Here is a 111175-nt window from a genome sequence, read left to right as displayed (position 1 = left end):
ACGCCTTCAGAATGTCCTGGAGTTCACCCGGATCGATCCGCTCGCTCAGCGCCGTGAAGCCGGAGAGATCGATGAAGACCATTGCTGCGTCCTGCCGGACGGGTGTTGACAGGAAATTCGGATCCCGCGCCAGCCACTCCTGCACGGCCGGCGCCTGGAATTGCGCGAGCGACCGGCTCTTGGCGGCAAAATATTGCGTGCGGCGGCCTCCCGCCCACAATTGCACGCCGGCAAAGACCGCAACCGGCGGCACTGCCGCGGCGAGCGTGGTCGCGGCGTTCAACCAGACGCCATGCGTGAACGCAAACAGATTGAACCCGGCCCAGGCGATCATCACCGCGGCCGCGGCGACGATGCCGAGCGCGCTGCGCCGCCAGGCGAGCAGGCCCACCAGCAGCACCGGCAGCAGGATCGCGATGAGCGCGTCGGCGATGTGGACCTTGCGGTCGCGCACGATGCTGTCCCCGGCGACGAGATGGGTGATCGCGGTGGAGACCACTTCGACGCCGGGCATCAGGGAATCGAACGGTGTTGGGTAAAAATCACCGCCGCCGGCGACCGAGGCCCCGATCACGACGATCCGGTTCTCGATCGCCGCGCGACTTAACGTGCCGTCGAAGATGCTCTGTGCGCTGACGGTGCGGATGGTCCGGCGCGGGCCGTAATAGGTGATCGGTAGCGCGAAGTCGGTATCGGTGGGCACCGCGCGGTCGCCGAGCATCAGATGGTCCGGCGCGATCGTCAGCGACTTGTCGAGCGCGCGCGCCGCGACCCGCAACGGAAAGGACAGCTCGACCTTGTCGCTCGTCCGGAACAGCATCGGCACCGAGAGCGGCGAGCCCGATTGTCCGGTCGCAACATTGACGACGCCGACCTCGGCATGATCGGCGAACGCCGGCAAGGGCAGCAGGAAGCGCTCGGCCTGCGGCAGGGCGGCGAGGGGGCCTTGGCCGCTGGTCTCCACGGTCTCGCTGGCGGACGGGAAGATCGCCGCGGCGGCAAGGACGATGGGACCCGTAGCCAGCGTATTTGCCAGCGTAGCGTCGCCGATCGCAGCGCTGCGATCGACCAGCAGCAGGTCGATCGCGACGACCTTCGGCTTGAACTGCACGATGGTGTCGACGACACGGGCGAGATCGGCGCGCGGCAGGGGATAGCTGCCGCCGCGCTTCACGACGGTGTCGTCGATCGCGACGATGGTGACGAGATCGGGCGGAACCCGAACGCCGCGGACCTGCGTCCGCCAATCCGTCAGCGTCGCCTCGAGGCGATCGAGAAAACGCAGATGACCGTTGGCGTGACCGGCATAGATGCCCGCGCCCCACAGTGCGGTGAGGACGAGTGCCACCAGGATCTGAACGCGTCGGCTACTCATGTGGTCGTGTTGCAATTTCTCTATCGTCCAAATGCTGTTCGCCGCGCCCAGGTGACCCGAACCATTGGCCAAGTCTTACTGACCAAGTCTTGCCATCAACGCGTCGACGCGCGGCTGGCCCCATGTCTTGACCGTCAACGGGCCTGTGGCTTCCACGTCGACGCCTTGGCCGCGGCCTAATACCACGCTGCGCCCACCATTCCTGCGGCTCACGCCGACACGGCCGTCAGCCACGAAGACGGAGGTCTTGGCCTCTGCGACATCGACCGCCCATTTCGTGCCGCGCACCGCGGCGATCGCCTGCGGCGTCAGCACCTTGAAGGGATTGCCGCCGGGCTTCTTGGGCACCTCGACCAGCAGCGCTTTGCTGCTCAACTCAACGGAGTCTATATGTCCGTCGCGGTTAGCGTCCTTAAGTTCAAATCTGGCACCGCTTTCGGCAACGATCGTGATGCCGTTGTCGCAGCGCCAGGTCTGCGTACCGGCAGCAGACGGCGCAGCAGTGCAGCCCACATTGGCGGCAGGCTGGGCAATCGCATGTCCGATCAACAGAAACGACCCCGCCAGAGCGAAAAACCCTGCGCGCACGAACTCTCTCATGCCAGCCTCCGTTTGCGTGCTCGGCACAGTTCAAGGCGATCTTGATACGGTACCGTATCACACGCAGAGGCTGCTGAAAAGTGCCGGTTGCCGTAGCTATTTTCTCGCTGCGGCCTTTTCCAGTGCGGTGCGATCAACTTTCGGTCTGGGCACCGACTCGCGCCCGCGGTCTGTGATGTGGCTGCTGATAACCGCGCTGCGGCTGCGGAGGAGGGTGCTTGCGCACCAGCTTGGCGCAACGTTTCCCCGCTATCTTCCGGGTATTGAAGACCACGAAAACGACTTGGTTGGATGGCCTTAGAGATGCGGCCGGAGACGGTCGCCGGCAACGCCAATCCCGCCGAGAATCATAGTTAACAGACGCGCTTAAGTCCGTAATTCTGCGGGCTTTTTTCTCGAAATGGGACACCCGAACGGGTTGCCCCACATCCGCCCGAACTTAATCCGCATTTAACTAAAAGTGGCCTTAATGACGCTCCGACCCTCTGCGAGATGCTGTTCCCGGATCGTGACCAGCGGCGCTTCGAAGGGGGACTTAGTGACACCGTTCTGGACGCAAGGCGAATGAGTACGAGTATCGCTGCGCAAGGCATCGCGGCACGAAAGTCCAAAGGGTTCTCGAGCAATTCCTATCGGAAGCCTTCCCGGAAAATGACTACCCAAAACGTGCTTGGCGCCGCCGTGATCGGCTGCGTCGTGCTTGGCGCCGGCTGGACCATCTACAGCAACATCTTTGCCGCCAGCGTCTATCCGACCGTCGGCAGCAGCGGCTACGACGAGCCAGTGGTCAAGCGCGCGCCCAGGGTCGCGTTGCGCGAGGCCAGTGAGGCCGTCAAGGACGCCTTTGCGCTCTTGCCCGACCGGTTGCAGGTGGCAGCGCCGATCTCGCGCGAGATGTTCAATGATCGCTTTGCCGCGGCTGCAACCCAAGGCGTGACATCGAATGCGGCCAGCGCCGCGCCCGCAACCAAGGTCGCCGAAGCCAAGGACGCGCCGAAGCCGAGCGTGATCGCGAGGGTCGCGGAAGTGCTGAAGCCAGGTCCCGCCAAGATCGCTGACGCCGCGAAGTCCAAGCGCGGCGCTGACGCGCCGGTGCAGCTTGCCTCGGCAGATCCGGCCGAGATCGTGCCGGCGCCTGAGGCGAAGCCAAAATCGATTGCCGATCGTGCCAAGGCTGCGGTGATGTCGATCACCGGACCGCGCCAGTCGATGGTGGAAAAGCTCTGGGGCAAGCGCGAGCCGTCCGGCGGACTGCTCGCCTATGCGTCGGCCGACGCCAGCGTGACCGCGTCCATCGCGCCGAGGGAGCAGAACCCCATGCTCGGCGGTTCGGCGCCCTATGAGCGTGACACCGCGGTCTACGACATCTCCGCTAAAACGGTTTACTTGCCCGACGGCACCAAGCTCGAGGCGCATTCCGGCCTCGGCTCCAACCTCGACGACCCGCGCTCCTCGCGCGTCCGCATGCGCGGTGTGACGCCGCCGCACATCTACACGCTGAAACCGCGCGAGGCACTGTTTCACGGCGTGCCCGCGCTGCGCCTGACCCCGATTGGCGGTGAGAGCGCGATCTACGGCCGCGACGGCCTGCTCGCGCATACCTTCATGCTCGGGCCGAATGGCGATTCCAACGGCTGCGTGTCGTTCAAGGATTATTACGCGTTCCTCGATGCCTACCGCAACAAGGGCATCCGCAAACTCGCGGTGCTGGCGCGCGTGGACTAGGCTCAGTCGATTCGAGATCACGCAAAAGGGCCGCTTGCAGCGGCCCTTTTCTATTTCGCTTCGCGGGTACGTTTTAGCCCGGCCAGCACTGCCCGCCGCCGTCGATCCGCAGCACCTGACCGGAAACGAAGGCGCCCATGGGCCCTGCGAAGAATTCGACGACGCGCGCGACCTCGTCGACGGTTGCGATCCGGTCGAGCGTGCCGGTCTCGACCATTCTGTCGGGGTCGACTGCGCGCGTTCCGAGGAAGCGGCCGGTGCGGGTATCTCCGGGCGCGATGCAGTTGACGGCGATATCGTAGGGGCGGAGCTGGTCGGCCAGGCATCGCGTGTAATGGGTCACGCCGGCCTTCGACACCGCATAGATCGAGCCCTGAGTACGCCCCTTGAAAGCGGCGACCGAGCCAAGCGTGACGATGCGGCCGCGTCGGCGCTCCATCATGCCGCGCGCGACCGCCTGGCATGTCAGGATGGTGGAGAGCAGATTGCGCTCCAGCACCGCGCGCACGTCGGCCTCCTTGATATTCACCGCATCGTTCGGATCGGGCTTGCCGCCGCCGGCCGCGATATCGCCCCCGGCATTGTGCACGAGAATGTCGATCGGGCCGAGTGCCGCTTCGGTCTCCGCGATGACGCGTGCGATGTCCTCGCCCTTGGTGAGATCGCCGAGCACGCGCTGGCTGCGAACGCCGAATTCGCGGCCGATCTCGACGGCGACCGCGGTGAGGGTGGTGCCCTCGCCATACTCGGCCGGCCCGTTCTCGCGCATGCCGTGGATAGCGACGTCAGCGCCGAGCGCGGCAAGCTTCTCTGCAAAAGCGCGGCCGAGCCCGCGTCCCGCGCCGGTCACCAGTGCAACTTTGCCTGCCAGAAGCTTGTTGGTGTCATGCGATGTCATGATCTTGTTCCTGTTGTGAATGTCAGTCTGCGGCGAGGTCGAGGCCGATCGCCAACGCCTGCACGAGGCACATCGGTGCGACAAGCGTACGCAGCGCGGGCTCAGGCATGTCCTGGATCTCGAACACGACGCTCGCGCCCTCGACGATCGGGCTCAAAAGGCTGTCGGTGATGGAAATCGTGGGCACGCCCCGCGCGACGAGTTCAGGAAACAAGCGCGCCGTATCCGGATAGTAATTTCGGAAGCTGATCGCGACCAGCGCGTCGTCTGATGTCGCCGCGTGCGACTGCTCGTGGATGCTGCCGCCAAGACCGTCGAGCAGGACGACGCGCCGTCCGAGCTTGCGCAGCACATAGGCGAGGTGGATCGCAACCGGAAACGAGCCGCCGAGGCCGAGCAGATAGATGTCACGCGCCTTGGCGAGGATCGCGGTTGCGGCGTCGAGTTCGCGCGCATGGACGGATTGGCTGAGCGTGACCAGCGACGATTGCGCTTCGGACACGAAACGCGACAATACCGCGGCCGGCTGGCGGCCGAGCACTGACTTCTCCTGGCTCTTCATGCGGGCGAGGCGCGCTTTGTAGCTTGGCGCGACGCCGGCAACGAGACGGGAGCGGAACACCTGCTGCATCTCGGTGAAGCCGCCGAACCCGAGCGCATGCGCGAAGCGAACGATCGCCGACGGCGGCACCCCTGAGCGCTGCGCCACCTCCGCCACGGTGCCGAGTGCGACATCGGTCGGGTGATCGAGCACGAACTCCGCGATCTGCTGCAGCCGGCCGGACAGTGCCCGGTGCCGCTGCGCAATCGCGCCGCGCAGTTCGTCATAAGTCATGGCGCCAGCCGCCTTGTTCATCGAGTCGGATCTCCGGATCGGTCGCCTGTTTAACGGCATTTCACGATTTGGATCAAATATTCTACTTTACATAATATATGGAATGAATGTTCTAATCCCACAAGAAGCAAAAGACTTCGAAAACGGGAGGACACGATGAGAGGGCGTCAGATCTCACGGCGAAGCGTTCTGAAGGGCAGCTTGATGGCGAGCGTCATCGGCGGCGCCGGCAGCTTCTTTGGGCCGTGGCGGCAGAATCATGCCTGGGCGCAAGGCGCGAAACCGATCAAGCTGGGCCTGACGTGCGATGCCAGCGGTCAATACGGCAACAGCGGCCAGGATGATTTCCGCGGCATCAAGATGGCGATCGACGAGATCAACGCCAAAGGTGGCGTACTCGGGCGCCAGGTCACTTTCATCACGGCGGACACCGAGACGACGCCAGCCACGGGCAGCCGCGTCGCGGAACGTTTCATCACTCGCGAGGACTGCACCATCCTGATCGGCGCGCTGCATTCGGGCGTCGCCAACGCCATCACGCAGGTCGCCAGCAAATATGGTGTGATCTACATGAACACCAATTCCTCCGCGCCCAGCGAAGCCGGGGAGAACTGCTCGCGCGTGAAATTCGTATGGGACGGCAACGGCACCAATTTTTCCAAGGCGTCGGTCAAGAACGCGGTGGACTCCATCGGCAAGAACTGGATGCTGCTGACCAACGACTATGTCTGGGGTCACACGACGTCTGCCGCGACCAGGACGCAGGTCGAGAGCGCCGGTGGCAAGATCCTCGACAATCTGCTGGTGCCGCAGAACACGCGCGACTTTACTGCCTATCTGCTGAAGATCCAGCAGGCCAAGCCCGATGTTGTGGCGACCGCAGTTGGCGGCGACGATATCAAGGCATTGCGCGAGCAGGTGGCGCAGCTCAAGCTCGACGGCAAGCCGGCCTGGATCAACAACCAGCAGGACTGGCCCGATGTGTGGGGCGCGCCCGACAGCCTGTTCGGCGTGTTCGGCACCACCTGGTATCACAAGCTGCCGCTGCCAGGTGTCGCCGAATTCGTCAAGAAGTGGCAGGCCGCCAACAAGGACGGCCCGATCCCGGTGCCGGGCAACGTCTCCTACAACGGCTACATGTCCACGCGCGAACTGCTGCGTGCAATCGAGCGGGCAGGGTCGACCAACAACGTCAAGATCATCAAGGAGCTCGAGAACCTGAAGGTCTCGGCGACCGATCGCATGCAGCATTTCGACGCCTACATGGATCCGATGACGCACCAAATGCAGCAGACGATCTATCTGGCGCGGCGCAACGCCAAGCCGGTCGACAATACCGATCTGTTCGAGATCATCAGCTGGACGGAGCCGAAATCGGCCGCCGACGATGCGGCACCCGGCAAGTGCAAGCTCACCCCCTACGAGCAGGTGCCGACCGTCGACTCCTAGAGACGGCGCGTCACGTCGCAGAACGAGCGGCGCGCATCTCGCGCGCCGCGCCTCCGGGACCGTCAGCGTCCCGGATGACACATGCCAGTTGCGAGAGCCAAAAACCTTGTTCGACCTTCTTCCGCATCTCCTCAACGGCCTGACGCTCGGCCTGTTGTTCGCGCTGATCGCACTCGGCTTCATGCTCATCGTCGGGCTGATGGAGCAGATCAACCTCGCGCACGGCTCCCTGTTCGCGCTCGGGGCTTATGTCGCCATGCAGCTCACGGGGCCGCGCCCTCCATTGCCGATGGAGCTTGCGAAAGCGTGGCTCGCGCTGCCGCTCGGCTGGCGCTATGCGGCGACGTTGATCATTGCTCCCGTGACCGTGAGTCTGGTCGGCATGCTGATCGAGCTCTGCATGCGGCGCACTTACGGCAAGGATCCGCTCTACGGGCTGCTCCTGACCTTCGGCGCCGCGATGGTGATCGAAGAGATGATCCGCCTGGTGTGGGGCACGCGCGACTACGTGCTGCAGGTGCCGTCCGCCATCAACGGCGGCTTCCTGTTCGGCGACCTGATCTGGTCGACCTATCGCTTCTACGCAGCGGGCATCGCGGCCGGGGTCATCGGCCTGGTCTGGCTGTTGATCGAAAAGACCTCGTTCGGTGCGACGGTCAAGGCCGGCGCGCATGACAGCGAGATCGTTCGCGCGCTCGGCATCAACCTGTCGCGGTTGCGGATGCTGGTCTTCGTGTTCGGCACGATGCTGGCCGCGATCGCGGGCATCATCGTCGCGCCGATCTGGGGCATTCGCCCGCATATGGGCGTCGATGCGGTCATTCCTGCGTTCCTGGTGATCGTGCTCGGGGGCGTCGGCAGCTTTTGGGGTGCGGTCGTGGCGGGTCTTTTGGTCGGACTGTGTGTCGGCCTTGCCGGCGCCTACGCGTCCGAATGGTCGCTGTTGTCGATGTACATCTTGCTCGTGGCCGTCGTGACGTTCCGCGCGCGCGGCCTCTGGGGCAAAAAAAGCGTGCTCGAGGCCTAAAGGGAATGATTGTGGGACCAAAATCTTCACCGGACGCTGCGCGCCTCGTGACGCCGACGATGCTGGTGCTCTGGCTCGTGCTTGCAACGGTGCCGCTCTGGATCACGCGGATCGGGCTCTATCCCTATCTCGGGATCGAGATCCTGATCTGGTCGCTCTATGCGCTCGCATTCAACCTGGTGCTGGGCACCGCCGGACTTCCGTCGTTCGGTCATGGTGCCTATTTCGGCATCGGCGCCTACGCGTTCGGTCTCTGTCAGTTCGACATCGTCGCCAATCTCTGGATATGCCTGATTGCCGCGGCCGCGGCGGCAGGTCTCGCCGGCGTGCTGGTGGCGCTGTTCATCTCGCACAGGCGCGGCATTTATTATGCCTTCATGACGATTGCCTTCGGCCAGATCTTCTGGACGTTGGCGATCAAATCGCACCGGATCACCGGCGGCGAAGACGGCCTTCTCAAGATCAAACGGTTGCCGGCCGATTTCGGGCTTGTGTCTTTCGATCTCACCGACAATGTCGCGTTCTACTATTTCGTGCTCGCCGTCTTTGCGGTCGGCACCGCCGCATTGTGGAGGCTGGTGCACTCGCCCTATGGCCGCGTGGTCGCTGCGATCAGGCAGAGCGAAGTTCGCGCGAGCCATCTCGGCTATAATGTGTGGCTCTACAAGGTAGCGATCTTTGCGCTGTCGGCCGCCGTCTCGGGGTTTGCCGGCGGATTGTTCGCCATGGCGCAGCTCGCCGCATTCCCCGACGTCATGAGCCTGCATCAATCCGGCTACGTCGTGATGATGACGCTCGTCGGCGGTGGCCTCGTCAGCTTCTGGGGCCCGGTGATTGGCGTATTTCTCTTCCTCATCGCCCGAGACGTGATCGGTGCGCTGACCAATGCCTGGATGCTCTATTTTGGTCTGCTGTTCATCGCGATCGTGCTGTTCCGCCCCGAAGGCATTGCCGGCGCGATCTCCGCTGCCGTGCAGCAGCACTCACTCGGCGCCTTACGGCAGCGCGGTACCTTGGCGATGCGGCTGCTGTTCGGGAGCGGGCGATGAACATGATCGAAGCCGCGGCCGTTCATGTCCGCTTCGGCGATCGCGTCGTGCTGGAGAGCGTCGATCTCGCGGTCGCGGAGGGCGAGTTTCACGGTGTGATGGGCCCGAACGGTGCCGGCAAAACCACGTTCTTCAATGTCCTCACCGGCCGGGTGAAACCGAATCGTGGTCGAGTCCTGCTCGCCGGCGAGGATGTCACGGGCCTCAGCCCGCACCGCATCGCCGCCAAGGGCATCGCCCGCTCGTTTCAGATCATGACACTGTTCGACGAATTCTCCGCGCGTGACAACGTCATGATGGGCTTGCCCGAGTTTCGCGCCCGTGGCCACGATGTCGCGCGCGCAGCGGCGGGCGACAGCCGGCTTGCCGCGAAGGCCTCTGAATCGCTGGCGGCAGTCGGGCTTGCCGACAAAGGCGACATTCGCGCCAAGGACCTGTCCTATGGCGACCGGCGCGCGCTGGAGATCGCGGTCGCCCTGGCGCAGGCGCCCCGGGTGCTGTGCCTGGACGAGCCGACCTCCGGCCTCGGCTCCGACGGGGTGCACCGGCTCGCAGCCCTGATTGCTCGCCTGAAGGGGCGGCTGACCATCGTCGCCATCGAGCACGATATGGAGTTCCTGTTCTCGTTGGCTGACCGGATCTCGGTCATCCATTGGGGGCAGGTGGTGGCGCGCGGAACGCCACACGAACTGCAGCAGAACGAATGGGTGCGGCGCTCCAATCTCGGGAAGTTCGCATGATCCTCGAAGTGGACGCGGTCGATACCTTTTACGGCGAGACCCAGGCGCTGTTCGGCGCCTCGCTTGCCATCGAGCACGCCAAGGTGTTTGCGCTGCTCGGCCCTAACGGCGCCGGCAAGACGACCATGCTCCGCTCGATTCTGGGGCTGACGCGTCCGCGCCGCGGCTCCGTTTGTTTCGACGGTCACGACGTCACGCGCGATCCGACCCACGAGATTGCGCGCGCCGGCATCGGCTGGGTACCCGACGACCGCCGGCTGTGTCCGACATTGACGGTTGCGCGCAACCTGTCGATCGCGCAAAAGCGCACGCGCTTTCGCCACTGGAGCGTCAAGGAGGCCGCTGCGATCTTCTCACCGCTCGAATATCTCATGGAGCGCGACTGCGAAAACCTGTCGGGCGGCGAAATGCAGATGGTGGCGATCGCCCGCGCGCTGGTCGGCTCGCCGGGACTGGTGCTGTTCGACGAGCCGAGCCAGGGACTGGCGCCGAAAATCGTCGGCGACGTGCTTGCGACGATCCTGCGCATGAAGGATGAGGGCATTGCCTCGCTGGTCGTGGAGCAGAACGCCGAGATCGCGCTGTCGGTCGCAGACCATGCCGCGGTGATCGATCGCGGCCGGATCGTCTGGACCGGGGAGGCCGCGGCCTTGCGCGATGACCGCGGGCTTCGTCAGTGCTTGCTGGGAGTACAATAAGTGGCCGCACCGCTGCTCGTTCTCGACGACGTTCGAAAGGTCTATACACGGGGCCGCGTGATCCGCCGACCGACATTCACGCTACAGGCAAACCTGTCGCTGGACGAACCTGATATCGTTGGTGTCGTCGGCCCGAATGGCGCCGGCAAGACGACCTTGTTCGAGATGATGACGGGCTCGAACGCCCCGACCTCCGGGCGCGTGCTGGTCGCGGGCACCGATATCCATGGTGTCAAATATCGCGAGCGCGACCGGCTCGCGATCCACTATCACCAATCCTATCAGGTCAGGCGCTTCCGGAAGCGCATTCCGTCCGCCTTCCTGGCGCCATCGCCAACCCGGACGCCGCTGGTTCACCTGTTCGACGAACCGCAGTTCAACCTGCAGGATGGCTATATCGGCTTCATGCTCGATTTCTTCCGCAAGCTGCGCGACGAGGGGCGGCTGGTCGTGCTCTGCATGCATCCGACGGCGGCCTGGCACCTTGACATCCTTGCCGAGATCGCCGGGCGATTCCTCTTTGTGGCCGGCGGTGGGGTGACACGCATGGCCGATTTCGGCGCTCTGGTCGCCGAGCCACGCTTCCGCTCCTATCTGGGGCCGGAGATGACAAAGGCGGCGGACCGATTTGTCACCGAGCTATTCCCATCCCGACCTAACGCAGAAAAAAGCGACCACAGGAGAATCCGTTGGCCTATTCGAACACCCAGCTTTTCATTGGCGGCAAATGGCGACCGGCCCATTCGGGCAAGGTGATCGAGGTCCGCAATCCCGCGACTGAAGAGGTGATCGGCACCGTCGCCCATGCCGGACGGTCCGACCTCGACGAGGCACTCGCCGCAGCCAGCGCCGGCTTCAGGATCTGGCGAAACGTTGCTCCCTTCGAGCGCTGCCGCATCATGCGCAAGGCCGCCGCGATCATGCGCGAGCGCAATGACGAGATCGCGCCGCTGCTCACGATGGAGCAGGGCAAGACGCTCGGCGAGGCCAAGATGGAGGCGATGGCCGCCGCCGACGTGATCGAGTGGTTTGCGGAGGAAGCCAAACGCGCCTATGGCCGCCTGATCCCCGCGCGCGGCCCGGGCATCTACCAGCTCGCGATCAAGGAGCCCGTCGGCCCGGTTGCGGCGTTCACGCCTTGGAACTTTCCGATCAACCAGGTCGTGCGCAAGCTCTCCGCCGCACTCGGCGCCGGCTGCTCGATCATCGTCAAGGCCCCGGAGGAGACGCCGGCCTCGCCCGCACAGCTGATCCGCGCGTTTACGGACGCTGGCGTGCCCGATGGTGTCATCAACCTGGTCTACGGTATTCCTGCCGAGATCTCCGAATATCTCATTCCGCATCCGGTGATCCGCAAGATCTCGTTCACGGGCTCGACCCATGTCGGCAAGCAGCTCAATGCGCTCGCGGGCCTGCACATGAAGCGTGCCACCATGGAGCTCGGCGGTCATGCGCCGGCGATCGTTTTCAAGGACGCCGACGTCGCATCGGCCGCGAAAATTCTGGCGGCGGCAAAATATCGCAATGCCGGGCAGGTGTGCATCTCGCCGACGCGGATGCTGGTCCAGGATGACGTGTTCCGTGAATTCGTCGACACCTTTGTCGACAGCGCCAAGGCCTTCAAGGTCGGCAACGGCCTTGATCCCGACTCCAAAATGGGCCCGCTTGCCAATCCGCGCCGCGTCACCGCCATTGAGGGCATGGTGCAGGATGCCGTCGGCAAAGGGGCAAAGCTCGAGACCGGCGGTAAACGCGTCGGCAACAAGGGCCATTTCTTCGAGCCGACGGTGGTGAGCGACGTGCCGAAGGATGCGCGCGCCATGAACGAGGAGCCGTTCGGCCCGCTCGCGCTGATTTCGCGCTTCTCATCCTTCGACGAAGTTGTCGAGGAGGCCAACCGCTTGCCGTTCGGGCTGGCGTCCTACGCCTTCACAAGCTCGGCCAAGACGGCGGCCGCGATCGGTTCGGCCGTCGAAGCCGGCATGATGGCGATCAACAGTTTTGGTCTGGCGCTGCCCGAAGTGCCGTTCGGCGGCATCAAGGATTCCGGCTACGGCTCGGAGGGCGGCACCGAGGCGATGGAGGGTTATTTCAACACCAAGTTCATCAGCCAGACGGGCGTGTGACCGGCCGGGGATGCGCAGCTAGCGTTTGACGAAAACCAGATTGCAGGCCCGCGCCTCGTTGCGCTTGCCGGTGCCGCGGGTGCGATCGAACTGCGCATCGACCGTAAAGGCGTAGGGCGAGCCGGGCGCGAGATTGTTCAGCGTGTACGCGCTCGCTCCCGTCGTGCCGCGCGCGCTCAAGGTGGTCTTGCCGTCCGCCGGGATCTGGCCGTCGATCTCGAGCCGGTTGATGTTGTTGCCCGGGCCCTGCGCCTCGGCATGAAGCACGCCGTTCGTGACGGTGGCGACCAGAGGTCTGGTGAAGCCCTGCGCCTTGCCGGTGGCCAAGCAGTTCAACGTCACGTCCCAGCTGCCGTCAAAATCCTTGCTTCCGCCGCTCCGGCCGTTGCCTGACGGCGCGAGCGCCACCTTCTGCTTCAGTCCCTCGATCCGAGCTTTGGCGAGCGTGGCGAAGATGCAATTCGGGAATCTCGCGAGGTGATCCTCGAAAGCGCCCAGCGTGCCGATGCCGTCGGCAGCCTTCCAGTGTGCTTCTGCTGCTGCGCAAGGGTCAGCCCGGGGCGCGGCTTGTGGCGCCGCGGGCGCCACCGTGACCGACACCGGTCCGTTCAGGTAGAACTTGCCGATGATCGACAGCGACAGCTCCGGGAGTTGGGTCTTGCCGCTGGAATCGTAGACGTCGCTGCTGATGTCGCGAAAGACTTCGCCGATCTCCTGCGGCTCCTCGATGTGCTTCAGGAACGCCGTCGTATAGGGGCTGTTGCGGCCGCTGCCATCGGCCGCCGTCTGCCCGGACTGGGTTGAGAACGACACGATCGTGCCGCGCGGTGCTTCGACTTTCGACAGGCCCCGCCCGATCGAGGCGCCGCGCGTCATGCCGGCGGAGCGTTTCAAGGTTTCGGCCAGCGGATTGTCGCGGCAGGAATCGAGGATGAGGATGCGCAGGTTCTTGGCCTGCTGCAGGTCGTTCACGATGTCGTCCACCCGCACGAAGCGCTTCAAATCGGCTTCGTCGCTCAGCACGGCATCGACAGGCATCAGATAGTTCACGCCGTTGTACTGCATCGCATGGCCGCTGTAGTAGAACATGGCGACGTCGGCTTTGCTCGCGGCGCGCGCGAAGCGGATGGTGAGGTCCTGCATGTCAGCCTGGCGCAGGTCGATGCCCTGGAGCACCTCGAAGCCGCTGCGCTTGAGCGAGGCGGCGACGTCTTCGGCATCGTGCGACGGGTTGGGAAGCTGCGCCGTACTGGCATAGGCGCCATTGCCGATCACCAGGGCGACGCGGGTTTCCGCCGATGCCGGCGCAACGGAAAGCCAGCAGGCCAGGAGGGCAAGGCAAAGTCCGGCCGGGCAAAATCTGGAAAGAGCACGCATGAATGCCTTCCAAAGGAAATGTCGAAAAATATCCCTCCAGATTAGCGCATGCCGCGCCGACATCAATGCCCTGCCGGAGCACCGCTCAGATTTCCCGGCCGTGACATCCTGTCACGCCGGGCTCGCCGCCAACGTCTTGCGGACGGCCATTTCGGTCGCAATCGCGTCCCGCACGGCCGGTCGCGCCTGCATGCGCGCGAGATAGGCCGACAACGATGTCCATTGCGCGACGTCGATTCCCGCGGGACGGAGCAACAGCAAAGCCCAGGTGAGATGGGCATCCGCGACGGTGAAGCTGTCGCCGACGAGGAATTCGCGGTCCGTCAGATGCGCGGCAGGCATCGATAATGTCTGCGCTATCCTTGCACGCGGCTTGGCGAGCGAGGCGTCGTCCTTGTACCAGAAGGTTGGAAACAGGAACGCCTTGTGGATCTCGGCCCCGACGAAACTGAGCCATTCCTGGAGCCGATACCGGTCGGGATTTCCGAAGGCGGGAGCAAGGCCCGCCTGCGGCTTTAGGTCGGCGATGTATTGCAGCACCGCGGCGCTTTCGGTCAGCCGTTCGCCATTCTCCAGCACCAGGACCGGCACCGCGCCCTTTGGGGAAACGCCGAGGAAATCGCTGCCGTCGTCCACGACCTGCTTGGTCTGGAGATGGACCGGATGATAGCGGGCCTCGATGCCCGCTTCCATCAGCGCGATGCGGCTCGCAAGCGAGCAGGCCATCGGTGAGAAATAGAGTTGCAGCATCGCCTACGCTCCTTCAGGTCAACGTCTCGGTTTGTGCGATGATCGCAAACCGGTCCGACAATTCGGCCAGGGCGACCTCGTGGATGATCCTTGCGGAGAGCGCTCCGCCGCGGCCGTCGGGAAGATCGCGTGTGGCGCAGGCATCGGCTGCGATCGTCGTGCGCAGGCCGAGGTCGAGCGCGGCGCGGGCGGTCGAGCTGATGCACATATGGGTCATGAAACCGGCCAGCACGATGTTCGTGCGTCCGGTTGCGGCCAGCCGGACTTGCAGGTCGGTGCCGGCAAAAGCGTTCGGCAGCGCTTTTTCGATCACGGCTTCGCTGGCGAGCGGCGCCACGTTCCTGACGATCGCGCCGCGCGCGGCCTCGCGGTCGAACAGGCTGCCGGCACGTCCCTTGTGCGCGATATGGAAGATCGCAGCGCCGCTCGCCCTCGCGCGGGCGAGCAGGCGCGCGGCGGCGGCGATTGCGGGCTCCGCGTCCGGCAAGGCGAGCGGCCCGGCGCAATATTCGTTCTGGATGTCGATTAGCACGAGGCAGGAATCGGCGAGCCTGGGCGGAGTGAGATCGGCGCCGGACAATTCAAGCAAGGTTTTTGGGGCGGTCATGCGGGTCGGGCCTTCCTAAGGCATATCGGAGGCGCCACAGTAGCGCGGCGGCGGCCTGCCAATGTGCAGGACTATTGCAGCATATGGCTGCAAATTTGCAGGAGCCCGTCGGGCCTGCTAGGCTCATCGCCATGAACTGGGACGATCTGCGCATCATCGCCGCGGTCAGGGACGAGGGCACCTATGCCGGCGCCAGCGCGCGGCTGCGCATCGACGAGACCACCGTCGGCCGCAGGCTCGCGCGCATCCAGCGCGATCTCGGCGTGCCGCTGTTCGATGCGGTGGACGGCCAGCGCCGGCCGACGCGGAGTTGCGAGGCGGTGCTGGCGCATGTCGAGGCGATGGCCGCACATGCCGCCGAGATCGGTCGCGTCGGCGAGAGTCTTGCAGGCCCGGTGGGACGCCTGCGTATCGCCTCCACCAACACGGTTGCCGAGGAGGTTCTGTCGCCGCGCGCGAGCGACTTCCTGCGCGCCAATTCCGGCCTGACGCTGCAATTCCTCACCTCGAGCGAGAACGTCAAGTTCTCGCGCTGGGAAGCCGATCTCGCTATCCGGCTGCGCAAGCCCGACAAGGGCGACTTCGCGATCTCCAGGCTCGGTGACGTCAAGCTCTATTATTTTGAGCCTGTCACGACCGAGGGCGAGCCGGTGCTGTGCGCCTATCCGGACGAACTCGGTGCCATTCCCGAGATGCAATTCCTGCGTATGAAGCAAGCCCACGCGCGCTGCGTTACCGACAACGTTCGCGTCATCCGTAACCTGATCCGCGCGCATCAGGCCGCCGGCGTGTTGCCGGAGCATGTCTGCGCGGACTTACTCGGCGATCGCCGCCTGCGCGCCACGCTGCTGCCTGGGCGCCGCGACGTCTGGCTGCTGGTGCAGAACCATCTCAAGCGCGATCCGGCGACGCGGCTCACCATCGAATGGATCCGCCGCTGCTTCAGCGATCTCGCGCGCGGTTGATTGCGACCCGTGAACGCGATCCGCGCGCGGCGCGACCAAGTTATGGGATTGCGTACGCGCGAGGGTTGCGTAATCTCGCGACGACTACGGGCTTGATCAGGGCAGGCGCATGACCACTCTTCAGGAAACCATCCACCCGCAGGCCAAAGCGCGGGAATGGAAGGCGATCGTCATCCTGATCCTCCTGATTCCGGTGCTGTGGTCGCCGCCGTTCCTGTTTCGCATCTTCCTGTTTCAGCCGTTCAACATCCCGTCCGCCTCGATGACGCCGACGCTGGTCGTCGACGACTACGTCTTTGCTGCAAAATATGCCTATGGCTATGGCCGTTATTCGTTTCCCTTCGCGCCGTCGTGGATCTCCGGGCGTTTCCGGGCCACCGATCCCGAGTATGGTGACGTCGTCGTGTTCCGGACGCCAAAGGACACCGCGGTCGACTATGTCAAGCGCGTGGTCGGGCTGCCCGGTGATCGCATCCAGATGCGGCAGGGCCAACTCATCCTCAATGACCGCCCGGTGACGCGCGTCGCTCTGAAGCAGGCATTCGCCGGCTCCACCTGCGGCGTGGATGACGGTGCGAAGGCCAAGCGCTGGCGCGAGACGCTGCCGAACGGCGCGTCCTACGTGACGCAGGACTGTGTCGACAACGGCTACTACGACGACACCGACGTCTACACCGTGCCGCCGGGCCATTTCTTCGTGCTCCGCGACAATCGCGACAACTCGAGTGACAGCCGCGTGATGTCGTCGATCGGATTCGTGCCGATGGACAATCTGGTCGGCAAGGTGAAGCGGATATTCTGGTCGCTCGACCAGCACGGCGAACCGCACATGGAGCGGCTGGGGAAGGTGTGGTGAAGCCCCACTGTCATTCCGGGCTCCGCGCTGCTCCGGGATGGGACCACCGAAGAAAAACAAAACCCCGGCATCGCTGCCGGGGTTTCGCATTTTGTCGTTTGCCGGAATGGCTGGATCAGAAATCCATGCCGCCCATGCCGCCGCCCGGGGGCATCGCCGGACCGGAGCCGCCCTTCTTGGGCAGCTCGGCGACCATGGCTTCCGTGGTGATCAAGAGCGCCGCAACCGAGGCTGCGTTCTGGATCGCGGTACGTACCACCTTGGTCGGGTCGATGATGCCCTTCTTGACGAGGTCAACATATTCGCCGGTCTGGGAGTCGAAGCCGTAGGCGTACGACTTATTCTCGAGGACCTTGCCGACGATCACGGAGCCATCTTCACCGGCGTTGATCGCGATCTGGCGAGCGGGCGCGGAGAGCGCCTTGCGCACGATCTCGACGCCGGTCTTCTGGTCGTCGTTCTTGGTGCGCAGGCCCTTGAGCTGCTCGGAGGCACGGAGCAGGGCGACGCCGCCGCCCGGGACGATGCCTTCCTCGACCGCCGCGCGGGTCGCATGCATCGCGTCATCAACGCGATCCTTACGCTCCTTCACCTCGACCTCGGTCGCGCCGCCGACGCGGATCACCGCGACGCCGCCTGCGAGCTTGGCAAGACGCTCCTGGAGCTTCTCACGGTCGTAGTCCGAGGTGGTTTCCTCGATCTGCGCCTTGATCTGCGACACGCGCGCTTCGATGTCGGCCTTCTTGCCGGCGCCGTTGACGATCGTGGTGTTCTCCTTGTCGATCATCACCTTCTTGGCGCGACCGAGCATGTTGAGCGTGACGTTCTCGAGCTTGATGCCGAGATCTTCCGAGATCGCCTGGCCACCGGTCAGGATCGCGATGTCCTGCAGCATGGCCTTGCGGCGATCGCCGAAGCCCGGAGCCTTGACGGCCGCGACCTTCAGGCCGCCACGGAGACGGTTCACGACCAGGGTGGCAAGCGCTTCGCCTTCGACGTCCTCGGCGACGATGACCAGCGGCTTGCCGGTCTGCACCACGGCCTCGAGCAGCGGCAGCAGCTCGTTCAGCGAGGAGAGCTTCTTCTCGTTGATGAGGATGTAGGCGTCGTCCATCTCAACGCGCATCTTGTCGGCGTTGGTGACGAAGTAGGGCGAGATGTAGCCGCGGTCGAACTGCATGCCCTCGACGACGTCGAGCTCGGTCTCGAGCGACTTGGCTTCCTCGACGGTGATGACACCCTCGTTGCCGACCTTCTTCATGGCGTCGGCGAGGAACTTGCCGATCTCCGCGTCGCCGTTGGCCGAGATGGTGCCGACCTGGGCGATCTCGTCGTTCGAGGTCACCTTCTTGGAGTTCTTGACGAGGTCCGCAACGACGGCTTCGACCGCGAGATCGATACCGCGCTTCAGATCCATCGGGTTCATGCCGGCGGCAACCGACTTGGCGCCTTCGCGCACGATCGCCTGGGCCAGCACGGTCGCGGTGGTGGTGCCGTCGCCGGCCGCGTCAGCGGACTTGGAGGCGACTTCGCGCACCATCTGCGCGCCCATGTTCTCGAACTTGTCCTCGAGCTCGATCTCCTTGGCGACGGTGACGCCGTCCTTGGTGATGCGGGGAGCGCCGAACGACTTGTCGAGCACGACATTGCGGCCCTTCGGACCGAGCGTGACCTTCACCGCGTTGGCGAGAATGTCGACGCCGCGAAGCATCTTGTCGCGCGCATCGACCGAGAATTTGACTTCTTTAGCTGCCATCTGGATTTTTTCCTTAGGTGTTTAACTGGATAAGAGAGGGGCTCTTAGGCCGCCTTCTTCTTGGAAGCGGGGACGTCGAGGACGCCCATGATGTCGCTTTCCTTCATGATCAGCAGGTCGACGTTGTCGATCTTGACCTCGGTGCCGGACCACTTACCGAACAGCACGCGGTCGCCGACCTTCAGGTCGATCGGGATCAGCTTGCCAGCTTCGTCGCGGCCACCCGGGCCGACGGCGACGATCTCGCCCTGCGAGGGCTTTTCCTTCGCCGTGTCGGGAATGATGATGCCGCCAGCGGTCTTCTCTTCTGCGTCGATGCGCTTGACCACGACGCGGTCGTGAAGCGGACGGAAATTCATGCAGTTCTCCTAAGCTTTTGCACGATTTGGGAATTTTGGGTTGTTAGCAGTCTGCGCCGGCGAGTGCCAGCGCAGGCACAACTGAGATAAGGCAGGATTTTGGCGGGAGCAAGGGCTTGTAGCAGAAAAATAGCACTCGGAGGCGCCGCCTGCCAAAATATCTCTTTCCATCGTTAATCGCGCTCGGCGCAGTATTAGCACGGAGCTAGATCTGCTGCTAACGCATTGAATTTCAACAGCTTGTTAAACTTTTGGGCTTGAGATGGATTGTCAGTTTGCGTCACATTTCTCTCATGTGAGCGCGTCAGTAGCGGGTGGCTCTTAAGGCGCACCGGAAAGCCACCCCTTGAATGCGCTCCTGCAAAGGAGGTTGGCATGGGCTTGCGGAGTGGAGCCGTTTCGGACGATTTCCGGAAACAGCTGCTGGGTTACGGAATGACGACGGCGCAGATTCTCTATCGGATGCCGGATCATCCCTCGCTGCTCCAGACTTACGTCTGGCAGGACTACGACATGTTTCCGAAATTTCCGGCGCTGAAGGATTTTCTGGCGTTCTGGCAGGAAAAGCTCGACGGTCCGCTTCACTCGGTGACAGTGGCGCATTCCAAGCTGATCAAGCCGGCCGAGTTGCGCGCGGTGGACGGCGTATTCCGGCTGCATTGAAGGGCGGAGCTGTAGGGTGGGTTAGCGTCAGTGTAACCCCCCATGCTTCAAAGATTGCGCAAGGAAGTGGTGGGTACGTTAGCGCTAACCCACCCTGCGATTTCGCATTCTGTGCTAGCCTCTCCCCATAACAACAGGGGAGGCGCCCATGGCCAAGAAAGCAAAATCGCGCAGCGCATCGCAAGCCGCGGTGAAGAAGCGTAGCGGGGCCAAACCCGCAGCACGATCCACGGCGCGCAAGGCGGTGAAGGCAAAAGCCCCCACGACAACGGCAAAGTCATCCGTCAAGAAACCGGCGCGGCCCAAGCAGCGCATTGCGATCAGCCATCACCGCGAGGAAGACTTCAAAGCCGACGGTCTGCGTACCTACGCGAAATATCGCGACCTCGGCATCGCCGCCGCCAGCCAGGGCCTCGCGCAGGCGCACGTGATCCGGCTGCAAGGCCCCTGCAATCCGGACGAAGTGTCGAAGCTGCACTTTCACGACGTCGAATTCCAGATGGTCTACGTGCTCAAGGGCTGGGTGAAGACCTATATGGACGGAGAGGGCGAGACGCTGATGAAAGAAGGTAGCGCCTGGACCCAGCCGCCGAAGATCAAGCACATGATCCTGGACTATTCGGACGACGTCGAGCTGCTGGAGGTGATCCTGCCGGCGGAGTTCAGGACCGTGGAGTTGAAGGCGTAGGCGAGGCGGAGATCAGCCGCCGTCGTTGCAATAGCGTTTCCACATCGCGCGATAGGCATCGTCCACCGCTTGCACGTATGAGATTGGGTTGCCGGCGGCGGCAGCCCTGATCTGTCCGGGCAGTTCGCTGCGCAACTTATTGCGATTTCGACATAGGCCTCATCGCTGTCCGCGACCCACTCCGGCAGGCCCAGCGCGGTGAGGATGGAGCCGGCAGCACGGCTCGGCAGGCTGTGACCGAGCTTCGCCACCACCGGCACGCCCATCTGCAAGGCTTCCCACGTGCTGACGCCGCCATTCTGCGGGAATGGGTCGAGGCCAATATCGACGCGATTGAACGTTGCCAGATGTTCGTCTCGCGACGTGGCTCCGAGCAGATCGACGCGTTCGGCCGGCAATCGGCAAGCGGCAAACCGCGCCAGCAGATTGTCGCGGACCAGCTGGGCGTCCAGTGCAGTATCCTTGATCAGCAGGCGCGAACCCGGCACCCGCTCGAGAATCCTGGACCAGACTCCCACCGCCTCGTTCGAAATCTTGCTGATGCGGTTGAAGACACCGAATGTGATGAAGCCGTTCGCAAGCGCCGGCGTCGGCGCCCGCGCAATCCCGGCCGGCAGCGGCGCCAGCGTGACAAAGCACGGCAGGTCGACGATGGTCTCCGCAAACAGATGCCGAACCGCGGCAGGAATGGCGACCGGGTCCGAGAATAGATAATCGATCGTTGGCAGCCCGGTGCCGGTACCGTGGCCCCAGCCATGCGCCTGAACAGGTGCCGGTTTGCGCGCAAACACACCGAGGCGGTTTCCGCTGGTGTGGCCGGACAGATCGATCAGGATATCGACGCCATCGGCGCGGATCTGAGCGGCGAGGCGATCGTCGGACCATTGCGAGGCGTCGCGCCAGCGATCGGCGATCCCCTGAAACTCGCGGGTCGTCGCGTCCGTTCTCGGTGAACAGGCGTAGCACACGATCTCGAACTGTGCCCGATCATGGTGCTGCAGGACCGGCTTGAAAATGAACGCCGCTGAATGTGTGTGAAAATCCGACGAGACATAACCCAGCACCAGACGGCGATCCGGATCGCGGCCGTTCTCATGCGGTCCCGCCGCTGCCGAGGCGATCTTCGCGCCGATCTGCTCCCACCATACATGTCGCGCTTGCTGATGCTGCGCAACGCTGGCGTCGGCCATGAAATCGAGGGTGAATATCTTGCTGGAGATCGTGCTCTGATCAGGCTCGATGTCGAGAGCTCTGTCGAAACTGGCGAGGGCTTCGTCGACCCGGCCAAGTGCCGCGAGACATTGGCCGAGCAGGCTGTGGGCCTGAGAGAAGCCGGGATCGGCCGCGAGAGCCTTCTCGCAATCGGACAATGCTTCGGCAACTTGCCGGGTCAGGAGCAAGATACTGGCCCGCCAGAGCCATCCATTCGCGTCGTCGGGTGCGAGGGCGATTGCGCGATTGCAATCCGCCATGGCTTCGTCAAATCGCTGAAGCTCCCGCAATGCAACGGCGCGGGTCGACAGCGCCGAGGCGTAGTCAGGCTTGATCGATAGCGCGCGGTTTAAGCTTGCGATCGCTTCGTCATAGGCGCGCACACGGCAGAGCGCCCAACCCCGGCCGTTATGGGCTTCGGAAAGTCTTCCGTCGATTGCGAGCGCCTTGTCGTAGCTCTCGAGCGCTTCCTGGTAAAGTTCAAGGGCTGCGCTTGCGTTGCCGAGATTGGACAGGGCTAAGGCGTAGTTGGGTCGAAGGGCGAGGGCCTTCCGATAGCTCTCGCGGGCCTCATTGTGACGTTTCAGCCCGTTGAGCGCGACGCCTAGGCTCATATGGGCTTCGGCAGATCGCGGATCCAAGGCCACCGCTCGGCTCAGCAAAACTTCGGCTTGCCGATAGTTTTTGGCTTCAGACTCTAAAGCGCCCAGCAAATGCAGCGCGATGAATTGATTGGGCGCAACCTCCAGGAGTTCGCGAAAGGCCGTCTTGGCCTCCGGGAGAAGTCCCGCCTTGTGGAGCTGGAGGGCGCGCGCGAGCAACGGCCCTAGCTCGGCTTTTTGCCGTTTCTGAAGCCGGGCATTTTGAAATGCCCGCTGGCCTGCGCTGTTGCTCATGAATCAATTCCAGCCGAATCTCCTGAAGAGATTAACATGGAAGGATTATCGCGATTGCGCTGCGCCCCATCGGAGCTGCGAGGGCGCCAGCCTCACACAAGCTTCACGTCAACACCCCCACCACTGCTCCCATCAGACACGTCGTCAGCGTTCCCGACACGATCGACTTCAGCCCGAGCGCGTTGATTTCCTCGCGCCGTTCCGGCGCCATCACGCCGAGACCGCCGATCATGATGCCGAGGCTGGCGAAATTGGCGAAGCCGCACATCGCATAGAGCATGATCAGGCGCGAGCGCGGATCGAGCGTGCCGGGCGGCAGCTTCGAGAAGTCGACATAGGCGATCAGCTCGTTCAGCACGGTTTTCGTGCCCATCAGGCTGCCGGCGGTGATCGCCTGGTCCCACGGCAATCCCATGAGCCAGCACACCGGCGCCATCACGAGGCCGAGCAGGCGCTGCAACGAGATCGCAGCGCCGCCGACATCAGGCAGCAGGCCGAGGATCGCATTGACGAGATAGACCAGCGCCACCAGCACCAGCAGCATGGCGACGATGTTGATCAGCAGCTCGATCCCCGCGCCCGTCCCTTTCACGATCGCGTCCATCGTGCTGGAGACCTCCATCTCGGGAGCCTCCAGCGCGCCGCCGGTGCGCTTGTCGGATGTCTCCGGCACCATGATGAGGCTGACCAGGATCGCGGCCGGGGCACCCAGCACCGAGGCGATGACGAAATGGGCGGCTGCGTCGGGAATGAGGGGAGCAAGGAGCGTCGCATACAGCACCAGCACCGTGCCGGCGATGCCGGCCATGCCGCCGGTCATCACCAGGAACAACTCGCTGCGGGTCATTTGCGCGAGATAAGGCCGCACGAACAGCGGCGCCTCGACCATGCCGAGAAAGATGTTGGCGGCGGTCGAGAGTCCGACCGCGCCGCCGACGCCGAGCGTCCGCTCCAGCAGCCAGGCCATGCCGCGCACGACCGGCGGCAGCACGCGCCAATAGAACAAGAGCGTCGTCAGCACGCTCATGACCAGCACGATCGGCAGCGCCTGGAACGCCAGGACGAAATCGGCACCCGGTGCTTTCAGGTCGAAGGGCAGGGGACCGCCGCCGACATAGCCGAACACGAAGGAGGAGCCGGCGCGCGAGGCCGCCGAGATCGCGCCCACCGCGTCGTTGATGGCACCGAACGCGCGCGCGACGACGGGCACCTTCAGGAGAACGATCGCGGTGACGAAGGTGGCGACGAGGCCGATCGCCGCCTGGCGCAGCGAGGCCGCGCGGCGATTCTCGCTCAGGACCAAGGCGATCAACAGCAATGCGAAAACGCCGAGTGCCGATTGCAGCCGCAGCATGATGTCCCCAAACCCCGATGATTATGGCCACCCCTGCGTTGCAAACGCAATGCCGGGAGATTGTCGAAGCGTCCCGCTGTTGACAAGCAGGTCCGCGTCAGCCACGCGGAGCACGTCGACATCAGGAGCCGGATAGCCCGAGCGTGACCGAAGAGGCGATGCCAGACCAGCCCATATCGGGAAACCCGCCGGTCAGTGCCCGCGCGCTCCTCTCCCATCGCGCCTTTCTGTTCTTTCTGCTCTCGCGCAGCCTGTCGCGTTTCTCCAGCCAGATTGCGGCGGTCGCGATCGGCTGGCAGATTTACGATCTCACCGGCTCGGCCTTCGATCTCGGCATGGTCGGCCTCGTGCAATTCCTGCCCACGGCGCTGCTGGTGTTCATCGCCGGCCATGCCGCCGACCGCTACGAGCGCAAGCGCGTGGTCCAGCTCTGCCAACTCGTGGAAGCAGCGACCGCGCTCTATCTCGGCGTCATCACCTATCTCGGCTTGGTCAGCGAAGTTCAGATTTTCGTGGCCACCTTCGTGCTCGGCATTGCCGGCGCGTTCGAGAGCCCGACCACCGCGGCGCTGCTGCCGGCGATCGCGCCGCAGGGCTCGCTCCAGCGCGCCACCGCCGTCTCCAGCGGTGCGGCGCAGGTCGCGACCATTACCGGTCCGGCGCTAGGCGGTTTTGCCTACGCGGTTGCGCCGCATCTCGCCTACGCGGTGATGGTGCTGTTCTGGATCTTCGGGATGATCCTGACCGGCTTCATCCGCCCGCGCCCGCAGGCGATCGCCAAGGACATGGCGGGCGCCGACAATATCTTCGCCGGCGTCCGCTTCATCCGCGGCAATCCCGCGATCCTCGGCACTATCTCGCTCGATCTGTTCGCGGTCCTGTTCGGCGGCGTCACCGCGCTTCTGCCGATCTATGCCCGAGATATCCTCCAGACCGGTCCGATGGGGCTCGGGATCCTGCGCGCCGCGCCCGCGGTCGGCGCGCTGCTGATGACCATGGTGCTGGCCCGTCACGCCATTTCGCGGCATGTGGGCCTGCGCATGTTTCAGGCAGTGATCGTGTTCGGCGTCGCAACGATCGTGTTCGCGCTGTCGTCCTGGATGTGGCTCTCGGTGCTCGCGCTCGCCGTTCTCGGCGCGGCCGATACGATCAGCGTCGTGATCCGCTTCTCGCTGGTGCAGCTCGCGACGCCCGACGAGATGCGTGGCCGGGTCGGTGCGGTGAACTTCCTCTTCATCAACGCCTCGAACCAACTCGGCCAGTTCGAGAGCGGGGTGGCCGCCGCACTGTTCGGCGCCATGCCGGCAGCCGTGCTGGGCGGCGTCTGCACGGTCGCGGTGGCGCTGTTGTGGATGCAGCTGTTCCCGAGCCTGCGGCAGGTGGAGAGGCTGGAGTAGGAGAAGGTCTCGTGTCCCGGACGCGGTGCAGCGCGCAAGCGGTGCGCCGCTGAGCCGGGACCCATGTTGTCGCAAGCAACGTCGGAGAGTGATGGGCCTCGGCTCAGCAGCGCGTCATTTCATGCCGCGCAGCACCCGGGGCACGTGATTAGCAGTCCGGATTGCTTCGTTTTGCTCGCAATGACGACTGCGGAAATACCGTAGATGAATCAATAGGGCGCCTACTGTGCATGGGGTTGTTTTCGCGTTTTTTGATTCAGCCCCGTCCCACGAACGGCATCTTGGTTGCCATGACGGTCATGGTCAGCACGTTGGCATCGAGGGGCAGGCCGGCCATGTAGGCGACGGCATCGCCGACCGCCTTCGCATCCATGCGCGGCTCCTGCTTCGACGTGCCGTCGGGCTGCAGCACGCCGGGGCCGTTGACCATGCGGTCGGTCATGGGCGTTGCGGCGTTGCCGATGTCGACCTGGCCGACCGCGATGTCGTACATGCGGCCGTCGAGGTTGGAGGCCTTGGTGAGGCCGGTGATGGCGTGCTTGGTCGAGGTATAGGCCGCCGAGAACGGCCGCGGCGCATGCGCCGAGATCGAGCCGTTGTTGATGATGCGGCCGCCGCGCGGGCTCTGGTCCTTCATGATGCGGAAGGCGTGCTGGGTGCACAGGAACGGGCCGGTGAGATTGGTGTTCACCACCGCCTGCCACTGCTCGAGGCTGAGATCCTCGAAATTCACCGGCGGGGCGCCCATGCCGGCATTGTTGAAGAGCACGTCGAGCCGGCCATAGGTGGCCTTCACCTTGTCGAACAGTGCCGCAATCGAGTCCGGCTTGGTCATGTCGGCGGTGACGCAGAGGCTTTTTCCCGCGGGACCGAGTTTGGCCGTCTCCTCGAGCATGTCAGGCCGGCGCCCGACCAGCACCACAGTGAAGCCTATGTTCATCAGCGCCAGCGAAGCCGCGCGCCCGACTCCAGTGCCGGCGCCCGTCACCACTGCGATCTTTTTCGCTTCACTCATCGTTTCCTGCCTTTTCTCTTGATCTGTCAGGTTTTGGATTCTTTTTCGTTCTTGTAGGGCGGCCGCGGAATGTTCTGATGTGCAGCGCGCAAGGCCGCCGACCAGCGCGAGCGCAAATCGTGGAAATAGGGCTCGCCCGCCTCGATGCGGTGGTTGAGGTCGGCCTCGCAGGCGTCGGCACGCACCACCAGCACGTCGATTGGCAGGCCGACGCCGAGATTCGAGCGCATGGTCGAATCCATCGAGATCAGCCCGGTCTTCAGCGCCTCGTAGAGTTCGACGTCGTAATGCATGGCGCGGTCGAGCACCGGCTTGCCGTATTTGTGCTCGCCGATCTGCAGATAGGGTGTGTCGGTGGTGCATTCGATGAAATTGCCGGCGGTGTAGACCATGAACAGGCGCATGCGCGCGCCGTTGATCTGGCCCCCGAACAGGAAGGACACGTCGAACGATACGTCCTCAGACCTCAGTGCGGGGCCCTCGGTCGCGTGCACGGCCCGGATCGCCCGGCCAATGCGCTGGGCGGCCTGGAACATGGTCGGCGCGTTCATCAGCGTCTCGATCTCACCGGTGTCGGGGTCTTCGAGGCCCTCGGTCAGCGTCGAGAGCACCGACTGGCTGATGGCGAGGTTGCCGGCGCTGGCAATCGCCATGATGCGGTCGCCGGGCTTGGAGAAGATGTGGAGCTTGCGGAAGGTCGAGACGTTGTCGAGGCCGGCATTGGTGCGGGTGTCGGCGATCATCACCAGACCGTCCCGAACCAGAATTCCGCAACAATAGGTCATTTCCTGTCCCCGAACGCGTTTGCGCGGATTACTAGCCAATTTCAAGGGCCGCTCCAACCCCCGATTGCCGCGGGGCGGCAGGGTGGAAACCGACCGTGGGTGAGGGGCGCGCGGGGCGCGGCTCAGCTCTGCCGCTGGGACTGCGATTGCGACTGGCCGCCACGGCCGGCCTGCTCGACCTTGACCGCCACCGACAGCGTCTCCGCGCCGCCGCCATAGCGGGTGCCGCGTACGGGGGCGGCGCCGAGATAATCGAGCCCGATCGCGACGCGGACATGGGCGTCGGTGGCGCAGATGCTGTTGGCGGGATCGAAGCCGACCCAGCCGAGACCGTCGACATAGGCCTCCGCCCAGGCATGGCCCGCGTCCTGATGCACCGTGCCGTCGGAGCGCAGGAAATGGCCGGAGACGAAGCGCGCCGGCACGCCGCCGCTGCGGGCGCAGGCGATGAAGATGTGCGCGTAGTCCTGGCAGACGCCGCGCTTGAGCGTGAACGCTTCCGCCGCCGACGTGCCGCTGTTGGTGGGGTCCTCGTCGAAGGTCATGTGATCGCTCATTTGCGTCATCAGCGTGTGCAGGAAGCCCAGCGTGTCGCTCTCGGCCTCGCTGCGCAGCTGGCGCGCGACCGCATTCATCGCGGGATTGACCGTGGTGAGGTCGGTGGCCCGCAAGAACATGCCGGCCGGAAAGCGCTCGTCGGCGCCGCGCAGAACGCCGCCGGTGTCGTGGGTCTCGATCAGGCCCTCGGCGGTGATCTTGATGTCGCCGACCGGTCCGCAGGACAGCACGTGGGTGACGTTGCCGAACGCGTCCTCGTGCGTGTCGAGCTTGGTGTCGCTCGACACGTCGATCTGCCACTCCGCCACATATTGCCCGTCATGGCTGCCGGGCGTCATGCGCAGGATCTGGATCACGCTCGTGGCCTGCGGCTCGTAGCGATAGGTCGTGGTGTGCAGGATTCGCAGGCGCATGGTGGACCGTTGTTGTAGCGTCATCGATCCGGGCTAGCCCTGCGGGCGTCCCCGGAATGACAGCAGTATCAGATCAAATACTGCTTCGTGATGATTTCGCCCAGCCTGGAATTGTCCAAGATGAATTCCTGAATGAATTCATGCACGCCATGCTGGAAAATGTCGTTCATATTGCTGTGTTCCAGCCGGTTGCGAATGCCGCGGGCATGGCGCTGGGCCGGACCCTGGCGGCCATAGGCGACGCCGATCTGATCGAGATTGCGCACCAGATTGCCGTAGCAGCTTGCGAGCGAACGCGGCAGCGAATCGTTGAGGATGAGCAAATCCGCGATCAGCCAGGGTTTCAGTGTCTCGCGATAGACCCAGTGATAGGCCGTCAGCGCCGAAACCGAGCGCAGGATCGAGGTCCATTGGTAGAAATCCAGCGGGCCGCCGACATGCTCCTCCTCGGGCAGCAGCACATGGTATTTCACGTCGAGAATACGAGCGGTGTTGTCGGCGCGTTCGAGATGCAGGCCCATCCGCGAGAACCAGTAGGCGTCGTTGCGCAGCATGGTCCGGTAGGCCGAGCCGTCGAAGCGCAGCGAGGTCTCCTGCACGAAGCGCAGGAACTTTGCGAGATCCTCGCGCGTGGAGGTCCCTCTGCTCCAGACCTCCTGCAACTCGATCCAGGCCGAGTTGATGGTATCCCACATCTCGCTCGTCAGCGCTGTGCGCACCGAGCGCGAATTCAGCCGCGCGGCCTCGATGCAATTCCTGATCGAGGACGGATTATCCGCCGAGAACGAGAGATAATCGACGACGTTGCGCTCGTTGGCTTCTTCGTACTGCTGATAGAAGCTCGCGGCGACGCCGGCGGTCAAAAGCGCCGAGTCCCATTCGTTGGTCTTGCCGATATAGGCGGCGGGAAGCGCGGTGACGCGCAGCGTCGCATCGATGGTGCGCGCAAGATACTCGGCCCGTTCGACGTAGCGGGCGAGCCAATAGAGGTTTTCGGCGGTACGCGACAGCATCTCTCTACTCGTCCAGGATCCAGGTATCTTTGGTGCCGCCGCCCTGGCTCGAATTCACCACCAGGGAGCCTTCTTTCAGGGCAACGCGTGTCAACCCGCCGGGCACGATCGTGGTGCTCTTGCTGCCGGTGAGCACGAACGGCCGCAGGTCGACGTGGCGGGGCGCAAGGCCCGACGCCGTGCAGGTCGGGCAGGTCGAGAGCGCCAGCGTCGGCTGCGCAATGAAGCCTTCGGGCTCGCGCTTGAGCTTTTCGCGGAAAGCCTCGATCGTCGCCTTGGTCGCGGCAGGACCGATCAGCATGCCGTAGCCGCCGGAGCCGTGCACCTCCTTCACGACGAGCTCGCTCAGATGGTCCAGCACATAGGCGAGGTCCTTCGGCTCGCGGCAGCGCCAGGTTTGCACGTTCTTCAGGATCGGCTCCTCGCCGAGATAGAATTTTACGATGTCCGGCATATAGGAGTAGATCGCCTTGTCGTCGGCGATGCCGGTACCGACGGCGTTGGCGAGCGTGATGTTGCCGGCCGCATAGGCCGACATCAGCCCGGGCACGCCGAGGGCGGAGTCGGGGCGGAAGGTGAGGGGATCGAGGTAGTCGTCGTCGACGCGGCGGTAGATCACGTCGACCCGTTTCACGCCCTCGGTCGTCCGCATGAACACTTCGTTGTTCTTGACGATGAGGTCACGGCCCTCGACCAGCTCGATACCGAGCTTGTCGGCGAGGAAGGAGTGCTCGTAATAGGCCGAGTTGTAGACGCCCGGCGTGAGCAACGCGACGGTCGGCTCGCCGGAGGCGCTTTGCGGCGCCACCGAGCGCAAGGCGGATAGCAGCTCGTCCGGATAGCGTTCGACCGGCGCCACCCTGTGGCGGGCGAACAGGTCCGGAAACAGCCGCATCATGATCTCGCGGTTTTCCAGCATGTAGGACACGCCCGAGGGCGTGCGTGCATTGTCCTCCAGCACGATGAAGTCCTCGGCGTCGACCCGGACGATGTCGATGCCGGCGATGTGCACGTAGACGTCGTGCGGCACCTGCTGGCCGTTCATCTCGGGACGGAAGACCGGGTTCTGAAAGATGAGGTCGTCGGGCACGATCTCGGCACGGAGGATATCGCGGCCGTGATAGATGTCGCGCAGGAACATGTTGAGCGCGCGCACGCGCTGCTTCAGGCCCCTCTCCAGCAGCGCCCATTCCTTGCCGGACATGATCCGCGGGATCACGTCGAAGGGGATCAGGCGCTCCGTGGACTCTGAGTCGCCATAGACCGCGAAGGTAATGCCGATGCGGCGGAAGAGGAGCTCGGCCTCCTGGCGGCGATATTCGAGCGCCTCGGGAGGCGTCTCCTTGAGCCAGCGCGCCAGCTCCTGATAGGCGGGGCGAAGGTCCCCACCGGGAATGTTCATTTCATCAAACGCGACTGCCATAAATCCCGACTTGTCTCCGCAAGGCGTTGCGCCATTCGACAGGTCGCGAGGCCCTGGTGAAGACCGCAACGTCCTGGCCATGCGGCAAGAGTGCATGACTTTCATGCGGTAGCAAGGGCCGGGCCAGCGCGATAAGCATGGGGAGAGGACATTTGCCGGGGATGGCCGGCGGCTTGCCTGAAAAAATGGCTGAGGACTGCTTATTTCGGCAGCAAAACCGCGTGACTTCAACGCGTTACCTCGGCAAAGTCGGGCCGATAGGTGAGGGACTTGAGGTATGAGCGAGATCGTCACGGCGGGTATTCTGGTCATTGGGGACGAAATCCTGTCCGGCCGGACCAAGGACAAGAACATCGGCTTCATCGCCGAATACCTGACCAATATCGGCATCGACCTGAAGGAGGTCCGGGTCGTCTCCGACGACGAGTCCGACATCATTGCCGCGTTGGATGCACTGCGGCATCGCTACACCTATGTCTTCACCACAGGTGGCATCGGGCCGACCCATGACGACATCACCGCTGATAGCGTCGCCAAGGCGTTCGGCGTCGGCATCGACCATCACCCGGAGGTGGTCGCCCGTTTCCGCGAGCGCTGGAGCGAGCAGGACCTCAACGAGGCCCGCCTGCGCATGGCCCGCATTCCTGATGGTGCCGAGCTGATCCAGAGCGCGACCATCCTCGCCCCCGGCTTCAAGATCGGCAATGTCATCGTGATGGCGGGCGTGCCCTCGATCATGCAGGCGATGATGGACATCGTCTCGCCCAAGCTGAAATCGGGCGTGCGCATGCTCTCCGAATCGGTCCGCGCCAATGCGCGGGAAGGCGACATCGGCAGCCCGCTGCGGGCGATTGCCGCCCAACATCCCGACACTATCATCGGCAGCTATCCCTTCATGGATGAAGAGCAGAAGCCGAACACCAATCTGGTGGTGCGCTCGCGCGATGCGGACAAGCTCGCAGCCGCAATGGCGGCGGTGAAGGAAATGCTGGCGGGATTGAATATCATCCGCTAGCAACCTAGCTGCCGGCAGACGAAGCAGGAGACGAGGATGGTTGGTGAAGCACCGGAACTAAGTGCGGAAGAACGGGCGGGCCGCCCCTTTCCGGTGTCGTGGGACCAGTTCCACCGGGATTGCCGGGCACTGACCTGGCGGCTCAACGAGGTTGGTCCGTTTCATGCGGTGATCGCGATCACGCGCGGCGGCCTGGTGCCGGCGGCGATCGTTGCGCGCGAGCTCGGCGTGCGCGTGATCGATACGGTCTGCATCGCCAGCTACGACCACGACAAACAGGGCGACCTCAAAGTGCTGAAGGGCATCTCCGAAGACGTGATGAAACTCGGCGGCGGCACCGGCAAGGGGCTCCTGATCGTCGACGACCTCGTCGATACCGGCAAGACCGGCAAGCTGGTGCGCGCGATGCTCCCCGACGCGCATTTCGCAACCGTCTACGCCAAGCCGAAGGGACGTCCGCTAGTCGATACCTTCATCACCGAAGTCTCGCAGGACACCTGGATCTTCTTCCCCTGGGACACCGCGCTGTCCTATCACCCGCCGCTTCGCGACGGGGCGGCGTGATTATCGCCGTCATTGCGAGGAGCGAAGCAACGAAGCAATCCAGGCTACCTCCGAGGATGCATTTCTGGATTGCTTCGCTTCGCTCGCAATGACCGGTGGAGGCGACCATGCCCCTGCAAAACCGCGTCACGCCGACCGGCGAGATCATCGCGACACCGCACCGCGGCATGTTCACCGGCAACCGCGGCATCATTCATGATCCCGCGACGAAGACGCTGCTGAAAAAGCGCTGGTCGTCGCCGGCCTGGATCACCTGCCTGTGCGAATTCCGCGGCTGGCGTCGACCCGTGATGGCGCGGCGGAGCTGGACCGAGCTGTTCTTCCTCGACGAGGCCACGGCTTTTGCCGCCGGCCATCGGCCCTGCTTCTTCTGCCGCCGCGACGATGCGAAGCGCTTTCGCGTAGCATGGGAGATGGGCAACGACGCCCGCGGCATCAGCGCCAAGGCGATGGATGCCGTGCTGCATCGGGAGCGGCTCGATCGTGGCAAGAAACGGCTGCATGTGCTGCCGATGCCGCTCGCGGAATTGCCTGACGGCGCGATGGTGCAACAGGGCGATGACTGCTTCCTCCTCGCGCAGGGCAAGCCGCTGCTGTGGTCACCGGGGGGCTACGTCCCGCATACGAGCGCCCTCGATCACCCGATGCTGCTGACGCCGCCTTCCACGCTCCGCGCGATCATCGCTGGATATAAGCCCGTGCTGCATCCGACCGCCCGCCGCTAGCGCAGCGGCTTGCCGTGCTCATCCACTGTCGTCCGCGCATCGCGCAGCGCCCATTCGCGGATCACTTGGCGGCAGCGCGTCAGCTCGGCTTCGCTCGCGGCATTCGCATCCTTCGACGCACGCTCCACGATTGCTTTGCAATTGAGAAGCACGGAACGATCCTCTGCGCGCGCCGACAGCGCGAACGCGGCAAGCGCTGCAATGGTGAACGCCAGACGGATCACATCCTTAACCCAGCTTCTCGCGTGCCAGCGCGGCACCGGCGCCGAGCGCCATCAGCTTGGCTTCGGCGATCTCGCGCCGCATCGGCGCCATGCCGCAATTGGTGGTGGCGATGATGTTGCTCTTGGGTACGAATTTCGACACGGCGTCGATCACCTGCACGACATCCTCGGCCGTCTCCACCGTGTCGCTGGCGACGTCGATCACGCCGGCCTGCACGATCTTGGTCTTGAGCAGCGCAAGCAGGTCGAGCGGCACCTTCGAGTTGCGGCACTCGATCGCGACCTGCTGGATTGGGCTGGCGTCGATCGCGGGAAATATCTGCTCGTACTGCCGCCATTGCGCGCCGAGCGTTTCCTTCCAGTCGGTGTTGGCCTTGATGCCGTAGCCGTAGCAGATATGCACGGCGGTGGCGCAGGTCAGGCCCTGCGCGGCGCGCTCGAGCGCCTTGATGCCCCAATCGTTGACCTCGTCCATGTAGACGTTGAACGCGGGCTCGTCGAACTGCACGAGATCGACGCCGTCGGCCTGGAGCGCCTTGGCTTCCTCGTTCAGCAGTTCGGCGAACGCAAAGGCCATCTTGACGCGGTCGCCATAGTAGCGATCGGCAATGGTGTCGATGATGGTCATCGGGCCGGGCAGGGTGAATTTCAGCTTCTTCATCGTGTGCGCGCGGGCGACACGCGCCTCGTCGGCGTGGACGCGGCTCTTCAGCCGGAGCGGGGCGACGACTTGTGGCACCATCGCCTTGTAGCGATCCTTGCGGATTCCCATCTCGACCTTGTGGGCGAAGTCGATGCCCTCGATCTTCTCCAGGAAACCGTGGACGAAATGCTGCCGGGCCTGCTCGCCCTCGGTGACGATGTCGATCCCGGCGTCCTCCTGGACTTTGACGGCGAGCATCGTCGCATCGCGCTTGGCGCGGACGAGCTCGTCGCCTTGCGACTTCCAGGGCGCCCAGAGCATGTTGGGTTCGGCGAGCCATTCCGGCTTCGGCAATGAGCCGGCGATCGTGGTTGGAAACAGCATGGCGGCCCTCCCGGCGGGTTATGATTGCGCCCCTTCCTGCCATGTCTTAACGTCGAGGTACAGAACAACAAAAGTCGCCTCGAAACCTGCGGCGCCGGACCGGAAACGCCATGATCGAATTCTTCTTCGACTGTTCCAGCCCCTGGACCTATCTCGCCTTCCACAACATCCAGCCGCTGGCCAGGGAGGTTGGCGCGGAGATCATCTGGCGGCCGATCCTGGTGGGCGGCATCTTCAATACGGTCAACCCAAGTGTCTACGCGCAGCGTGAGACACCGGTGCCGCTGAAGGCGCGCTACATGAAAAAGGACCTTGCCGACTGGTCGCGCTCGGCCGGTCTCGCGATCAAGATGCCACCGACGGTATTTCCGGTGAACAGCGTGAAAGCGATGCGCGGCTGCATCTGGCTCGGGCAGGAAACGGTGCCTTTCGCCACGGCGGTGTTCGAGGCCTATTGGGGCGAGGACAAGGACATCTCGCAGGATTCAGTGCTCGCCGAGATCTGCAGGAAGGTCGGCGTCGATGAGCAGAAATTCTTCGCGGGCATTTCGGGGCAGGGGATCAAGGATGAGCTCAAGGCCAACACCGAAGAAGTCGTCGCCCGCGGCGGCTTTGGCTCGCCGACGATCTTCGTCGGCAAGACCGACATGTATTTCGGCAATGACCGCCTGCCGTTGATCCGCGAGGCGCTGCTGCGCGGCAAGGCGAGCGCGGCCTGATGGTGCGGGCTGTCGTCTGCCGCGCGCTCGGCGCGCCCGAAAAATTGCAGATCGAAGAGTTTCCGTCGCGCACCCTGAAGCCGGGCGAAGCACGCGTCGCGATCCGAGCCGCCGGCCTGAATTTTCCCGACGTGCTGATGGCGGCCGGCGAGTACCAGCTCAAGCCGGAGCTGCCGTTTACGCCGGGGATGGAGGCGGCCGGCGACGTGACCGAGGTCGGCGCAGAGGCGAGCGGCGTCGCCGTCGGCGACAAGGTCATCGTCAAGATGCGGCACGGCGCCTTCACGGATGAAACCGTGGTGACGCCGTCGCAGCTCACGCCGATGCCATCGACGTTCGACTATGCGGAAGCCGCGACCTATCTCGCCGGGCACGGCACCGCCTATCATGCACTGATCGACCGCGGCCGGGTTACGCCGGGCGAGGTGCTGCTGGTGCATGGCGCCGGCGGGGGCGTGGGCCTTGCTGCTGTTGAAATCGGCAAGATGCTGGGCGCGACCGTGATTGCGACGGCGTCCAGCGACGAAAAGCTTGCGATCGCCAAGGCGCGGGGCGCCGATCATCTCGTGCGCTACGACCGCGAGCCGTTTCGTGATGCTGTCAAACGTATCACCGACGGTCGCGGTGCCGACGTCGTGTTCGATCCCGTCGGCGGCGAAGTGTTCGAGAACTCGATGCGTTGCATCGCCTGGGGCGCACGGCTGCTCGTGATCGGCTTTACCGGCGGGATCGGCTCAGCCAAGACCAATCTCTTGCTGATCAAGGGTGCGAGCGTGCTCGGCGTGCGCGCGGGCGAAGCGGTGCGGAAAAATCCCGCGCTCGGCGAGGTGCGCCTGAAGGCGTTGCTCCAATGGGCCGAGGAGGGCAAGCTGCGGCCCCACGTCTCGCACCGCCTGCCACTGGAGGAGTTTGCGCAGGCGATGCGGTTGCTGATCGACCGCAAGGCGATCGGGCGTGTGGCGCTGGTGATGGACTAAGCGCCTACAAGGTCACTTGTACTCCCGCTCAGTCCACCACGGGAAATAATCCGGCATATCGCTCGACACCTTGTTCTTGAACTGCGCAGGGCGCTTTTCCAGGAACGACACCACGCCTTCCTTCACGTCGTCGGAGCGGCCGCGGGCGTAGATGCCACGGCTGTCGACCTTGTGGGCTTCCATCGGGTCGTCAGCGCCCATCATGCGCCACATCATCTGCCGGATCAGCGCCACCGATACCGGCGCGGTCTTGGCCGCGAATTCCTTGGCGAGCGCGCGGGCGGTCGGCAGCAGATCATCGGGGGCCACGACCTTGCTGACGAGACGTCCTGCGAGGGCTTCCTGGGCCGGGAAGACGCGGCCCGAATAGCACCATTCCAGCGCCTGCGAGATGCCGACGATGCGCGGCAGGAACCAGCTCGAGGCCGCCTCCGGCACGATGCCGCGCTGGGAGAACACGAAGCCGAAGCGCGCGGCATCGGAGGCGATGCGGATGTCCATCGCGAGCTGCATGGTAACACCGATGCCGACCGCGGGACCGTTCACCGCGGCAATCACCGGTTTCAGGCATTTGAAGATGCGCAGTGTCACCTGGCCACCGCCGTCGCGCACCTGGGAATCACTGTAGTCGACCTTGCCGTCGGCGAAGCGCTTCACCGGTCCGCGCCGTGCGTCGCGATCAAAGGTGTCGGCGCCCGACGAAAGGTCTGCGCCCGCGCAAAACCCGCGGCCGGCGCCTGTGACGATGATGGCACGGACGTCGTCGTCCTTGTCGGCGGCGTCGAATGCGTCGATCAGCTCTCCTTGCATCTGCGCGTTGAAGGCGTTGAGCTTGTCGGGCCGGTTCAGCGTGATGGTGAGGATCTGCTCGGCGATTTCGTATTTGATCGTCTCATACGCCATGATGGGTTCCTTCCCTGTCCTGAATTCTGTCTCGAAGAGACGTCATGCATGGACGCCAGCGTCCGTCTTGCGCGGACTGGGCGTTGGTAGCCCGGCTCTAATTCGCCGGCGGGCTCGGCCAGGGCTTCTGCGGCCCGCGCAGGCTCTCGAACGCCTTGGCCATGCCAAGCACGCCGATATCGTCGAAGCGGCGGCCGACGATCTGCACGCCGATGGGAAAACCCTTGGCGTCGAAGCCGCCGTTGATGGAGATCGCCGGATTCTCCGACATATTCCATGGCACGGTATAGGCGATGTGTTCGAACGGCTTCATGGGATCGTTGGTCGGCGAGGCCCACTCCGCCGGATAATTCACGTTTGGCGCGGTCGGCGAGATCACATAGTCGAGCTCGCAGAACAGCTTTGATGCCGCAGCGCGGATTGCCATGGTCTGGTTGAAGCCCCTGATGACGTCGACGCCGGACAGCTTTGCGCCGGACTCGCCCCATTTGAAGATGTAGGGCAGCACCTTGGCCTGTTCGGCCGGCGTCAGCTTGGACAGATCGTCCCACATCCGCGCGCGCCAGAAGTTGTCGAGGCCGTCGAGCATCTCGCGCGTGAGGATGCCGTCGACCTCGGTGACGACGGCGCCTGCGGATTCGAACGCTTTCGCCGCCTTTACCGCGACCTCGCGTACCGGTTTCTCCAGCGCCAGGCCAACGCCGGGATCGAGCATCAATCCGATGCGCAGTTTGCGCGGGGATTTCTCCGGCCCCTTCCAGTTGAGGGGCTCCGCTGGCAGGCTCATGCCGTCGCGCCGGTCGGGTTTTGCGATCACGCTCATCATCAGCGCGCAATCGTCAACAGTGCGGGTCATGGGGCCGGCGACGCGGCCGACATAGGTGGGATCGATCGGCACGCGGCCAAAGCTCGGCTTCAATCCGACGAGGCCGCACCAGCCCGCGGGCAGGCGGACCGAGCCGCCGATATCGGTGCCGAGATGCAGCGGACCATAGCCGGCTGCCGCAGCGGCGCCCGCGCCGGCGCTGGAGCCGCCGGGATTCTTGGAGAGGTCCCAGGGATTGCGCGCGAGCGCATGGAAAGAAGACAGCCCCGAGGACAGCATGCCGTAATCGGGCATGGTGGTCTTGGCGAAGATGATCGCGCCGGCTTCGCGCAGGCGCGCGGCGGGTGGTGCGTCCTTCTCGGCCGGCACCAGCTTGACGCTGGCCGCGCCCAGCGGCACCGGCACGCCCTTTGTCGCGATGTTGTCCTTCACCGTCACCGGCACACCGTCGAGCGCGCCGGACGGCTCGCCCCCGGACCAGCGCGCGGTCGAGGCCTTCGCGGTCTCGCGCGCGCCGTCGGGATCGAATGCATAAAGCGCCTTGAGGTGCGGCTCCCACGCGGCGACGTGCGCGAGCACGTCTTCCAGCACCTCGCTCGGCGAGAACTGCTTGGCGCGATAGCCCGCGATCAGATCGACCGCGGAAAGATCGTGCAGCGAGGTGATCGCCTCTTCGACGTCCTTTTTATGCATGGGCACCCACCGGCATCCGCGTCTCGATGATCCGGGCGAACATGCTGGCACCGATCGGCAGGATCTTGTCGTCGAGCACGAAGCCGGGATTGTGCACGGGCACCGAGCCATCGTGGCCGACCCAGAAATAGGCGCCGGGAATGGTTTGCAGCATGTCGGCAAAATCCTCGCTGCCCATCTTCGGCTGGGCGCGGGTGATCACGTTGGCGGGGTCGACGATGGTGCGCGCGACCTCCTCGACCACCTTGGACTGCTCGACCTGGTTGACCAGCACATCGAAGGTGTCGCGGATGTCGACGTCGATCACGCACTGATAGGCGCTCGCAATGCCGGCGCAGATCGTGCGAATGCGTTCGCTGATCAGGATGCGGACTTCTTTCGAGAAAGTGCGGATGGTGCCGCAAAGATGCGCTTCGCCAGGGATGACGTTGTACGCCGAACCGGCGTGAATCTGCGTGATCGAGACGACGGCGGCCTGCAGCGGCTCGACGTTGCGGCTGACGATGGTCTGGATCGCCTGCGCCAGCGTGGTCGCGATGATCACCGCGTCCTTGGAGCGTTCGGGCATCGCGCCGTGCGCGCCGTAGCCAGTGATGCGGAGGTCGAAGAAGTCGGCGCTGGCCATCGCGGGGCCGGGCAGGATCGCGATCTCGCCGTGGTTGAGGTCGGGCGCGTTGTGCAGGCCGTAGAGTTCGTCGCAGGGAAATTTCTCGAACAGCCCGTCCTTGATCATCGCGCGGGCGCCGCCGAGACCTTCCTCGGCCGGCTGGAAGATCAGGTGCACGGTGCCGTCGAAGTTCCTGGTTTCGGCGAGGTAGCGCGCGGTGCCGAGCAGCATGGTGGTGTGGCCGTCATGGCCACAGCCGTGGAAGCGGCCGGGGATTTTCGAGCTCCATTTCAGATTGGTGTTCTCCTCCATCGGCAGCGCGTCCATGTCGGCGCGAAGCCCGATACGCTTGCCGCTCGAACCCTTGCCCTTGATGACTCCGATCACGCCGGTGCCGCCGAGACCGCGATGCACCTCGATGCCCCAGCTCTTCAGCTTGTCCGCGACGATTCCGGAGGTGCGCACTTCCTCGAAGCCGATTTCCGGATGGGCGTGAAGGTCGCGCCTGATAGCAGTGAGTTCGTCGGCATAGCCGTCGATGCGGTCGATCGTGGGCATGTGTTCTGTCCAGTTAGCGTGAGGAGGGAGTGAAAATCGGGCCGTTCGGCTTGATGCGGATGCCCGGCCGCAGGCGCGTCCATGGCAGCGTGGCTGTGTCCGCGGGCATCGCGCCGGGGGCGGCGCAGATCATCAGCTTTTCTGCGATCGGCTCGAAATCGGCGCGGAAGTGCACCGAGCTCTTGTTGACCAAAATCTTCTCTTCGGTCGGCTCGATGCCGACATAGCGGTACATTGCCTGGTCGGCGAGCTGCGCCTTGTGCGAGGAGACGACAACGCGGACGTCGCCGATGCGCAGGCAGGCGGAGGGGCCCATCTCCATCTCGCGGCCGCCGTAGTAGGGCCCGGGCGCGATGAAGCGGCCGTCGGAGAGTTTTTCAACGACGAAGGTCTCACGATAGGGCTCGTCGCCGGGAATGCCGGACTTGCCGCCGAGCGACAGCGTCACGGTGGCACCGGCGCCGGCTGCATGCGCGGCCTTGGCCGATTCCGGATCGTAGATCGCGCCGGTCGCAGCACTCGCCTTGTTGCGCACCAGCGCGCGTAGCATGCCGGTGGTGTCGGAATCGCCGCCGGCGCCGGGATTGTCCTGGGTGTCGGCGATGATGATCGGCTTGCTCGCGCCCTTCGAGAGTTCCATCGCGTGGCGCACGCCGTCATCGGGTGACCAGATCTTGCCGTCGAAATCGTCCTCGTGACTTTCGATCAACTTCACGATTGCATCCGCCGCGCGGTCGGCATCGGCTTGCGTCTTGCCATAGGCGAACACGCTCGGCCCGCAATCGCGGAAATCGGCGGCGGGGAAGCCGGACGCGAAGGACAGCGTCGGAATCGCTTCGCTCTCAAGCGCGGCAAGCTTTTCGTAGATGCCCTTGGTCGGCTGGTCGTTGGTGCACTGCCAGCTGATCGGGATCAGGAACGGCAATTGCCGGAAGGCCTTTGCGAAACGCTGCTTTGTCTTCAGAAGCAATGCGAGATGTTGCGCGCAGGCGCGGCCGGTCGCGGCCATGTCGATATGGGGATAGGTGCGGTAGGCGATCAGCGCGTCCGCATGCTCTATCATCTCGGGCGTGACGTTGGCGTGCAGGTCGAGGCTCGCGACAAGCGGAATGCCCTTGCCGATGACGCGGCGCACGCGCGCGAGAATCTCGCCTTCGCCGTCGTCGAGATGTTCCGTGACCATCGCGCCGTGCAGATCGAGATAGACGGCGTCGATCGGGCCGGCGGCGGCAATGCCATCGACCATGACCTTCACGATGCGCTCGAAGGCGTCCTTGGTGACATGCGCCGAAGGGCTCGCGCCGCAGGCAATCGTCGGAACGAGTTCCCAGCCATGGGCCTCGGCGCTGTCGACGAAACCGGCGAGGCCGACATTGATGCGGCGCATCACCTTCAACACGTCGGGACCTTGCGTCATCGCCGGCCAGCCGCCGCCGTGCTGGAAGTCTGCGAAGGTCGCCTTCGTCGGAGCGAAGGTGTTAGTCTCGTGCAGGAAGCCGCCGACGGCGATACGTGTCATCAACTCAAGTCCAGCAATTGAATGTGCGCGACGTTAGCCCTGTGCTTGCGGCGAGAGCAAGCCGGGAAGCAATCGCGCCGCGCATGGCGTCAAGCCGTTTTGGGAATGCTTGTCGCAACCGCCGTCATTGCGAGCGAAGCGAAGCAATCCAGAATCCTTCCGCAGGGACAGTCTGGATTGCTTCGCTGCGCTCGCAATGACGAGGCGAGAGACTAGGCGCTAGCCGCCGCGCCCTCGGCCACCGGCCGGAAGTTAGCAAAATCCCAGCCGCGGCCTGGCGCTGCCTCGAGCAAGGCTCTGGTGTACGCCTCCTTCGGATGCGTCAGCACTTCGGCGGCCGGCCCCTGCTCGACGACGCGGCCGTGTTGCATCACCATGACCTCGTCGCAGATCTGTGCTGCGACGCGTAGATCGTGAGTGATGAACAGGATGGCGATGCCGAGCCGCTTCTGGATCTCGTCGAACAGTTCCAGCACCTGCGCCTGCACGGAGACGTCGAGGGCGGAGACGGCCTCGTCCGCGACCAGCACGTCGGGATCGAGCGCGAGCGCGCGGGCGATCGCAATGCGCTGACGCTGGCCGCCGGAGAACTGGTGCGGATAGCGCGCGACCGCATCGGCGGGCAGGCCGACCAGCTCGAGCAATTCGCGGGCACGCTTCATTGCGTCGGCATGCGACACGCCATAATTGATGGGGCCTTCCGCGATGCTTTCGCCGACGGTGACGCGCGGGTTGAGCGAGCGGTAAGGGTCCTGGAATACGATCTGGATCTTCTTCCGATGCGGCTGCAACAGCCGCCGCGAAATGTCCGAGATCTCGCGGCCGGAGAGGCGCACGCCGCCCGAAGTCGGGTCGATCAGGCGGACGATGCAGCGCGCCACGGTCGATTTGCCCGAACCGCTCTCGCCGACGATGCCGAGCGTGCGACCCTTGCGTAGCGTCAGCGTGACCTTGTCGGCAGCGACGACCTCGCGGCCTTTACCGAAGAACGCGCGCTCGCGGTAGACCTTCCCAAGCTCGTTGGCTTCCAGCACCACCGGTTCCTTGGTCTCAAGCCGTGCCGCGCGCGGCACCAGGCTCGGTACTGCGGAAAGCAGGTTGCGGGTGTACTCCATGGTCGGATTGCGCAGGATGGAATCCAGCGTTCCGGTCTCGACCAGTCGGCCCTGCCGCATCACGGCGACGCGGTCGGCGATCTCGGCGACCACGCCCATGTCGTGGGTGATGAACAGCACGGCGGTTCCGTGATCGCGCTGGAGGTCGCGGATCAGGGTCAAGATCTGCTTCTGCGTGGTGACGTCGAGCGCGGTGGTCGGTTCGTCCGCAATGAGCAGCTTCGGTTCGAGCACGAGCGCCATCGCGATCATGATGCGCTGGCGCTGACCGCCGGAGAGTCGGTGAGGGTAGGAGGCAAAGATACGCTCAACCTGGGGCAGGCGCACCTGCTCCATCATGTCGAGGATACGCTTCTTGCGCGCCTTCGCGTCGAGTTTGGTGTGCGCGCGCAGGACTTCGTCGATCTGACGGCCGACCGGCATCACCGGATTGAGTGCCGTCATCGGCTCCTGGAAGATCATCGCCATTCGGGTCGCGCGGAGCTGCCGCAGGCGGCGGTCGGTCGCGGTGAGAATCTCCTCGCCGACCAGCTTGACGCTGCCGCCGGTGGGAACGAGCGTGCCCTTCGGCAGCAGACCCATCGTGGTCAGGGAGGTCACCGACTTGCCCGAGCCGCTTTCGCCGACAAGGCACAGCGTCTCGCGCTCGTGCACCTGGATCGAGATGCCGTCGAGGATGTTTGCAGCATTCGGCTTCTTGCCGACGGACACGACGAGGTTGTTGATGTCGAGGATGGGGCTGGTCATCACTTGATCGGTCATCATTTGCCTTACCGCTGCTTCATGCGCGGATCGAGTGCATCGCGGGCGGCGTCGCCGATCAAATTGATGCTGAGGATGGCGATCGAGAGCAGCAGGCCCGGCCAGAAGATCAGCGTCGGCTTGAGCTGGAAGTACTGACGGCCCTCGGCCATGATGTTGCCCCAGGTCGGCGTCTCCGGCGAGATGCCGGCGCCGAGGAAGGAGAGGATGGCCTCAGTAAGGATCGCGGACGCGCAGACGTAACTGCCCTGCACGATCAGAGGTGCGATCGTGTTCGGCATCAAATGCCGCCACATGATCTTTGGCAGGGATGTGCCGACCGAGATCGCCGCTTCAACATAGGGCTCTTCGCGCGCCGACAGCACGACCGAACGCACCAGGCGTGCCACGCGCGGAACTTCGGGGATCGTGATCGCGATCAGCACCGTCCAGAGGCTGGCGCCGGACAGCGACACCACGGCGATTGCCAGCAGGATGCTCGGCATTGCCATCAGGCCGTCCATGATCCGCATCATGACGGAATCGATCAGCTTGAAGAAGCCGGAGACGAGGCCGATCGCCAACCCAATGACGATCGACATGATCGCCGAGCCGATGCCGATCAGAAGCGAAATGCGTCCGCCATACATGACGCGCGACAGCAGGTCGCGGCCATAGGCGTCGGTGCCGAGCAGGAATTGCGCCGAAGAGGGCTTCAGCCGCTGCGAGGGCGCAAGCTGGATCGGATCATACGGCGCGATCAACGGTGCCAGGATCGAGATCAGCACAACCAACGCCAGGCAGATGGTCGCCGCCGCAATGATCGGCGTCGAGGTCAGGAATCCGAGGCGCGGTCGCAGCGGCGACGTGATCGGGATGGAGGACTGGGGAAGGGTATCGACCGACATTTTTGTTGTTATCCTTAGCCCTAGTACCGGATCCGGGGATCGAGCAGCGTGTAGGCGACGTCGATCAGGAGATTGACGACGACATAGATCAGCGACGTCAGCAAGATCATCGCCTGGATCACCGGATAGTCGCGCGCCAGCACCGCATCCACCGTGAGGCGGCCGATGCCGGGGATGTTGAACACGCTCTCGGTGACGACGACCCCGGAGATCAAAAGCGCAAAGCCGGTACCGATCACCGTGATCACGGGCACGGCCGCGTTGCGCAGCGCGTGCCGCATCATCACGGCGACCTCGTTGATGCCTTTTGCCCGCGCGGTGCGGACGTAGTCCTCGCCGAGCACGTCGAGCATCGCCGCGCGCGTCATGCGCGCGATCAAAGCGATATAGATGAAGGACAGCGCACAGGTCGGCAGGATGATGCGCTCGAAGAACGGCCCAAACCCGTTCGAGATGCTGCGGAAGCCCTGCACCGGCACCCAGCGCAGGTCGATCGCGAAGACCTCGATCAGGATGTAGCCGACCACGAACACCGGCACCGAGAAGCCGAGCACGGACAGGCCCATCACGAAGCGGTCGATCCAGGTGCCGTGCTTCCAGGCCGCGATCACGCCCAGGGGAACAGCGACGATGACGGCGAGGATGATGGTCGACAGCGCGATCGAGATCGACGGCTCGACCCGCTGGCCGATCATCTTCATCACCGGAAGGTTGGAGATGAGTGACGTTCCGAGATCGCCATGCAGCAGCTTGTTCAGCCAGGTGATGAACTGCACGATCAGCGGCTCGTTGAGGCCGAGCGAGGTGCGGATGCGCTCGAGCCGCTCCGGCGTGGCGTTGTCGCCGGCCAGAATCGCGGCGGGATCGCCCGGGGTGAGGCGGAGCAGGAGGAAGACGAACAGCGCCACCACGCCCATCACAGGCACGGCGGCGAGAATTCGGCGAAGGAGATATCCGAGCAAGTTGGATCCCGTCAGATGAGAGTCAAATCAGAGACAGCGGCTGGAGCCTGGGGTTCTGCCACCAGCCTAACATTTCAGCAATTCCCATGCCATCCGGGCCACCGTTTTTGCAGTGCGGTCAACTTGTTTCGGTGATCTGGCCCGGTTTTGGCGATGTGGCTCGCGCCGTTACTCCAGAGTCGCGAGCAGCCCCGCCATCAGCCGGCCGCGTTCGACCAGACTTTCAACCTCGATATACTCTTCGAGCGTGTGGCCGTTGCCGCCACGCACGCCCAGGCCGTCGAGAGTAGGGATGCCCATTGCGCCCGTGAAATTGCCATCGGAGCCGCCGCCGGCGCTCGCATGCGGCAGTTCTGCGCCAAGCGACTTGGCGATCCCGCGCGCCTTTTCATACAGCGCCATGGTGCCGGCATCGGGCTCCCAAACCGGACGTGTCACGCCGCGCGTCACCTTGAACGTGACATCATTGGTTGTGCCGGAGAGCGCCAGCATCCTCTCAACGCCGCGATCGAGGTCGGCCTGGCGCTTGGCCATCGAAAGCGCTTCGCCGGTGGCGGTCGTGGCAACGCAATTGACCCATTGACCCCCATGCACGACGCCGACCGAAAACGTGCAGTCCTCGCCCGTCATCGCATCGATGGCGAGGATTTGCCGCGCCATCTCGCGAATCGCCGAGCGGCCCGCCGACAAGGTCGCGCCGGCGTGGCTGGGCCGGCCGGTCGCCTCGAGATTGAAGCGCGCGATGGCGTAACGTCCGGTGGTGACGCCGTTATCGGCGCGGCCGGGCTCCGGCACCAGCACGTATTTGTTGCGTGCGGCTTCCGCCTCGATGATATCGCGCGTGGAGGGTGTGCCGACTTCCTCGTCGGGCGTGAACAGCACGGTGATCGGCAGTGGCGTCGTGAACGAGGCGCGGGCCAGTTGCCGGATGGCTTCCAGCGAAAGATAATTGCCGCCCTTCATGTCGTAGATGCCGGGGCCATAGCACTTGTTGCCCTCGCGGCGCCATTTCAGCTTCTCGATGGTGCCCGTGGGGTGGACCGTATCCATGTGTCCGGCGATCAGGATGCCCGGTTCGCCCTGCTTCGGATGCGGAAAGCGGGCGCGGATCACGCCGCCAAAGCCCTGGCGACCGGCGATGCGCTCGATCGTCGCACCCATGATCGCCATCTCCCGCGCTGCGATATCGAGCATGCGGTTCACGGCGCTCGCCTCCCAGGTCGGGCTTTCGCATTCCACCCAGCCGCGCAGACCCTGGAGCATCGCTTCGGAATCGAAGGGAAGATTGGCTGGATTCATCTCAATGTCTCTCCAATGTCTCTTGGGCTTTGGAACATGGAACGCGCATTGCATCGGCGCGGGCAGGACAGGCGGAGAGCGTTGTAGAGCCAAACCGATCCTTGTGGAGCCCGTGTGCGCGCCGCTTGGGCTTGCAGCGAAACCGGATTGACGCGCTCGGCACCGTCTGCAAGTCTCGAAAAGATAAAGGCATTGCATGGGGTTAGTTCGCCTAAAGAACGAACCAGATGCTCAATCAATAACCTGCCTTTGAACAGTTTCACGTCAGGAGAACTTTTATGTTTAAGTTGATGCGCCGGGGGCCTCGCGCGTTCGCCTCCAAACTTGCGCTGTCGGTCGTCGCGCTTTCGACCGCACTGGCCTCGCCGGTGCTTGCGGCCGGCAAGACCATCACGGCGGTGATGCATTCGGATCTGCGCATCATCGATCCGATCTTCACCACGGCCTACATCACGCGTGACCATGGCTACATGATCTACGACACGCTCGTGGCGCCCGATTCGAACTTCAAGATCCAGCCGCAGATGGCGGACTGGAAGATCTCCGACGACAAGCTCACCTACACGTTCACGCTGCGCGACGGCCTGAAGTGGCATGACGGTGCGCCGGTGACGGCGGAGGACTGCGTTGCCTCGCTCAAGCGCTGGGGCGCAGTCGACGGCATGGGCCAGAAACTGTTCGACTTCACCGCGAGCATCGAGGCGACCGATGCCAAGACCATCACGCTGAAGCTGAAGGAGCCCTACGGCCTCGTGCTCGACTCCATCGGCAAGCCGTCCTCCCGCGTTGCCTTCATGATGCCGAAGCGCCTCGCCGAGACGCCGCCGGACAAGCAGATCCCCGAGCAGATCGGCTCGGGTCCTTTCAAGTTCGTGCAGTCGGAATTCCAGCCGGGCGTGAAGGCGGTCTACGTCAAGAACACCGATTACGTGCCGCGCAAGGAGCCGTCGAGCTGGACCTCCGGCGGCAAGGTGGTGAAGGTCGACCGCGTCGAGTGGATCACCATGCCGGACTCGCAGACCGCGGTGAACGCGTTGCAGTCGGGCGACATCGACTTCGTGGAAAATCTGCCTTACGACATGCTCCCGCTGCTGGAAGCGAACAAGGAGATCACGATCGAGGTCTCGAACAAGTTCGGTTTCCAGACGCTCGGCCGGATGAACTTCCTTTATCCGCCGTTCGACAATGTCAAAGTGCGCCGGGCTGCCTTTCTGGCGATAAACCAGAAGGACGTTCTCGACGCGCTCGTCGGCAACGCCAAATATCAGAAGGTCTGTGGCGCCTTCTTCGTGTGCGATACGCCGTTCGCGACGGAGGCCGGTGCCGAGACCCTGGTGAAGGGCAACGGCATGGCCGAAGCCAAGAAGGCGCTCGCCGAATCCGGCTATGACGGCACCCCGATCGTGATCATGGCCCCCGGCGATGTCACGACGCTGAAGGCGCAGCCGATCGTTGCGGCTCAGTTGCTGCGCGAGGCCGGCTTCAAGGTCGACCTGCAAGCGACCGATTGGCAGACGGTGGTGAGCCGCCGCGCCAGTCAGAAGCCTCCGAAAGAGGGCGGCTGGAACATGTTCTTCACCAACTGGGTCGCGGCCGACGTCTCCAACCCGATCGCCAATCTCTCGATCGGCGGCCAGGGCAAGAAGGGCTGGTTCGGTTGGGCCGAGAACGCCAAGATCGAAAAGCTCAAGGACGACTTCGTTCGCGCCGCCTCGCTCGACGATCAGAAGAAGATCGCCGCTGACATCCAGAAGGAAGCCTATGAGCAGGTGATCTACATCCCGCTGGGGCAGTATCTCCTGCCGAGCGGCTGGCGCAAATCGCTGACCGGCGTGCTCGACGGTCCCGCGACCCCGCTGTTCTGGAACGTCGACAAGTCGGAGTAGGGCAAAGGCCCTTCCTTTCGTCCGGATCATCATGCGGCGCCGCTGTCATCAGCGGCGCCGCTCTTTTGCCAGTCTCGGTCCTTTGTTGACCTACGCCGGCTGAGAAAGCGGATGCTTTCAACGTTCCCAGTCTGCGATCATTGCTATTTGTTTCGATCCAGAACTAGATGCGTCGTGCTCGCGCATCATCTTCCTTCCTCCATTTGGTTCCCGTGCCGATCGATTTTGCATTCAGGCGATGGCCGAGCGGTCCGATCGCACGCCCGCACGATGGCGCTGGCCATTCCTGCGTTGGCTCGATGGCGTCGAGACGGGCTGGGCCGTGCCGCTTCTCGTCGCCTGCTTCGTAGCGATCTGGACGCTCTATCTGGCAGTCGCCTATGCCGGCGGCGGTCTGCACCCCGATACGCTGGAGGCCTGGACGCTGGGGCGGCATTTCGCGTGGGGCTATCCCAAGCATCCGCCATTGACCGGCTGGGTTGCCGCGAGCTGGAGCGCCGTTTTTCCGCTCACCGACTGGTCGCTGCACTTGATGGCGATGGCCAACGCCGGGCTCGCGCTGGTCTTCGTCGATCGGATCGCGCGGCAATTCGTGACGGGGCACAAGCGCGTCCTGGTGCTGTTGCTCCTGATGCTGACGCCGGCCTATCAATTCCATGCCCAGCGCTTCAACGCCAATGCGGTGCTGCTGGCGGTCTGGCCGCTGGCGACCTGGTGCTTCCTGCGCGCATTCGAGACCCGAGCGGCGTCGTGGGCGGTTGCCGTGGGATGCACGACGGCACTGGCCATGGTCGGCAAATATTATTCGATCTTCCTTGTCGCGAGCTTCACGTTTGCCGCGCTGGCGCATCCGGCGCGACGCGCCTATTTCACTTCCGCCTCGCCCTGAATTTCGGTCGTCGTCGGGCTTGCGGCGCTGTCACCGCATCTTCATTGGCTCGCGACCACGGGGGCATCGACCTTCACCTACGCGCTGAACCATGCCAACGGCACTGCGGCGAGTTCTGCTGCTGATGTCAGGAACTTCCTTTTGGGCCTGTTGGCGGCCATGAGTGTGTCAGCCGTCAGCTGGGTATTGATCGCCGGCACGCGGCTGAAGCAGTTTCCGGACGATTTCGCGGCGATGAATCCGGGCCTGCGGCTCCTCTTTTACGTTGCCGTCGGCACGATTGCGCTGCCGGTCCTGATCTCGCTCGTGATGGGCACCGATCTGCCGTCGCTATGGGCTTTGCAAGGGTTGTTTCTGTTCGCCATTCTCGTGGTCTGCGGCACAAATTATTCAATCGAGCGCTTTTACACCGTCAACCTCACCGTGGTCGTGGCCGGTGTCGCGCTCACGGCCGTCCTCGTCGCCGCGCCGACCCACGCGGTCTATCGCAACGATCACGGTTACGAGGAGGGGCGCAATTTCTACGCGCAAGCGGCGAGCCGATTGACACGCGAGTGGCGCGAACTGACGGACGAGCCGCTCGCCGCCGTCAGCGGCGACGATTCACTGGCCTTCGCGACAGCCTTCTACAGCCCGGACCACCCGCACCACGTGCGGCCGTTCGAGGATCAATATCCCGGGGGCTTGCCGCACAAGACGACGCTGGAGCGCGGCTGGGCCGCGCTCTGTTTTCGCGATCAGGATGATTGCAGCCGGTGGATGGACTCGGTGGCCGGGCGCGCCGGGCATTTCATGAAGCGGGAACTTATCATACAGGCGCAGCTATGGGGCCGGCCCGGTCTCACGCGGGAAGTGGTTGTGCTGATGGTGCCGCCCCGTGGAAGCGGCGCGGCACCCGAAGGCATTGCGGACGATTTCAGCGCCAGCAGGCGCGCAACGGAATAGGCGTCTTGCTCAGCAGTGGCTGTCGCGGACCCGCTCGAGCCCTTCACTCGCGAATGGCACGGTGACGGCGGTCTTTTCGGCGCTCGACGGCGTGCGTTCCGTCTCCGCCCGTTCCGCGGCGTCGTGGTCTTTACGGTGTTTCGGTTCCATTGAAGCGCCCTTTCAAATTGTTGCAGTACAACATCGAGAGCGCCACGGAGTTCCTCAGCCGATGGCGCGATGATGCGGCCTGAACAACCGTCCTCTCTCCACCACCAGCACGATCGCGAGCGCGGCGAGGGACGACACGAAGAAGCCGACTGAGAACGGCAGCAACGTGCCGTCGAAGCTTTGTCCGATGGCCATGCCGACGGCGATGCCGATCAGCGTGGTGATCGAGCCGTAGAGCGAGGACGCCGTGCCGGCGATGTGGCCCTGCGGCTCCATGGCGAGTGCAGTGAAGTTCGCGACCATCATGCCGAACGAGAACATCATCAGCGCCGAGAGCACCATGAACAGGGGAAGCGGCAACGCGGCGAGGCTTTCCGTCAGCAGCATCACGCCCGCCACGGCAGTGTAGAGCGTCAGCGCGCCGTGCGAGATCACGCGCATGCCGAGGGTCCCGACGAATCGCGCATTGAGAAAGCCGGCAATGGCGGTGCCGGCCGCGATCCCGGCGAAGGCGAGCGGAAAATAATGGCCGAGGTGATAGATGCCGACAAAAACTTGCTGAGCCAAAAATACGTAGGCGAACAGCGCGCCCATGACGCTACCGGCGGCGAGCGCATAGCCGAGGGTTTGGCGATGGGTCACGGTCTGCCAGTAGGCCGTGAGCACGCCGGCCGGCGCAAGCGACCTGCGTTCGCTCTCAGGCAGGGTCTCCGGAAGCCGCAGCACGGACCATGCAAGCGCGAGCAGCCCGTAGAGCATCAGCACGACGAAGATGCCGCGCCATTGCGTCACCAGCAGCACCGCCTGTCCGAACGAAGGGGCGATCACGGGGACGGCGATGAAGATCATCATCGCAAGCGACATCACGCTCGCCATGCGGCGGCCGACGTAACAGTCGCGCACGATTGAGGTGGCGATCACGCGCGTCGCCGAGGTACCGAAACCCTGCAGTGCTCGTGCCAGCAGCAGCGTCTCGAACGACGGCGCGGCAATCGCCAGCACGCTCGCCACCGCATAGACCGCCATCCCGCCGAGCAGCACCGGGCGGCGGCCAAAGCGATCCGACAGCGGTCCCATGACGAACTGCCCCGCGCCAAAGCCGATCAGGAAGGTCGACAGCACCAGCTGAAGATGGTTGGCGACGGAGATATTGAAGGCCGACCCGATATTGGGCAGTGCCGGGAGCATCATGTCCATCGCAAGCGGATTCAGCGCCATGATCGACGCGATCACGATGACGAATTCGGGGAAACCCATGGGACGGTGTCCCGAGGACACCCAGTCGTCGGCATTGACGTCGGACAAGAAGCTCACCTCTGATTTGAGGCCCCTATCTATCTTCAATGCTGCGTTGCACAAGCAACGTTTCGGGATGGCTGGCAGGCGGTGCAGGAGCAGACAGGAATTGATGAGGTATCAGCGCTCGCGGCCGCCGCGCGCGGCGGGATCCTCCGCGCAGCTTTCGTGGTGCGGGCAGCCGGGGTCGAACCGGCACAGCGCTTGCGCGCCGAGGGATTTTAAGTCCCTTGCGTCTACCAATTCCGCCATGCCCGCTTGATCCAACGAGATCAGCCACTTAAGTCCCTTGCCGGCGGTCTGGAATTGGCATTTGCAGGCCGGAGGGGTGGTTCTTCCTTAGGCGAGCCGGTGGCACAAGGCAAAGCCTCAATCCGGACATCTGTTGTTGCTTTAGGCATTCTCAATCGACGGGGACTATTCATCCGGCATGTCAGCTTTGATCCAATATCGCCTGCGCCCGTGCTGCGTGGTCGCCGCGCTGCTCGCGGCCGGCTTCGCGCTGTCCGGCTGCGCCGGCATGAGCGAGACGGTCGCTCCGGCCTTTGCCGATCCCGCCAAGTACGAATTGTACGATTGCAAGCAGCTCGAAGGCGAGCGCAAGTCGATCGCCAACCGCACCGGCGATTTGCAGAGGCTGATGGACAAGGCACAGACCGGCGCGGGCGGCGCCGTGGTGTCGGAGCTTGCCTATCGCAACGACTACATCGCGGTACGCGGGCAGGCGCAGATGGCCGATGACGCTTGGCGCCGCAACAAGTGCCGGGAAACGCCCCCCGAGGCGACGCCGGCCGCCGCGGCGCCCGCAGCCAATCCTGGCCCGATCAAGCCTGGCCCGAAATCGACAAGAGCCGTGCGCTGAAACGTCCTGACATCAGCGCCTCGCGTCAGGGCCGCCAGCCGTAGATCCAGTCCTGCCGTGCCAGCATGCGTTCCGGGCCGAGGGCGCGGACCGCAAGATCGCGCGCGAACGCGAGCGGCCCACTGAAATGATAGATGCGGCCCTGCTGCCGCGCGGTCCGCTGCACCCGCCGCACGCGCGCCTGGCGCGTCCGGCCGTATTGTCTCAGCGCTGCCGTGATGCCCTCGGTGGTCTCGGCGATCTCAGGGCTCAAATGCTGCGCGAGCACTGCGGCGTCCTCGATCGCCATGCCGGCGCCCTGGGCCGCAAATGGCAGCATCGCATGCACGGCGTCGCCGAGCAGCGCGACCGGGCCTTTACTCCAGGGGCAGTCGTCGGGGACGCCGAACAGCGCCCATTTCCGCCAGCTGTCGACTGTAGCGAGCATCATGCGCGCCGGCGGCGGCCAGCGCGGCGCGGCGAAGGCGTCCAGCACTTCGCGGGGATCGCCGGGCGTGCTCCAGCCCGGCCTGTTCCAGGTGCCCGGCAGCACCGCGACCACGTTGATCTGGCGTCCGCCCGCGATCGGGTAGGCGACGAGATGGGCATTCGGGCCCATCCAGAGCTGGACCCGGCGCGCTGTGTAGTCCTTCGGCAGTTGCGTGGCATCGAGCGTACCGCGCCAGGCAATCCGCCCGGAGAAGCGCGGCTGCACCTCGGGGAATAGATGCTGGCGCACCGTCGACCAGATACCGTCGGCGCCGATCAGCGCACTGGCGAGATCGCTGCGCCGGATCGTGCCGCTGCGATGAACCACCGTCAGCCCCTTGGCGTGAGGCGCGACGTCTTCGAAGGTCGCGCCGAGTTTCAGGTCGATATGGGGATGGTCGGAAACTGCGCCGGCGAGGGCGGATTGCAGGTCGGCGCGGTGCACCACCCAATAGGGGGCGCCGGCGCGCTCGGCGGCGGCTTCTCCCAGCGGCATGCGCAAAAGCTCACCGCCGGCCCGCGCGCTCATGATCGAGACTGCCTCCGGGATCACGGCGCGCAACTTGAGGCGCTCGGTGAGGCCGAGCTCGACCAGCACGCGGCTGGCGTTCGGGGAGAGTTGCAGACCGGCGCCGACTTCCTCGAGCCGCTCGGCCTTTTCCAGCACGATGATGCGGAAGCCGCGGGCCGCGAGCGCAAGCGCAGCCGTCAGTCCACCGATGCCGGCACCGGCGATGACAATCGTTCGGGAGAGCGCCACCCCTGGCCGATGGAAGCGGTCAGGCCACCTTGTCCTTCAGGACGCATTCCGGCGGACGGGCTTCGCCCGCCTTCAGGTCGGCGGCGAAACGGTACAGAGTCGAGCAGTAGGGGCAGATGATCTCGTTGTCGTTGCCGAGGTCGAGGAAGACGTGCGGATGATCGAACGGAGGGTTGGCGCCCACGCACATGAACTCTTGCGAGCCGATCTCGATGACGGGGACACCGGCATCGTTGTGGAAGTGCGGGACGACATGGTCGGACATCGTACTCATCCTGGAGTGGCAATGGCGGCAGACACAATCACGACTGCCGCGGCATTATTAAGGCGCCGCGGACCATACTGGTGGGTGGAGATGATTGCTAGTCCAGCGGAACCGAAAGCTCCGCAATGCCCCATGCTCATTTGCTCATGCAAATTCGACACAATCTTGCGGCCTGAGAGAAGCCCTTCTTTCGTCGGGGACGTTGTGCCGCAATTTTGGCATACTATGTCTGTGGACGAGCGTAATTGCGACGAAAGACAACCGTTAGGCGTCAACGATCTCAGGACCGTCCAGGCTCTCCGCATGAAGTGGTTGCGAATCAGCACAGCGTTGACCGGTATCGCGGCATGCGGCTTCATGCTCGCGCAGGTAGCACCGCACGCCCGCGAGGCCGGGGCGATTCTGGCCGCCCAGGACGATCCCGCCGCGCTCTCAGAGATCAAGCTCGACGCGCTGCTGCGGCACAACGACCGCCTGATTCAAGACAACATCGAGGTCGCGCTCGCATCGGGCGATGCCGATCTTGCCGACAGTTTTGTCGCACTGGCGCGCGACCGCAACATCGCGCTGCCTGACGACCTCCCGAGCCGTGTCGGTGACGCGGTCAAAGCCGAAAACTCCACCTCGCATTTCGCAAAACGGTTTGCCACCGGTCTCGTTACCGGCAACGCGGATGATGTTGCGAGCTTGTCGGGAACCATGGCCGGCGATCTCTTCGTCATCGGCGACATCAGGGACGTCGTCCGCGAGGGCAAGCACCTCGCCATGGGCGAGGAGACCGACCGCCTGGTGCTGGGCCTTGCGGCCGCGGGTCTCGCGGTCACGGCCGTGACCTACGTCTCCGTCGGCGGTGCCGCGCCGGTTCGCGCCGGGCTGACGCTGGTGAAGGACGCGCGCAAGGTCGGCCGGCTCGGCGAGGGACTAGCGGCATGGGCCGGCCGGTCCGCGCGCGAGGTCGTCGATACGCCGATGCTCCAGAACGCGGTTGCCTCCGGCTCGGTGCTGCGGCCGGGCCAGACCTTGAGCGCGATCAAGGCCGCGTTCCGCGCCGAGAAGGCCGGCGCGCTGGTTCGGCTCGGCAAGGATGTCACGCGCGTGGTCGAGAAGACCGGCACGCGCGGCGCGATGGATAGCTTGCGCATCGCTGAAGGTCCCAAGGACGTCGCACGCGCGGCGCGGCTCGCGGAAGCGCAGGGCGGCAAGACGCGCGCGATTCTGAAGCTGCTCGGCCGCGGCGCGCTGCTGCTGATCGGCGGGGCGTTCAATCTTGCACTCTGGCTGTTCGGTGCGGCGTTGACGCTGCTCGGCCTGTTGTTCTCGATCAAGGCGACGACGGAGCGCCTGACCCAGGCCTGGTGCGATCGCAGACGGGCGCGGCGACTTCGCCAGGCGCGGATCGCCGCCGAAGCCGTTCTGGCAAGCCCTGCCGTCACGGCCTAAGATACCTCTTCCCCTCAAGATTGCGGAACTGATGATGCCGAGCTTTCACAACGGCGCCGTTGAAATTGCCTATCTCGACGAAGGCGAGGGCGATCCGATCATCCTGGTGCACGGCTTTGCCTCCAGCAAGAACGTGAACTGGGTCTATCCGACCTGGGTCTCGGAGCTGCGCAAGAACGGCCGCCGTGTCATTGCGCTCGACAATCGCGGCCATGGCGAAAGCGCAAAGCTCTACGAGCCCGCGCAGTACTCCATCCCGACCATGGCCGCCGACGTGCTCGCGCTGATGGATCACCTCGCCATCCCGCAGGCCGATCTCATGGGCTATTCGATGGGCGGACGGATGACGGCCTGGCTCTCCCTCAACGAGCCGCAGCGCCTGCGTTCGGCAATCCTTGGCGGCATCGGCATCGGCGGCCTGATCGAGGGCACCGGGCCCGGCGAGAACGTCGCGAAGGCGTTGGAAGCGCCCTCGCTCGACGACGTCTCCGATCCCGTCGGACGCACGTTTCGTGCTTTTGCAGACCAAACCCGTTCCGACCGCAAGGCGCTGGCCGCCTGCCTGCGCGGCACGCGCGATCTCATGACGAAGGACGAAGCCGCGCGCATCGACGTGCCCGTGCTGATCGCGGTCGGCAGCACCGACGACGTCGCGGGTTCGGCCAGCGCACTCGGTGCCATCATCCCGGGTTCGGAAGTGCTCGATATTCCCGGTCGCGATCACATGCGCGCAGTCGGCGACAAGGTCTACAAGACTGGCGTGCTCGATTTCCTCTCACGCCGCGCCTGAGGCGATGAGGCGGTTTCAGCTATCCTGAAATGTCTCGTTACAGTGGGCCATCCACTCCCTTCGGCAACCGTCCATTCCTGTACCTAGGGATCGGGGTTCGCTAAGGGCGCATATGAGACTCAGCTCGAAGCCACAGCTTTATCGAGGTCAATCGGATACTTGCAATTCCGATCCGTCCAACTGCGCACGGGCTCCGTCGGCGCGTCGCGCAGCCCGGTAACGGCCGGGCGACTGACCAATGTGCCGGTGAAACAACTTCGAAAACGCCGCTGCAGTCTCGTAACCGATCCGGTTGGCAATCCGTGCGATCGGTTCGTCGCTGGTTTCCAGCAGGAACGCCGCCTCCGCCATCCGGCGTTCGATCACATAACGTTGCATGGGCTGGCCCACGAGCCTAGTGAAGCGCGCCGAAAATGCCGAGCGGCCGAGCCCGACGCGACGGCCTAGGTCGCTCAGCGTCCAAAGCTGCTCCGGACTTTCGTGAATCAGCTTCAGCGCCGGTCCGATATGGGGGTCAGAAATGGCCCCGATCCAGCCGCCTTGCCCGGGACTGAGAGACGCGATCCAGCTTCGCAGCACCTCGACGAAGAGCACTTCCGTCAGTCGTGAAAGCGCGACGCCTTGGCCAGGACGCTCGAGCGCGGACTCGCTCATCATGCGGCGCAGGATGGCTTCAAGCCAACCACGGTCGGACGTCGGCTTCAGCAAGAGCACGGGTGGAAGCAACTCCAGCACGCTGCCAAACGTCGGCCGCGACACCGTGAAATTGCCGCAGAGCATGGTCGAGAGCGGCTTTGCACGGCTGCCGTGACGAACGAATCCGAGGCGTGGCGACGACCGTTCGATATCCATGATGCGCAAAGGCTCGGCTCGGCGATCCGAATAAAACACATGGGGCTCGCCACGTGTGATGACGACAAAATCGCCCCCGGTGATCTGGATTTCCTCTCCCTGTTCGAGCGCGAGGGTCGCTGAACCTTGGTTGAGATAGTGAAACAGGGCGTAGGGGCGCGCCGGCAACTCAAGATGCCAGGGATGGCCGAGCTCGAAGTGAAAGAGCAGCGTCCCGCCGAGACGAACCCGATCGAGCACCTGGGTGAGTATATCCATCCCCCGAGACTAGAACCGCGGACGATCGGACACAAGACACGGACGATTGGTCCCTATCGTCCGAGAGGTCCACGGAATACGTCATGCCACGGCGGGCCGACGGGACGTGCGGCAACCATTTCGCCAACGGCAGATGGAAGAACCGCGACCTTGCTGGAAACGCCTGTCCATTCCCCCGGACTACTTTCGTCCGACATGCCAACAGGAACAAACAATGCGAACTATTCTCCTCTCAGCCGCCACCGTCCTCCTGGCCGGAACGACGTTGGTCGGAGCCGTACATTCCGCCGAACTGCCCAAGGGGGCAGCGCACAACGTCGTGCTCGTGCACGGCGCCTTCGTAGACCAGACGAGCTGGCAGCCGGTTGCCGATATTCTCACCAAGAAAGGCTACAACGTCACGCTCGTCGAAAATCCACTCACTTCGCTCGCCGCCGACGTCGATGCGACCAAACAGGCGCTCGCGAAGCAAGCCGGCAGGACCGTTCTGGTCGGCCACTCATGGGGCGGCGTGGTGATCACGCAAGCCGGCAACGATCCCAAGGTTTCGGCGCTGGTTTATGTGTCCGCCTTTGCGCCGGAGGTCGGTGAATCCCTGGCGTCGCTGGCAAAGGCCGGTCCGCCGACCGAAGGCGGCAAGGCGATCCACCCCGATGCGAAGGGCAATCTGTACATCGATCCAAAGGTGTTTCCGTCAGCCGTCGCGGCTGACCTTCCTCCGGAGATCGCCGCGCACCTGGCCAACTCGCAGCTTCCGCTGAACCACGTTGCATTCGAAGCCCCGGTCGACGTTGCGGCCTGGCATGACAAGCCGACGTTCTACGTCATCAGCACGAAGGACAAAGTCCTCGCGCCCGAGGCCCAGAAGTCGTTCGCGGCCAGGATCCACGCCCAGACGACGGAAGTCACCGGCAGCCATGCCTCGCTCGTCGTCCATGCGAAGCAGGTCGCTGAGGTGATCGAAAAAGCCGCCCTCACGAGGTGACGGTGCCGCTCCCGGCGCTGTGGCGCCGGGAGCCCGCGCGCTCCCGCTCGACCATTTTAAGCCAGGCATCCGTAGAGTGCTGAAACGTCCTGACGACACTTCAGCTCACGGACGTGAACACCTCCAATCGCGGAAACGCAACAAGTGTTGTCATGATGTGAGCGACGCATTGGAACGGACATTCCTGCATGTATAAGGCACTTCTTGTCACCCTCACTGCTGTGGCTCTTACCACCGTGTCTGCCGCGTCTGCTCCCGCCGTCAGCAGAGAGCCGCTGAATGCTGCGACGCTCAGCGCAATCAAATCGAAGTTCGGCAGGCTGATGGAATTGGCAAACAAGCATGATTTCAAGGCTCTGTATCGGATGTTCTGGCAATCGCCCTCGGCCCTTTTGGTGGCCAAGAGCGCGATCCCGTCCGAGGGAAACTGGGCCGGCTTTTGGGGTAACGCGGCGATTGATCAATAGCTGCATGATATCGGTAGCCCGGTCCGGTCGTACCCGAGCCAGATTTTTCGAAGCTCAGGGTTGTCGGCCTGACGCGCGACGTCGCCGAGTCCTATGTGCCGATGACCATCACCGTCTCTTATGCGGGGCAAGATGGAACAGCCAGGCCGTTTCTCATGATCAGCAACTGGCTTCGCGTCGGGAAGGACTGGAGGGTCGCTTCCGAAATCATTCTTCCGGTGCCGGCGGCACCGGCACAAAGAGCTAGCCGCGGAACGCCTCAGTTGTTGTACGGCACTGACCGTCTCGCACTTGGGTCCGTTTTCACGCAGCCGGCTGACTAACGGCTGGTCGTGCTCATGCCACCGCCCCGCCGCGTGTGCCGATTTGCGGGGGCGATGAAGGGCTCCAAACACCCTTGAGAACGAATGCGCTGGTCTTACTGGATAAACGCGATCGCTGCTCGGACGAAACCAGGCACGATGGCGCTTCACCCCAATCTCACCGCGCTTTGCTGTCTTCCCCAAGGCGGCGCGCCAGCGCCATCAGCACGGTGAAGGTCGCAACCCACACCATCCGCGCGCCATAGCGGTCGTGCGCGCCGGAGATCACGCCGCAGATGAAGGCGTTGCCGAGCAGCGCCAGCGTGATGGTCGCCGCCAGCAAGGTCAGGTCGTCGAGCCGGCGGTTCGCGAGGGCATGCGCCAGCAGCGCGACCAGCGCCAGCATCGAGGCCAGCGCGACGGGAACGTGCAGCCAGTTGATGGTGTCGAAATCGAGTCCCCAATTCTGCTGTCGCGCGGCGCGCATCGGCGCGGCCTGCGAGGGGACATAACGTTCGATGATGCCGCGGGTGTGCGGGATCCAGCCATTGGTGCCTTCGCCGGTCGCCACATGCAGCAATTGCTGGCCCAGCGCCTGCAAGGCCGCGCCGGCCTGCCAAGCCGGATAGTCGGCGAGCGAACCCACGACGATGGTGCCCATCTCGTCGTTCATGCCTTCGAAGCGGCCGAGCGTGTTGAACATGCTCTTGCCCCACAGGAATTCGTCGGCGCTCGCCGGCAATTGGTCGCGATAGGGGCAGAGCTTGAGTTTTTCGCGTGGGCAATGGTCATTGAGATAACGCGCAACGATGCCGTCCTGCATCATGCGGCCGAAGGCGACGCCGGTGCCGCCAGGCGTCCACGTCCACTTGCCCGACAAGGCATGGTTCGCCGACACCAGCATCAGGCCGCCAGCGAGGATGGTGAGGCTCGCTTGGGCCAATCCGGCGATCGGAAGCCGGCGCCCCAGCAACGGCCGCGCCATCCAGCCGGCGATGCAGAGCCCGAGCAGCACGCCGAGCGTGGCGCTGTGGGTCGCGGCGGCAAAGGCCGTGAAGACGAACAGCGAGATTTTTTCGAGCGCCGAGGTCCGCGGCCCGCCGACGACCAGCAGGAATAGCGACAGCACCGACAGGCCTGCAAAAATGTCGGTGAGCAGCATGCTCGCAAGCCAGGGCAGCGCAGTCGACAGGATCAGGAGCAGGCTGATCACGACTAAACGGAACGTCTGCATCATCGAGAGCACGCGCAAGGTGAGCTGCAACAGCCACAGCGTGGCCAGCGACTGGACCGCGAGGTTGATCCAGAACCCTGAACTTTCGCCATAGTGCAGATAGATGCCGAACACGGTGGAGCGGCTCGGGACGAGATAGCCCTCGTACCAGCGCGCCAGATAGCCTCCGGTATCCCATTGCAACAGCGGATAGCCGTTCCAGAATGCCGGCGCGATCAACAGGAGCGGCAGGGCGATGGCGGCGAGCCGCAGCCAGAGTGAGCCCGCGGCGCCCGCGCGCGCATGATCGGTGGTGATGGTCAAATCCGCTCCGTCCTCACTCGGACCATGCCCGCAATTACCGTTGAGGCGGAATTCACCAATAGTTTGACGCCGCCCGGCTTGAATTTGGCGAAACCCTGACCATTTTGAGCCGACCTTGCCGCCCGGGGTGTCGGAAGAAACTGTTGTGATTCAACGCGTTGGCATGCCCCCGCCGGGCAACGCACTGTTCACTCTCAGGCAAGCCCGTCAGGACTTTGTCGCCTAGACTGTGTTATAGAACCAGTGAAACGAGCCAATTCGAAAGAGCAGATCTCATGGCAGTGCATCAGGTCAATCCGGGAGGAAAGCTCGCAACGCTCGATCCGATCTGGGATCGGATCCGCGGCGAAGCGGAGGACATCGTCCATCGCGAGCCGGAGCTTGCGACTTTCATCTATTCGACGGTGCTGCATCACAGCCGCCTGGAAGATGCGGTGATCCATCGAGTCGCCGACCGGCTCGATCATTCCGCGCTGTCGGGCGATCTCGTGCGCCAGACCTATGACGAGGCGCTGCGCGACGATCCCGATCTCGGCAACGCCTTCCGCGCCGATCTCGTCGCCGTCTACGATCGCGACCCCGCGACCTCGCGCTTCATCGATCCCTTGCTCTATTTCAAGGGCTTTCACGCCATCCAGACCCACCGCCTCGCGCATTGGCTCTATCTGAAGGGCCGCAAGGATTTTGCGTATTATCTGCAGAGCCGGGCGTCTGCGGTATTCCAGACCGACATCAATCCCGCCGCGCGCATCGGCCGCGGCATCTTCCTCGACCACGCCACCGGCTTCGTCTGCGGTGAGACTGCGCTGATCGAGGACGACGTCTCGATCCTGCATGGCGTTACGCTCGGCGGCACCGGCAAGGAGAACGAGGACCGCCATCCGAAAATCCGCCACGGCGTCCTGATCGGCGCCGGCGCGAAGATCCTCGGCAACATCGAAATTGGTCATTGCGCGCGCATCGCGGCGGGCTCGGTCGTGGTCAAACCGGTGCCGCACAACGTGACGGTCGCGGGCGTGCCTGCCAAGGTCGTCGGCGAAGCTGGCTGCGCCGAGCCGTCGCGCACCATGGATCAGATGATCAACGCCATGGGACTCTGAGATGGGCCTCTGAGGCGGGCCTTCGAGCTTGTCGGAAGGGGCGGATTTTCCGCCCCTTTCGTCCCAAAATTCTTTGGCAATTCATGCTGGCGGTTGGTCGCGTCTCGTCCTAAAACCCGCGCCAACCCAGATTTCGATTGGAGACTTGCCGTGGACGTCAAGGAAGTTAGGAAGCTCGACGCGTATTTGAAGCGCGTATTCGGCAATCCCAAGATCCGCGTCGTGCCGCGGCCGAAGAAGGATGATTCCGCCGAGGTCTATATCGGCGAGGAATTCATCGGTGTGCTCTTCGTCGACGACGAGGACGATGATCGCTCGTTCCAATTCCAGATGGCGATCCTCGAGGACGACCTCGTCGACCAGGAATAGTTCGGCGATCGTCTCGCTCAACGGGGCCGCGCGGGCGCGGCTCCATGCCTTTGCTTTCTTGCAAGAACATATATCTGCGAGGGTGATGTTCAGCTCAGGTCGTGCAGGTCTTTTCCGAGGGGAGGTGTCAGACGAAACGTCGAGAATACGACTTCTAGCCCCGCCCGTTCGGGTGTGCAGGCCATCGGTCCCACAAGGTAGGAGTTTGCTTTAGGAAACGCCGCCAGCCGCATGAGGGGCCAGGATTTGCCGTCGGCCGAAACCTGCAGACGAAGGACACCGTTGGCGATGGTCGCGCGGACCCAGAAGTCGCTGGCATTATGCTCATAGGGTGCTGTCGCCCAGTCTGATTGCCCGTTTGTCAGTACGCTCGCGAGCATAGCGCGGCCATCTGACAATTCGATTCCGGCTTTGACCCAATGATGCGCGTCGAGGCGCACCATGATGCCCGCCTGATCATAGAGCGCCCGGAAATCGCCCTGAACACGCAAATCTGCGGTGAATGCTTCGCCTGTCGGAAAGCCCAGGAAATGTCCGCTATCGCGATTGAAGCCGTAATGGGTTTCGCGCCAGAAATCCGTGGCCTTGTCCGTGAGGATCCGCAGGTCATCACCCTCTGCCGCCCATCGCTGCGGTTCATTTAGCCACACACCGTCACTTCTGCGGAGAATCATGACTAACCTCTGTCGCGGATGCCTGCCGGTTCGGTCCGTGAGTCGGACGAGCACGGCATCGCGCATTGAGATGAAAAGGCAATGTAGCCGAGATTGCTTCGCTTCGCTCGCAAGGACGAGCAACAGCTTCACCGCCGCCCCCTCCTGACACCATACGCGCGAAGCTGACTTCGAAAAATACGAAGCGTTACAGGAGCTTGGCTACTGTGCATGGGGTTGTTTTCGCAGTTTGTTTGGGAGGCGCAGGTCGCGCCGTCGCGTTCAGCCCTTCGGGCCGCGCAGCTGCGCCGTCAGCTTCTCCATCGCTTCCGCCGTATCGCGCCACTGCGATAGCCAGCTGCGCGGAAAGCGGAAGGTGAGGTCGGCGCCGCCGACGCGGCGTTCGGCGAGGCACATGCCGGGCGTCGCTCCATCGCGCGTGCAGCGCGCGGTCAGCGCGGGACTTGCGGCAGAATAGAGATCCTCGCTGCCGTAAGGCGTGTCAGCGCGGAATATCCGCATCGTCAGCCCATCCTGGGGCATTGCCGCGGCCTGGTCGAGATAGCGCGGATAAATCGTGGCTACGCGCTGCTCGGGCGAGAGCGCATCGTGATGTGCGGCGATCGACAGGAAGATGCGGTCGATCGGCTGCATCGCCGCATCCACGCTATCGGCGGTGACGTGCTTCGGCGCGCCCGGCGGCTCCAGCGAAGGGTACAGGAAGTCGAGATCGATCCGCTCCTGGGGCCCGGAGTGGCGCTGGATCTTCATGCGGATCGCGTTGGTCGGCAGGTTGAACAGCGTGCCGCCGACGCTCACCGGCAGCTTGTCTGGGGCGTTCGCGCCGCTCGGCCCCCAGGTCGGCCACAACAAATAGGCGACGAGCGCGACGGCGCACACCGCGGCAATGCCGCCGAGCACGATCGGGACGACGTGGGCCCGGGTGCGCACCCGGGGAGATTGAGGGGAAATTGCCGAAAACACCGTCATGAGCCGCGCGAATGAGCCAGAAGTCGGCCGATGGCCGACGAATCAGCGGCGAATATGCCACGTGGTGGCGATTTCGCGGAGCGTTGGCCGGCTGCAGGGAAGGGAGAGAGGCCTGCGTGGAACGGCTGGCGGCGTTAACCTTCCCTTAAGGATAATGTAGCGTTAACCGGCACTCTTTGTCACAGGAAGGTACCTCGCGTTGCGTAAGGGCGGACTGTTCCGATGACACCTGAAGCTCTCAACACATTCTTCTCGATCGGCATTGGTTTCGCGCTCGCGGGAGCGCTCGTGAGCGGATACCAGACGGTCGCACAGCGGCCGGCCGGCTTCGGTCTGTTGCAGGACGGCGTGGCGCCGAAGACCTTCGCGGCGGTTCCGTTCCTGGTGTTCGCGGCGCCTTTCATCATCATGCGCAATACCCTGCGCGGCAGGCAGGTGGAGAGCCGCCGCGTCGAATTCGTGATGATGGCGACCGTCATCGCCGGCTTCTGGAGCATGATGAGCGGCACCTTCTTCCTGATGACGCTCCGCGCGGCCGGCGTTCTGGTCTGATGCGCGCGCTGTAGGGCTGCCTGCGCGGCGGCCCTTTGCGTCAAGGCCGCCGTTTCGCTATGGCTGGGGTTGACGCGACAGGAGACCCTCATGGCGATCTACGAGCTCGACGGGCAGGCGCCCGACCTTCCCGCCGACGGCAACTACTTCATCGCGGAGACCGCTACCGTGATCGGCCGCGTGCGCCTGAAGCCGGGCGCGAGCGTCTGGTTCGGCGCGGTGCTGCGCGGCGACAATGAGTGGATCGAGATCGGCGAGGGCGCCAACGTGCAGGACGGCTCGACCTGCCACACCGATCTCGGTTTTCCGCTTCAGATCGGCAGGAACTGTACAGTCGGGCATAACGTCATCCTGCACGGCTGCACCATCGAGGAGGGCGCACTCGTCGGCATGGGCTCAATCGTGATGAACGGCGCCAGGATCGGGCGCAACAGCATCGTCGGCGCCGGCTCCGTCATCACCGAGGGCAAGGAGTTTCCCGAACGGTCCCTGATCATCGGCTCGCCGGCGCGGGTGATCCGCACGCTCGACGATGCTCAGGTGCAGAAGATGGGGAGTGCTGCGAAGTTCTACGTCGCCAATGGACCGCGCTTCACAAAGGGCCTCAAGCGGATCGGGTGAACTCAGCTTCCTTCGGACTCGCGCGCTTCTATTGCGCTTGCGACCTTCTCGTGCCCCGCGGACCATAGGGCATGCTCATCGCTACCGTCCTGGTACGGATTGGCTTCCGCCGGAATGTTTTTACGCGCCGCGCGTTCGCCTTCTGCAAAAGCATCGCGATCGTTCATCGTGACTGCGCCTTTCTGTTTGCGGAGCAGAAGATCAGCTTGCGCGTGATCGTGCCCGCCTTCCCGGTTTCAAGCTGATGCGACGGCATTTGTTCCGGAACCGGTCCTTGCTGCGGCGGTTGATCGGCGAAGGAGAATTTCAATGGCCAGATTGCCTATAGCCCGTTCAATCAAGACCGTGATCGTGATCTTCGCCCTTGTCGCGGTGCCGGCCGCATCGTTCGCGCAAGCCGCCGGCGGCTCCACAGGATCGGCCGGAGGTGTCGCCAATTCTCCGGCTCCCGCGCCAGGCACCAACAGTCTGGGGACCGCCCAATCGTCCGGTGCGAATGCACCCGGCGTCACCACTGGGACCGGCGCAGGTGGGTCCACCGACGCCGCCGTCAACGCCGAGAACCGGCTGCTCGACAAGAAGCTCAAGAGCATCTGCCGCGGCTGCTGACGCTCGCGGGGAAGTGAGACAGTGAGGCTGTCAGGAACGCCTCAAGCCGATTAGCTTGGTCCTGCTTTGGAGCGTGGAGGGTATCCACGCAGAGGATCGAGTGATGTTACGGAAGATGATGTTGACGGCGCTGGCTGTGGTGGCGGTTGGGTCGTCGATGCCGCAGGCGGCACAAGCGGGCGGTCACGGCGGCTGGGGTCATGGCGGCGGTGGCTGGGGCCATGGTGGCGGCTGGGGTCATGGCGGCCACTGGCATGGCGGTGGCTTCTGGCCAGGCGTCGCCATCGGTGCCGGTATCGCCGGCGCAGGTTACTACGGCGGGTATTACGGCTACGGCCAACCGTATTACGGCAATCCATATTACTATGGTACCGGATACGATGATGGCGGTTATGGCGGCTGCTACGTTGTGCGGAAGCGCGTCATGACGCCAGCGGGCTGGCGCATCCGCCCCGTGGATGTCTGCGAATAGGCGGCGGTACCCGTCAAAAAACAAGGCCGTTGACGCAATATACCGTCAACGACCTTGCCAGCCCCGGACATTGAAATCGGCTCACGCCATCCGGTAACGGCGAGCATCGCTTGGAATCACACGGGCGAATGTGATCCAGTTCACAAGTCCAAAAATTTAAGGGTGGCGGCGCCGGCTGCTCAGCCGCGCGAGCGCTTGCGTGCACTGGCATGGACACGATGCCGTGCAGGTTTCCTGCGGGTAACTGAGGGAGTCTCCGCCTCGCTCGCCCGGGCGCTGGCAAAGGATTGCCGCAGGCCATCGATGGACTCGTTGAGTGTCGTGACCTGCTCGGACAGACGCTTGGTGTCGGCCTGCTGGAATGCGAGCAAGCGCTTCACACTCTGGAGCTGGTCTTGCACGACCTGGAGCTGGTCAATCGATTCCTGCTGGGTTGCCTCCAGCCCCTTGGTCTTCTCGACCAGCTGCTCGGATGCCTGTGCGGTGCGAGCCTGCAGCTGCCGCGACGCCACCACCCGGTCGGTCTCAGGGGCCGCACCGGTATAGGCACGCCAGATCGCGATCGAGGTCACCCCCGCGATCAGGAGCAGGAGCGCGGCGGCGGTCAGCGCGATAGGCTGGGCGCCAAGGCGAAGGAGGGGATGGGACCGTGTGTCCTCTGCGAGATCGATCATCGCTGACAAAACCCAAATTGAAACTTGGTGAGTGGCGAAGACCGGCAACCTGAGGTTACCGGGGCGTCCCGAAAGCGTTACGTGTCGGCAAGGAATGGGACCAAAAAGAGGCTAAGAGCAAAAAAACCAACAATCAGGATGCCTTAGGCATCCGTGCCCCCGTCAGAGGCAGAGATCAGGGCTGAAACAGCGAAAACGGACCGGAATAGGTCTTCGAGCGCGGCGCCGCGTAGGGCCCGAGCCGGGAGGTCTTCAGTCCCAGTCGCACCAGTGATTCTGCCAAGGTCACCGCGGCGGCGACGCCGTCGATCACGGGCAGGCTGTGCGTGGCGGCGAGCTCGATGGCGAGATCGGCCATGCCAGCGCAACCGAGCACGATGGCCTCTGCGCGATCGTCGCGGATCGCGGCCGTGATTTCCGTAGAGATTTTTGCGAGCGCATCGGTGTTGCGCTCCTCGAGCGCGAGCACCGGCACTTCGGCGGCGCGGACGCGCGCGCAGCGTTCGGCGAGGCCGTATTTCCGCAAATTATGCTCGATCGGCACGATGGAGACACCGAGCGTCGTCACCACGGCGAAGCGCGCGGCAATCAGGCTCGCCATGTGGAAGCCAGCCTCGCCAATGCCGATCACTGGTGCCCTTGCCGCAGCGCGCGCGGCGTCGAGGCCGGTGTCGTCGAAGCAGGCGATGACATGCGCATCCGCGCCGTCGCGGTCGGCCTCGCGGATGCAGCCGAGCATGCCCGGCACCGCGAACGCCTCGTCGTAAAATCCCTCGATCGAGACCGGGCCCATCGTGGGCTGGCGCGCATCGATCACGGTGTCGGGCAGGGCGACCGCGCGCGCGGCAGCGGCGATCTTCACCGTCATGGACGCAGTGGTGTTGGGATTGACGACGTGAAGCCGCATCGGATCAGACAAGCCCCTTCTCAGACAAGCCCTTTGCCGGCGTCCGAGCCTTTGGCCGCCTGTCGCTTGTTGAGCATGTGGATGGTGCCAAGCGCAAGCGCGATCACCGTGAACGAGACGGCCGAGATCACGGTGCCGAGCGCATAGATGTCGGGGTTCGTCACGGTGGTGGTGAGGCCCTGGAGATCGAGAGGCAGCGTGTTCACCGCCCCGATCGCCTGGCTGGAACGCGCGAGTTCGTCCCAGGACAGTGTGAAGCCGAACAGTCCAATGCCGATCACGGAGGGCAGGATGATCGGCAGCACGACATGACGGAACGCCTGCCACGGTGTCGCACCGAGATCGCGCGCGGCTTCCTCGAGCCTGGGATCGAAGCGATTGAAGATCGCGAACATGATGAGAAGGCCGAACGGCAGCGTCCAGGTCAGATGTGCACCGAGGCCCGAGGTGAGCAGACCCATCGAGGTCTCGAAATTCTCGTTCCAATGCGCCTTGATCAGATCGTCGATGATGCGGAATTCAAGCGAGATGCCGAGCGAGGTGATGATCGAGGGCACGATGAGGCTCGCGATCGCGGAGTAGAACAGGATGCTTTGCGCCTTGAACTTGCGGCGAAACGCCATGCCCGCTGCGACCGACAGCACGACGGTGACGATCATCACGATAATGCCAAGCAGCAGCGAACGGCGGAAGGCGGCGCCGAGATCGACGATGCCGGTGCCCTGGAACAATTTTGCGATCCAGAAAGTCGATACACCGTTCATCGGGAAGGTGAGGCCGCCCTGCGGTCCCTGGAACGACAGCACATAGATCGCGATCATCGGGCCGTAGAGGAACAGCGTGTAGGCCGCGAAGAAGATCGCGAGCACGTAGAAAGAGCGCGGGCGTCCTTCCTTCATGCTCTAGAGCTCCTTCTTGATGTCGACGATACGCGACATCATGGTGATGATCAGGAACGTGATGACGAGCAGGATCACGGCATTGGCCGCTGCTGCCGGGAATTGCAGCGCATTCACCCGCGTCTCGATGATCTTGCCGGCGGCCGCGATCTGCTGCCCGCCCATCACGCCGATGGTGATGAAGTCGCCCATCACGATGGTGATGACGAAGATCGAGCCGATCACGATGCCGGGTTTTGCCAGGGGAATGATGACGTTGACGAGCGTCTGGAAACCGGTCGCCCCGGCGTCATAGGCGGCCTCGATGAGCGATTTGTCGATGCGAACCATTGAGTTGAAGATCGGCACCACCATGAAGAAGGTGAAGAGGTGCACCAGCGCCAGCACCACGGAGAATTCGGAGAACAGCAGCCATTCAACGGGATGGTTGATCAGCCCCGTCTTCACCAAGCCTGAGTTGACAAGGCCATTGCGCCCGAGCAGCGGAATCCAGGCGATCATGCGGATCACGTTGGAGGTCCAGAACGGGATCGTGCAGAGCAGCGACAGTCCCATCTGCCAAGTTTTCGACTTGACGTGAAAGGCGAGGAAGTAGGCGACCCAGAAGCCGATGAAGAGTGTGATGACCCACACGAGGAAACAAAGCTTTAGCGTCTTCAGATAAGTCTTGGCGATCGTGCAGAGATCGGGGAGCTGCGCGATGCAGCCCTCGAACGTGTCGGTGTAGCCGCGGCCCGAGAAGGCCGGCAGCAACTGGTATTCGTTGTAGTCCCAGAACGAGACGATGACGACGAAGACGAGCGGGATCAGGAAGAAGGCGAGGAACACCAGCATCATCGGCCCGGCCTGGAGCCAGGAGATGAAGGAGGGTGACAGCCGCGCCGCTTTGCTGCGGCGCGCCGTCTCCGATCCCCGGACCAGGTCCGGAGATGCCTGTTGCAAAATGTCCTCCGACGTGTCCATCAGATTACGCCGCGATGAACTCGTTCCACTTGCGGACCATGTAGTCGTTCTCGTCCATCACGGCGTTCCAGCACGCGACGCCGCCCATGCGGTCCTCGTAGGAGCCGCCGTCGCGCACGGCGCCAGCCTTCTCGAGCAGCGAGCCGTCGGGCGCCTTGATGTCCTTCTCGGCCGCCTTGCCTTCCATCCAATAGGCCCACTCGTAAGGCTCCATATGCGCCTTCGCGGTGGAGAGCACGGCCGAGTAGTAGCCCTGGCGGTTGAGATAGGCGCCGGCATAGCCGGACAGGAACCAGTTGACGAACTCATAGGCCCATTCGAGCTTCGCACCCGAGACGCCCTTGGAGACGCAGAAGCCGGAGGCCCAGGAGCGATAGCCTTCCTTGAGCGGCTGGAAGGTGCAGGCAATCCCCATCGAGCGGACCTTCGTCACCGCCGGCGACCACATCGACTGGATCACGGTCTCGCCCGAGGCCATCAGGTTGACGCTCTCGTTGAAGTCTTTCCAGAAGGCGCGGAACTGGCCCGCCTTCTTGGCCTCGGTCATCACCTTCATGGTGAGATCGATCTCTTCCTTGGTCATGTTGCCCTTGTCGGCATATTTGTACTTGCCGGTGGCTTCCACGACCATCGCGGCATCCATGATGCCGATCGAGGGGATGTTGAGGATCGAGGCCTTGCCCTTGAACTCGGGGTTGAGCAGCTCGGCCCACGAGCTGATCGGACGCTTGATGATATCGGGGCGAATGCCGAGCGTGTCGGCGTTGTAGACGGTCGGGATCAGCGTGACGAACTCGGTGGCAGACGTCGCGAACTTCTTGGAGTCCTTGCCTTCGAGATAGAGCACCTTCCAGGGTGCGGTGCCCTGGCCGCCGATCTTCTTGCCGCCGGGCGTGACGCCCTTGGTGAAGACCGGCGTGATGTTGTCGAATTCCTTGATCTTCCTCGCGTCGAGGGCAAGGATGTTGCCCGACGGCACGATCTTCTTTAGCGCGAAATATTCGGTGTCCAGCACGTCGAAGGAATTCGGCTGGGTCATCACGCGCTTGGTGACGTCGTCGGTGGTCGCGGTGATATATTCGATCTTGATGCCGGTGTCCTTCAGGCACTGCTTGGAGATCTCGTCACCCTCGTTCACTGCGGTGCCGAGATAGCGCAGCACCTTCGGCTCGGCCGACATTACATAGGGAAAGCCTGTGATGGCGCCGGAGCCCGCGGCAACTCCGGCGAGACCCGCGGTGCTCTTCAGTAGCGTGCGGCGGCTAAGGCCCTTCTTCCTGGTCGTTTCGGTCATATCACTCACTCCTCTGTTGCGCATTCCGGTGATTGATCGGCGCTATTGCAGACGTTGCGCCTTGGCGGGATCCCAGATGGCCAGCACGCGATCGCCCGGCCGGAACTGGTGGACGTCGAAGGCGGCCTCGGGAAGGTGGGAAAACAGGGCGGTCCCGTCGTCGAGCGTGAGCGAGACGGCGATGTAGGAGCCTTGGTACTCGGTCTGGGTCAGTAGCGCGGGCGCGCCGAAGGCGCCGTCAGTGAACGGCGCGATGCCGAGCTGATCGGCGCGCACGGCGATGAGTTTGCCTGCGTCGCTGAGGACGTTGTGACCGCCGATGAAGCGCGCCACGAATTCGGTGCGGGGGTGATGGAAGATGTCGCGGGCGCTTCCCTGCTGTTCGATCCTGCCCTGGTTCATCACCACGATGTGGTCGGCCAGCGCCATCGCCTCTTCCTGGCCGTGCGTGACCTGAACGAAGCTGATGCCGAGCTCGCGCTGCAGCCGCTTCAATTCGCCCCGCATCTTCACCCGCAGGAACGGATCGAGCGCCGAGAGCGGCTCGTCGAGCAACAGGATCTGCGGCTCCGTGATCAGCGCGCGGGCGAGCGCGACGCGCTGCTGCTGGCCGCCGGACAGCTGTGCGGGGAGGCGGGCCGCATAGGGCGTCATCGCCACCAGCTCGAGCAACTCGCCGGCGCGCTTGTGCCGCGTCGCCCGGTCGATGCCGCGCATTTTCAGGGCAAACGCCACGTTGTCGAGCACGGTGAGGTGCGGAAACAGCGCGTAGGACTGGAACATCATCGCCGTGCCGCGCTTGGCGGGTTCGAGATCCGTGACGTTCTGCGGACCCAGGATGATGTCGCCTTCGCTGACGGCCTCGTGGCCGGCGATCATGCGCAAGGTCGAGGTCTTGCCGCAGCCGGAGGGGCCGAGCAGGCAACAATAGGTGCCGGCCGGGATCTTCAAATTGACGGTGTCGACCGCCAGCGTCGTGTCATAACGCTTGGTGACGGCGACCAGTTCGAGGGCGGCGGGAGTGGCCATGGCGTGTCCGGGGCGAGGGCGATGCTGCGCCTCTCTCCGCAAGGTCCATGCCAATCGCGCTTGAATCGTTCTCGGCCGGCCGAATTCCAAAACAGTGCAGCGGAGTCAGATCGTTAGATCGAATCCCACGGGCTTGGGCGGTTCGCTGCCTTCGCAGTTGCGTGCACACAAAACAGGCGCGGATTGTATAAAGTTTCGCCTGTGATTGGATACAGCTGGTCGATTAGGATTCAACGCCCTCGTCGACGATCGAGTCCTCACCCCCATGGCCGTCAAGTCCCGACCGAAATCCGACGCGCCAGATGCGAGCGATCGCGTCAGCCGCATCCGGGAAGGTGTGACTGCGGCGATCCTCGAGCATCGCCTGTTGCCCGGCACGAAACTCGGCGAGGACGAGATCGGCGAGATCTACGGAGCAAGCCGAACGCTGGTTCGCACCGCGCTGCAACAGCTCGCGCATGAGGGCATCGTCAACATCGAGAAGAACCGCGGCGCCTTCGTCGCGCGGCCGACGCCTGCGGACGCCCGCGAAGTGTTCGAGGCGCGCCGCCTGATCGAGCCGACGATCGTCCATCACGCCGTTGACGCGGTATCGCCGGCCTGGATCGGGCGTCTCCAGCGGCATCTTGCCGAGGAGCGCGAGGCGGAGCTGCGTGGCGATGCGCGTGCTTCGGTCCGCCTCTCCGGCGACTTCCATCGACTCGTCGCCGAGATGAGTGGCCACAGCATCTATCTCGGTTTTCTCAAGGAGCTGATCGCGCGCTCCTCGCTGATCATCCTGCTCTACCGCCGGCACGACACGCCGGCCTGCGGCACCAATCATCACGCCGGAATCGTCGCCGCGATCCGCAAATGCGACAGGGAGGCCGCGCGCGCGCAGATGTTGTCGCATCTGAACGAGATCGAGGCCGAGCTGTTCCTGAAGGATCCCGCCGCCGACGAGTTGCGGCTCGCGGACGTGCTCGGGGTCTGACCTCCAGGAGGTGTCCGCACCCGGCTGGGCGCGGCGACGGCTATTGCGGCTCCAACCCGAGAGTCTTGATCGACTCGAGCCAGACCGGCCCTTCCTTTTCGTAGAGCGCAATCGAGGATGCGCGATCCATGGCCGGCTGGTCGACGCCGAAGGCATCGAGCAGCTTCTGCACGCGCTCCGTCTTGCCGCCTTCGACCATCAGCTTGGCGAGCATGTCGATCCGGTCTGCCGGTATCGCAGCGGGCGCCACCAGCGCGGTAAAACTGATGAGCTGGAAGACATTGCCCGTGACCCCTTGCTCAGCAAATGTCCTGGTCTCGGGCAGCTTCTTCATGCGCACTGGTGTCGGCACGGCAATCGGGCGGCCGATGCCGGTATCGAGCACCGGCAGCGCAGCCTGATAGCTGCCGACCGCCGCCTGGATCACCCCCGCGGCCAAATCCTGCCACATCGGCGCTTCGCCGCGGTAATGCACGATGGAAATGTCGAGACCGAATTGCCGGTTGAGCTCGGCGATCGCAATATGCGCGAACGAGCCGATGCCGTACGAGCCGGCCGTGACCTTGTTGCCACGTGCGTACGCGACGAACTCTTCGATCGTCTTTGCATTGGTGGCGGAATGGACCACCAACGGCAGATGCCCCGAAGGCGTCATCGCGACGATCGTGAAATCCTTGTCCGGATCATAGGCCAGCGATTTCAACAACAGCCGGTTACCGAGCAAGGTGGACGAGATCGTGTACATCAGCGTGTAGCCGTCGGCCGGGGAATCCTTCACCGACTGTGCCGCCAGCGCACCGCTGGCTCCGGTTTTGTTTTCGACAATGACCGGCTGGCCGAGCTTCTGCGAGATATAGTCGCCATAGGCGCGGGCGAAGGCATCGGTGATGCCGCCTGCCGGCGTGGAGACGACGATCCTGATTGCCCGGGTCGGCCACGCTTCGCCCCAAGCCGTTTCAGGGGCGGCCATCGTCAGGCATGCAATCGCGGCAGCCCAAATTCTCGCGGATGTCCGCACTTCGGCCTCCCCTTTTCCCTGTGTCATTGGGCAGCCGGCAGCCACCGCAACGAGGTTTCACACGGGCAAGGAGGAGGGTCAAGAAATCAAAATATCGTTTCACTGTGTGAAATGATCATCGCCGACCTGCAGGAGAACCCGGCGCGGCAAGCTTGGCGCCGAGCGCCTCGGCAAGTGCAGAAGCGACCTTCTTCATCGAAGGTACGAAGCGCCGCACGCCGTCCTCCAGACCGACCGCCTCGCGAAGCATCATCACGTTCATGCTGCCGAACAGCCGATTCCGCAAAACGACGGGTACGCCGATCGCCCACACTGCGCCGCCGAAGACGCGGCGGCTGTAGGTCTCGTCCATGACCGCGAAGCCGGCGTCGCGGATCGTGCGCAGCACTTTGGCAAGCCTGACGGGATTGCGCGCCAGATCGTTCCAGGGCTCGGGACCGAGGGCAAGCCGCGCGGCAATGCGCTCCTGCTCGGCGGGCTCGCAGAAGGCGAGATAGGCGCGTCCCATCGAGGTGCCGAGGACGGGAAACCGAAATCCCGGCGGGCGGCTGAACAGCAGCGAGCCATCCACCCGCGTCGTGTGGGCGATGACCATAGATTCCTGATCGAGCACGGCAATGTCTGACGGCCAGTGGATCTGCTTACGGAATTTGTTGAGGATGGGTTCGGCGATGCCGCCAATCCAGGTCGGCTCATCATAGCCTGCGCTGAGCAGCAGCGCCCGTCCCGTCGGCGCGTAGCTGGCCGGCTCGGTACGACGTACCACATAGCCTTCATGCTCCAGCGTCTCGAGCATGCGGACGATCGTTGACTTGTTCAGCCCCGTCGCCTTGTGCAGCGAGCCGACGGTCGACTGCCGTTCCTGATTGATCACCCGAAGGACTTCGAGGCCCCTGGACAACGCGATGACGGGACGGAACGACGTCATGCCAACTCCTTGTGATTGCCTGTACCGCTAGCCGATGAAGCAACATCCGGAGGGACAGGGCAGCGCGCTCGACGCCATCGCCACCGATTGCGGGAAGGTTGGCATGAGTCAAGCTCGCTGACGCGTTCATCTCGGTTTCGAGAAGGGCAGGATTCGCAGTCAATTCGATCGCTTGCTGTGCCCCGGCAATTTAGTTCCTGTGGTCAAGCTGGATTGTGCGCTCCCAGCCTCGTGTGGACGGTAGGGCGCTGCGACGTCACGTGACTATTCCTCGCGAGCCACACCGGCTATAGGATGGCGCTCTGTCATCGAACTGTCATGTTACCGTAAATGCTGAAGTCAGACGCAACGCCGGTTCGCAAGGCTCCGAGCGCGCGGGATGGAAATCCTGTTGCAAGGGAAAACAAGAGAACGCAAGTCGTTGCTGGCTTCTTCAGGCAGCGTGAGCCGGCCGAACTCGTCGCGGAACCTGTGATCGATCAGACGCCATTGCAAGACGCGGAACCGGCAACGGAACCACTGCGGTCGAGCGCTGCCGCGCATGGTGCCGGTGAGATCGAGCTCAAGCTTTTCGTCGATGCCGATCGCATGGCGCATTTCAAGGCCGCGCCTGTGATCGCGATGAACGCGCGCAACAAGGGCGCGCGCAAACATCTCAAGTCCGTCTATTACGACACGCCGGAGCGGACGTTGCGTCGCCACGGCTTGAGCTTGCGCGTTCGTCAGAGCGGCGCGCGCTTCGTGCAGACCGTGAAGACCGATGCGGTGGACGATCCGCTCCGCCGTGGTGAGTGGGAGATGAGGGTACCGTCGCTTGCGCCCGATCTCGGTTTGGCAATGCCGTTCATTCCCGAGAAGCTTCGCGGCAACCTGGAAGCGCAGCCGCTCGAATCGGTCTTCACCGCCGATGTCCATCGGCATGCGCGGCCGATCGAACTGCCGTCAGGCACGGTCGAGATCGCCTTCGACCAGGGTGAGTTGACGGCCGGCGACCGTTCACTGCCGGTGAGCGAGATCGAGCTGGAGCTCAAGAGCGGCAGCGCGAGCGCGGTCTACGAGATCGCGCTGCGGCTCGCGGAGCACGGCGACGTAAAGCCGTCCATTCGCTCCAAATCGGCACGCGGCTTCGATCTTGCCGCCGACAAGCCACCCTCGGCGCGGCGTCCGCGAAAACTTCGTCTCGATCCGTCGGTGACTTTGGACGAGGCGTTCGCGACAATCCTGCGTTCCTGCTTCCTCCATTTGCTTCAGTCGCTGCCGGCGGCTGAGGATGGCCGCAATCCGGAAGGAATCCATCAGCTGCGCGTCTCGCTGCGCCGGCTTCGATCGGCGTTGGATCTGATGGGGTCGGTCGGCGCGCTCAGCAATCTCGATGCGCTGCGGTTGGAAGCCAGATGGCTGGCGCAAGAGCTCTCCGCCGCGCGCGACTGGGATGTGTTCCGGCTCGATACCTTGCCGAAGATCGCAACAGCCTGTCCGTCGGTCGCGGGCTTCGATGCACTGGGCCTGGCTGCGGCCGGGCGCCAGTCCGACGCCTATCGCAAGGCGCATGGCGCCCTCGAAGATCGCCGCTGCGCCATGTTCCTGCTCGGCCTCGGCAACTGGATCGAGGCGCGCGGCTGGCGCAACGACGTCGCCACCGAGGATCTCGGCCAGCTCGCCGAACCCGCGGCCGACTTCGCGGCACGCATCCTATCGGCGCAATACGCCAAGGTGCTCAAGCGCGGCCGCCGCTTCAAGTCGCTTTCCGCCGAACAGTTGCACCGCCTGCGGCTCGCGACCAAGCGGCTGCGCTATCTCAGCGAGTTTCTGCTGCCGCTGTTCGCAGACCGCAAATCCACGCGAAAATTCTCGCGAAGGCTCGCCGGCTTGCAGGAGCAGCTTGGCGCCGTCAACGACATGGCGGTTACGGCATCATTGCTGGACGGGCTTGATGCCGAGCCCGACGGCACCATCGCCGCGGCGGCGATCGCAGGCTGGCAGGCGCGCGCGTCGATCGGGGTGCAACCCGTCCTGCAAAGCACATGGCGCGATTTCACCGTCGCGCGCGTGCCCTGGTCGCGGCAGGCGCCGCAGAACTAAGCGAAGTACACCCTAAAAAAGTTGCGGCCAGCCATTGGGGGATGGCTGGCCGCGCGCGAACCGGTCTGGGACGGGGAGGGGTGGGGATGTGACCGGGTCGCGTATCTCTTTCGTTTGTCTCTACTGATCCCTTGCGCTGGCGGTGGAGACCGCCGGCTTGGTGTCGCCGAGCGAGACCCAGACATTGGGATCGCTCTGCGACTGGCGCTTGACGAAGCGGTAGCCGGTCTCCGTCCAGGCAACGACGTTCTCGTTCTGATTGTCGAGAACGAACTCGCCCTTGTCGGTCTTCACCGTCAGCACCGCGTGTCCTTCGCCCTTCTTGTCGCGCACGACGGTGATGAGCAGGGCCTCGCGCGGCCATCCGGCATCGATCAGCATCTTGCGCTTCAACAGCACGTAGTCCTCGCAGTCGCCGTAACCGTCCGACGGCAGCGACCACTTTTCGATCACGCCCCAGTGCTCCTGGTCGGTCAAAGGCTTGACGGTCTCGTTGACCCAGCGATTGACCTTGACGAGGTCGCGCCATGCAGCCTGCGACATCACGATGTCACGCGGTTGCGTCGGTGCGCCCTGGCACTGAGCGGCATTGTCCGCACAGAACTCGACCCAGCCGATCGGCGCACGCGTGGTGTCGCCGAGGCTTGCGTAGAGCAGACGGCCTTCGCCGGCCTGCGCTGCCGCGCTCATTCCGAAGAGCATGGCGGCGAGCGCCAATCCCTTCCCCTGTCCCCTGAAATCAAACATTGCGGCCCCCGTTTCTTGTTGGGACCACATTGCGCAGGCAGCTTTTGAGTTGCCGCTAAGTCAGTCAAGTCAAGTCGAGACGAATGCAAGTAAAACACGCGGCGAATTCGATCTATACTTGAGTCAAACTTGAATAAAATTCGATATGACTGCAATTGATTCAAATTTTATGGATTAACGCGGAAACGCTGGCGGAACCGTTGTTTGCACGCTCCCGCAGCCTCCGCGTTAACCCGCGCGAGCCTCGACGCCACCCATGAAAAAGGCGGCGTCCGCATCGCGGAGGCCGCCTTCAGTACTGGAAATGCAGTGGTTTTGGTGCCTTCGCGCTTTACCGCGCGGTAACGCTCTCTTCGAGAGTTTCAATTGGCTGCGAATGCATGAACTCGAGCGCGAAGCCATCTTCGAGGTTTCGGACCACGCGGCCCTGCACCCGGCCGAGCAGAACCGTCGATTTCAGCGGGGGGCGGTTCTCCGCGGCGATGGCGGCGCCCGACAGCGAGAGGTCGATGATGCGGCAGGTCATCTTGGTGCCGTCCTCGAGCGTCAGCACCGCGATCGGATTGCGCGGCACGATACGATCGTGGCGGCGGTCTTCCGGCAAATTGAGGATGTCGCGGTTGGCGAGCCAGGTCAGCTGTGCCGCAAGCTTGTCGCGCTTTCGCGGCGTGGCACCGACCGTCATGGCGAAGCCATTGTCGATGATGCGGGTGATCTTGCCCTCGACGCGGCCGATATGGTCGAGATAGGCGACCACGCGGTCGCCGACATTGCCGATGCCGGGGGCCAGTAGCGCCAGCCCGCCCGGCGACATGTTGATCACCTGGCAGGGGAATTCACGGCGGTCCGGCAGCATGTAGCGGCCGAGCAGGTGAACCTTCACCCGCTGGAAACGCCGACGTTCCTCGGCGGCCGGAAGAAATTTTTTGTGCGCCAACGCCATTTTCACAACCCGACCCCCCGCCTGGCGGAGTCCGGGACGACCCTAAGGTGCACAGGGTTAATGCCGCGTTAGGATCGGGCACGGCGGTGACGAACAGACACAATGCGTTCGAAAAGCCACATCAGGGGCGGGCAGGCCAGCACTGTCAGCGCGCCGAGGTCGAGCGCGACCGCGGCCGTGCCGGCCGATTTGGCGAGCCGGCCCGCCACCGCCGGCCCCAGCATCATCGCGGCATAGAAGAGAGTGTAGAACACGCCCATCCCGATCGCCCTGGTTTCCGGCACGAGCACGCGGGCGGTCAGGCTCATGATCGGCCCGGCCGGATGGCCGCCGATCAGGCCGATCAGGACGAGGATCGTGATCACGGCGTCGGACCGGGTCAGCCAGGCCAGCAGCCCGGCCACCACCAGGCTGGCCACGATAGCCAGCACGAACGGCCGCTTGAAGCGATCGGCGAGATAACCGCCTGCCGGCACCGAGATCACCGACAGCCACATCACGAGGCTGATCGCCGATCCCGCCGCGGCAATGCTCCAGCCGCGCTCGGCGAGCAGCGAGGGGCCGAACGAGAAGATCATGGCGAAGCCGACATTATAGAGGCCCCAGATCGCGCCCGCGACGATCACCGCCAGAAGCGCGAGCGGATCAAGCCGCCCGGAGCCGGCCGCGCTGGCGGTTGCTCCCGGCGGCGATTGGTAGAACGTGATCAGCACAATGCCGATCGCGGTGAGCGCGCCGGCCACGAGGAACACGGCGCCCGCGCCATAGGCCGTGCCGATCGCCGGCAGCACCAGCAGCGAGATCGCAACGCCGGCCGGCCAGGAGTTGACGAAGATCGCCATCGCGGTAGCGATCTCCTTCCCCGCAAACCAGTCGGTGCCCATCTTGGTGAGCTGCACGGTCAGCAGCACGCCGCCGGCGCCGGAAGCGAGCCGGCCCGCCATCTGCCAGCCCCAGACGTCGGTGGTGGCCATGACGAGACTGCCCGCCGTCATCAGCAGCAGCGCCACGATCGTGGTGGGCTTGTCGCCAAGCGTCCGGCCAATCGCGCCGCCCGGCAGCGCCAGCACGATGCCCGGTGTGAAATAGAGTCCGATCAGGATGCCGATATCGGCGAGCCCGACGCCGAAGCTCTGCTGCAGCAGCGGCGCGACCGCGGCCACGCTCTGGAACTGGAATGCGATGGTGAGGCGAACGACGAACAGGATCGCAAGTATGCCCCAGCGATTGCGCAACGCTTCATCTCCCCAAACCCTGTATCGAGCGTGCGGTGGGGAGACGCCGGAGTCAACCGGCCGTCTTCCTCGTCGCGCGCCCATAGAGAAGACATAGCAGTGCCAGCAGCACTGCGGCTGAGAGCCCGAGCGACCAGTGGATGCCGATCGCCGCACCGAACAGTCCGACCGTGATGCCGCTGAACGCCCGCATCCCAAGCCCCGCCATGTTGTAGAGGCCGACGACGCGACCGCGAATGTCGGACGGCGCGTTCAACTGCACCAGCGCCTGCGCCATGGTATTGAACGACAGCTCGAAGAAGCCTGCAAAGAACAACAGCACGATCGCGACCGGATAGATCCGCACCGAGGCGAAGCCGAGCAGCGCCACGCTCCACAGCATGGCGAGCATGATCGCGGTGCGCGGCGTGCCCTTGAGCCGCCCCCAGGATTCCAGCGCGATGCCGGCGAGCAGTGCGCCGGCGGCATCGGCCGCGAGCAGCACGCTGTAGGAGATTCCGGGATCGCCGTGGCCGAGATCGCCGGCAAAGCCCGGCATCTGGGCGTGATAGGCATTGCCGATCATGAAGGAGGTGAGGCCGGCGAGCCATGTCATCGCCGTCAGCACCGGCTGCGTGCCGATGGCGCGGATGGTCAGCATGATGTCGGCAAGGCCGCGCACGGCGAAGCGCCGCACGGCGACACTCTTGTCCCGCACCGGCGCCCAGAACAGCCACAGCAGCATCGGCAGATAGAACAGCGTGTTGAAGATAATGCCATGCGAGGTGCCGAGCGTCAGCATGATAATGCCGCCGACGGCAGGTCCGACCAAAATGCCGAGATAGCGCGCCATCGCATTCAGCCGCACCGCGCTCGGAAGATCGGCCGGACCGACGAGATCATAGAGCAGCAGCTGGTTCGGCGTCTGCCACAACACGCCGGCGCAGCCATGGATCACCAGCAGCAGCATGGCGTGCCACATCTGGATGGTGTCGGTGATGAAGAAGAAACCCCATCCGGCCGAGGCAACAATGAACAGCAGCATGCCGCATTGAATGATGCGGCGCGGATCGACCCGGTCGGCCAGTCCGCCAACCGCGACCGAGAACAGCAGGAACGGCAACCAGTGCGACAGCACGGCAAAACCCGCCAGCGCCGGCGAATGGAATTTCTGGAACACCACCCAATAGCTGATCACATGCTCGATATTGTCGGCCATCATCGCCAGCACGTAAGCGATGAACTGGAGCCGGTAGGGCACCGACCTCATCGCTGCGAACGAGCCGGACGCGACCACGGGATTTTGAGGGAGGGGGTTCAAGCGGGCACCTGGGGTGGGACTTTGGCGCCGTGCCTACACGTTCGCCGTCGAGCGCTCAAGGCACTTGGGTGTGTGGAGACCAGGGTCCCGTAGCCCGGATGAGCGAAGCGATATCCGGGAATGCTGGCCCCGCATGTCGCTTCGCTCATGCGGGTTACGAGACCGCGGCTTGGCACCAGCGCGCATCTCACATACGCTTCGCTTCAGCCCGCACCAATCAATCATAACAGACGGGCAGCGAGGACACGCCATGGACCAGATCCGCGTCTGCACCCACGCAGGGCCGGGCAGCGAACCCGTCATTCGCACCGTGCCGTGGCCGAAGGTCGGCAAGAGGGCCGCGCTGATCAAGGTCGGCGCGTGCGGCGTCTGCGGCACGGACCTGCACATTCTGAAGGGGCATTGGCCGAAGCCGCTGCCGTGGCCGTTCACGCTCGGCCACGAGCTCGGCGGAATCATTGTCGAATGCGGCGACGAATTCACCGAGGACTTCATGAGCAAGCCGCTCAAGGTCGGATCAAAAGTGATGATCCCGCCGCTGATGCCCTGCGGCAGCTGCTATTACTGCATCCATTATCCCCTGACCGCCAACAAATGCCTGACGCCGGTCTATTACGGCCGCTATCTCGGCTTCGACAAGGCGCCTCACATGTGGGGCGGCTGGGCCGAATATGTCTATGTCGATCTCGACATGCTGCCGGGCACCAAGATCTACAAATTGCCTGACGACATGTCGCTGCGGTTGGGTGCGCTGTCGGAGCCGCTGACGTCCTGTATCCGCGCCTTCAATCGCGCCAGCCGCGCCGGCGGTTTTTCCTGGGGCGACACTGTGGTGATCCAGGGCTCGGGCCCGATCGGCATTCTCGCGGTCGCCGCCGCGCAGGAGATGGGAGCAGGGCGCGTGATCTGCGTCGGGGCGCCGGAGGAGCCGCGGCTCAAGCTCGCGCGCGAGTTCGGCGCCGAGGCGACGGTGAACATCGAGGAGATCAAATCGCCCGAGGCACGCATCGCGCGCGTGCGCGACATCGTCGGCGGCTTCGGCGCCGATCTGGTGATGGATTGCTCGGGCCATCCCTCCGCCGGCCCCGAAGGCATCGAGATGCTGCGCGACGGTGGCACTTATGTCGAGATGGGCCAGTTCACCGACGCCGGCTCGATCGAGACTTCATGGCACCGCATCTGCACCAAGGATATCAACGTGCTGGGCTCCTGGGGTTTTACCGCCAACGATCTGCCGCTCGGCGTCGACATGCTCTACCGCACCCGTGACAAATATCCCTGGCTGAAGATGCAGACGATCTATCCGTTCACGGAAGACGGCGTCGCGCAGGCGGTCAGGGATGCCATGGCGATGAAGACGGTGAAGTCGACGATCGTGCCGTGGCCGGAGCTGGTGGAATAACCGATGTCGTCCATCCCCGGAGATTTCGCAGCGTTTCTGATCGAAGCCAAGCGGCGGACCTATGCGGGCCTCGACGACGACGCCACCGTGGCCGCTCCGCTGCTCAGAGGCTCAAAGCAGCTCGAGCATCGCGCGGCGCCCTATGCCTATCGCGATATCTATTTCGGGATGGGGTTCTTCGTCGGGCAGGAGACCGTGTCTCGGGATGACCGCGTCATTTGGTCGATGAGCTACAGCGGTGGCGTCCGCGCGGAGATCACGGATCGAGACACCTTCCTCGCGATCTACAAATTCCTGCGCCAGGCGTTGCTGGACGTCAGCATCGAGTATCCGTTTCGGGGCCCGCATCTGTTCGAGCACGCAGGTATGATTTATCGGAACGAGGTCGAGGGCGCGCTCGATCGCTTCCACGGTGTCGAGACGATTGCGCGGCAGGATGGCGTGCCGCTCTATGCGGTCCGTTACAGTGGCGGTATGTTGCGATAGAGTTTCGCGAGCCCTGTAGCCCGGATGGAGCGCAACGTAATCCGGGATTCTCGCCTGTGGCTCCCCGTATTCCGCTACGCTCCATACGGGCTACGGGCCGGCGTTGGTATGAAGGACGAGATGACAAACGAACAAACGACCGAACCAGGCCAGCGCACCCGCTCGCCCTTCCGCGCCATCCGTGCGATCGACTACACCGTCATTTTCGTGCGCGACATGGCGGCGATGCGGCGCTTCTATGAAGACGTCCTCGCATTTCCGCTGCTGCGGGAGCTGTCGCCGAACTGGATCGAGTACGGCTTGGGCCACAACACGCTGGCTCTCGCAAGGCCGGGCCGAACCGCGACTGACGCGCCGAGGCCGGCGGGCAGTGCCGCGCTGCAACTGGCCTTCAAGGTATCCGCGGCCGAAGTCGATGCGTGTGCCGACGAACTCGCACGCCACGGCGTGGCGCTGCTGTCACCGCCGACGAACCAGTCGTTCGGGCATCGGACGCTGTTCTTCCGCGACCCCGACGGTAATCTTTTGGAGATCTATGCGGAGATCTGAACCGGGCAGCGGCGGGCCCGTACACGAAAAGTTCCATCGAAAATCCGCGAGTTATTCACGCCGGGGTGAAACTTAGGCCCAGGTTACGGCTTTGAGTTCACGGGAGAGTTCATCGTGAAGCAGATCCTGAAGCCCCTGACCTACATCGCGGCCGCCATCTACTTCCTGGTGGATGCGGTCTTCATGGCCGTGGCGAGGCCAATCTCGCGCTGGATCGGGCGCCATCTCCAATTGAAGCGATTGCGGGGCTGGATCAGATCGCTGTCGCCTTATTGCTCGCTCGCCTTGTTTTCGGTACCCGTCATTATCCTGGAGCCGGTCAAGCCCGTGGCAGCCTATCTCGCGGCGACCGGTCAGATCGTGAGCGGGGCCGTGACGTTCATCATCGGCGAGCTGCTCAAGCTCGTGCTGGTCGAGCGCCTGTTCCATCTCACCCGTGACAAGCTGATGCGGATTCCGGCTTTTGCCTGGGCGTACGGCAAGTACTCCGAGGTGAAGGCGTGGCTGCAGGCAACCGACGCCTGGCGCGCCATCCGCGCACTGAGCCGCGCGGCCAGGGACACTCTTGTGCGGGCAAGAGCTAGACTGGTCGGCGGCTTCAGCAGCCTGGTGACCTCCAGGGATTAGGGCTGCGCCGGGCGAGTTGCCCTCTATGCGAACTTGCGCGCGGCTGCGGTCGCCTTGTCGCCCGTGTTCGGCGTGCCGGTCGGCTCGATCAACATGAGATGAACCTCCTCGCGCGCCACCGGGCGATGTTCGACACCTTTCGGCACCACGTAGAGTTCGCCCGGACCGAGCGTCACCGTCCGGTCCCGCAACTCGATATCCAGTCTGCCTTTCAGGACGAGAAAGAAATCGTCGGTGTCGTCATGCTTGTGCCAGGTGAATTCTCCCTTCACTTTCACCACCATCACGTCGCAATCGTTGAAGGTCGTGATCGTGCGTGGGGACCAGAAATCCCCAAATGTCGCGAGCTTGTCGGCAAGCGAGATTCCGTCGGCCATGTGTTCTCCCGTTCTTCCGTGCGGCACAATTTGGGTCGAGCGATGCCAGCAGTTATTTGACATATCCCGACGATATGGCCCGCGCCCATTTCGGGTGGTCGTTGGCGAGGGCACGGGACGATGCGGCGTCCCAATCGTATTCGAGGGCCAAGAGTTCGGCCTGCCAGCCCCTTTGTCGCTTCGTGAGGATTGCATATCGCGCGTGCGGCGAGCGGTATTCCAGGTTTGCGGCAACGGGAATGTCTGCGAAGACCGGGCAACCAACGCTCCCTGGATTGAGAACCAGACAGTCATGAGGTCCGTGAACGACGGCCTGGCGGTGGCTATGACCACACAGCACCACGCGCGCCGTCGGCTCACTCGCGAGGCGCATTGCCAGCACGTCGCGGCGTGCCGGTACGAAGCGGCCGTCGTCGAGCGTTTCCTTCCAGCAGGCATGTCGTATCGTTGTCGGGCGTGCCGTGGCAGGCCAGGATCCCATCGTCCAGCCGTATTTGGGAAGGCAGGCTGTGGAGTGCGAGACGTTGCTCCGCAGTCAACGCGTTGCGCGCAAACAGACCTGCCGACGAGAGCTTGTCGTCCGGAAACTCCTCAATCCAGCGATCATGGTTTCCGCGTACGGTCGGCAGCGACAGCGCCTCGAGCGCTTCGAAAGTCTCTTTCGGCCACAACGGGCTGGTGACGCAATCGCCAAGGTTGACCGTACGATCGACGCCATGCGCCTTGATGTCGGCCAGCACCGCCTCGAGCGCGGCAAGGTTGCCGTGGATATCGGAAATGACTGCCAATCGCATCGTCGTGCTCCCTAGTCCAATCGGCCTGAGCTTAGCCCTGTTGTGCGTCTCCGGCAGCTCCAACCGCGCATAATTTAAGCGAGGTGGCCGTGAAAATCTGCAGCCTCGCCCCAAAATCCCGCTATATGCAGTAAAATGCCCCGAAAATGCTGGATGTAGTGGGTCGAGCTGGCCAGTAAGCTTATTCTCGGCATCACCAAAGCCATGCGTCATAGGCATGGTGATTTGCCCGCACTTGGCGTAAAGAGCGTCCAAATCAAATCACCACGCGTGCGGCTGGACCATTTGCCGCCTACGCAGCTTCAGGTCGCGCGGCTCGACGTTCCGCGCCTGGACCAACCAAGGTTTATCCCGTGTCTTTTCCGACCATGAGTGCGCCGCTCGCCCGAGCTTTGGCCGAGCGCAATTACGACCGTCCGACCCCCGTTCAGCTCGCCGTACTCACGGACGAGGCCGCTGACCGCGATCTCTTGGTTTCGGCACAGACCGGCTCCGGCAAGACCCTGGCCTATGGGCTCGCCATGGCCAAGGACCTGTTGGGCGACGCCGAGCGGTTCGAGCGGGCGGGTGCACCGCTTGCCCTGATCGTGGCGCCGACCCGCGAGCTTGCCTTGCAGGTCCATCGCGAGCTGGCCTGGCTGTACGAGCATGCGAGCGGGCGCGTCGTCTCCTGCGTCGGCGGCATGGACCCCAGGCGCGAGCAGCGCGAGCTTGCGGCCGGCGCTCATATCGTCGTCGGCACGCCCGGCCGGTTGTGCGATCATTTGCGACGCGGCCGTCTCGATATCTCGGAATTGAAGGTGGTCGTGCTCGACGAGGCCGACGAGATGCTCAATCTCGGCTTTCGCGAGGACATGGAGTTCATCCTCAAGACCACGCCGGACACGCGCCGCACCCTGATGTTCTCGGCGACGTTCCCGCGCGGTATCGTCGCGCTGGCCAAGCAGTATCAACAGCGGGCGTTCCGGATCGAGGTCGCCGGCGACGAAGGCGGTCACGCCGATATCGAGTACCGCGCGATCCGGATCGCGCCCGGTGATGCCGAGCACGCCGTCGTCAACGTGTTGCGCTTCTACGAGGCGCCGAGCGCGCTGGTATTCTGCAGCACGCGCGACGGCGTCCGGCACTTGCAGGCGGCACTGCTGGAGCGCGGCTTCTCCGTGGTCGCCCTGTCAGGCGAATTGACGCAGAACGAGCGAACCACGGCGCTGCAGTCGCTGCGCGACGGACGCTCGCGCGTCTGCGTGGCGACCGACGTCGCCGCGCGCGGCATCGATCTGCCGAGCCTCGACCTCGTCATTCATGCCGACCTGCCCAACGACGCCGAGGTCATGCAGCATCGCTCCGGCCGCACCGGCCGCGCGGGCCGCAAGGGGACGAGCGTCATGCTGGTGCCGCCCGTGCGGCGGCGGCGTGCGGAAATGCTGCTGAACGTCTCGGGCATCGACGCGGTCTGGGGGACGGCGCCGCAGCCGGATGAGATCCGCAAGCTCGATCACGAGCGCATGAAGGACGTGCTGTTCACGGAGGAGACCACCGCCGACGATCTGGCGCTGGCGCAGGCGCTCTTGGCCGAGCGGTCGGCCGAGGAGATCGCCGCGTCACTTGCACGGCTCTATCGCGCGCGGCTGCCGTCGCCCGAAGACATCATGGATCCCGGCGAGCGAACTGGCCGGCCGCGCGAGGATCGCGGCCGCAATGATACGCGCGCGCCGCGCGACGATGTCCGCGCTTCGCGCGGCGATGATCGGACCGAAAGGGCTCGACCAAAAGCGGGAAAATCGTCGTCGAAACATGGCATGGCGGATGGCAGCGTCTGGTTCCGGGCCAACATCGGACGAAAAAAGAACGCGGAAGCGCGCTGGCTGTTGCCGATGATCTGCCGTCGTGGCGGCATCGACAAGAACGACATCGGCGCGATCAAGATCATGGACACCACCACCGAGTTCGAAATTTCCGAGCGGGTCGCGGAATCCTTCGCCGTGAAGATCAAGCGTCCGGACAAGGAAGACAATATCCGTCTCGAGCCGATGGCGGATGCGCCGCAACGGCAGGCGGCATCGGAAGAGCGGCCCCACGCGCCGCGGCGCGAGAGTGGCGACAGCGATCATCGTGAACGCCAGGGCGAACGCGCGCGCGAGCCGAACGGGTTCAAACCGCAAGGCAAGCCACACGGCAAGATACACGGCAAACCGCACGAAAAGCCGTACGCCGAGCGCACGCCGAAATTCGACGATGCGCCTTCCTTCGCAAAGAAGAAAAAGCACAAGAACAAGCCGGGCCACGCTGAGCCCTCGGTCACGTCGTGGTCTGAGAAGGGCGCCGCCGGAAAGAAGCCGAAGACTAAAAAGAAGCATCGCGCCTGACGGCGGCCTACCGGCGTCGACGGGGAGGGGCGTTACGTCGCAGCGAGGTCGCGCAGCATGTAGGTCGCGCTGTCGCCGTAGGACGCGAGTTTCGCCCGCAGCTCCGCATCCGCGGTGACCGGCCGAAAGCCGAGACGCTGCCACAGCGGCCGCGTGGCGTAGACCGACACCAATGCGAGCGTCGCGATTCCTGATGCGCGCGCGAGCTGTTCGATCGCGATGACATAGTCGCGCGCGACGCCGCCGCGAAAGTCGGGCAGCACCGCGACGTCGTGCAAATAGAGGCAATCCGCATCGCCGGGCAATTGCTCGAGGAAGCCGTCGAGCGGCGGAATCCGGTGCTGGATCCAGGGATGCGCGAGACCGTAGCCGACGATCCCGTCGTCCGCGACAATCACGCGGCAGCCATCGGGATAGAGCCGCATCTTTTCCGCGAACACCTCAGGGCTTTCAGGCAGATCGGGATGGATCCGTGCTGCGATCTTGCTGATCGCCGGCAGATCGGGGGCGCGCGCGGGACGCCAATGCGGCTTGCTCATGTCGATCCGTCGTCCATCTCCATCATCCCAGTTTATTCCGATGCGACGATGCTTGCAGCGAAAAATATCTTTGCCGCGATCTCAGGAATACGACGGCTCGCGCGGCGTCCTACCCATGCAAGTCCATTGCCTGACAGGAGAGACTATGACGACATCCTCGATCCGCCTCGCGCTCACGCTCGCAATATCGCTGGCGCTGCTTCCCGCTGCCTTCGCGGCACCGCCGACCAAGACCGGCAGGACCGACAAAGGGAACGTGCTTACCGACGCCAAGGGCATGTCGCTCTATACTTTCGACAAGGATGCTGACGGCAAGTCGGCCTGCAATGGTCCGTGTGCGACCAACTGGCCGGTGCTGAAGGCCGAGGCGAGCGATGCGGCCGCCGACGGCTACACCGTCATCACGCGCGACGATGGCTCGAAGCAGTGGGCCTACAAGGGCAAGCCGCTCTACACCTTTGCCAAGGACACCAAGCCCGGCGACGTCACCGGCGACGGCTTTCTGAACGGCGCCTGGCATCTGGCGATGCCGTGAGCAGGGTGCACTGCTACCGCAGCCCCTCATAGACCATCAGCCCGCGTGCGATCTGCAGCTTGCGGATCGCGCGCGGCAGCAGTTTTTCCGGCTGGTGCAGATAGCGCCAGGAGGTGAGGGCGAACGGACCCAGCGCGCCGCATTCGTCGTCGAACGGCGCGAGCACGCCCGTCACGCTCACCGGTGTATGCGGGCGGGCGTTGAACGGCAGCAGCAGCAGTTCGAGATAGGCCTTGCTGCCGTCCTCGCGCGCGGCGGTGACGCCGGCGATTGCCCCGAGGCTCTCATCGGCGACGATGGTCGTGATCTCCTCGATCTCGCGGCGGCTAGCCTCGTTGAACAGCGCCGCAAAGCTCGCATCCTTGAGGTCGCGCCCTGCGAGGGCGCAGACGCGCGTGCCGGCGACGCGGAACGGAAAGCCGAGATGGGGCTCGCAGGACAGAACGAAGATGTCACCGAGCAGGCCGCGCACGGCGGCCGGATCGATATCGGCCCGGTCAGGGGCCCGCGCGGTGCCCCGCTTGGTGTCCCAATATGCGAAGAACTCGCGGCTCGACGGATGTTTCATGGCTGAACGCTTACCCCGGGGTGCAACCTCGCGGGACAAACCTGTCCCGCTTCAGTGCAGCCGCGATCCCTGTGTTGTTGTGCAGGAGGGGCTTTGCAGCGTCCATGCCGCAGCGGCATTTTCGGTGCTCCTGGCGCTGCCTTTGCGTCGTTAACGTTAAATTAACTATGCGCTTTCCGTGCACCGCCCCGCTGCTATGGTGATCGCGGTCGCAAGCCTCGCCGCTTTTCTCCAGCTTCTCGGCGAGGCCTGTACACAGGCGTCAAACAGTTTGGTCACCGGCCGCGGGGAGGGGTGGGGATACTCCCGTCTCTCTGGGTACCGGAAGTCCGACACGGATAGGCAGGGCTTTCCCAGGGCCCTGCCTTTTCCTTTTGTGCACTTGCGCAGCGCGGGCAAAGGCGACTATCTCCAAGGCCTGTCGTGAAGCCTGTCGCTCCGATCGCGCCTGAAAGCGAAGCCGCCCTTGGAATTCCCGCCAAATTCTCCGCCGCAAGATCCTTCGTCGCAAGATGCTTCGCTGGGGGTGCCGGCCGTCGTTGAGGAGGCTCCGCGCGAGCCGATCCTGACGCTGCCGTTCGCGCTGACCGCCTATATCCTCCTCCTCGCGGTGATCCATCTGCGCGTGCTGCTGCCGCCGGAGCTCGAGAACTGGACCATCGACGTCTTCGGCTTCATCCCCAAGCGCTACGATTCCTCGCTGCTCAATCTGGAGATTCCCGGCGGGGCCGGCGCCAAGATCTGGACCTTCGTCACCTATTCGCTGCTGCACGCCAATCTCACCCATGTCGGCTTCAACGTGCTGTGGCTGTTGCCGTTCGGCAGCGCGCTGGCGCGGCGCTTTGGCGCCGTCAGGTTCTTCCTGTTCCTCGCGGTGACGGCGGCGGCCGGCGCGCTCGCCCATCTCGTCACCCATGAGCACGCGGTGGCGCCGATGATCGGCGCCTCGGCCTCGGTGTCCGGCGCGATGGCGGCGGCGATCCGCTTCGCCTTCGTTCGCGGCAGCTTCCTGTCGTTCAGCCGATCGGATGCCGATACCGCCGCAAGAGTTCCGGCGCTGCCGCTGTCGCGCGCGTTGCGCGACGGGCGGGTGCTCGGTTTTCTTGCGGTGTGGTTCGGCGTCAACATCGTCTTCGGCGTCGGCGCGATCGGCATCGACAGCGAGACCACGAGCGTCGCCTGGCAGGCGCATATCGGCGGCTTCCTTGCCGGCCTGTTGCTGTTCGCGCTGTTCGATCCGGTGCCGCGCGTGCGAAGTGATGCTGCGGATGCGTCATCACGGGACATTTCAGACCGCATTTGAAGCGGCGCTTGCGGCGCCGCCCGAATTCATCCATCATTCCCGAGAAGAATGTTCCGAAGCGACAGGCCGCTAGCGGCGATGCTTCGCAAAGCGCCTGAACGTGAAACCGGCGCTGAAACTGTTAGTTGAAGACTCGAAGAACAAGTCCGGACCGCGAACAGCGGACGGTTGCGATTCAGGGAGGCGACAATGACGGTACGTTCGATTCTCAACACCAAGGGCCACCAGATCATGAGCGTCGAGCCCGACGCCAAGCTGGCTGCCGCGGTCAAACTGCTCGCCGACAAGAAGATCGGCGCGGTGCTGGTGATGAACCAGAGCCGGCTGGAAGGCATCCTGTCGGAGCGCGACATCGTCCGGGTGATCGGCGAGCGCGGCGCCGGCGCGCTGGAGGAGCCGGTCTCGCAGGTCATGACCCGCAAGGTGGTCACCTGCAAGGAGACCGACACGGTCGCCGAGCTCATGGAGATGATGACCACCGGCAAGTTCCGCCATCTGCCCGTGGTCGACAACGGCAAGGTGGTGGGCCTGATCTCGATCGGCGACATCGTCAAGCGCCGGGTGCAGGAATACGAGGCCGAGCAGGAAGCCCTGCGCGACTACATCAAGACCGCCTGATCAGTAAGACGGCCTGATTAGTCCTGCTGCTGGTCGGCTTTGGGCGCGGCGCCCTCGGGCGCGGGCGCCAGTTCGTGGATTGCCTCCTGGATGGACTCCAGCGCACGCTCGGCTGCGCGGGTGCCCAGCGCGATGAGGTCCTCGGAGCGGTGGAAATCGAACCAGCCGAATTGACCGATCCGCGGTGTGATCAGCATGTCGGGCGGATCGCCGGCGAGGCGGGCCCGGGTGATGCGGTCCTGCATGATGTTGAAAGCGTCGACCATCACCGAGGAGAGGCCGGGCCGGGCGCTGCCGCCGCCGAAGAACTCGCGCTTCACCGTCTTCTCAGGCGAGAAGAATCTCGGGAAGCGCCGCTTTGATGCCGGCTCTTCGGTCGCGGGGATCACCGGCTCAGGCATCGCGCCGTGCGAATAGACAGTCGTCGAATAGGTGAAGATATCGCTGGAAAGATTTGCGGCGATGACGATTTCCGCGCCGAGCGCGCGTGCCGCCGAGACCGGCACCGGGTTCACCAATGCGCCGTCGACCAGCCAGCGATCGCCGATCAGGACCGGAGAGAAGATGCCGGGCAGCGCGTAGGAGGCGCGCATCGCGTCGACCACGCGGCCGCGCGTCAGCCAGATCTCGTGGCCGGTGCGAACCTCGGTCGCGACGGCGGCGAACTTGACCGGGAGATCCTCGATCTGGCTCTGGCCGCAGGCGGCCTCGAGCCGGGTCGCCAGCTTCTCGCCGCCGATCAGGCCGGAGCCGTTGAGGCGGATGTCGAGGTAGCCGAGGATGTTGCGCATCCCTTGCAGGCTGCGGCCCCATTCTTCCAGCGTATCGAGTCGGCCGGCCGCATAGAGGCCGCCGACCACTGCGCCGATCGAGGTGCCGACCACGACGTCAGGCACGATTCCATTGGCGAGCAGGGTCCGGATAATGCCGATATGAGCGAAGCCGCGCGCGGCGCCGCCGCCGAGGGCAAGGCCGATGACCGGCCGGCGGATGCTGCCCAGGCCGACTTTCTCGCCGATCTTATCGCTGTTCGAACCCCGACCCTTCAATATGTCCAGCACCGAAACTCTCCTACGCCGGGACCCGCCATCAGACTAGGCACCGCACTCGCGCTCCGCCAGAACCGGGCCGAAGCATGGTTTATGCCGGTTTGGGAAGCGCGCGGGGCAGGAGTATGGCGAGGGACGGGCTGCCCCTGGGGTAATCACGCAGGCGTCAGCCGGGTTCCAAAGAACCGTATTGGCCGTATTTCTCAGGGGTCCAGAGGCTTGAATTTGCCGCGTTTTCGGTGAAAAGCAGGTGGCATGACTCTCGGGGGTGACGGCATCATCGGATGGCGGCGCGGCGCATCGCTGCTGCCGGCGCTGGTCCTTGCTGCCTGCCTCTATACTCTTGGCCAAAATGCTGCGCAGGCGCAGCTTTTCTCCGATCGTCCACCGCCGGTGCCGCCAGCGTCGGTGCCCGATCCCGGCGGTGCCGTTAGTCTGGCGCCGCCCTCCGGCCCGGGTGCCGGACCGCCGAGCCTGCCGCCGACCCTGTTGCAGCCGACCACGCCCAGCATGCCGCCGCCCGCGGTCACGACCGTGCCGTCCGCCCCGCCGCTCAACGCGGCCGTCCCCGGACAGGGCGTGCTGTCGCTGACGGCGAAATACGGCAAGGACACCCCGCCGATCACCAGCGGCCTGGTGTGGCGCGTGTTTGCCGATCGTCCCGACGAGAACGGCACCTTCAAGCTGATCCGCGAAGATCGTAATGCCACGCCCAACATCGTGCTGCCGCCCGGCAATTACGTCGTGCACGTCGCCTTTGGCCTCGTCAGCGCGGTGCGCACCGTCAGCCTGAAAGCCGAGACCGACCGTGAATCTTTCGTGCTGCCGGCCGGCGGCTTGCGCATCGAGGGCCGCGTCGGCACCAGCCGCATTCCGCAGAACCAGATCTCGTTCGCGATCTACAAGGGCAGCCAGTTCGAATCCGGCGAGCGCGCCTCCCTGGTGCCGAACGTCGCCGCCGGCGACGTCGTGCTGCTGCCGGAGGGCACCTACTACATCATCTCGAACTACGGCGACGCCAATTCGGTGGTGCGCTCGGACATCCGCGTCCAGGCCAGCAAGCTCACCGACGTCACAATCACCCACCGCGCCGCCGTCATCACGCTCAAGCTCGTCAGCGACAGGGGCGGCGAGGCGCTCGCCAACACCGCCTGGTCGGTGCTGACCCCAGGCGGCGACGTCATCAAGGAATCGATCGGCGCCTTTCCGCGCGTCGTGCTCTCCGAAGGCGAATACCGCGCCATCGCCAAGAACGAGGGCAAGGTCTACGAGCGCGGCTTCAATGTCGTCAACGGCGTCGACGGCGAAGTCGAGGTCGTCGCGCGCTAGTGCTTGAGCGGTGATGCCGCATGCGGCCCGACGCTGGTCTTCGTGCCTGGTGAACACTTCTCATTCAGCGCATGGATTCCCATATCTGATTACCGCCAGTCCCGTGTGCGAAAGCAGATGCTTTCCGCTGCTCCGCTTGCTGTTGCGATTGTTGGCGTTTCGATTTGAACAGCTCTGGCAGCGCTACCAAGCAGGACCGATTAACACCGGCACCGCCGGCTTATTCCAGCGGCGCCGCGACTTCCTCACAGCAGTGCAAGATACCTATTTCCGATAATCAATTTTATTCGCTTTCCATCCTGCCGCGTTATATGTCGGACATCACTCCAACGGGGGAGGCCGGAGCAGGCTCGTGCGTCTGCGAGACCGGCAAGGAGCAGGGGACCACGCTCGTCGGCATGTTCGAAGTGATCCTCACCAGGCGTAAGCGGTTCGGCTGGCGGTGGCAGGTGTGCGACCAATCCGGCAAGAAATTTGCCGATGGCTTCGAGCGCACTCGGCCGTCCGCCAAATATCATGGCGAGCGCGCATTGTTCTTTCTGTTGTCGCAGGCCCCGCTGCGCAACCGCTTGGCGACGTCCAGCGAGGACTAGTCGCGACTGCGCGTGCAGTCCGATAAGTCCCGTAGCCCGGGTGAGCGAAGCGATACCCGGGACAGCTCGTGGTCGGAATCCCGGATGTCGCTTCGCTCATCCGGGCTACAAGACCTTGCGTTGCCCGACGGGCAAAACACCCAAATTGTCGGACAACCCGCGCCGCGAAAAATATTCCGCTTTGCCGAATTTCGGAATTGCGTATATTTCGCCGCAACCCGGCCCAAGGAAGAGGGGCGTATCGCGATCGTCACGAACGCGGGCCGGACGGCGGTGGACGTTAGTCACATCGGCGCGAATGGTTTCGCAGGGCGGGCAACCGTGAGTGAAGGCCTCGCGCACACGACCGGTGTGATCGGCGTACGGCAAAATCGTGTGGTCCTGACGCCCGGGGTCTGTGCGTCAAGCGTTGCGGTGATGTGGGTTGCCCAACCGGGCACACGCATCAAGCAAGGCGACGGGGGCAATAGTGCATCGCTCCCCGGGGAGAGCACGACATAAGCCGTAAAGCCACTGCGCAGGGAAGGCCGGATGTTTTGGCTTCACCTGTATGCTGCTGTGCAATTTTGTTCACGACAATCTCGCACAGTGGACCGCGGGTGCCAGCCGGCACCCGGTCTTCCCTGCGCCCTCTTTCATTTGAGGGTGAGGCGACCAAGCAAAGCTCGGGCGAAATGCGCCGCGAGGATGCGAAGGTGTGTCTGCGATCCGGAATGCGAATGGAAGCGCGACGCTGCCACCCACAGACTCCGTCATTGCGAGGGCAGCGAAGCAATCCAGTCTGCCGCCGCGGAAAGATTCTGGATTGCTTCGCTGCGCTCGCAATGACGAGGATGATGGAAGTGTACGCCCTCGAGATCGCAGCTGCTCACTGATTTCGGCCAGCGAGATTCACGGGCGGCGTAACTCGGACGGATAGCAGTCGTAGACCAGCGCCTTGAAGTCCGGCGTGATGCGGCTGCGCTCGTTCTGGGTCTGCTGCATCAGCAGGTAGACCATGTCGAGCTTGGGATCGACGCCGAAATAGGTGCCGCTGCCACTGTCCCATTTCAACTCGCCGAGCGAGCCCGGCGGCGGCGGTTTGGCGTTGCCGGGATCGGTCCGTACCGCGAGGCCATAGCCATAGCCGAAGCCGTCGCCCGGAAAATAGAAGTAATCGCGGCCGACGCCCGAGCCCGGCCCGACGTGATCGGTCGTCATGGCCTTGAAGGCAGCGGGGCTCAGATAGCGCTTGCCGTCGAACTCGCCGCCATTGAGAAGCATCTGTGCGAAGCGCTGATAGTCGGTGATGGTCGAGAGCAGCCCGCCGCCGCCGGACTGCCATTCGGGGTGATCGAGGCGCTCGCGCTCGGCGGCGAGCAGGATGTTGTCGTTCGGCAGCGGCCGCGCCATCCGCGCAAGCTCGTCCTCGGTCGCCAGCGCGAACTTGGTGCTGCTCATGCCGAGCGGATCGAAGATGCGCTGCTTGAGGAATTCGTACAGCGTCTGGCCCGAGATGATCTCGATGACGCTGCCGAGGACGTCAGTGGAATGACCGTAGCGCCACAGCGTTCCCGGTTGCCGTGCCAGCGGCAGCCTTGCGATGCGTTGGGCGAATTCCCTGTTGTTGAATTGACCTTCGAAGATATTTGCGGCCTTGTAGGCCTGCTCGACCCATTTGCCGCCGATGTAGTCGTAGCTGATGCCCGAGGTGTGCCGCAGGAGATCCTCGATGTTGACGGGACGGACCGGGGCCACGAAATCCAGGTGCAACGTGCCGTCGGGATTGGTGACCTCGAGGCCCACCTTGGTGTCGGCGAAGAGGGGAACGTATTTCGACACGGGGTCGGTGAGCGCGAGCTTGCCCTCGTCGATCAGCATCATCGCGCCAAGGCAGGTGATCGGCTTGGTCATCGAGTGGATGGCGAAGATCGTATCGGGCGTCATCGCGAGACCGGTCCTGGTGTCGCGCACGCCAATAGTCTTCAGATAGACCGGCTTGCCGTGCTGCTGGACCAGCACCACGGCGCCGGGCAGCCGGCCATTCGTCACCTCGTTGTCGAAATACGCTGTGATACGGTCGAGCCCGTCGGACGACGGCGCGGGGACGTCGGCGGCGCGGCTTCGCGCCATCGTGCCGGCCAGCAGCGCGGCTCCGACCAGAAATTCACGACGCTTCATCCGGGCTTCCTCCCTCGCCGGGATCAAAGCCGCAAGACGTCGAAGGCGTCAACACGCCTTCGATTAAAATCGCGTCACGATTTCAGAAAGGACCGGTCGCGGACGGTCTTCGCTCGGCCTGGTCGGCTTGCCGATATGGACGAAGCCCGCGAGCTTCTCGTCCGGCTTGAGGCCGAGGCCATCCAGCACGTCGCGATCGAACGCGAACCAGCCGGTCAGCCAGCAGGCGCCGTAGCCGAGCGCCGCCGCGGCCGTGACGATGTTCATAACGCTGGCCCCGGCCGACAATTCCTGCTCGAAGGCCGGCACCTTCGGATGCGGCTTCGTGAAGCTGACGATGCCGATCACCAGCGGCGCATCCATGAGGCGTTTGCGCTCGGTCTCGACATCGGCCGCCGCCGCGCCGGGATTCTTCCGGGCGAACACCTTTGCGATCACCTCGCCGGCGCGCTGGCGCGCATCGCCCTCGAAGATGATGAAGCGCCAGGGCGCGAGCTTGCCATGGTCGGGCACGCGCGCGCCGATGGTGAGGATGGTCTCGAGCTCGGCCGGGGAGGGGCCAGGTCCGGACATCTCGCGCGGCTTGACCGAGCGGCGGGTCTTCAGGAGTTCGATGGCGTCGGGCACTGCGGTTTCCTCTTCGGCTGGTCGTCGGGCGTGCAGTCCCCACATAGGAATGCACGCCCGCAACCGAAAGCGAGTTTAGACCGATTTCAGATGTCAGGTCGCGCCACGCGCCCGCTTCACATCCGGCGGGGTCGCTTCGTCGACGAGGGCGGCGATGGCTTCCACCGTCGTCGTCACTTGCTGCCCGTCGCTGCCGAGCCGGCGGATCGAGACCGACTGCGTCTCGGCCTCTTTCTTGCCGACCACGAGCAGTGCCGGAATTTTGGCGAGCGAATGCTCGCGGACCTTGTAGTTGATCTTTTCGTTGCGCAGGTCGATCTCGGCCCGAAGTCCCGCACGCCGGACCTGCTCCAGCACCTGCTTGGCATACTCGTCGGCTTCCGACGTGATGGTGGTGACCACCACCTGCACCGGCGACAGCCAGAGCGGGAAGTTGCCGGCATAGTGCTCGATCAGGATGCCGATGAAGCGCTCCATCGAACCGCAGATCGCGCGGTGCACCATGACCGGCGGCTTCTTGCCGCTGTCGTGGTCGATGTAGAACGCACCGAACCGTTCCGGCAGGTTGAAGTCGACCTGCGTGGTGCCGCACTGCCAGTCGCGGCCGATGGCGTCGCGCAGCACATATTCGAACTTCGGTCCGTAGAAGGCGCCTTCGCCCGGATTGATCTCGGTCTTGATGTGATTGTTCTGCGACTGGATCTCGCGCAGCACCGTCGCCATCACGCGCTCGGCGTGATCCCACATCGCGTCGGTGCCGACGCGTTTCTCCGGCCGGGTCGACAGCTTCACAGTGAGATCGCCGGTGAAGCCGAAATCGGCATAGGTCGACAGGATCAGCTCGTTGATCTTCAGGCACTCGTCGGCGAGCTGATCCTCCATGCAGAAGATGTGCGCGTCATCCTGGGTGAAGCCGCGCACGCGCATCAATCCGTGCATCGCGCCGGACGGCTCGTAGCGGTGCACCACGCCGAACTCGGCGAGCCGCAGCGGCAGGTCGCGGTAGCTCTTCAGGCCATGCTTGAAGATCTGCACGTGGCCTGGGCAGTTCATCGGCTTCAGCGCGAACCAGCGCTTGTCTTCGGCCTCCTCGCCGGCCGACTGCGCCGCGAACATGTTCTCGCGGTACCAGCCCCAATGGCCGGAGGTCTCCCACAGCGACTTGTCGAGGATCTGGGGGGCGTTGACCTCGCTATAGTCACCGGCCAGGCGGCGTCGCATATAGGCGATCAGCTGCTGGAAGATGGTCCAGCCCTTGGCGTGCCAGAACACGACGCCCGGACCTTCCTCCTGGAAGTGGAAGAGGTCGAGTTCGCGCCCGAGCTTGCGATGGTCGCGCTTTTCCGCTTCCTCGATCTGCTTCAGATAAGCGTCGAGGTCCTCCTGCTTGGCGAATGCCGTGCCGTAGATGCGGGTCAGCATCGGGTTGTTGCTGTCGCCGCGCCAATAGGCGCCGGCCACCTTCATCAGCTTGAAGGCGTTGCCGATCTTACCGGTCGATGTCATGTGCGGGCCGCGGCAGAGATCGAACCAGTCGCCCTGGTAGTAGATCTTGATCGGCTCGTTGCCGGGAATGGCGTCGACCAGCTCGACCTTGAACGCCTCGCCCTTGTCGCGGAACACCTGTTTGGTCTTTTCGCGATCCCAAACCTCCTTCGTAAAAGGCTTGTCGCGCGCGATGAGCTCGCGCATCTTCTTCTCGATCGCGGCAAAGTCTTCCGGCGTGAACGGCTCGTTGCGGAAGAAATCGTAATAGAAGCCGTTCTCGATCACGGGGCCGATGGTGACCTGCGTGCCCGGCCACAGCGTCTGCACGGCTTCGGCCAGCACGTGGGCGCAGTCATGGCGGATCAGCTCGAGCGCGCGCGGATCGTCCCGGTTGATCAGCTCGATCCTGGCATCGGCTTCGATGGGATCGTCGAGGTCGGAGACCACGCCGTCGAGCGCCATCGCGACCGTACGCTTGGCCAGCGACGGCGAAATGCCCTTGGCGAGTTCGAGGCCGGTGATGCTCTTGGCGTATTCGCGCCGGGCGCCGTCGGGGAAGGTGAGCGTGATTTTTTCCGGTGGGGTCACGGGTCTCAAATTGCTGAGGCTGTACTGGAAGCCGGATTCGGATTTGGGCTGCTCGGACTTGGATTGGTCCTTGGATGGGTCCTTGGGCTGGTCGGTCATGGCATGTCTCCTGAGGCTCACTCCTGCGAACGAGCGCAGGTAAGCGGGAACGAGCGATATATCAGGCGAGTCGGCCTGCGCAATCCGGCATTTCCAAGAAACCGGCGCGCAAAAGCGGAGGCGCTGCACGAACTATTCCGGGCAACGCCCTTTAACTGGTCGCAAGGCGGCTCTACATGCGTTTGCATGGAAAATGCACGCGCCGGCCGTTTCGCGCCAACCGCCCTGATGCTCGGCAATCTCGTCACCGGCTGCTCAGTACTGGCGCCGGCGGGCATGCTGCCGGAATTGGCGACGGGGCTCGACGTCAGCATCCATGCGGCTGCGCTCCTGATCACCTTCGGGGCTGTCATCCTCTGCATCGGCTCGCCGCTGACGGCCTGGCTCACCAGCCGGATCGAGCGCCGGGCGTTACTCACCACGACGCTGGCGGTGCTCGCTTTTGGCAATCTGGCCTCGGCCTTTGCGCCCGACTATGCGAGCCTCCTCGTCATCCGCCTGGTGATGCTCGCGGTCGGCGCGCTTTACACGCCGCAGGCCGCCGGTACGGCGGCGTTGATCGTGCCGGTGGAGCGTCGCGGCAGCACGATTGCCTACATCTTTCTCGGCTGGTCGCTCGCTGCCGCCGTCGGCCTGCCGCTGATCACCTTCATCGCCAGCCGCTATGGCTGGCGCGCGGCCTATGGCGGAATCGGCGCGCTCGGTTGCGTCAGCTTCCTGCTGTTGCTGATGCGGCTGCCGGGGGGCTTGAAGGGGACGCCGGTGGATCTGAAGACCTGGAGCGCGGTCGGTCGCAACAGAACGATCCGGCTTCTGCTTGCGATCACGATGTTGCAGATGTCCGGGCAGTTCGTGGTGTTCACCTTCATGGGGCCGCTGCTCAACAAGCTGACCGGCGCAGGGCCCGATGCGATCGGCCTGGTGTTCGCTCTCTATGGCGTCTGCGGCTTCCTCGGCGTTGTCATCGCGACCCGCATCGTCGACACCTCGGGACCCTATCGCACCTCGCTGCTGTTCACCTGCCTGCTGCTTGCAGGAATCACGGGCTGGGCACTCGGCGCCGGCACGCTCGCGTTGATGGCGGGTGCGGTCGCGATCTGGGGCCTCGGTTTTGCCTCGACCAATTCGATGCAGCAGGTGCGGCTGGTCTCGGCCGCACCGTCGCTGGCATCGGCGACCGTCGCACTCAACACCTCCGTCCTTTATATCGGCCAGGCGGTCGGCTCTGCCGTCGGCGGACTGCTGTTCGCCCGCGAGCTCCTGCATACGCTCGGCTTCGTCGCAGTCGGTTTCGTGGTGGTGGCGCTGATCCTGGTCGTCCTGACCCGGCCCCGGCCGGCAACAGCCGCCCCGGCCTGAACGGAAGCGTGCCTGTGTGCGCAAGGTGCTTGGCAAACCGCGCGCCGGGAGGCTAGAAGGCCGGTCATGGGGACCAAAGAGGGTTGACTGAGATGAGGATGATTCTGGCGGTTGCCGCGGTGCTCTATTCAGCTTCCGCTTTCGCGCAAGCCGACAAGCCACCAATGATCGGAGACAAGCCGTTGGTGCAGGTCAAGCCCAAAGGGACCAAGGCGGGCACCAAGGAGGCTGCGGCCAAGCCGGCTGCCGCGCCGAAGGGCAAGCCACAATCCATCGCGGCGCGGCTGCAGGCTTGCCTGGACCTCGATGACGGCACCAAGGACCGGCTCAATTGCTACGACGCCGTGATCCCGCCGACGCCAAAGCCGAAGCCGGCCAAGGCCAAGGGCTACGCCGATTGCCGTTTCTTCAAGGAAGAGGACGAGCGGCTGGCCTGCTTCAACGGCTTTGCCGAAAGCATTCCGAAGCTGCCAAAGACCTGAGGCAGATCAGGGCCTGCGACAGTTACAGGCCCACCTAGCCAAAATACCGACGGCGCAATATCGCGGGCTTACCGGCTCGACGGGGATGGATTGGTGGAGGCCACGCGCGTGAGCGCGAGTGATGGCGTCGCCGACATCTTCACGAGGACGTCCTTGAGCGGGTCCCGCGTCCACGCTCGCGTCACATAGTCACGATGCGTGATGCCGTCCCCGGTTTCGACGAACACCACGCTGCCCGGACGCAAGGGGCCGTCCATGTCTTCGGAGACGGTTATGCCTTTCTGCCGCAGCGTGCTCATCAGTTCGCGGTCGCGCCGTGCGGTGTAGCGGGTGTAGGAGCTGACGAAGAAGCCGGAGCGGTGGCTCTCGATCCATGAGGCGAACTTGTCCATCTCGCCATAGACGGCGTCGAGCAACACGACGCCGCGGACACGGTCACTGATGCCACCAACCTCGAGGCTCCAGGCCGTCGGCAGGAAGCCGCCGCTGTAGCCGACGATCACGATCGGCATGTTGGCGAAGGCGCGGGCGCTGTTGGGATCGCCGGTGAGGCGGGCGAGATGGTTCGCCGACTCGTCGATGAAGCGCTTGAGGCCGCCAGCCTGCCAGAATTTTCCTGCGCTGGAATCGGCGGCATCGACCGCCATCTGCGGTGCGAGCAGGATGGCGTTGGCGCCGGAATCAGTGATCTGTTGCGGCACCAGCTGGCGGTCGCGCACGTCGCGCTCCAGCGTCGCGCCATTGCCGTGGAAGAACACCACGATCACGCCCGGCTTCCGCACGTCGAAATGTTCGGGCACGTGCATCAGGACGCGGTTATCGTTGTAAGTCTCGTCCTGCCAGAACACGCGCCCGGAATAGCTGCGGTGGCCGCGGCGGTCGCCCTTGGAGATGTTGAGGAATGGCGCGTCGGAGGCAGGGTTGTTGCCGAAATAGGGGAAGGCTGACGATTTCATGCTGACGAGCGTCGTCAGGTCCTCGCGTGGCGGACGCTGGTAGGGGGCCTGCGGCGCGAGCGAAGCAACCTTGTAAGGCGCCTGCTCCGGCTGCGGCTGCACGGCGCGCTTGGGTGAGAAGTCCGACATCTGCCGTTGCAGAAAACCCTCGCTCGCGGATGGGAAGCGCTCCCTGAACTGGGGGGCCGGGAATCGATCCTCGAACGTGTCGTTGCTTGCGACTTGCTGGTTTGTCTTCGCAACGACCTGGACGTTGGCTTGGACGTTGGCCTGCGAGTTCGCCGCGAGCGCTGCCGGATTGGGCGCCTTGCCGCATTGAACCAGTGTCAGCGACAACGGCACCAAGGCTGAGATCAGAGCGATCCGAAGCGCACGACCGCGTGCGCCGGACGTGGTCCGGTCAGCGCGGATGTCAGCTCTCGGCTTCGGAACGGCCCCGACCATTCACCCATGACCCCAAGTCATGACCACAAGTCCATCGGCAATCATTAAGGCAATTGAGCCGATGGGCGTTTAGGCGACGTTAAGTATCCGGAGAAACTTCCCCACATCCGGAACGCTCAAAGGGACCACGCAATCGTGTCGTGATTGTGGGGGGAGGGAGACGGGATGTCCCGGTGTTTACGACGCTTTATTGCCCGCATCGTGCATTGATGGTGCTGCAGTACCGATTCGGCCCCGCCTCATTTAACCCTTGTTAACCCTGCTTGAATTGACTGGACCGAGCTGCACGATGCTTCCCACGAGACGTGACGCCTGAGGTTGAGGACGGCGATGACGGCATCAGATGCGGGTACTGCACCCTGGACCGGCCGGCTGACCGGAAGCGGGTCGGGGGTCTCCGTTCTGGTCGCAACCGCCATCGTCGTGGCCGACATGATCGGGGTCGGCGTCTTCACCAGCCTCGGCTTCCAGGTCAAGGACATTCCCTCGGGCTTCTCGATCCTCTTGCTTTGGACGGTCGGCGGCATCGTCGCGCTGTGCGGGGTGTTCTCCTACAGCGAGCTCGGCGCCATGTTTCCGCGCTCGAGCGGCGAATACAATTTCCTCGGCCGAGCCTATCATCCCGCCTTCGGCTTTCTCGCCGGCTGGGTGTCGGCGACGGTTGGCTTTGCAGCACCCGTCGCGCTCGCCGCGATGGCCTTTGGCGAATACGCCAAATCGGTGGTCCCCGATGTGCCGCCGATCCCGCTTGCCATCGCCGTGGTGTGGCTGGTCTCGCTCGTGCAACTGACCGGGGTCAGGCATTCCTCGACGTTCCAGCTGATCTCGACCATCCTGAAGGTCGTGCTGATCGTTGCCTTCCTGGTCGCCGGCTTCATCGTCGGCGTGCCGCAGCCGATCGCCTTCACGCCGCAGGCGGGTGATCTCGTGCATATCGTCAGCGCGCCTTTCGCGATCGGGCTCGTATTCGTGATGTATTCGTTCTCGGGCTGGAATGCCGCGACCTACATCATCGGCGAGATGAACATGCCGCAGCGGGACCTGCCGCGTGCGCTGCTCGCGGGCACGCTGATCGTGCTCGTGCTGTACGTCGCGCTGAATGCGGTGTTTCTCCATTCTACGCCGGTGGGCGCGCTCGCGGGTCAGCTCGATGTCGCCAGCGTCGCCGGCAGCGCGATCTTCGGCAATCTCGGCGGCCGGATCGTCGGCGCGATGATCTGTTTCGGCCTGATCTCCTCGATCAGCGCGATGATGTGGATCGGCCCGCGCGTGATGATGACGATGGGGGAGGATATTCCGGCGCTGCGCGTGTTCTCGCGGAGATCGGTGCGCGGCGCGCCGGCCTATGCCATCCTGTTTCAGCTCGCCGTCGCCAATTTGCTGCTGTTCACGCGCAGCTTCGAGGCCGTGCTCGACTTCATCCAGTTCGCGCTGCTGTTCTGCTCGTTCTTCACGGTCGCCGGCGTGATCAAGCTGCGCATCACGGATCCCGATTTGCCGCGGCCCTATCGTGCCTGGGGATACCCGTTCACGCCGCTCGTGTTCCTGCTCGTGACCGCGTTCATGATGTACTATTTATTGACTGAGCGGCCGGTGCAATCGCTATCGGGGATGCTCGTCCTGGTCTCGGGCCTGTTGATTTATGCTGTTTTCCGCAGGCGGCCGGTCGCCGCTGGCACGTCACACAATCGCGAATAGACATGTTTCGACCCATGAGAATTGCGGCCGTGGCTCTCGCCTTGCTGGCTGCGGCCGTCTCGTCCGCACGTGCTGCCGAGGCAACCTTCGACGACACCGCGCGCTTCCTCGCGGGCATGCAGCCTTCGGCGGATTCGCCGCTGGTGCCGCTCACAAAGGACTCGGGTTGGCAACGCCACGCAAGATTCTTCGACAGTGCCTTCGCCCAGCTCGAGGAGCGCCAGCTCGCGAAGATCCGCAACTGGGCCGACGTCAATTTGGCGGCGCCCAGGCCGACCATGTTTTATTGGTTCAGCGGCCCCGACTTCCTCTACGCCAACGCCTTCTATCCCAAGGCCAGCACTTACGTGCTTGGCGCGCTGGAGCCGGTCGGTGCAGTGGCTGACCTGACGCGATTGCCGCGCAGTTCGGTCGGCGCCGCGCTCTATAATGTCGAGCGCTCGCTCGGCTCGATCCTGAGTTTTTCCTTCTTCATCACCAAGCAAATGAAGGTCGACCTGCACACCAACCAGGTCAACGGCACCTTGCCGATCCTCTACGTCTTCCTCGTCCGCTCCGGCAAGATCATCCGCAATGTCGAGATGGTCGCACTCGACGACAAGGGCGGCGTGCATGTCGGCAACGACAATCCAGGACCGAACGCGACGCGCGGCGCCCGCATCACCTTTGCGGGCCCCGACGGCGAGGCGCGCACGCTGTATTATTTCTCGACCGATCTCTCCAATTCAGGTGCACGCGCGGCAGGATTCCTGAAGTTCTGCGAGACGCTCGGACCCGGCAACAGCCTGATCAAGAGTGCGTCCTATCTGCTGCACTCCGGCAATTTCACCGTGGCGCGCGACTGGTTGCTCGCCAACAGCGCGACCATCGTCCAGGACGATTCCGGCATTCCGCTTTCGAGCTACAATTCGCGGCAATGGCGGTTCTTCCCGTTCGGCCGCTATCTCGGACCGATCGGCGAATTTCCCGGCCGCTACCAGGAACGCTACGCCGCGCTGTTCACGCGCGCCCAGCCGATCGATTTCGGCGTCGGCTACCGCTGGCGGATGCACGAGTCGAACTTGCTGCTGGCGGTGAAGGTGCCGGGAAGCGAGACGGCGCCGGGGGCGGAGACCACCTCGTCCGCCGAGCCGTCGCCGAAACCGCTGCGTCCGAAGCGGCCACGTCCGCCTGAGCCGGTCCCGCCGCCACCCGGACGCTTTTTCTGGTCCCGCTAATTACCAGTGCACGCTCTGGCTCGGCACGATGAACGCCGTTGTGCTAGGCGGCGTGGCAAGACTCGTCTCCAGATACCAGCCGGAGCCGACCACGAGCAGCAGCAGGGCGATGATGGCGAGCATGTCGAGGGTTCTGGGATCGTGGCCTCGCGAACCGCCCCGGGAATCCGGTCCAAGTCTGACGTGAAAATGAGGGCTGATTTTCCAGCGCATTGTTGTTTCCTCCCGCGGGAGCATCACAGCAACGCGAGGAGAGAGTTTCGGTTCCACTCAAGGTAGCGACGCCTGAGGCGCCGCATCATGCTCAGGATGCGTTGACGCCGCGCCAGCGGCCGTAGCGCCAGGGCAAGTACCAGCGCGCGCCCTGTGGTGCGGTGAGGGGCACGTTGTCGATGCCCGAGGTGCCGAAAGGGTTGCAACGGAGCAGGCGCGCGAGCGTCATCCAGCCGCCGGCCCACAGCCCGAACCGTTCGATTGCCTCGTCGCCATAGGTGGAGCAGGTCGGCAGGTGCCGGCAATTGTAGCCAACCAGCGGCGAGAGCGTGTGGCGGTAGAGCCAGATCAGCGCGCGGGCGAATTTGCGTGGAAGCCGGAGCGCGCCCGCGACGGGATTGGAACAGGGCTCGGGGGCTGATTGCTTCATGAGCGCTTTGCTGAGATCGTGGGCGAGGTTTTGCGCGGTTCCGGTGCAGGGAACTGTAAGCTGTTGTTTGTACGTCATATTTTGCGTGCTTTTTGGGAGCAGTGCAGCAAATGCCTATGGACGAGCTGTATTCCCCCGGATACCATTTTTGTGACGTCCATGTGAGACTCATTGGAATGTCGGAACGGGGCTTGGCTGAGTCGGCTCGCCGTAAGGCTTGGGCTAAAGCTTGGGACTTGGGGAAGGGACCAGTTTGAAACTTCTGAAGGCGCTCAATCTTCGCGGCTGGTTGCTGGTGGGAACCGCTGCTTGTGGAGTCGTGTTGGCTGGCGCCGTCGCGACGCTCGGGTCGTCTGCCCGGGCCGGTGCTGCCCTCGAAGAGCGCAAGCTGCCGATGAAGTTCAATTGGGTCGCCTGCGAGCCGAATTGCCGCGGTTGGGTCAGTGCAGTCGGCATCATCACCGCCGATACGCCCCGGGACTTCGAAGAGTTTTCCCGCGGGCGCCAGCTCGGCGGCGCCACCGTGGTGCTGGATTCCAGCGGCGGTTCCGTCAACGACGCGATCACGCTCGGCCGGCGCTTCCGCAATCTCGGACTTCTGACCACGGTCGGCGTTAGCGTTCAGAACCGCGGCGGGCAGTCGGCCCGTCCGGCAGTCGCGCCGGAGGCCTATTGCGAATCCATGTGCGTGTTCCTGCTGTTGGCGGGCAAGAAGCGCTACGTGCCGGAAGCGGCCCATGTCCGGGTTCACCAGATCTGGATGGGCGATCGCGCCGACGATGCCAAGGCGGCGAGCTACAGCGCGCAGGACCTGATGATCGTGGAGCGCGACATCGGCCGGCTTGCCAAATACACCTTCGACATGGGCGGTGCCGGCGATCTGCTGTCGCTCGCGCTCAGCGTCCCGCCCTGGGAAGATTTGCACGAACTCGATGCAGGCGAGCTCAAGCTCACCAATCTCGTGACGACGGATCTCGTGGCCGACGTGTTGCCGCATGTCGATATCTCCGCGCCGGCAATGGCGGAGCTTGCACCGAAGACCCAGGCGAGGTTCGGTGCAGAACCGGAGCAGTCCGCCAAGTCGACCAAGACGGCGGAAGCCCTGGTGCCGACGGGCGGCGTAGCCACGCCTGTTGCGGCGTCGCAGAAGTAGCCTCGAATTTCTGATTTCATTTCCGGGCCAGCGACGAGCCCGGAATCACCCTCCGGAATCAGCCTTGCGCCGCGGCCGGCTGCTTCGCCTTCGCCTCGATCTGGCCGATGGCATCGACCACGGCATCGAAGGTCAGGAGCGTCGAGGCGTGGCGCGCCTTGTAGTCGCGGACCGGCTCTAGGAACTTGATCTCTGCCCATTTGCCTTCAGGAGGCGCGCCGTTCTCCTTTAGCATCTTGCGAACAGTTTCGCGTAACTCACGGAGTTCGCTCGCAGTCGATCCGACGATCTGACTTGCCATGATGGATGAGGAAGCCTGTCCCAGCGCGCAGGCCTTCACGTCATGGGCGAAGTCGGTGACCTTGTCGCCCTCCATCTTGAGGTCGATCTTGACGGTCGAGCCGCACAGCTTGGAGTGGGCGGTGGCGGTGGCATCGGGATCCGGCAACCGTCCGAGCCGCGGAATATTCCCGGCCAGTTCGATGATCCGCTTGTTATAAATGTCGTTCAGCATGTGATGGAGTCCAGCAGGATCGGCCTTGGCGTGCGCCGTCCACGGCCCTATATAAGGTCGGAACTGGCGGAAAAACAGTCCAGCGCCGCAGCGATGGTGTGATCCAGAACCGTGCTGCCGGCGTTATAATTTGAAGACCTTTTCGCCGAAACTGTTCTCTCAGGCGTCCGGCGGCTCGCCGCCCCGTCTGCCGGTGACACTCCGGCCGCAAGGCCGTCGAACGGAGTCGACATGGACGCTACCATCAAATCCATCCGCCCCAACAAGCCCTCCGATCGGCAGCCCGAGAGCCGTCCGGCGGAGCTCGATCCTTCCGAATTCCTTGCAGCCGCCGTCCGCGCCGACCAGCCGCGCCCGGCGCGCGCCGAGGCCGAGCAGGCGGTGAAGACGCTGCTTGCCTATATCGGCGAGAACACCAACCGCGAGGGACTGCTCGACACGCCGCGCCGCGTGGTCGAGGCTTTCGACGAACTCTATCAGGGCTACCACCAGTGCCCGGCCGAGGTGCTCGATCGCACCTTCGGCGAGACCGCCGGCTATGACGACTTCGTCCTTGTGCGCGACATCGAGTTCACCTCTCAATGCGAGCATCACATGATGCCGTTCTACGGCAAGGCGCACATTGCCTATACGCCGGTGGAACGCGTGGTCGGCCTGTCGAAGCTTGCGCGCCTCACCGACATCTTCGCCCGCCGGCTCCAGACCCAGGAGCACATGACCGCGCAGATCGCGGCAGCGATCGACGAGATCCTCAAGCCGCGCGGCGTTGCCGTGCTGATCGAGGCCGAGCATACCTGCATGTCGGTGCGCGGCGTCGCCAAGCATGGTGCCTCCACCTTCACCAGCCGCTTCACCGGCATGTTCCGCGACAATCCGGCGGAACAGGCGCGTTTTCTGTCTCTGGTGCGAGGCCTGCAGCGCTGACCTCGCGAATAGACCGGCGAGGGCGTTGTGTCCGCTCACTCCCATGAAACCGAGGAAGGTCTCGCCTTCCTTCCGAGATTCGATGCGGCCGGGCTCGTCACGGTCGTCGCGACCGAATTTGCCACCGGCGACGTGCTGATGGTCGCGCACATGAATGACGAGGCGCTGCGCAAGACCATCGCGACCGGCGAAGCCTGGTACTTCAGCCGCTCGCGCAATGCCTTGTGGCGAAAAGGTGAGACCTCAGGTCAGACCCAGCGCGTGCTCGAGATCCGCACCGATTGCGATCAGGATGCGGTCTGGCTGCGCGTCGAGCAGATCGGCGCTGCGTGTCACACCGGCCGCCGGTCCTGCTTCTACCGCAAGGTCGAGGCCGAAGACGGCGGCGCCAGGCTCGTCTTTGTCGATGCGGACAGGCTGTTCGATCCGGACGCGGTGTACAAGAAGTAGTCCTGCCGTCATGCGGAGGGCGGCGTGGCGGCCCGAATTTACCCCGCATTAACCATATCTGTCCCACGGTGAGACGACAGGGCGTCGAATTGCCGGCGCGCCTCAACGCCATGCGAGCGGGCACTTCATCATGTCGGTCGACAATTCCAGTGTCTCACAGGCGGCGGTCCTTGATCCGTCGCGGGCACGCGTCGCCAGTGCGATCAAGCAGGCCTCGAACGTAGGTGGCGTCAGCTTCCAGTACATGCTGACCACCGCCAAGATGGAATCGGATTTCGATCCCACGGCGGGGGCGACTACGTCATCCGCGCACGGGCTCTACCAGTTCATCGACCAGACCTGGCTTGGCACGGTGAAGGAAGCGGGCACCCAGCTCGGCTATGGCAACTATTCGGACGCCATCACCAGGACGTCGTCGGGCACCTACACCGTCGATGATCCCGCGATGAAGCGGTCGATCATGAAGCTGCGCGACGATCCGGAGGCCGCCTCCAGCATGGCGGCTGCGCTGACGCAGTCGAACAGCTTCAAGCTCACCGGCCTGCTCGGCCGCAGGCCGTCCGACAGCGAACTCTACATGGCGCATTTCATGGGCGTCGGCGGCGCCGCGAAACTGATCGCCAATGCCGAGGACAATCCGCAAGCGGTTGGCGCGCGGTTGTTTCCTAACGCGGCGTCCGCCAATCGCTCGATCTTCTACGCCAAGGACGGCCGCGCGCGCAGCATCTCCGAGGTCTATTCCGTGCTGGATGCACGCTACGCCGGCGCGGCAAATTCGAAAACCACCCGCAGCGCGATGGCGATGTATGGCGGCACGTCGACCACGCAGGTCGCGAGCGCCAACGGCGTACAGCCTGCCGCGCCGCTGATCGACAATGCCGCGTATCTCCAGACCTTTCCGAACACACGCGCGGTGATGCCGGTCAGCGCGACAGTGCCAACGACGGCCGCGGACAATACACCGATCACGCCGGTATTTCGCTCGATCTATCAGCCCGGCGACACCACCCAGCCGGTCTCGACGACCGTGCAGAAATTGTGGGGCAACAATGCCTCGCTCACTTCGGTCGCACCCGCGACCTCGGCCGCATCGGGGACGCCTGACGTCCGGCCGCCCCAGCCGCTTGATCTGTTCAGCGATCGCAGCGGCACGTTCTCAAGCTAATACGCACTCCCGTGTCTCGGACACGTCGCAGCGGGAACGCTGCTGCGCAGGGCCCGGTGCGTGAACGGGCCGCCTTTGTTCCCTTAACAAAACGTCAATAAAACCAGCCAGTTATGGTGAACGCTTTATTAAGCGTCGTGGTTTATTTTGTGTTGCAGGTGACAAGCCGTCACCGCTTCGTCTTCGTTGCGTAAGCCGGAAGCACCATGATTGTTCGGCAGTTCATCAATTGGATCAGGACGGCGCCCGCCGGCGAGCGGGCCGAGGCGACGCGGGCGCTGGCCCGGGCCTGGCTGATCTCAGACCTTTCCCATGACGACCGTATTGCCGCTGAAGGCGCGCTTCTGATGCTGCTTGACGATCCCTCGCCGCTGGTGCGGCAGGCGATGGCCGAGGCGTTTGCGCGCAGTACCGAGGCACCGGCGTCGATCGTGCGGGCGCTGTCGGCGGACCAGCCGACCGTCGCGCTGTCCGTGCTCGAACATTCTCCGCTGCTGATCGACGCCGATCTCGTCGACATCGTCGCGACCGGCAACGACGAGGTGCAGTGCGCGGTCGCCCGCCGCATCGCGCTGCCGGTATCGGTCTGCGCCGCCATTGCCGAAGTCGGCTGCGCGGCGGCAGCGCTTGAGCTGATCGAAAATCCTCATGCCGAGCTTGCGCCCTTCTCCTGGGATCGCATCGTCGAGCGTCACGGCCATCTCGCCGCGATCCGCGAGGCGATGCTGGTGCTGGAGGATCTGCCGTCTGCCACGCGCGCCGCGCTGGTGGCCAAACTCTCGGAGACGCTGGCCCAATTCGTCGTAGCCCGGAACTGGCTGACTGCCGACCGCGCCGAGCGCATCGCGACCGAGGCGCGCGACCGCTCCACCATGAACATTGCGGCGCGCTCCCGCGGCGAAGACATGGAAGGGCTTGTTCGGCACCTGCGCATCACCGGCCAGCTCACCGCGGGTCTCATTCTGCGCGCGCTGCTGTCGAGCAATCTCGACCTGTTCGATGCGGCGCTGGCTGAGCTCGCCGAGCTGCCGCTGGCGCGCGTGTCCGCGCTGCTGCACGATCGCGGCGGCAACAGCCTGCACGCGCTGCTCCGCCGCGCCGGGCTTCCCGAGGCGACGTTTGCAGCCTTCCAGGTCGCGCTCGATGCGTGCCACGAGCAGGGCTTCGTCGACAGCGACGACAATGCAGCGAGGCTGCGCCGCCGCATGGTCGAGCGCGTGCTCACCCATTGCGAGACCGACCGCGGCGCGACCGAGCCGCTGATGGTCCTGCTCCGCCGCTTCGCCACCGAATCCGCGCGCGAAGAGGCAAGGCTGTTCTGCGACGAGCTGGTCGCGGACGAGACGGTTGATCCGGTCTATGACGATCTGATTGCGGCGTAACGAGACGTGTAGGGTGGGCAAAAGGCGCATTGCGCCGTGCCCACCGTCTCTCCGCACAATTCATGTCGATTGGTGGGCACGCTTCGCTTTGCCCACCCTTGTAATAGCGCGATCAGTTATTCTCGACCTGTTCCGTGAGGAATGGCCTGCCGCGGTTTGCACCCCGCGACAGGCCGCTGGCGATCGGATC

Annotated in this window: 111 protein-coding genes, 1 tRNA gene and 2 pseudogenes (1 of these 114 cut by a window edge); 55 read left to right on the top strand and 59 right to left on the bottom strand. The window is 64.0% G+C overall.

Translation table 11 applies throughout. The annotated features are described in order from the left end of the window. Together ACFQX9_RS15275 and ACFQX9_RS15270 are read right to left on the bottom strand one after the other, a co-directional pair. Window positions 1-1375 carry the 5' portion of a CHASE2 domain-containing protein gene (locus ACFQX9_RS15275; protein WP_377789217.1) on the bottom strand. 515 nt of this gene lie to the left of the window's left edge, so the window shows 1375 of its 1890 coding nt (coding positions 1-1375); it begins with the start codon at window positions 1373-1375; the stop codon falls past the left edge of the window. A 75-nt stretch (window positions 1376-1450) separates the two neighbouring features. After that, window positions 1451-1975: a FecR domain-containing protein gene (locus tag ACFQX9_RS15270; RefSeq protein WP_377789215.1), complete on the bottom strand. Its 525-nt coding sequence runs from the start codon at window positions 1973-1975 to the stop codon at window positions 1451-1453. 651 nt (window positions 1976-2626) lie between these two features. Between ACFQX9_RS15270 and ACFQX9_RS15265 the strand changes: the two genes are divergently transcribed. After that, window positions 2627-3700 carry a tlde1 domain-containing protein gene (locus tag ACFQX9_RS15265; RefSeq protein ID WP_377789213.1) on the top strand — a complete coding sequence of 358 codons (1074 nt, stop codon included), beginning with the start codon at window positions 2627-2629 and terminating at the stop codon, window positions 3698-3700. A 73-nt stretch (window positions 3701-3773) separates the two neighbouring features. On the opposite strand, the gene ACFQX9_RS15260 is transcribed toward ACFQX9_RS15265, so the two are convergent. Both ACFQX9_RS15260 and ACFQX9_RS15255 read right to left on the bottom strand, forming a co-directional pair. Then, window positions 3774-4598 (bottom strand): SDR family NAD(P)-dependent oxidoreductase, encoded by an 825-nt coding sequence (locus ACFQX9_RS15260; RefSeq protein ID WP_247455041.1) that lies wholly within the window; start codon window positions 4596-4598, stop codon window positions 3774-3776. A 22-nt stretch (window positions 4599-4620) separates the two neighbouring features. Then, window positions 4621-5454 (bottom strand): MurR/RpiR family transcriptional regulator, encoded by an 834-nt coding sequence (locus ACFQX9_RS15255; RefSeq protein ID WP_018455610.1) that lies wholly within the window; start codon window positions 5452-5454, stop codon window positions 4621-4623. A 135-nt stretch (window positions 5455-5589) separates the two neighbouring features. Between ACFQX9_RS15255 and ACFQX9_RS15250 the strand changes: the two genes are divergently transcribed. From ACFQX9_RS15250 to ACFQX9_RS15220, 7 genes are all read left to right on the top strand, one after another. Continuing rightward, window positions 5590-6882, top strand: a complete 1293-nt coding sequence (locus ACFQX9_RS15250) for an ABC transporter substrate-binding protein (protein ID WP_231190578.1) — start codon at window positions 5590-5592, stop codon at window positions 6880-6882. A gap of 106 nt (window positions 6883-6988) precedes the next feature. After that, window positions 6989-7909 carry a branched-chain amino acid ABC transporter permease gene (locus tag ACFQX9_RS15245; protein WP_377789210.1) on the top strand — a complete coding sequence of 307 codons (921 nt, stop codon included), beginning with the start codon at window positions 6989-6991 and terminating at the stop codon, window positions 7907-7909. A gap of 5 nt (window positions 7910-7914) precedes the next feature. After that, window positions 7915-8958, top strand: coding sequence for a branched-chain amino acid ABC transporter permease (locus ACFQX9_RS15240; protein WP_377789208.1), 1044 nt, complete (start codon window positions 7915-7917; stop codon window positions 8956-8958). Then, complete coding sequence (locus ACFQX9_RS15235; RefSeq protein WP_247406962.1) at window positions 8955-9698, top strand: ABC transporter ATP-binding protein; 744 nt, start codon at window positions 8955-8957, stop codon at window positions 9696-9698. Before ACFQX9_RS15240 ends, ACFQX9_RS15235 begins: the two co-directional genes overlap by 4 nt. Then, window positions 9695-10396, top strand: a complete 702-nt coding sequence (locus ACFQX9_RS15230; RefSeq protein ID WP_247455036.1) for an ABC transporter ATP-binding protein — start codon at window positions 9695-9697, stop codon at window positions 10394-10396. The genes ACFQX9_RS15235 and ACFQX9_RS15230 overlap by 4 nt, the downstream gene beginning before the upstream one ends. Beyond that, window positions 10397-11152 carry an ATP-binding cassette domain-containing protein gene (locus tag ACFQX9_RS15225; RefSeq protein ID WP_377789205.1) on the top strand — a complete coding sequence of 252 codons (756 nt, stop codon included), beginning with the start codon at window positions 10397-10399 and terminating at the stop codon, window positions 11150-11152. After that, window positions 11086-12522, top strand: coding sequence for an NAD-dependent succinate-semialdehyde dehydrogenase (locus ACFQX9_RS15220; protein WP_377789203.1), 1437 nt, complete (start codon window positions 11086-11088; stop codon window positions 12520-12522). The genes ACFQX9_RS15225 and ACFQX9_RS15220 overlap by 67 nt, the downstream gene beginning before the upstream one ends. A gap of 18 nt (window positions 12523-12540) precedes the next feature. On the opposite strand, the gene ACFQX9_RS15215 is transcribed toward ACFQX9_RS15220, so the two are convergent. The 3 genes from ACFQX9_RS15215 to ACFQX9_RS15205 all read right to left on the bottom strand — a co-directional run bounded on the left by ACFQX9_RS15215 (window position 12541) and on the right by ACFQX9_RS15205 (window position 15256). Continuing rightward, complete coding sequence (locus ACFQX9_RS15215; protein ID WP_204511619.1) at window positions 12541-13899, bottom strand: caspase family protein; 1359 nt, start codon at window positions 13897-13899, stop codon at window positions 12541-12543. 111 nt (window positions 13900-14010) lie between these two features. Beyond that, window positions 14011-14649: a glutathione binding-like protein gene (locus tag ACFQX9_RS15210; RefSeq protein ID WP_247491235.1), complete on the bottom strand. Its 639-nt coding sequence runs from the start codon at window positions 14647-14649 to the stop codon at window positions 14011-14013. A 13-nt stretch (window positions 14650-14662) separates the two neighbouring features. Then, window positions 14663-15256 carry a cysteine hydrolase family protein gene (locus ACFQX9_RS15205; protein ID WP_204511618.1) on the bottom strand — a complete coding sequence of 198 codons (594 nt, stop codon included), beginning with the start codon at window positions 15254-15256 and terminating at the stop codon, window positions 14663-14665. Window positions 15257-15387: 131 nt separating this feature from the next. On the opposite strand from ACFQX9_RS15205, the gene ACFQX9_RS15200 reads away from it, so the two are divergent. Together ACFQX9_RS15200 and lepB are read left to right on the top strand one after the other, a co-directional pair. Beyond that, window positions 15388-16221 carry a LysR family transcriptional regulator gene (locus ACFQX9_RS15200; protein ID WP_018455621.1) on the top strand — a complete coding sequence of 278 codons (834 nt, stop codon included), beginning with the start codon at window positions 15388-15390 and terminating at the stop codon, window positions 16219-16221. 109 nt (window positions 16222-16330) lie between these two features. After that, window positions 16331-17077, top strand: a complete 747-nt coding sequence (gene lepB / locus ACFQX9_RS15195; RefSeq protein ID WP_377789199.1) for a signal peptidase I — start codon at window positions 16331-16333, stop codon at window positions 17075-17077. Window positions 17078-17192: 115 nt separating this feature from the next. Here lepB and groL read toward each other — a convergent pair whose 3' ends face one another. After that, window positions 17193-18833, bottom strand: coding sequence for a chaperonin GroEL (gene groL / locus ACFQX9_RS15190; RefSeq protein ID WP_085351091.1), 1641 nt, complete (start codon window positions 18831-18833; stop codon window positions 17193-17195). A gap of 44 nt (window positions 18834-18877) precedes the next feature. Continuing rightward, window positions 18878-19192 carry a co-chaperone GroES gene (locus ACFQX9_RS15185; protein ID WP_007611913.1) on the bottom strand — a complete coding sequence of 105 codons (315 nt, stop codon included), beginning with the start codon at window positions 19190-19192 and terminating at the stop codon, window positions 18878-18880. Window positions 19193-19567: 375 nt separating this feature from the next. Here ACFQX9_RS15185 and ACFQX9_RS15180 point away from each other — a divergent pair, with 375 nt between their 5' ends. Together ACFQX9_RS15180 and ACFQX9_RS15175 are read left to right on the top strand one after the other, a co-directional pair. Next, a complete protein-coding gene (locus ACFQX9_RS15180; protein ID WP_007611911.1) occupies window positions 19568-19855 on the top strand; it encodes an usg protein in 288 nt (95 codons plus the stop codon). A gap of 148 nt (window positions 19856-20003) precedes the next feature. Then, the gene (locus ACFQX9_RS15175) at window positions 20004-20543 is read left to right on the top strand and encodes a cupin domain-containing protein (protein WP_247371583.1); all 540 of its coding nucleotides are present in this window, start codon (window positions 20004-20006) and stop codon (window positions 20541-20543) included. Here ACFQX9_RS15175 and ACFQX9_RS15170 read toward each other — a convergent pair. Both ACFQX9_RS15170 and ACFQX9_RS15165 read right to left on the bottom strand, forming a co-directional pair. Next, the gene (locus tag ACFQX9_RS15170; RefSeq protein ID WP_377789195.1) at window positions 20471-22651 is read right to left on the bottom strand and encodes a tetratricopeptide repeat protein; all 2181 of its coding nucleotides are present in this window, start codon (window positions 22649-22651) and stop codon (window positions 20471-20473) included. The two genes, ACFQX9_RS15175 and ACFQX9_RS15170, sit on opposite strands and share 73 nt — an antisense overlap. Window positions 22652-22754: 103 nt before the next feature. Further along, complete coding sequence (locus ACFQX9_RS15165) at window positions 22755-24005, bottom strand: NupC/NupG family nucleoside CNT transporter (RefSeq protein ID WP_085361711.1); 1251 nt, start codon at window positions 24003-24005, stop codon at window positions 22755-22757. Between the two features lie 158 nt (window positions 24006-24163). Here ACFQX9_RS15165 and ACFQX9_RS15160 point away from each other — a divergent pair, with 158 nt between their 5' ends. Beyond that, window positions 24164-25402 (top strand): MFS transporter, encoded by a 1239-nt coding sequence (locus ACFQX9_RS15160; RefSeq protein ID WP_247474203.1) that lies wholly within the window; start codon window positions 24164-24166, stop codon window positions 25400-25402. 256 nt (window positions 25403-25658) lie between these two features. Here the strand turns inward: ACFQX9_RS15160 and ACFQX9_RS15155 are convergent, their stop codons facing one another. The 5 genes from ACFQX9_RS15155 to ACFQX9_RS15135 all read right to left on the bottom strand — a co-directional run bounded on the left by ACFQX9_RS15155 (window position 25659) and on the right by ACFQX9_RS15135 (window position 30609). Then, window positions 25659-26417, bottom strand: a complete 759-nt coding sequence (locus ACFQX9_RS15155; RefSeq protein WP_085361712.1) for an SDR family oxidoreductase — start codon at window positions 26415-26417, stop codon at window positions 25659-25661. Window positions 26418-26443: 26 nt separating this feature from the next. Continuing rightward, complete coding sequence (locus ACFQX9_RS15150; RefSeq protein WP_026232918.1) at window positions 26444-27202, bottom strand: proteasome-type protease; 759 nt, start codon at window positions 27200-27202, stop codon at window positions 26444-26446. Between the two features lie 122 nt (window positions 27203-27324). Further along, window positions 27325-28173 (bottom strand): transglutaminase domain-containing protein, encoded by an 849-nt coding sequence (locus ACFQX9_RS15145; RefSeq protein WP_377789192.1) that lies wholly within the window; start codon window positions 28171-28173, stop codon window positions 27325-27327. A 68-nt stretch (window positions 28174-28241) separates the two neighbouring features. Then, entirely contained in the window at window positions 28242-29186 is a 945-nt protein-coding gene (locus ACFQX9_RS15140; protein ID WP_018455303.1) for an alpha-E domain-containing protein, read from the bottom strand. A gap of 4 nt (window positions 29187-29190) precedes the next feature. Then, entirely contained in the window at window positions 29191-30609 is a 1419-nt protein-coding gene (locus ACFQX9_RS15135; RefSeq protein ID WP_018455304.1) for a circularly permuted type 2 ATP-grasp protein, read from the bottom strand. 277 nt (window positions 30610-30886) lie between these two features. Between ACFQX9_RS15135 and ACFQX9_RS15130 the strand changes: the two genes are divergently transcribed. The 3 genes from ACFQX9_RS15130 to ACFQX9_RS15120 all read left to right on the top strand — a co-directional run bounded on the left by ACFQX9_RS15130 (window position 30887) and on the right by ACFQX9_RS15120 (window position 32913). After that, window positions 30887-31624 (top strand): competence/damage-inducible protein A, encoded by a 738-nt coding sequence (locus ACFQX9_RS15130; protein ID WP_377789189.1) that lies wholly within the window; start codon window positions 30887-30889, stop codon window positions 31622-31624. A 36-nt stretch (window positions 31625-31660) separates the two neighbouring features. Beyond that, window positions 31661-32188 carry a xanthine phosphoribosyltransferase gene (gene gpt / locus ACFQX9_RS15125; protein ID WP_377789187.1) on the top strand — a complete coding sequence of 176 codons (528 nt, stop codon included), beginning with the start codon at window positions 31661-31663 and terminating at the stop codon, window positions 32186-32188. A gap of 107 nt (window positions 32189-32295) precedes the next feature. Next, the gene (locus ACFQX9_RS15120) at window positions 32296-32913 is read left to right on the top strand and encodes a hypothetical protein (RefSeq protein WP_377789185.1); all 618 of its coding nucleotides are present in this window, start codon (window positions 32296-32298) and stop codon (window positions 32911-32913) included. Here ACFQX9_RS15120 and ACFQX9_RS15115 read toward each other — a convergent pair. Then, window positions 32910-33137, bottom strand: coding sequence for a hypothetical protein (locus tag ACFQX9_RS15115; RefSeq protein WP_247371605.1), 228 nt, complete (start codon window positions 33135-33137; stop codon window positions 32910-32912). The two genes, ACFQX9_RS15120 and ACFQX9_RS15115, sit on opposite strands and share 4 nt — an antisense overlap. Window positions 33138-33141: 4 nt before the next feature. After that, window positions 33142-34164, bottom strand: a complete 1023-nt coding sequence (locus ACFQX9_RS15110; RefSeq protein ID WP_085351098.1) for a methionine synthase — start codon at window positions 34162-34164, stop codon at window positions 33142-33144. Window positions 34165-34274: 110 nt separating this feature from the next. On the opposite strand from ACFQX9_RS15110, the gene ACFQX9_RS15105 reads away from it, so the two are divergent. Together ACFQX9_RS15105 and ACFQX9_RS15100 are read left to right on the top strand one after the other, a co-directional pair. Next, on the top strand, window positions 34275-34883 hold the full coding sequence (locus tag ACFQX9_RS15105; protein WP_377789182.1) for a 2-hydroxychromene-2-carboxylate isomerase: 609 nt from the start codon (window positions 34275-34277) through the stop codon (window positions 34881-34883). Beyond that, entirely contained in the window at window positions 34883-35860 is a 978-nt protein-coding gene (locus ACFQX9_RS15100; RefSeq protein ID WP_377789180.1) for an NADPH:quinone oxidoreductase family protein, read from the top strand. Before ACFQX9_RS15105 ends, ACFQX9_RS15100 begins: the two co-directional genes overlap by 1 nt. 12 nt (window positions 35861-35872) lie before the next feature. On the opposite strand, the gene ACFQX9_RS15095 is transcribed toward ACFQX9_RS15100, so the two are convergent. The 8 genes from ACFQX9_RS15095 to ACFQX9_RS15060 all read right to left on the bottom strand — a co-directional run bounded on the left by ACFQX9_RS15095 (window position 35873) and on the right by ACFQX9_RS15060 (window position 45991). Continuing rightward, window positions 35873-36763 carry a crotonase/enoyl-CoA hydratase family protein gene (locus tag ACFQX9_RS15095; RefSeq protein ID WP_377789178.1) on the bottom strand — a complete coding sequence of 297 codons (891 nt, stop codon included), beginning with the start codon at window positions 36761-36763 and terminating at the stop codon, window positions 35873-35875. Window positions 36764-36860: 97 nt separating this feature from the next. After that, window positions 36861-38282 (bottom strand): amidase, encoded by a 1422-nt coding sequence (locus tag ACFQX9_RS15090; RefSeq protein WP_377789176.1) that lies wholly within the window; start codon window positions 38280-38282, stop codon window positions 36861-36863. After that, window positions 38275-39447, bottom strand: a complete 1173-nt coding sequence (locus ACFQX9_RS15085; protein WP_085351102.1) for a M20 aminoacylase family protein — start codon at window positions 39445-39447, stop codon at window positions 38275-38277. Before ACFQX9_RS15085 ends, ACFQX9_RS15090 begins: the two co-directional genes overlap by 8 nt. A gap of 13 nt (window positions 39448-39460) precedes the next feature. Then, window positions 39461-40966 carry a M81 family metallopeptidase gene (locus tag ACFQX9_RS15080; protein WP_377789173.1) on the bottom strand — a complete coding sequence of 502 codons (1506 nt, stop codon included), beginning with the start codon at window positions 40964-40966 and terminating at the stop codon, window positions 39461-39463. A 212-nt stretch (window positions 40967-41178) separates the two neighbouring features. Beyond that, window positions 41179-42828, bottom strand: a complete 1650-nt coding sequence (locus ACFQX9_RS15075) for an ABC transporter ATP-binding protein (RefSeq protein WP_026232921.1) — start codon at window positions 42826-42828, stop codon at window positions 41179-41181. 23 nt (window positions 42829-42851) lie between these two features. Beyond that, a complete protein-coding gene (locus tag ACFQX9_RS15070; RefSeq protein WP_377789171.1) occupies window positions 42852-43730 on the bottom strand; it encodes an ABC transporter permease in 879 nt (292 codons plus the stop codon). Between the two features lie 20 nt (window positions 43731-43750). Beyond that, a complete protein-coding gene (locus ACFQX9_RS15065; protein ID WP_007602533.1) occupies window positions 43751-44692 on the bottom strand; it encodes an ABC transporter permease in 942 nt (313 codons plus the stop codon). 168 nt (window positions 44693-44860) lie between these two features. Then, the gene (locus ACFQX9_RS15060) at window positions 44861-45991 is read right to left on the bottom strand and encodes a M20/M25/M40 family metallo-hydrolase (protein ID WP_247456180.1); all 1131 of its coding nucleotides are present in this window, start codon (window positions 45989-45991) and stop codon (window positions 44861-44863) included. Window positions 45992-46269: 278 nt separating this feature from the next. Here ACFQX9_RS15060 and ACFQX9_RS15055 point away from each other — a divergent pair, with 278 nt between their 5' ends. From ACFQX9_RS15055 to ACFQX9_RS15045, 3 genes are all read left to right on the top strand, one after another. Next, complete coding sequence (locus ACFQX9_RS15055) at window positions 46270-47877, top strand: ABC transporter substrate-binding protein (RefSeq protein WP_219683856.1); 1608 nt, start codon at window positions 46270-46272, stop codon at window positions 47875-47877. A 238-nt stretch (window positions 47878-48115) separates the two neighbouring features. Beyond that, a complete protein-coding gene (locus ACFQX9_RS15050; RefSeq protein ID WP_377789168.1) occupies window positions 48116-48766 on the top strand; it encodes a glycosyltransferase family 39 protein in 651 nt (216 codons plus the stop codon). Window positions 48767-48907: 141 nt separating this feature from the next. After that, the gene (locus ACFQX9_RS15045; protein WP_377789166.1) at window positions 48908-49711 is read left to right on the top strand and encodes a hypothetical protein; all 804 of its coding nucleotides are present in this window, start codon (window positions 48908-48910) and stop codon (window positions 49709-49711) included. A 204-nt stretch (window positions 49712-49915) separates the two neighbouring features. Here the strand turns inward: ACFQX9_RS15045 and ACFQX9_RS15040 are convergent, their stop codons facing one another. Both ACFQX9_RS15040 and ACFQX9_RS15035 read right to left on the bottom strand, forming a co-directional pair. Continuing rightward, a complete protein-coding gene (locus tag ACFQX9_RS15040; RefSeq protein WP_377789164.1) occupies window positions 49916-51166 on the bottom strand; it encodes a multidrug effflux MFS transporter in 1251 nt (416 codons plus the stop codon). 160 nt (window positions 51167-51326) lie between these two features. Beyond that, window positions 51327-51415, bottom strand: a tRNA-Leu gene (locus ACFQX9_RS15035). Between the two features lie 172 nt (window positions 51416-51587). On the opposite strand from ACFQX9_RS15035, the gene ACFQX9_RS15030 reads away from it, so the two are divergent. After that, window positions 51588-52019: a twin-arginine translocation pathway signal gene (locus tag ACFQX9_RS15030; RefSeq protein ID WP_377789162.1), complete on the top strand. Its 432-nt coding sequence runs from the start codon at window positions 51588-51590 to the stop codon at window positions 52017-52019. A 25-nt stretch (window positions 52020-52044) separates the two neighbouring features. Here the strand turns inward: ACFQX9_RS15030 and ACFQX9_RS15025 are convergent, their stop codons facing one another. After that, window positions 52045-53247 (bottom strand): FAD-dependent monooxygenase, encoded by a 1203-nt coding sequence (locus ACFQX9_RS15025; protein WP_377789160.1) that lies wholly within the window; start codon window positions 53245-53247, stop codon window positions 52045-52047. A gap of 19 nt (window positions 53248-53266) precedes the next feature. Next, window positions 53267-53512 carry a zinc-finger domain-containing protein gene (locus tag ACFQX9_RS15020; RefSeq protein ID WP_007602543.1) on the bottom strand — a complete coding sequence of 82 codons (246 nt, stop codon included), beginning with the start codon at window positions 53510-53512 and terminating at the stop codon, window positions 53267-53269. Window positions 53513-53815: 303 nt separating this feature from the next. On the opposite strand from ACFQX9_RS15020, the gene ACFQX9_RS15015 reads away from it, so the two are divergent. Then, window positions 53816-54952 (top strand): hypothetical protein, encoded by a 1137-nt coding sequence (locus ACFQX9_RS15015; RefSeq protein WP_247453254.1) that lies wholly within the window; start codon window positions 53816-53818, stop codon window positions 54950-54952. A gap of 34 nt (window positions 54953-54986) precedes the next feature. Further along, window positions 54987-55742: an alpha/beta fold hydrolase gene (locus tag ACFQX9_RS15010; protein ID WP_026232923.1), complete on the top strand. Its 756-nt coding sequence runs from the start codon at window positions 54987-54989 to the stop codon at window positions 55740-55742. Window positions 55743-55889: 147 nt separating this feature from the next. Here ACFQX9_RS15010 and ACFQX9_RS15005 read toward each other — a convergent pair whose 3' ends face one another. Beyond that, window positions 55890-56852 (bottom strand): AraC family transcriptional regulator, encoded by a 963-nt coding sequence (locus ACFQX9_RS15005; RefSeq protein ID WP_085396133.1) that lies wholly within the window; start codon window positions 56850-56852, stop codon window positions 55890-55892. Between the two features lie 214 nt (window positions 56853-57066). Here ACFQX9_RS15005 and ACFQX9_RS15000 point away from each other — a divergent pair, with 214 nt between their 5' ends. Together ACFQX9_RS15000 and ACFQX9_RS14995 are read left to right on the top strand one after the other, a co-directional pair. Next, complete coding sequence (locus ACFQX9_RS15000) at window positions 57067-57837, top strand: alpha/beta fold hydrolase (protein ID WP_026232924.1); 771 nt, start codon at window positions 57067-57069, stop codon at window positions 57835-57837. Window positions 57838-58025: 188 nt separating this feature from the next. Continuing rightward, window positions 58026-58627, top strand: a pseudogene (locus ACFQX9_RS14995) (hypothetical protein). A gap of 157 nt (window positions 58628-58784) precedes the next feature. Here ACFQX9_RS14995 and ACFQX9_RS14990 read toward each other — a convergent pair. Further along, the gene (locus ACFQX9_RS14990; RefSeq protein ID WP_377789156.1) at window positions 58785-60143 is read right to left on the bottom strand and encodes a hypothetical protein; all 1359 of its coding nucleotides are present in this window, start codon (window positions 60141-60143) and stop codon (window positions 58785-58787) included. Between the two features lie 275 nt (window positions 60144-60418). Here ACFQX9_RS14990 and cysE point away from each other — a divergent pair, with 275 nt between their 5' ends. Together cysE and ACFQX9_RS14980 are read left to right on the top strand one after the other, a co-directional pair. Further along, complete coding sequence (gene cysE, locus ACFQX9_RS14985) at window positions 60419-61243, top strand: serine O-acetyltransferase (RefSeq protein WP_007602549.1); 825 nt, start codon at window positions 60419-60421, stop codon at window positions 61241-61243. Window positions 61244-61393: 150 nt separating this feature from the next. Then, complete coding sequence (locus ACFQX9_RS14980; RefSeq protein WP_007602550.1) at window positions 61394-61612, top strand: DUF3126 family protein; 219 nt, start codon at window positions 61394-61396, stop codon at window positions 61610-61612. 89 nt (window positions 61613-61701) lie between these two features. Here ACFQX9_RS14980 and ACFQX9_RS14975 read toward each other — a convergent pair whose 3' ends face one another. After that, window positions 61702-62286, bottom strand: coding sequence for a DUF1349 domain-containing protein (locus tag ACFQX9_RS14975; RefSeq protein ID WP_026232925.1), 585 nt, complete (start codon window positions 62284-62286; stop codon window positions 61702-61704). Window positions 62287-62547: 261 nt separating this feature from the next. Continuing rightward, window positions 62548-63255 (bottom strand): hypothetical protein, encoded by a 708-nt coding sequence (locus ACFQX9_RS14970; protein WP_377789151.1) that lies wholly within the window; start codon window positions 63253-63255, stop codon window positions 62548-62550. Window positions 63256-63477: 222 nt separating this feature from the next. Between ACFQX9_RS14970 and ACFQX9_RS14965 the strand changes: the two genes are divergently transcribed. The 5 genes from ACFQX9_RS14965 (at window position 63478) to ACFQX9_RS14945 (ending at window position 65509) form a co-directional block, all read left to right on the top strand. Continuing rightward, a complete protein-coding gene (locus tag ACFQX9_RS14965) occupies window positions 63478-63807 on the top strand; it encodes a DUF6949 family protein (protein ID WP_007602553.1) in 330 nt (109 codons plus the stop codon). 90 nt (window positions 63808-63897) lie between these two features. Beyond that, window positions 63898-64428, top strand: a complete 531-nt coding sequence (locus ACFQX9_RS14960; RefSeq protein ID WP_018455332.1) for a gamma carbonic anhydrase family protein — start codon at window positions 63898-63900, stop codon at window positions 64426-64428. A 71-nt stretch (window positions 64429-64499) separates the two neighbouring features. Continuing rightward, entirely contained in the window at window positions 64500-64673 is a 174-nt protein-coding gene (locus ACFQX9_RS14955) for a hypothetical protein (protein ID WP_018455333.1), read from the top strand. A gap of 64 nt (window positions 64674-64737) precedes the next feature. After that, window positions 64738-65037 (top strand): hypothetical protein, encoded by a 300-nt coding sequence (locus ACFQX9_RS14950; protein ID WP_377789148.1) that lies wholly within the window; start codon window positions 64738-64740, stop codon window positions 65035-65037. Window positions 65038-65140: 103 nt separating this feature from the next. Further along, window positions 65141-65509, top strand: a complete 369-nt coding sequence (locus ACFQX9_RS14945; protein WP_085351115.1) for a hypothetical protein — start codon at window positions 65141-65143, stop codon at window positions 65507-65509. Between the two features lie 179 nt (window positions 65510-65688). Here the strand turns inward: ACFQX9_RS14945 and ACFQX9_RS14940 are convergent, their stop codons facing one another. From ACFQX9_RS14940 to ACFQX9_RS14915, 6 genes are all read right to left on the bottom strand, one after another. Further along, on the bottom strand, window positions 65689-66183 hold the full coding sequence (locus ACFQX9_RS14940; protein ID WP_085351116.1) for a hypothetical protein: 495 nt from the start codon (window positions 66181-66183) through the stop codon (window positions 65689-65691). Window positions 66184-66358: 175 nt separating this feature from the next. Then, window positions 66359-67090, bottom strand: coding sequence for an aspartate/glutamate racemase family protein (locus tag ACFQX9_RS14935; RefSeq protein ID WP_377789529.1), 732 nt, complete (start codon window positions 67088-67090; stop codon window positions 66359-66361). Window positions 67091-67110: 20 nt separating this feature from the next. Further along, complete coding sequence (locus ACFQX9_RS14930) at window positions 67111-67989, bottom strand: ABC transporter permease (RefSeq protein ID WP_085396140.1); 879 nt, start codon at window positions 67987-67989, stop codon at window positions 67111-67113. 3 nt (window positions 67990-67992) lie between these two features. Continuing rightward, on the bottom strand, window positions 67993-68952 hold the full coding sequence (locus ACFQX9_RS14925; RefSeq protein ID WP_007602562.1) for an ABC transporter permease: 960 nt from the start codon (window positions 68950-68952) through the stop codon (window positions 67993-67995). Between the two features lie 4 nt (window positions 68953-68956). Then, window positions 68957-70246, bottom strand: coding sequence for a PotD/PotF family extracellular solute-binding protein (locus ACFQX9_RS14920; RefSeq protein ID WP_377789145.1), 1290 nt, complete (start codon window positions 70244-70246; stop codon window positions 68957-68959). 42 nt (window positions 70247-70288) lie between these two features. Next, window positions 70289-71275: an ABC transporter ATP-binding protein gene (locus ACFQX9_RS14915; RefSeq protein WP_085396144.1), complete on the bottom strand. Its 987-nt coding sequence runs from the start codon at window positions 71273-71275 to the stop codon at window positions 70289-70291. A 265-nt stretch (window positions 71276-71540) separates the two neighbouring features. Here ACFQX9_RS14915 and ACFQX9_RS14910 point away from each other — a divergent pair, with 265 nt between their 5' ends. Beyond that, complete coding sequence (locus tag ACFQX9_RS14910; protein WP_377789142.1) at window positions 71541-72248, top strand: GntR family transcriptional regulator; 708 nt, start codon at window positions 71541-71543, stop codon at window positions 72246-72248. Between the two features lie 40 nt (window positions 72249-72288). On the opposite strand, the gene ACFQX9_RS14905 is transcribed toward ACFQX9_RS14910, so the two are convergent. Together ACFQX9_RS14905 and ACFQX9_RS14900 are read right to left on the bottom strand one after the other, a co-directional pair. Then, window positions 72289-73218 carry a Bug family tripartite tricarboxylate transporter substrate binding protein gene (locus ACFQX9_RS14905; protein WP_377789140.1) on the bottom strand — a complete coding sequence of 310 codons (930 nt, stop codon included), beginning with the start codon at window positions 73216-73218 and terminating at the stop codon, window positions 72289-72291. A 163-nt stretch (window positions 73219-73381) separates the two neighbouring features. Beyond that, complete coding sequence (locus tag ACFQX9_RS14900) at window positions 73382-74194, bottom strand: helix-turn-helix domain-containing protein (protein WP_085361725.1); 813 nt, start codon at window positions 74192-74194, stop codon at window positions 73382-73384. 330 nt (window positions 74195-74524) lie between these two features. On the opposite strand from ACFQX9_RS14900, the gene ACFQX9_RS14895 reads away from it, so the two are divergent. Next, window positions 74525-76276, top strand: coding sequence for a CHAD domain-containing protein (locus ACFQX9_RS14895; RefSeq protein WP_377789138.1), 1752 nt, complete (start codon window positions 74525-74527; stop codon window positions 76274-76276). 120 nt (window positions 76277-76396) lie between these two features. Here the strand turns inward: ACFQX9_RS14895 and ACFQX9_RS14890 are convergent, their stop codons facing one another. The 4 genes from ACFQX9_RS14890 to ACFQX9_RS14875 all read right to left on the bottom strand — a co-directional run bounded on the left by ACFQX9_RS14890 (window position 76397) and on the right by ACFQX9_RS14875 (window position 80501). Beyond that, entirely contained in the window at window positions 76397-77023 is a 627-nt protein-coding gene (locus ACFQX9_RS14890) for a transglutaminase-like cysteine peptidase (RefSeq protein ID WP_026232931.1), read from the bottom strand. Window positions 77024-77354: 331 nt separating this feature from the next. Then, on the bottom strand, window positions 77355-77966 hold the full coding sequence (locus ACFQX9_RS14885; protein ID WP_007602573.1) for a PilZ domain-containing protein: 612 nt from the start codon (window positions 77964-77966) through the stop codon (window positions 77355-77357). A gap of 68 nt (window positions 77967-78034) precedes the next feature. Further along, on the bottom strand, window positions 78035-79201 hold the full coding sequence (locus tag ACFQX9_RS14880) for a CynX/NimT family MFS transporter (protein WP_377789136.1): 1167 nt from the start codon (window positions 79199-79201) through the stop codon (window positions 78035-78037). 52 nt (window positions 79202-79253) lie between these two features. Next, window positions 79254-80501 (bottom strand): MFS transporter, encoded by a 1248-nt coding sequence (locus ACFQX9_RS14875; protein WP_256467740.1) that lies wholly within the window; start codon window positions 80499-80501, stop codon window positions 79254-79256. A 250-nt stretch (window positions 80502-80751) separates the two neighbouring features. On the opposite strand from ACFQX9_RS14875, the gene ACFQX9_RS14870 reads away from it, so the two are divergent. The 4 genes from ACFQX9_RS14870 (at window position 80752) to ACFQX9_RS14855 (ending at window position 83565) form a co-directional block, all read left to right on the top strand. Further along, window positions 80752-81903, top strand: a complete 1152-nt coding sequence (locus ACFQX9_RS14870) for a zinc-binding dehydrogenase (protein ID WP_377789133.1) — start codon at window positions 80752-80754, stop codon at window positions 81901-81903. A gap of 3 nt (window positions 81904-81906) precedes the next feature. Beyond that, complete coding sequence (locus ACFQX9_RS14865) at window positions 81907-82389, top strand: DUF5680 domain-containing protein (RefSeq protein WP_018455350.1); 483 nt, start codon at window positions 81907-81909, stop codon at window positions 82387-82389. A gap of 108 nt (window positions 82390-82497) precedes the next feature. Continuing rightward, on the top strand, window positions 82498-82938 hold the full coding sequence (locus ACFQX9_RS14860; protein WP_377789131.1) for a VOC family protein: 441 nt from the start codon (window positions 82498-82500) through the stop codon (window positions 82936-82938). A gap of 114 nt (window positions 82939-83052) precedes the next feature. Beyond that, window positions 83053-83565: a hypothetical protein gene (locus tag ACFQX9_RS14855; protein ID WP_018455352.1), complete on the top strand. Its 513-nt coding sequence runs from the start codon at window positions 83053-83055 to the stop codon at window positions 83563-83565. A 23-nt stretch (window positions 83566-83588) separates the two neighbouring features. Here the strand turns inward: ACFQX9_RS14855 and ACFQX9_RS14850 are convergent, their stop codons facing one another. The 3 genes from ACFQX9_RS14850 to ACFQX9_RS14840 are packed head-to-tail and all read right to left on the bottom strand — an operon-like array spanning window position 83589 to window position 84736. Further along, on the bottom strand, window positions 83589-83942 hold the full coding sequence (locus tag ACFQX9_RS14850; protein ID WP_018455353.1) for a cupin domain-containing protein: 354 nt from the start codon (window positions 83940-83942) through the stop codon (window positions 83589-83591). Between the two features lie 52 nt (window positions 83943-83994). After that, window positions 83995-84315 (bottom strand): metallophosphoesterase family protein, encoded by a 321-nt coding sequence (locus tag ACFQX9_RS14845; RefSeq protein WP_377789128.1) that lies wholly within the window; start codon window positions 84313-84315, stop codon window positions 83995-83997. Next, window positions 84299-84736, bottom strand: a complete 438-nt coding sequence (locus ACFQX9_RS14840; RefSeq protein ID WP_377789126.1) for a metallophosphoesterase family protein — start codon at window positions 84734-84736, stop codon at window positions 84299-84301. The genes ACFQX9_RS14845 and ACFQX9_RS14840 overlap by 17 nt, the downstream gene beginning before the upstream one ends. A 368-nt stretch (window positions 84737-85104) precedes the next feature. On the opposite strand from ACFQX9_RS14840, the gene ACFQX9_RS14835 reads away from it, so the two are divergent. Next, a complete protein-coding gene (locus ACFQX9_RS14835) occupies window positions 85105-87102 on the top strand; it encodes a DEAD/DEAH box helicase (RefSeq protein WP_377789527.1) in 1998 nt (665 codons plus the stop codon). 32 nt (window positions 87103-87134) lie between these two features. On the opposite strand, the gene ACFQX9_RS14830 is transcribed toward ACFQX9_RS14835, so the two are convergent. Beyond that, window positions 87135-87641 (bottom strand): GNAT family N-acetyltransferase, encoded by a 507-nt coding sequence (locus ACFQX9_RS14830; RefSeq protein WP_377789124.1) that lies wholly within the window; start codon window positions 87639-87641, stop codon window positions 87135-87137. 145 nt (window positions 87642-87786) lie between these two features. On the opposite strand from ACFQX9_RS14830, the gene ACFQX9_RS14825 reads away from it, so the two are divergent. Beyond that, a complete protein-coding gene (locus tag ACFQX9_RS14825) occupies window positions 87787-88176 on the top strand; it encodes a hypothetical protein (RefSeq protein WP_377789122.1) in 390 nt (129 codons plus the stop codon). Window positions 88177-88189: 13 nt separating this feature from the next. On the opposite strand, the gene ACFQX9_RS14820 is transcribed toward ACFQX9_RS14825, so the two are convergent. Further along, window positions 88190-88744 carry a PAS domain-containing protein gene (locus tag ACFQX9_RS14820; RefSeq protein WP_085361735.1) on the bottom strand — a complete coding sequence of 185 codons (555 nt, stop codon included), beginning with the start codon at window positions 88742-88744 and terminating at the stop codon, window positions 88190-88192. Between the two features lie 526 nt (window positions 88745-89270). Between ACFQX9_RS14820 and ACFQX9_RS14815 the strand changes: the two genes are divergently transcribed. Both ACFQX9_RS14815 and ACFQX9_RS14810 read left to right on the top strand, forming a co-directional pair. Beyond that, a complete protein-coding gene (locus ACFQX9_RS14815; RefSeq protein WP_377789120.1) occupies window positions 89271-90047 on the top strand; it encodes a rhomboid family intramembrane serine protease in 777 nt (258 codons plus the stop codon). 189 nt (window positions 90048-90236) lie between these two features. Further along, on the top strand, window positions 90237-90665 hold the full coding sequence (locus ACFQX9_RS14810; RefSeq protein WP_085351136.1) for a CBS domain-containing protein: 429 nt from the start codon (window positions 90237-90239) through the stop codon (window positions 90663-90665). Window positions 90666-90682: 17 nt separating this feature from the next. Here ACFQX9_RS14810 and ACFQX9_RS14805 read toward each other — a convergent pair whose 3' ends face one another. Further along, window positions 90683-91726 (bottom strand): patatin-like phospholipase family protein, encoded by a 1044-nt coding sequence (locus ACFQX9_RS14805; RefSeq protein ID WP_377789118.1) that lies wholly within the window; start codon window positions 91724-91726, stop codon window positions 90683-90685. Window positions 91727-91969: 243 nt separating this feature from the next. On the opposite strand from ACFQX9_RS14805, the gene ACFQX9_RS14800 reads away from it, so the two are divergent. The 3 genes from ACFQX9_RS14800 (at window position 91970) to ACFQX9_RS14790 (ending at window position 94137) form a co-directional block, all read left to right on the top strand. Beyond that, on the top strand, window positions 91970-93043 hold the full coding sequence (locus ACFQX9_RS14800; protein ID WP_377789116.1) for a hypothetical protein: 1074 nt from the start codon (window positions 91970-91972) through the stop codon (window positions 93041-93043). 164 nt (window positions 93044-93207) lie between these two features. Continuing rightward, entirely contained in the window at window positions 93208-93636 is a 429-nt protein-coding gene (locus tag ACFQX9_RS14795) for a hypothetical protein (protein ID WP_377789114.1), read from the top strand. 84 nt (window positions 93637-93720) lie between these two features. Then, window positions 93721-94137: a hypothetical protein gene (locus ACFQX9_RS14790; protein WP_377789112.1), complete on the top strand. Its 417-nt coding sequence runs from the start codon at window positions 93721-93723 to the stop codon at window positions 94135-94137. 390 nt (window positions 94138-94527) lie between these two features. On the opposite strand, the gene ACFQX9_RS14785 is transcribed toward ACFQX9_RS14790, so the two are convergent. The 3 genes from ACFQX9_RS14785 to thrS form a co-directional block, all read right to left on the bottom strand. Further along, complete coding sequence (locus ACFQX9_RS14785) at window positions 94528-95796, bottom strand: serine hydrolase domain-containing protein (protein WP_377789110.1); 1269 nt, start codon at window positions 95794-95796, stop codon at window positions 94528-94530. A gap of 63 nt (window positions 95797-95859) precedes the next feature. Continuing rightward, window positions 95860-96423 (bottom strand): nitroreductase, encoded by a 564-nt coding sequence (locus ACFQX9_RS14780; protein ID WP_085385010.1) that lies wholly within the window; start codon window positions 96421-96423, stop codon window positions 95860-95862. 93 nt (window positions 96424-96516) lie between these two features. After that, entirely contained in the window at window positions 96517-98598 is a 2082-nt protein-coding gene (gene thrS / locus ACFQX9_RS14775) for a threonine--tRNA ligase (protein ID WP_377789108.1), read from the bottom strand. 186 nt (window positions 98599-98784) lie between these two features. Between thrS and ACFQX9_RS14770 the strand changes: the two genes are divergently transcribed. After that, the gene (locus tag ACFQX9_RS14770; RefSeq protein WP_085361740.1) at window positions 98785-99957 is read left to right on the top strand and encodes an MFS transporter; all 1173 of its coding nucleotides are present in this window, start codon (window positions 98785-98787) and stop codon (window positions 99955-99957) included. 92 nt (window positions 99958-100049) lie between these two features. Continuing rightward, window positions 100050-100439: a hypothetical protein gene (locus tag ACFQX9_RS14765; protein WP_026232937.1), complete on the top strand. Its 390-nt coding sequence runs from the start codon at window positions 100050-100052 to the stop codon at window positions 100437-100439. Window positions 100440-100507: 68 nt separating this feature from the next. On the opposite strand, the gene ACFQX9_RS14760 is transcribed toward ACFQX9_RS14765, so the two are convergent. Beyond that, entirely contained in the window at window positions 100508-101839 is a 1332-nt protein-coding gene (locus tag ACFQX9_RS14760; protein WP_018455371.1) for an alpha/beta hydrolase, read from the bottom strand. 330 nt (window positions 101840-102169) lie between these two features. On the opposite strand from ACFQX9_RS14760, the gene ACFQX9_RS14755 reads away from it, so the two are divergent. After that, window positions 102170-103537: an APC family permease gene (locus ACFQX9_RS14755; RefSeq protein WP_085351144.1), complete on the top strand. Its 1368-nt coding sequence runs from the start codon at window positions 102170-102172 to the stop codon at window positions 103535-103537. 2 nt (window positions 103538-103539) lie between these two features. Continuing rightward, window positions 103540-104754, top strand: a complete 1215-nt coding sequence (locus ACFQX9_RS14750) for a hypothetical protein (RefSeq protein WP_247371675.1) — start codon at window positions 103540-103542, stop codon at window positions 104752-104754. Here the strand turns inward: ACFQX9_RS14750 and ACFQX9_RS14745 are convergent, their stop codons facing one another. Both ACFQX9_RS14745 and yidD read right to left on the bottom strand, forming a co-directional pair. Further along, window positions 104755-104967: a hypothetical protein gene (locus ACFQX9_RS14745; RefSeq protein WP_026232939.1), complete on the bottom strand. Its 213-nt coding sequence runs from the start codon at window positions 104965-104967 to the stop codon at window positions 104755-104757. It abuts the gene before it with no gap. A 91-nt stretch (window positions 104968-105058) separates the two neighbouring features. Next, complete coding sequence (gene yidD, locus ACFQX9_RS14740; RefSeq protein ID WP_377789103.1) at window positions 105059-105397, bottom strand: membrane protein insertion efficiency factor YidD; 339 nt, start codon at window positions 105395-105397, stop codon at window positions 105059-105061. Between the two features lie 253 nt (window positions 105398-105650). Here yidD and ACFQX9_RS14735 point away from each other — a divergent pair, with 253 nt between their 5' ends. Beyond that, window positions 105651-106550, top strand: coding sequence for a hypothetical protein (locus ACFQX9_RS14735; RefSeq protein WP_377789101.1), 900 nt, complete (start codon window positions 105651-105653; stop codon window positions 106548-106550). Between the two features lie 58 nt (window positions 106551-106608). Here the strand turns inward: ACFQX9_RS14735 and ACFQX9_RS14730 are convergent, their stop codons facing one another. Beyond that, complete coding sequence (locus tag ACFQX9_RS14730; protein ID WP_063995876.1) at window positions 106609-107064, bottom strand: iron-sulfur cluster assembly scaffold protein; 456 nt, start codon at window positions 107062-107064, stop codon at window positions 106609-106611. A gap of 231 nt (window positions 107065-107295) precedes the next feature. Here ACFQX9_RS14730 and folE point away from each other — a divergent pair, with 231 nt between their 5' ends. The 4 genes and pseudogenes from folE (at window position 107296) to ACFQX9_RS14710 (ending at window position 110985) form a co-directional block, all read left to right on the top strand. Beyond that, complete coding sequence (gene folE / locus ACFQX9_RS14725; protein ID WP_007602630.1) at window positions 107296-107988, top strand: GTP cyclohydrolase I FolE; 693 nt, start codon at window positions 107296-107298, stop codon at window positions 107986-107988. Window positions 107989-108015: 27 nt separating this feature from the next. After that, the gene (gene hisI, locus ACFQX9_RS14720; protein WP_085351148.1) at window positions 108016-108438 is read left to right on the top strand and encodes a phosphoribosyl-AMP cyclohydrolase; all 423 of its coding nucleotides are present in this window, start codon (window positions 108016-108018) and stop codon (window positions 108436-108438) included. 89 nt (window positions 108439-108527) lie between these two features. Next, a pseudogene (locus tag ACFQX9_RS14715) lies at window positions 108528-109603 on the top strand (lytic transglycosylase domain-containing protein). A 206-nt stretch (window positions 109604-109809) separates the two neighbouring features. After that, window positions 109810-110985: a DUF2336 domain-containing protein gene (locus ACFQX9_RS14710; RefSeq protein ID WP_018455379.1), complete on the top strand. Its 1176-nt coding sequence runs from the start codon at window positions 109810-109812 to the stop codon at window positions 110983-110985. Window positions 110986-111175: the final 190 nt, after the last annotated feature.

Source organism: Bradyrhizobium sp. GCM10028915, assembly GCF_042666195.1.
GTDB classification, from domain to species: Bacteria; Pseudomonadota; Alphaproteobacteria; order Rhizobiales; family Xanthobacteraceae; genus Bradyrhizobium; species Bradyrhizobium canariense_D.
This window is presented reverse-complemented; position numbering and strand designations above follow the sequence as displayed.

Bases quoted from the DNA above. Each gene is read 5' to 3' on its own strand.
- ACFQX9_RS15120 (WP_377789185.1), top strand. From the start codon at position 32,296: ATGCCCCTGCAAAACCGCGTCACGCCGACCGGCGAGATCATCGCGACA.
- ACFQX9_RS15210 (WP_247491235.1), bottom strand. From the start codon at position 14,649: ATGCTGCAACTCTATTTCTCACCGATGGCCTGCTCGCTTGCGAGCCGC.
- ACFQX9_RS15185 (WP_007611913.1), bottom strand. From the start codon at position 19,192: ATGAATTTCCGTCCGCTTCACGACCGCGTCGTGGTCAAGCGCATCGAC.
- ACFQX9_RS15000 (WP_026232924.1), top strand. From the start codon at position 57,067: ATGCGAACTATTCTCCTCTCAGCCGCCACCGTCCTCCTGGCCGGAACG.
- ACFQX9_RS14845 (WP_377789128.1), bottom strand. From the start codon at position 84,315: ATGCGCCTCGCGAGTGAGCCGACGGCGCGCGTGGTGCTGTGTGGTCAT.
- ACFQX9_RS15080 (WP_377789173.1), bottom strand. From the start codon at position 40,966: ATGACACGTATCGCCGTCGGCGGCTTCCTGCACGAGACTAACACCTTC.
- ACFQX9_RS14890 (WP_026232931.1), bottom strand. From the start codon at position 77,023: ATGTTTGATTTCAGGGGACAGGGGAAGGGATTGGCGCTCGCCGCCATG.
- thrS (WP_377789108.1), bottom strand. From the start codon at position 98,598: ATGACCGACCAGCCCAAGGACCCATCCAAGGACCAATCCAAGTCCGAG.
- ACFQX9_RS14790 (WP_377789112.1), top strand. From the start codon at position 93,721: ATGTCGCTTCGCTCATCCGGGCTACAAGACCTTGCGTTGCCCGACGGG.
- ACFQX9_RS14925 (WP_007602562.1), bottom strand. From the start codon at position 68,952: ATGGACACGTCGGAGGACATTTTGCAACAGGCATCTCCGGACCTGGTC.
- ACFQX9_RS15050 (WP_377789168.1), top strand. From the start codon at position 48,116: ATGGCCGAGCGGTCCGATCGCACGCCCGCACGATGGCGCTGGCCATTC.
- ACFQX9_RS15060 (WP_247456180.1), bottom strand. From the start codon at position 45,991: ATGAATCCAGCCAATCTTCCCTTCGATTCCGAAGCGATGCTCCAGGGT.
- ACFQX9_RS14770 (WP_085361740.1), top strand. From the start codon at position 98,785: ATGGAAAATGCACGCGCCGGCCGTTTCGCGCCAACCGCCCTGATGCTC.
- ACFQX9_RS14970 (WP_377789151.1), bottom strand. From the start codon at position 63,255: ATGACGGTGTTTTCGGCAATTTCCCCTCAATCTCCCCGGGTGCGCACC.
- ACFQX9_RS15200 (WP_018455621.1), top strand. From the start codon at position 15,388: ATGAACTGGGACGATCTGCGCATCATCGCCGCGGTCAGGGACGAGGGC.
- ACFQX9_RS14840 (WP_377789126.1), bottom strand. From the start codon at position 84,736: ATGCGATTGGCAGTCATTTCCGATATCCACGGCAACCTTGCCGCGCTC.
- ACFQX9_RS15170 (WP_377789195.1), bottom strand. From the start codon at position 22,651: ATGAGCAACAGCGCAGGCCAGCGGGCATTTCAAAATGCCCGGCTTCAG.
- ACFQX9_RS15205 (WP_204511618.1), bottom strand. From the start codon at position 15,256: ATGACCGCCCCAAAAACCTTGCTTGAATTGTCCGGCGCCGATCTCACT.
- ACFQX9_RS15085 (WP_085351102.1), bottom strand. From the start codon at position 39,447: ATGCCCACGATCGACCGCATCGACGGCTATGCCGACGAACTCACTGCT.
- ACFQX9_RS14900 (WP_085361725.1), bottom strand. From the start codon at position 74,194: ATGACGTCGTTCCGTCCCGTCATCGCGTTGTCCAGGGGCCTCGAAGTC.
- ACFQX9_RS15100 (WP_377789180.1), top strand. From the start codon at position 34,883: ATGGTGCGGGCTGTCGTCTGCCGCGCGCTCGGCGCGCCCGAAAAATTG.
- ACFQX9_RS15130 (WP_377789189.1), top strand. From the start codon at position 30,887: ATGAGCGAGATCGTCACGGCGGGTATTCTGGTCATTGGGGACGAAATC.
- ACFQX9_RS15180 (WP_007611911.1), top strand. From the start codon at position 19,568: ATGGGCTTGCGGAGTGGAGCCGTTTCGGACGATTTCCGGAAACAGCTG.
- ACFQX9_RS15215 (WP_204511619.1), bottom strand. From the start codon at position 13,899: ATGCGTGCTCTTTCCAGATTTTGCCCGGCCGGACTTTGCCTTGCCCTC.
- ACFQX9_RS15230 (WP_247455036.1), top strand. From the start codon at position 9,695: ATGATCCTCGAAGTGGACGCGGTCGATACCTTTTACGGCGAGACCCAG.
- ACFQX9_RS14825 (WP_377789122.1), top strand. From the start codon at position 87,787: ATGACGACATCCTCGATCCGCCTCGCGCTCACGCTCGCAATATCGCTG.
- ACFQX9_RS14860 (WP_377789131.1), top strand. From the start codon at position 82,498: ATGAAGGACGAGATGACAAACGAACAAACGACCGAACCAGGCCAGCGC.
- ACFQX9_RS15150 (WP_026232918.1), bottom strand. From the start codon at position 27,202: ATGACCTATTGTTGCGGAATTCTGGTTCGGGACGGTCTGGTGATGATC.
- ACFQX9_RS14865 (WP_018455350.1), top strand. From the start codon at position 81,907: ATGTCGTCCATCCCCGGAGATTTCGCAGCGTTTCTGATCGAAGCCAAG.
- ACFQX9_RS14920 (WP_377789145.1), bottom strand. From the start codon at position 70,246: ATGACCGAAACGACCAGGAAGAAGGGCCTTAGCCGCCGCACGCTACTG.
- ACFQX9_RS14960 (WP_018455332.1), top strand. From the start codon at position 63,898: ATGGCGATCTACGAGCTCGACGGGCAGGCGCCCGACCTTCCCGCCGAC.
- ACFQX9_RS14710 (WP_018455379.1), top strand. From the start codon at position 109,810: ATGATTGTTCGGCAGTTCATCAATTGGATCAGGACGGCGCCCGCCGGC.
- ACFQX9_RS14830 (WP_377789124.1), bottom strand. From the start codon at position 87,641: ATGAGCAAGCCGCATTGGCGTCCCGCGCGCGCCCCCGATCTGCCGGCG.
- ACFQX9_RS15095 (WP_377789178.1), bottom strand. From the start codon at position 36,763: ATGGCGTATGAGACGATCAAATACGAAATCGCCGAGCAGATCCTCACC.
- ACFQX9_RS14850 (WP_018455353.1), bottom strand. From the start codon at position 83,942: ATGGCCGACGGAATCTCGCTTGCCGACAAGCTCGCGACATTTGGGGAT.
- ACFQX9_RS14945 (WP_085351115.1), top strand. From the start codon at position 65,141: ATGTTACGGAAGATGATGTTGACGGCGCTGGCTGTGGTGGCGGTTGGG.
- ACFQX9_RS15235 (WP_247406962.1), top strand. From the start codon at position 8,955: ATGAACATGATCGAAGCCGCGGCCGTTCATGTCCGCTTCGGCGATCGC.
- ACFQX9_RS14930 (WP_085396140.1), bottom strand. From the start codon at position 67,989: ATGAAGGAAGGACGCCCGCGCTCTTTCTACGTGCTCGCGATCTTCTTC.
- ACFQX9_RS14870 (WP_377789133.1), top strand. From the start codon at position 80,752: ATGGACCAGATCCGCGTCTGCACCCACGCAGGGCCGGGCAGCGAACCC.
- lepB (WP_377789199.1), top strand. From the start codon at position 16,331: ATGACCACTCTTCAGGAAACCATCCACCCGCAGGCCAAAGCGCGGGAA.
- ACFQX9_RS14885 (WP_007602573.1), bottom strand. From the start codon at position 77,966: ATGGCGTTGGCGCACAAAAAATTTCTTCCGGCCGCCGAGGAACGTCGG.
- ACFQX9_RS15070 (WP_377789171.1), bottom strand. From the start codon at position 43,730: ATGTCGGTCGATACCCTTCCCCAGTCCTCCATCCCGATCACGTCGCCG.
- ACFQX9_RS14800 (WP_377789116.1), top strand. From the start codon at position 91,970: ATGACTCTCGGGGGTGACGGCATCATCGGATGGCGGCGCGGCGCATCG.
- ACFQX9_RS15255 (WP_018455610.1), bottom strand. From the start codon at position 5,454: ATGAACAAGGCGGCTGGCGCCATGACTTATGACGAACTGCGCGGCGCG.
- ACFQX9_RS15250 (WP_231190578.1), top strand. From the start codon at position 5,590: ATGAGAGGGCGTCAGATCTCACGGCGAAGCGTTCTGAAGGGCAGCTTG.
- ACFQX9_RS14910 (WP_377789142.1), top strand. From the start codon at position 71,541: ATGGCCGTCAAGTCCCGACCGAAATCCGACGCGCCAGATGCGAGCGAT.
- ACFQX9_RS14965 (WP_007602553.1), top strand. From the start codon at position 63,478: ATGACACCTGAAGCTCTCAACACATTCTTCTCGATCGGCATTGGTTTC.
- ACFQX9_RS14755 (WP_085351144.1), top strand. From the start codon at position 102,170: ATGACGGCATCAGATGCGGGTACTGCACCCTGGACCGGCCGGCTGACC.
- groL (WP_085351091.1), bottom strand. From the start codon at position 18,833: ATGGCAGCTAAAGAAGTCAAATTCTCGGTCGATGCGCGCGACAAGATG.
- ACFQX9_RS15015 (WP_247453254.1), top strand. From the start codon at position 53,816: ATGAAGTGGTTGCGAATCAGCACAGCGTTGACCGGTATCGCGGCATGC.
- ACFQX9_RS15270 (WP_377789215.1), bottom strand. From the start codon at position 1,975: ATGAGAGAGTTCGTGCGCGCAGGGTTTTTCGCTCTGGCGGGGTCGTTT.
- ACFQX9_RS15140 (WP_018455303.1), bottom strand. From the start codon at position 29,186: ATGCTGTCGCGTACCGCCGAAAACCTCTATTGGCTCGCCCGCTACGTC.
- ACFQX9_RS14760 (WP_018455371.1), bottom strand. From the start codon at position 101,839: ATGGTCGGGGCCGTTCCGAAGCCGAGAGCTGACATCCGCGCTGACCGG.
- ACFQX9_RS15090 (WP_377789176.1), bottom strand. From the start codon at position 38,282: ATGCATAAAAAGGACGTCGAAGAGGCGATCACCTCGCTGCACGATCTT.
- ACFQX9_RS14835 (WP_377789527.1), top strand. From the start codon at position 85,105: ATGAGTGCGCCGCTCGCCCGAGCTTTGGCCGAGCGCAATTACGACCGT.
- yidD (WP_377789103.1), bottom strand. From the start codon at position 105,397: ATGAAGCAATCAGCCCCCGAGCCCTGTTCCAATCCCGTCGCGGGCGCG.
- gpt (WP_377789187.1), top strand. From the start codon at position 31,661: ATGGTTGGTGAAGCACCGGAACTAAGTGCGGAAGAACGGGCGGGCCGC.
- ACFQX9_RS15160 (WP_247474203.1), top strand. From the start codon at position 24,164: ATGCCAGACCAGCCCATATCGGGAAACCCGCCGGTCAGTGCCCGCGCG.
- ACFQX9_RS15010 (WP_026232923.1), top strand. From the start codon at position 54,987: ATGCCGAGCTTTCACAACGGCGCCGTTGAAATTGCCTATCTCGACGAA.
- ACFQX9_RS15135 (WP_018455304.1), bottom strand. From the start codon at position 30,609: ATGGCAGTCGCGTTTGATGAAATGAACATTCCCGGTGGGGACCTTCGC.
- folE (WP_007602630.1), top strand. From the start codon at position 107,296: ATGGACGCTACCATCAAATCCATCCGCCCCAACAAGCCCTCCGATCGG.
- ACFQX9_RS14785 (WP_377789110.1), bottom strand. From the start codon at position 95,796: ATGAAGCGTCGTGAATTTCTGGTCGGAGCCGCGCTGCTGGCCGGCACG.
- ACFQX9_RS15030 (WP_377789162.1), top strand. From the start codon at position 51,588: ATGTCAGCTTTGATCCAATATCGCCTGCGCCCGTGCTGCGTGGTCGCC.
- ACFQX9_RS15105 (WP_377789182.1), top strand. From the start codon at position 34,275: ATGATCGAATTCTTCTTCGACTGTTCCAGCCCCTGGACCTATCTCGCC.
- ACFQX9_RS15110 (WP_085351098.1), bottom strand. From the start codon at position 34,164: ATGCTGTTTCCAACCACGATCGCCGGCTCATTGCCGAAGCCGGAATGG.
- ACFQX9_RS15005 (WP_085396133.1), bottom strand. From the start codon at position 56,852: ATGGATATACTCACCCAGGTGCTCGATCGGGTTCGTCTCGGCGGGACG.
- ACFQX9_RS15155 (WP_085361712.1), bottom strand. From the start codon at position 26,417: ATGAGTGAAGCGAAAAAGATCGCAGTGGTGACGGGCGCCGGCACTGGA.
- ACFQX9_RS14730 (WP_063995876.1), bottom strand. From the start codon at position 107,064: ATGCTGAACGACATTTATAACAAGCGGATCATCGAACTGGCCGGGAAT.
- ACFQX9_RS14820 (WP_085361735.1), bottom strand. From the start codon at position 88,744: ATGAAACATCCGTCGAGCCGCGAGTTCTTCGCATATTGGGACACCAAG.
- ACFQX9_RS15240 (WP_377789208.1), top strand. From the start codon at position 7,915: ATGATTGTGGGACCAAAATCTTCACCGGACGCTGCGCGCCTCGTGACG.
- ACFQX9_RS14940 (WP_085351116.1), bottom strand. From the start codon at position 66,183: ATGATCGATCTCGCAGAGGACACACGGTCCCATCCCCTCCTTCGCCTT.
- ACFQX9_RS15260 (WP_247455041.1), bottom strand. From the start codon at position 4,598: ATGACATCGCATGACACCAACAAGCTTCTGGCAGGCAAAGTTGCACTG.
- cysE (WP_007602549.1), top strand. From the start codon at position 60,419: ATGGCAGTGCATCAGGTCAATCCGGGAGGAAAGCTCGCAACGCTCGAT.
- ACFQX9_RS15165 (WP_085361711.1), bottom strand. From the start codon at position 24,005: ATGCTGCGGCTGCAATCGGCACTCGGCGTTTTCGCATTGCTGTTGATC.
- ACFQX9_RS14935 (WP_377789529.1), bottom strand. From the start codon at position 67,090: ATGCGGCTTCACGTCGTCAATCCCAACACCACTGCGTCCATGACGGTG.
- ACFQX9_RS14975 (WP_026232925.1), bottom strand. From the start codon at position 62,286: ATGATTCTCCGCAGAAGTGACGGTGTGTGGCTAAATGAACCGCAGCGA.
- ACFQX9_RS14895 (WP_377789138.1), top strand. From the start codon at position 74,525: ATGCTGAAGTCAGACGCAACGCCGGTTCGCAAGGCTCCGAGCGCGCGG.
- ACFQX9_RS14955 (WP_018455333.1), top strand. From the start codon at position 64,500: ATGCTCATCGCTACCGTCCTGGTACGGATTGGCTTCCGCCGGAATGTT.
- ACFQX9_RS14915 (WP_085396144.1), bottom strand. From the start codon at position 71,275: ATGGCCACTCCCGCCGCCCTCGAACTGGTCGCCGTCACCAAGCGTTAT.
- ACFQX9_RS15020 (WP_007602543.1), bottom strand. From the start codon at position 53,512: ATGTCCGACCATGTCGTCCCGCACTTCCACAACGATGCCGGTGTCCCC.
- ACFQX9_RS14765 (WP_026232937.1), top strand. From the start codon at position 100,050: ATGAGGATGATTCTGGCGGTTGCCGCGGTGCTCTATTCAGCTTCCGCT.
- ACFQX9_RS15145 (WP_377789192.1), bottom strand. From the start codon at position 28,173: ATGCGCCTGCGAATCCTGCACACCACGACCTATCGCTACGAGCCGCAG.
- ACFQX9_RS14950 (WP_377789148.1), top strand. From the start codon at position 64,738: ATGGCCAGATTGCCTATAGCCCGTTCAATCAAGACCGTGATCGTGATC.
- ACFQX9_RS14810 (WP_085351136.1), top strand. From the start codon at position 90,237: ATGACGGTACGTTCGATTCTCAACACCAAGGGCCACCAGATCATGAGC.
- ACFQX9_RS15075 (WP_026232921.1), bottom strand. From the start codon at position 42,828: ATGACCAGCCCCATCCTCGACATCAACAACCTCGTCGTGTCCGTCGGC.
- ACFQX9_RS14750 (WP_247371675.1), top strand. From the start codon at position 103,540: ATGTTTCGACCCATGAGAATTGCGGCCGTGGCTCTCGCCTTGCTGGCT.
- ACFQX9_RS15055 (WP_219683856.1), top strand. From the start codon at position 46,270: ATGTTTAAGTTGATGCGCCGGGGGCCTCGCGCGTTCGCCTCCAAACTT.
- ACFQX9_RS15265 (WP_377789213.1), top strand. From the start codon at position 2,627: ATGACTACCCAAAACGTGCTTGGCGCCGCCGTGATCGGCTGCGTCGTG.
- ACFQX9_RS15175 (WP_247371583.1), top strand. From the start codon at position 20,004: ATGGCCAAGAAAGCAAAATCGCGCAGCGCATCGCAAGCCGCGGTGAAG.
- ACFQX9_RS14905 (WP_377789140.1), bottom strand. From the start codon at position 73,218: ATGGCCGCCCCTGAAACGGCTTGGGGCGAAGCGTGGCCGACCCGGGCA.
- ACFQX9_RS14745 (WP_026232939.1), bottom strand. From the start codon at position 104,967: ATGCGCTGGAAAATCAGCCCTCATTTTCACGTCAGACTTGGACCGGAT.